The organism is Bifidobacterium pullorum subsp. saeculare (genome assembly GCF_016899725.1).
Lineage (GTDB): Bacteria > Actinomycetota > Actinomycetes > Actinomycetales > Bifidobacteriaceae > Bifidobacterium > Bifidobacterium pullorum_C.
Genome location: NZ_JACLYU010000003.1, coordinates 1 through 112,998 on the forward strand (window position 1 = coordinate 1; position 112,998 = coordinate 112,998).

At 68.2% G+C, this 112,998-nt stretch carries 104 protein-coding genes, 9 tRNA genes, 6 pseudogenes and 1 riboswitch (1 of these 120 only partly in view); of the genes and pseudogenes, 56 read left to right on the plus strand and 63 right to left on the minus strand.

Annotated elements, in window-relative coordinates:
- Positions 1-133: 133 nt before the first annotated feature.
- Positions 134-1,000, minus strand: a complete 867-nt coding sequence (locus H7U32_RS02505; RefSeq protein ID WP_204467797.1) for a tyrosine-type recombinase/integrase — start codon at positions 998-1,000, stop codon at positions 134-136.
- 96 nt (positions 1,001-1,096) lie between these two features.
- Here H7U32_RS02505 and H7U32_RS02510 point away from each other — a divergent pair, with 96 nt between their 5' ends.
- From H7U32_RS02510 to H7U32_RS02520, 3 genes are all read left to right on the plus strand, one after another.
- Complete coding sequence (locus tag H7U32_RS02510) at positions 1,097-1,411, plus strand: hypothetical protein (protein WP_204467798.1); 315 nt, start codon at positions 1,097-1,099, stop codon at positions 1,409-1,411.
- A gap of 76 nt (positions 1,412-1,487) precedes the next feature.
- A complete protein-coding gene (locus H7U32_RS02515; RefSeq protein WP_323804557.1) occupies positions 1,488-2,795 on the plus strand; it encodes a GH25 family lysozyme in 1,308 nt (435 codons plus the stop codon).
- Between the two features lie 58 nt (positions 2,796-2,853).
- On the plus strand, positions 2,854-3,090 hold the full coding sequence (locus H7U32_RS02520) for a phage holin (protein ID WP_204467802.1): 237 nt from the start codon (positions 2,854-2,856) through the stop codon (positions 3,088-3,090).
- Between the two features lie 375 nt (positions 3,091-3,465).
- Here the strand turns inward: H7U32_RS02520 and H7U32_RS02525 are convergent, their stop codons facing one another.
- Positions 3,466-3,669: a helix-turn-helix transcriptional regulator gene (locus tag H7U32_RS02525; RefSeq protein ID WP_204467803.1), complete on the minus strand. Its 204-nt coding sequence runs from the start codon at positions 3,667-3,669 to the stop codon at positions 3,466-3,468.
- A gap of 592 nt (positions 3,670-4,261) precedes the next feature.
- Here H7U32_RS02525 and H7U32_RS02530 point away from each other — a divergent pair.
- From H7U32_RS02530 to H7U32_RS02575, 10 genes are all read left to right on the plus strand, one after another.
- The gene (locus H7U32_RS02530; protein ID WP_204467812.1) at positions 4,262-5,314 is read left to right on the plus strand and encodes a transposase; all 1,053 of its coding nucleotides are present in this window, start codon (positions 4,262-4,264) and stop codon (positions 5,312-5,314) included.
- Positions 5,315-5,509: 195 nt separating this feature from the next.
- Positions 5,510-5,971: a 6,7-dimethyl-8-ribityllumazine synthase gene (ribH, locus tag H7U32_RS02535; protein WP_204467814.1), complete on the plus strand. Its 462-nt coding sequence runs from the start codon at positions 5,510-5,512 to the stop codon at positions 5,969-5,971.
- Positions 5,972-6,095: 124 nt separating this feature from the next.
- On the plus strand, positions 6,096-6,896 hold the full coding sequence (locus tag H7U32_RS02540; protein ID WP_204467815.1) for an alpha/beta fold hydrolase: 801 nt from the start codon (positions 6,096-6,098) through the stop codon (positions 6,894-6,896).
- Positions 6,897-6,912: 16 nt separating this feature from the next.
- A complete protein-coding gene (locus H7U32_RS02545; protein ID WP_204467817.1) occupies positions 6,913-7,899 on the plus strand; it encodes an AEC family transporter in 987 nt (328 codons plus the stop codon).
- A 144-nt stretch (positions 7,900-8,043) separates the two neighbouring features.
- Positions 8,044-9,117, plus strand: coding sequence for a TDT family transporter (locus H7U32_RS02550; protein WP_204467819.1), 1,074 nt, complete (start codon positions 8,044-8,046; stop codon positions 9,115-9,117).
- A gap of 36 nt (positions 9,118-9,153) precedes the next feature.
- Positions 9,154-9,987: a LysR family transcriptional regulator gene (locus H7U32_RS02555; protein WP_204467821.1), complete on the plus strand. Its 834-nt coding sequence runs from the start codon at positions 9,154-9,156 to the stop codon at positions 9,985-9,987.
- A gap of 102 nt (positions 9,988-10,089) precedes the next feature.
- On the plus strand, positions 10,090-11,163 hold the full coding sequence (locus H7U32_RS02560; RefSeq protein ID WP_204467822.1) for a YeiH family protein: 1,074 nt from the start codon (positions 10,090-10,092) through the stop codon (positions 11,161-11,163).
- Positions 11,164-11,311: 148 nt separating this feature from the next.
- Positions 11,312-11,779: a hypothetical protein gene (locus tag H7U32_RS02565; RefSeq protein ID WP_204467824.1), complete on the plus strand. Its 468-nt coding sequence runs from the start codon at positions 11,312-11,314 to the stop codon at positions 11,777-11,779.
- Between the two features lie 132 nt (positions 11,780-11,911).
- Complete coding sequence (gene yidC, locus H7U32_RS02570) at positions 11,912-12,889, plus strand: membrane protein insertase YidC (RefSeq protein WP_239457444.1); 978 nt, start codon at positions 11,912-11,914, stop codon at positions 12,887-12,889.
- 130 nt (positions 12,890-13,019) lie between these two features.
- On the plus strand, positions 13,020-13,847 hold the full coding sequence (locus tag H7U32_RS02575; RefSeq protein ID WP_204467825.1) for a histidine phosphatase family protein: 828 nt from the start codon (positions 13,020-13,022) through the stop codon (positions 13,845-13,847).
- 108 nt (positions 13,848-13,955) lie between these two features.
- On the opposite strand, the gene H7U32_RS02580 is transcribed toward H7U32_RS02575, so the two are convergent.
- From H7U32_RS02580 to H7U32_RS02590, 3 genes are all read right to left on the minus strand, one after another.
- On the minus strand, positions 13,956-15,089 hold the full coding sequence (locus H7U32_RS02580; RefSeq protein ID WP_204467827.1) for a 5-methyltetrahydropteroyltriglutamate--homocysteine S-methyltransferase: 1,134 nt from the start codon (positions 15,087-15,089) through the stop codon (positions 13,956-13,958).
- Positions 15,090-15,400: 311 nt separating this feature from the next.
- Positions 15,401-15,871, minus strand: a complete 471-nt coding sequence (locus tag H7U32_RS02585; protein WP_204467829.1) for a type II toxin-antitoxin system VapC family toxin — start codon at positions 15,869-15,871, stop codon at positions 15,401-15,403.
- Positions 15,868-16,128 (minus strand): FitA-like ribbon-helix-helix domain-containing protein, encoded by a 261-nt coding sequence (locus H7U32_RS02590; protein WP_204467830.1) that lies wholly within the window; start codon positions 16,126-16,128, stop codon positions 15,868-15,870. Before H7U32_RS02590 ends, H7U32_RS02585 begins: the two co-directional genes overlap by 4 nt.
- 181 nt (positions 16,129-16,309) lie before the next feature.
- Between H7U32_RS02590 and H7U32_RS02595 the strand changes: the two are divergent.
- Positions 16,310-17,140: pseudogene (locus H7U32_RS02595) on the plus strand (uracil-xanthine permease family protein); the annotation flags it as partial.
- A 77-nt stretch (positions 17,141-17,217) separates the two neighbouring features.
- Here the strand turns inward: H7U32_RS02595 and H7U32_RS02600 are convergent.
- The 4 genes from H7U32_RS02600 to H7U32_RS02615 form a co-directional block, all read right to left on the minus strand.
- Positions 17,218-17,742 (minus strand): NAD(P)H-dependent oxidoreductase, encoded by a 525-nt coding sequence (locus H7U32_RS02600; protein WP_204467832.1) that lies wholly within the window; start codon positions 17,740-17,742, stop codon positions 17,218-17,220.
- A 70-nt stretch (positions 17,743-17,812) separates the two neighbouring features.
- Positions 17,813-19,177 (minus strand): branched-chain amino acid transport system II carrier protein, encoded by a 1,365-nt coding sequence (gene brnQ, locus H7U32_RS02605; RefSeq protein WP_204467834.1) that lies wholly within the window; start codon positions 19,175-19,177, stop codon positions 17,813-17,815.
- Positions 19,178-19,301: 124 nt separating this feature from the next.
- Positions 19,302-20,255, minus strand: a complete 954-nt coding sequence (locus H7U32_RS02610; RefSeq protein WP_239457445.1) for a DUF3737 family protein — start codon at positions 20,253-20,255, stop codon at positions 19,302-19,304.
- Between the two features lie 174 nt (positions 20,256-20,429).
- On the minus strand, positions 20,430-20,777 hold the full coding sequence (locus tag H7U32_RS02615; RefSeq protein ID WP_204467835.1) for a GNAT family N-acetyltransferase: 348 nt from the start codon (positions 20,775-20,777) through the stop codon (positions 20,430-20,432).
- A 180-nt stretch (positions 20,778-20,957) separates the two neighbouring features.
- On the opposite strand from H7U32_RS02615, the pseudogene H7U32_RS02620 reads away from it, so the two are divergent.
- Together H7U32_RS02620 and H7U32_RS02625 are read left to right on the plus strand one after the other, a co-directional pair.
- Positions 20,958-21,742 (plus strand): annotated as a pseudogene (locus tag H7U32_RS02620) (AzlC family ABC transporter permease).
- Positions 21,743-21,778: 36 nt separating this feature from the next.
- Positions 21,779-22,087: a branched-chain amino acid transporter permease gene (locus tag H7U32_RS02625; protein ID WP_323804558.1), complete on the plus strand. Its 309-nt coding sequence runs from the start codon at positions 21,779-21,781 to the stop codon at positions 22,085-22,087.
- A gap of 15 nt (positions 22,088-22,102) precedes the next feature.
- Here the strand turns inward: H7U32_RS02625 and H7U32_RS02630 are convergent.
- The 4 genes and pseudogenes from H7U32_RS02630 to H7U32_RS02645 form a co-directional block, all read right to left on the minus strand.
- Positions 22,103-22,483, minus strand: a pseudogene (locus H7U32_RS02630) (fluoride efflux transporter FluC).
- Positions 22,480-23,001 carry a CrcB family protein gene (locus H7U32_RS02635; protein WP_239457447.1) on the minus strand — a complete coding sequence of 174 codons (522 nt, stop codon included), beginning with the start codon at positions 22,999-23,001 and terminating at the stop codon, positions 22,480-22,482. The pseudogene H7U32_RS02630 and the gene H7U32_RS02635 overlap by 4 nt, the downstream one beginning before the upstream one ends.
- Positions 23,002-23,086: 85 nt before the next feature.
- Positions 23,087-23,170: riboswitch (Fluoride riboswitch) on the minus strand.
- Between the two features lie 59 nt (positions 23,171-23,229).
- On the minus strand, positions 23,230-24,732 hold the full coding sequence (locus H7U32_RS02640) for a DHA2 family efflux MFS transporter permease subunit (RefSeq protein WP_323804559.1): 1,503 nt from the start codon (positions 24,730-24,732) through the stop codon (positions 23,230-23,232).
- Positions 24,733-24,948: 216 nt separating this feature from the next.
- Positions 24,949-26,418, minus strand: coding sequence for an aspartate ammonia-lyase (locus H7U32_RS02645; protein ID WP_204468159.1), 1,470 nt, complete (start codon positions 26,416-26,418; stop codon positions 24,949-24,951).
- Between the two features lie 377 nt (positions 26,419-26,795).
- Here H7U32_RS02645 and H7U32_RS02650 point away from each other — a divergent pair, with 377 nt between their 5' ends.
- Positions 26,796-28,118, plus strand: a complete 1,323-nt coding sequence (locus H7U32_RS02650; protein WP_204467837.1) for an OFA family MFS transporter — start codon at positions 26,796-26,798, stop codon at positions 28,116-28,118.
- On the opposite strand, the gene H7U32_RS02655 is transcribed toward H7U32_RS02650, so the two are convergent.
- Positions 28,037-28,855 carry an ABC transporter permease gene (locus tag H7U32_RS02655; RefSeq protein ID WP_204467839.1) on the minus strand — a complete coding sequence of 273 codons (819 nt, stop codon included), beginning with the start codon at positions 28,853-28,855 and terminating at the stop codon, positions 28,037-28,039. The genes H7U32_RS02650 and H7U32_RS02655 overlap by 82 nt on opposite strands.
- Positions 28,852-29,574, minus strand: coding sequence for an ABC transporter ATP-binding protein (locus H7U32_RS02660; RefSeq protein WP_204467840.1), 723 nt, complete (start codon positions 29,572-29,574; stop codon positions 28,852-28,854). Before H7U32_RS02660 ends, H7U32_RS02655 begins: the two co-directional genes overlap by 4 nt.
- A 133-nt stretch (positions 29,575-29,707) precedes the next feature.
- Between H7U32_RS02660 and H7U32_RS02665 the strand changes: the two genes are divergently transcribed.
- Both H7U32_RS02665 and H7U32_RS02670 read left to right on the plus strand, forming a co-directional pair.
- Entirely contained in the window at positions 29,708-30,736 is a 1,029-nt protein-coding gene (locus tag H7U32_RS02665; protein WP_204467842.1) for an ABC transporter ATP-binding protein, read from the plus strand.
- Positions 30,733-31,530, plus strand: coding sequence for a hypothetical protein (locus H7U32_RS02670; protein ID WP_204467844.1), 798 nt, complete (start codon positions 30,733-30,735; stop codon positions 31,528-31,530). Before H7U32_RS02665 ends, H7U32_RS02670 begins: the two co-directional genes overlap by 4 nt.
- Before the next feature lie 27 nt (positions 31,531-31,557).
- Here the strand turns inward: H7U32_RS02670 and H7U32_RS02675 are convergent, their stop codons facing one another.
- Together H7U32_RS02675 and H7U32_RS02680 are read right to left on the minus strand one after the other, a co-directional pair.
- Positions 31,558-32,358 (minus strand): methyltransferase domain-containing protein, encoded by an 801-nt coding sequence (locus tag H7U32_RS02675; protein WP_204467845.1) that lies wholly within the window; start codon positions 32,356-32,358, stop codon positions 31,558-31,560.
- Positions 32,359-32,402: 44 nt separating this feature from the next.
- Positions 32,403-32,951: a flavodoxin domain-containing protein gene (locus tag H7U32_RS02680; RefSeq protein ID WP_204467847.1), complete on the minus strand. Its 549-nt coding sequence runs from the start codon at positions 32,949-32,951 to the stop codon at positions 32,403-32,405.
- Between the two features lie 288 nt (positions 32,952-33,239).
- On the opposite strand from H7U32_RS02680, the gene H7U32_RS02685 reads away from it, so the two are divergent.
- The 4 genes from H7U32_RS02685 to H7U32_RS02700 all read left to right on the plus strand — a co-directional run bounded on the left by H7U32_RS02685 (position 33,240) and on the right by H7U32_RS02700 (position 37,557).
- A complete protein-coding gene (locus H7U32_RS02685) occupies positions 33,240-33,875 on the plus strand; it encodes a sugar O-acetyltransferase (protein WP_204467848.1) in 636 nt (211 codons plus the stop codon).
- A 131-nt stretch (positions 33,876-34,006) separates the two neighbouring features.
- Complete coding sequence (locus tag H7U32_RS02690) at positions 34,007-35,668, plus strand: DEAD/DEAH box helicase (RefSeq protein ID WP_204467850.1); 1,662 nt, start codon at positions 34,007-34,009, stop codon at positions 35,666-35,668.
- A 133-nt stretch (positions 35,669-35,801) separates the two neighbouring features.
- Positions 35,802-36,008: a hypothetical protein gene (locus H7U32_RS02695; protein WP_204467852.1), complete on the plus strand. Its 207-nt coding sequence runs from the start codon at positions 35,802-35,804 to the stop codon at positions 36,006-36,008.
- 157 nt (positions 36,009-36,165) lie between these two features.
- Positions 36,166-37,557, plus strand: a complete 1,392-nt coding sequence (locus H7U32_RS02700) for an MATE family efflux transporter (protein WP_204468161.1) — start codon at positions 36,166-36,168, stop codon at positions 37,555-37,557.
- A 161-nt stretch (positions 37,558-37,718) separates the two neighbouring features.
- Here the strand turns inward: H7U32_RS02700 and H7U32_RS02705 are convergent, their stop codons facing one another.
- Together H7U32_RS02705 and H7U32_RS02710 are read right to left on the minus strand one after the other, a co-directional pair.
- Positions 37,719-39,068, minus strand: a complete 1,350-nt coding sequence (locus tag H7U32_RS02705) for a nucleobase:cation symporter-2 family protein (RefSeq protein WP_204467853.1) — start codon at positions 39,066-39,068, stop codon at positions 37,719-37,721.
- Positions 39,069-39,151: 83 nt separating this feature from the next.
- Positions 39,152-39,733 carry a xanthine phosphoribosyltransferase gene (locus H7U32_RS02710; protein ID WP_204467855.1) on the minus strand — a complete coding sequence of 194 codons (582 nt, stop codon included), beginning with the start codon at positions 39,731-39,733 and terminating at the stop codon, positions 39,152-39,154.
- Between the two features lie 175 nt (positions 39,734-39,908).
- Between H7U32_RS02710 and H7U32_RS02715 the strand changes: the two genes are divergently transcribed.
- The 3 genes from H7U32_RS02715 to rpsD all read left to right on the plus strand — a co-directional run bounded on the left by H7U32_RS02715 (position 39,909) and on the right by rpsD (position 45,341).
- Positions 39,909-41,771 (plus strand): acyltransferase family protein, encoded by a 1,863-nt coding sequence (locus H7U32_RS02715; RefSeq protein WP_204467857.1) that lies wholly within the window; start codon positions 39,909-39,911, stop codon positions 41,769-41,771.
- Between the two features lie 48 nt (positions 41,772-41,819).
- Positions 41,820-44,453 carry an ATP-dependent helicase gene (locus H7U32_RS02720; protein ID WP_204467858.1) on the plus strand — a complete coding sequence of 878 codons (2,634 nt, stop codon included), beginning with the start codon at positions 41,820-41,822 and terminating at the stop codon, positions 44,451-44,453.
- 261 nt (positions 44,454-44,714) lie between these two features.
- Positions 44,715-45,341, plus strand: a complete 627-nt coding sequence (gene rpsD / locus H7U32_RS02725) for a 30S ribosomal protein S4 (RefSeq protein ID WP_204467860.1) — start codon at positions 44,715-44,717, stop codon at positions 45,339-45,341.
- A gap of 118 nt (positions 45,342-45,459) precedes the next feature.
- Here the strand turns inward: rpsD and H7U32_RS02730 are convergent, their stop codons facing one another.
- On the minus strand, positions 45,460-45,825 hold the full coding sequence (locus tag H7U32_RS02730) for a phage holin family protein (RefSeq protein ID WP_204467861.1): 366 nt from the start codon (positions 45,823-45,825) through the stop codon (positions 45,460-45,462).
- A gap of 76 nt (positions 45,826-45,901) precedes the next feature.
- On the opposite strand from H7U32_RS02730, the gene H7U32_RS02735 reads away from it, so the two are divergent.
- The 6 genes from H7U32_RS02735 (at position 45,902) to mltG (ending at position 51,695) form a co-directional block, all read left to right on the plus strand.
- The gene (locus H7U32_RS02735) at positions 45,902-46,576 is read left to right on the plus strand and encodes a histidine phosphatase family protein (protein WP_204467863.1); all 675 of its coding nucleotides are present in this window, start codon (positions 45,902-45,904) and stop codon (positions 46,574-46,576) included.
- Positions 46,577-46,641: 65 nt separating this feature from the next.
- Positions 46,642-47,031: a DUF948 domain-containing protein gene (locus H7U32_RS02740; RefSeq protein ID WP_204467864.1), complete on the plus strand. Its 390-nt coding sequence runs from the start codon at positions 46,642-46,644 to the stop codon at positions 47,029-47,031.
- Entirely contained in the window at positions 47,031-47,270 is a 240-nt protein-coding gene (locus tag H7U32_RS02745; protein ID WP_204467866.1) for a hypothetical protein, read from the plus strand. The genes H7U32_RS02740 and H7U32_RS02745 overlap by 1 nt, the downstream gene beginning before the upstream one ends.
- A gap of 84 nt (positions 47,271-47,354) precedes the next feature.
- Entirely contained in the window at positions 47,355-50,033 is a 2,679-nt protein-coding gene (alaS, locus tag H7U32_RS02750; RefSeq protein ID WP_204467867.1) for an alanine--tRNA ligase, read from the plus strand.
- A gap of 5 nt (positions 50,034-50,038) precedes the next feature.
- Complete coding sequence (gene ruvX, locus H7U32_RS02755; RefSeq protein WP_204467869.1) at positions 50,039-50,494, plus strand: Holliday junction resolvase RuvX; 456 nt, start codon at positions 50,039-50,041, stop codon at positions 50,492-50,494.
- 13 nt (positions 50,495-50,507) lie between these two features.
- Positions 50,508-51,695 (plus strand): endolytic transglycosylase MltG, encoded by a 1,188-nt coding sequence (gene mltG, locus H7U32_RS02760; RefSeq protein WP_204467870.1) that lies wholly within the window; start codon positions 50,508-50,510, stop codon positions 51,693-51,695.
- Positions 51,696-51,725: 30 nt separating this feature from the next.
- On the opposite strand, the gene H7U32_RS02765 is transcribed toward mltG, so the two are convergent.
- Positions 51,726-52,196: a prepilin peptidase gene (locus tag H7U32_RS02765; RefSeq protein WP_204467872.1), complete on the minus strand. Its 471-nt coding sequence runs from the start codon at positions 52,194-52,196 to the stop codon at positions 51,726-51,728.
- Positions 52,197-52,256: 60 nt separating this feature from the next.
- Between H7U32_RS02765 and aroC the strand changes: the two genes are divergently transcribed.
- The 6 genes from aroC to H7U32_RS02795 all read left to right on the plus strand — a co-directional run bounded on the left by aroC (position 52,257) and on the right by H7U32_RS02795 (position 58,605).
- Complete coding sequence (gene aroC, locus H7U32_RS02770) at positions 52,257-53,450, plus strand: chorismate synthase (RefSeq protein WP_204467873.1); 1,194 nt, start codon at positions 52,257-52,259, stop codon at positions 53,448-53,450.
- Positions 53,451-53,524: 74 nt separating this feature from the next.
- Positions 53,525-55,132: a bifunctional shikimate kinase/3-dehydroquinate synthase gene (locus H7U32_RS02775; RefSeq protein ID WP_323804561.1), complete on the plus strand. Its 1,608-nt coding sequence runs from the start codon at positions 53,525-53,527 to the stop codon at positions 55,130-55,132.
- A 32-nt stretch (positions 55,133-55,164) separates the two neighbouring features.
- A complete protein-coding gene (locus H7U32_RS02780) occupies positions 55,165-55,629 on the plus strand; it encodes a type II 3-dehydroquinate dehydratase (RefSeq protein WP_204467875.1) in 465 nt (154 codons plus the stop codon).
- Between the two features lie 128 nt (positions 55,630-55,757).
- Complete coding sequence (hisF, locus tag H7U32_RS02785; RefSeq protein WP_204467876.1) at positions 55,758-56,528, plus strand: imidazole glycerol phosphate synthase subunit HisF; 771 nt, start codon at positions 55,758-55,760, stop codon at positions 56,526-56,528.
- A 65-nt stretch (positions 56,529-56,593) separates the two neighbouring features.
- Positions 56,594-57,001, plus strand: a complete 408-nt coding sequence (gene hisI, locus H7U32_RS02790; RefSeq protein ID WP_204467878.1) for a phosphoribosyl-AMP cyclohydrolase — start codon at positions 56,594-56,596, stop codon at positions 56,999-57,001.
- 41 nt (positions 57,002-57,042) lie between these two features.
- Positions 57,043-58,605 carry a chorismate-binding protein gene (locus H7U32_RS02795; RefSeq protein WP_204467880.1) on the plus strand — a complete coding sequence of 521 codons (1,563 nt, stop codon included), beginning with the start codon at positions 57,043-57,045 and terminating at the stop codon, positions 58,603-58,605.
- On the opposite strand, the gene H7U32_RS02800 is transcribed toward H7U32_RS02795, so the two are convergent.
- From H7U32_RS02800 to H7U32_RS02810, 3 genes are read right to left on the minus strand one after another with little or no spacing between them, the layout of a single operon-like run.
- Positions 58,574-58,942, minus strand: coding sequence for a peptidase (locus H7U32_RS02800; RefSeq protein ID WP_204467882.1), 369 nt, complete (start codon positions 58,940-58,942; stop codon positions 58,574-58,576). The genes H7U32_RS02795 and H7U32_RS02800 overlap by 32 nt on opposite strands.
- Positions 58,943-58,944: 2 nt before the next feature.
- Positions 58,945-61,062, minus strand: coding sequence for a ferrous iron transport protein B (feoB, locus tag H7U32_RS02805; RefSeq protein WP_440201426.1), 2,118 nt, complete (start codon positions 61,060-61,062; stop codon positions 58,945-58,947).
- Positions 61,063-61,094: 32 nt separating this feature from the next.
- A complete protein-coding gene (locus H7U32_RS02810) occupies positions 61,095-61,358 on the minus strand; it encodes a FeoA family protein (RefSeq protein ID WP_204467884.1) in 264 nt (87 codons plus the stop codon).
- Between the two features lie 217 nt (positions 61,359-61,575).
- On the opposite strand from H7U32_RS02810, the gene H7U32_RS02815 reads away from it, so the two are divergent.
- The 13 genes from H7U32_RS02815 (at position 61,576) to H7U32_RS02875 (ending at position 71,956) form a co-directional block, all read left to right on the plus strand.
- Entirely contained in the window at positions 61,576-63,663 is a 2,088-nt protein-coding gene (locus H7U32_RS02815; protein WP_204467886.1) for a bifunctional indole-3-glycerol phosphate synthase/tryptophan synthase subunit beta, read from the plus strand.
- A 34-nt stretch (positions 63,664-63,697) separates the two neighbouring features.
- A complete protein-coding gene (trpA, locus tag H7U32_RS02820) occupies positions 63,698-64,576 on the plus strand; it encodes a tryptophan synthase subunit alpha (RefSeq protein ID WP_204467888.1) in 879 nt (292 codons plus the stop codon).
- Between the two features lie 76 nt (positions 64,577-64,652).
- A complete protein-coding gene (lgt, locus tag H7U32_RS02825; RefSeq protein ID WP_204467889.1) occupies positions 64,653-65,600 on the plus strand; it encodes a prolipoprotein diacylglyceryl transferase in 948 nt (315 codons plus the stop codon).
- A 99-nt stretch (positions 65,601-65,699) separates the two neighbouring features.
- Complete coding sequence (gene rpe / locus H7U32_RS02830; protein WP_204467891.1) at positions 65,700-66,365, plus strand: ribulose-phosphate 3-epimerase; 666 nt, start codon at positions 65,700-65,702, stop codon at positions 66,363-66,365.
- Positions 66,366-66,449: 84 nt separating this feature from the next.
- Positions 66,450-66,713 carry a phosphoribosyl-ATP diphosphatase gene (locus H7U32_RS02835; RefSeq protein WP_204467893.1) on the plus strand — a complete coding sequence of 88 codons (264 nt, stop codon included), beginning with the start codon at positions 66,450-66,452 and terminating at the stop codon, positions 66,711-66,713.
- 50 nt (positions 66,714-66,763) lie between these two features.
- Complete coding sequence (gene hisG, locus H7U32_RS02840; protein ID WP_204467895.1) at positions 66,764-67,615, plus strand: ATP phosphoribosyltransferase; 852 nt, start codon at positions 66,764-66,766, stop codon at positions 67,613-67,615.
- A 28-nt stretch (positions 67,616-67,643) separates the two neighbouring features.
- On the plus strand, positions 67,644-68,282 hold the full coding sequence (locus tag H7U32_RS02845) for a CDP-alcohol phosphatidyltransferase family protein (protein WP_204467897.1): 639 nt from the start codon (positions 67,644-67,646) through the stop codon (positions 68,280-68,282).
- Complete coding sequence (locus tag H7U32_RS02850) at positions 68,279-69,238, plus strand: DUF881 domain-containing protein (RefSeq protein WP_204467899.1); 960 nt, start codon at positions 68,279-68,281, stop codon at positions 69,236-69,238. Before H7U32_RS02845 ends, H7U32_RS02850 begins: the two co-directional genes overlap by 4 nt.
- 3 nt (positions 69,239-69,241) lie before the next feature.
- A complete protein-coding gene (locus H7U32_RS02855) occupies positions 69,242-69,574 on the plus strand; it encodes a small basic family protein (RefSeq protein ID WP_204467900.1) in 333 nt (110 codons plus the stop codon).
- Between the two features lie 3 nt (positions 69,575-69,577).
- Positions 69,578-70,408, plus strand: a complete 831-nt coding sequence (locus tag H7U32_RS02860) for a DUF881 domain-containing protein (protein WP_204467902.1) — start codon at positions 69,578-69,580, stop codon at positions 70,406-70,408.
- A 6-nt stretch (positions 70,409-70,414) separates the two neighbouring features.
- On the plus strand, positions 70,415-70,852 hold the full coding sequence (locus H7U32_RS02865) for an FHA domain-containing protein (protein WP_204467904.1): 438 nt from the start codon (positions 70,415-70,417) through the stop codon (positions 70,850-70,852).
- Between the two features lie 19 nt (positions 70,853-70,871).
- The gene (locus tag H7U32_RS02870; RefSeq protein WP_440201428.1) at positions 70,872-71,543 is read left to right on the plus strand and encodes a MerR family transcriptional regulator; all 672 of its coding nucleotides are present in this window, start codon (positions 70,872-70,874) and stop codon (positions 71,541-71,543) included.
- Between the two features lie 35 nt (positions 71,544-71,578).
- Entirely contained in the window at positions 71,579-71,956 is a 378-nt protein-coding gene (locus tag H7U32_RS02875; protein WP_204467907.1) for a hypothetical protein, read from the plus strand.
- Between the two features lie 212 nt (positions 71,957-72,168).
- Here H7U32_RS02875 and H7U32_RS11770 read toward each other — a convergent pair whose 3' ends face one another.
- The 15 genes and pseudogenes from H7U32_RS11770 to H7U32_RS02945 all read right to left on the minus strand — a co-directional run bounded on the left by H7U32_RS11770 (position 72,169) and on the right by H7U32_RS02945 (position 87,438).
- Positions 72,169-72,249, minus strand: coding sequence for a hypothetical protein (locus H7U32_RS11770; RefSeq protein WP_369122465.1), 81 nt, complete (start codon positions 72,247-72,249; stop codon positions 72,169-72,171).
- Positions 72,246-72,962: a hypothetical protein gene (locus tag H7U32_RS02885; RefSeq protein WP_204467910.1), complete on the minus strand. Its 717-nt coding sequence runs from the start codon at positions 72,960-72,962 to the stop codon at positions 72,246-72,248. The genes H7U32_RS11770 and H7U32_RS02885 overlap by 4 nt, the downstream gene beginning before the upstream one ends.
- Positions 72,963-73,103: 141 nt before the next feature.
- Positions 73,104-73,298, minus strand: a complete 195-nt coding sequence (locus H7U32_RS02890) for a hypothetical protein (protein ID WP_204467912.1) — start codon at positions 73,296-73,298, stop codon at positions 73,104-73,106.
- 120 nt (positions 73,299-73,418) lie between these two features.
- Positions 73,419-74,141, minus strand: coding sequence for an HAD hydrolase-like protein (locus H7U32_RS02895; protein WP_204467914.1), 723 nt, complete (start codon positions 74,139-74,141; stop codon positions 73,419-73,421).
- Between the two features lie 47 nt (positions 74,142-74,188).
- Entirely contained in the window at positions 74,189-74,533 is a 345-nt protein-coding gene (locus H7U32_RS02900) for an RNA polymerase-binding protein RbpA (protein ID WP_204467915.1), read from the minus strand.
- A gap of 96 nt (positions 74,534-74,629) precedes the next feature.
- The gene (locus H7U32_RS02905) at positions 74,630-77,287 is read right to left on the minus strand and encodes a DEAD/DEAH box helicase (RefSeq protein ID WP_204467917.1); all 2,658 of its coding nucleotides are present in this window, start codon (positions 77,285-77,287) and stop codon (positions 74,630-74,632) included.
- Positions 77,288-77,391: 104 nt separating this feature from the next.
- Positions 77,392-77,712, minus strand: a complete 321-nt coding sequence (locus H7U32_RS02910) for a hypothetical protein (RefSeq protein ID WP_204467918.1) — start codon at positions 77,710-77,712, stop codon at positions 77,392-77,394.
- A gap of 10 nt (positions 77,713-77,722) precedes the next feature.
- A pseudogene (locus tag H7U32_RS12560) lies at positions 77,723-78,796 on the minus strand (helix-turn-helix transcriptional regulator); the annotation flags it as partial.
- Positions 78,797-78,862: 66 nt separating this feature from the next.
- A pseudogene (locus H7U32_RS12565) lies at positions 78,863-79,624 on the minus strand (helix-turn-helix transcriptional regulator); the annotation flags it as partial.
- Between the two features lie 235 nt (positions 79,625-79,859).
- Positions 79,860-81,335: a UTP--glucose-1-phosphate uridylyltransferase gene (locus H7U32_RS02920; RefSeq protein ID WP_204467922.1), complete on the minus strand. Its 1,476-nt coding sequence runs from the start codon at positions 81,333-81,335 to the stop codon at positions 79,860-79,862.
- Between the two features lie 238 nt (positions 81,336-81,573).
- Positions 81,574-82,800: a zinc ribbon domain-containing protein gene (locus H7U32_RS02925; RefSeq protein ID WP_204467924.1), complete on the minus strand. Its 1,227-nt coding sequence runs from the start codon at positions 82,798-82,800 to the stop codon at positions 81,574-81,576.
- Between the two features lie 33 nt (positions 82,801-82,833).
- The gene (locus tag H7U32_RS02930; protein WP_204467925.1) at positions 82,834-83,679 is read right to left on the minus strand and encodes a hypothetical protein; all 846 of its coding nucleotides are present in this window, start codon (positions 83,677-83,679) and stop codon (positions 82,834-82,836) included.
- Between the two features lie 579 nt (positions 83,680-84,258).
- Positions 84,259-84,332, minus strand: a tRNA-Pro gene (locus tag H7U32_RS02935).
- Positions 84,333-84,529: 197 nt separating this feature from the next.
- A complete protein-coding gene (der, locus tag H7U32_RS02940) occupies positions 84,530-86,668 on the minus strand; it encodes a bifunctional cytidylate kinase/GTPase Der (RefSeq protein WP_204467927.1) in 2,139 nt (712 codons plus the stop codon).
- Positions 86,665-87,438, minus strand: a complete 774-nt coding sequence (locus tag H7U32_RS02945) for a pseudouridine synthase (RefSeq protein WP_204467929.1) — start codon at positions 87,436-87,438, stop codon at positions 86,665-86,667. The genes der and H7U32_RS02945 overlap by 4 nt, the downstream gene beginning before the upstream one ends.
- A 125-nt stretch (positions 87,439-87,563) precedes the next feature.
- Between H7U32_RS02945 and H7U32_RS02950 the strand changes: the two genes are divergently transcribed.
- Positions 87,564-88,580 (plus strand): aquaporin, encoded by a 1,017-nt coding sequence (locus H7U32_RS02950; protein WP_204467930.1) that lies wholly within the window; start codon positions 87,564-87,566, stop codon positions 88,578-88,580.
- Here H7U32_RS02950 and H7U32_RS02955 read toward each other — a convergent pair.
- The 20 genes and pseudogenes from H7U32_RS02955 to H7U32_RS03050 all read right to left on the minus strand — a co-directional run bounded on the left by H7U32_RS02955 (position 88,497) and on the right by H7U32_RS03050 (position 101,925).
- Positions 88,497-88,781, minus strand: coding sequence for a DUF3017 domain-containing protein (locus tag H7U32_RS02955; RefSeq protein WP_204467932.1), 285 nt, complete (start codon positions 88,779-88,781; stop codon positions 88,497-88,499). The two genes, H7U32_RS02950 and H7U32_RS02955, sit on opposite strands and share 84 nt — an antisense overlap.
- A 16-nt stretch (positions 88,782-88,797) precedes the next feature.
- Positions 88,798-90,432 (minus strand): bifunctional phosphoribosylaminoimidazolecarboxamide formyltransferase/IMP cyclohydrolase, encoded by a 1,635-nt coding sequence (gene purH, locus H7U32_RS02960; protein ID WP_204467934.1) that lies wholly within the window; start codon positions 90,430-90,432, stop codon positions 88,798-88,800.
- On the minus strand, positions 90,380-91,687 hold the full coding sequence (locus tag H7U32_RS02965) for a cell division protein PerM (protein WP_204467936.1): 1,308 nt from the start codon (positions 91,685-91,687) through the stop codon (positions 90,380-90,382). Before H7U32_RS02965 ends, purH begins: the two co-directional genes overlap by 53 nt.
- A gap of 15 nt (positions 91,688-91,702) precedes the next feature.
- Positions 91,703-92,626 carry a succinate--CoA ligase subunit alpha gene (gene sucD / locus H7U32_RS02970; protein ID WP_204467938.1) on the minus strand — a complete coding sequence of 308 codons (924 nt, stop codon included), beginning with the start codon at positions 92,624-92,626 and terminating at the stop codon, positions 91,703-91,705.
- A gap of 1 nt (position 92,627) precedes the next feature.
- Positions 92,628-93,821, minus strand: a complete 1,194-nt coding sequence (gene sucC, locus H7U32_RS02975) for an ADP-forming succinate--CoA ligase subunit beta (protein WP_204467940.1) — start codon at positions 93,819-93,821, stop codon at positions 92,628-92,630.
- Between the two features lie 136 nt (positions 93,822-93,957).
- Positions 93,958-94,539 (minus strand): adenine phosphoribosyltransferase, encoded by a 582-nt coding sequence (locus H7U32_RS02980; protein WP_204468166.1) that lies wholly within the window; start codon positions 94,537-94,539, stop codon positions 93,958-93,960.
- 14 nt (positions 94,540-94,553) lie between these two features.
- Positions 94,554-94,952: a preprotein translocase subunit YajC gene (locus tag H7U32_RS02985; protein ID WP_239457463.1), complete on the minus strand. Its 399-nt coding sequence runs from the start codon at positions 94,950-94,952 to the stop codon at positions 94,554-94,556.
- 110 nt (positions 94,953-95,062) lie between these two features.
- Positions 95,063-96,139: a Holliday junction branch migration DNA helicase RuvB gene (gene ruvB / locus H7U32_RS02990; RefSeq protein ID WP_204467944.1), complete on the minus strand. Its 1,077-nt coding sequence runs from the start codon at positions 96,137-96,139 to the stop codon at positions 95,063-95,065.
- Between the two features lie 8 nt (positions 96,140-96,147).
- Positions 96,148-96,783 carry a Holliday junction branch migration protein RuvA gene (gene ruvA / locus H7U32_RS02995; RefSeq protein WP_204467946.1) on the minus strand — a complete coding sequence of 212 codons (636 nt, stop codon included), beginning with the start codon at positions 96,781-96,783 and terminating at the stop codon, positions 96,148-96,150.
- Positions 96,784-96,881: 98 nt separating this feature from the next.
- A pseudogene (ruvC, locus tag H7U32_RS03000) lies at positions 96,882-97,460 on the minus strand (crossover junction endodeoxyribonuclease RuvC); the annotation flags it as partial.
- A 7-nt stretch (positions 97,461-97,467) separates the two neighbouring features.
- Entirely contained in the window at positions 97,468-98,223 is a 756-nt protein-coding gene (locus tag H7U32_RS03005; protein ID WP_204467950.1) for a YebC/PmpR family DNA-binding transcriptional regulator, read from the minus strand.
- Positions 98,224-98,399: 176 nt separating this feature from the next.
- Positions 98,400-100,460 (minus strand): threonine--tRNA ligase, encoded by a 2,061-nt coding sequence (thrS, locus tag H7U32_RS03010; RefSeq protein ID WP_204467952.1) that lies wholly within the window; start codon positions 100,458-100,460, stop codon positions 98,400-98,402.
- Between the two features lie 148 nt (positions 100,461-100,608).
- Positions 100,609-100,684, minus strand: a tRNA-Gly gene (locus H7U32_RS03015).
- A gap of 37 nt (positions 100,685-100,721) precedes the next feature.
- Positions 100,722-100,794: transfer RNA gene (locus tag H7U32_RS03020), tRNA-Val, on the minus strand.
- A gap of 321 nt (positions 100,795-101,115) precedes the next feature.
- A tRNA-Val gene (locus tag H7U32_RS03025) sits at positions 101,116-101,187 on the minus strand.
- 1 nt (position 101,188) lies between these two features.
- A tRNA-Gly gene (locus H7U32_RS03030) sits at positions 101,189-101,264 on the minus strand.
- Between the two features lie 36 nt (positions 101,265-101,300).
- Positions 101,301-101,373: transfer RNA gene (locus H7U32_RS03035), tRNA-Val, on the minus strand.
- A gap of 269 nt (positions 101,374-101,642) precedes the next feature.
- A tRNA-Val gene (locus H7U32_RS03040) sits at positions 101,643-101,717 on the minus strand.
- A 37-nt stretch (positions 101,718-101,754) separates the two neighbouring features.
- Positions 101,755-101,825: transfer RNA gene (locus H7U32_RS03045), tRNA-Cys, on the minus strand.
- 27 nt (positions 101,826-101,852) lie between these two features.
- Positions 101,853-101,925 (minus strand) — tRNA-Gly (locus H7U32_RS03050).
- Positions 101,926-102,107: 182 nt separating this feature from the next.
- Between H7U32_RS03050 and H7U32_RS03055 the strand changes: the two genes are divergently transcribed.
- Positions 102,108-102,932, plus strand: a complete 825-nt coding sequence (locus H7U32_RS03055; protein WP_204467954.1) for a PAC2 family protein — start codon at positions 102,108-102,110, stop codon at positions 102,930-102,932.
- A gap of 370 nt (positions 102,933-103,302) precedes the next feature.
- Here the strand turns inward: H7U32_RS03055 and H7U32_RS03060 are convergent, their stop codons facing one another.
- Positions 103,303-104,184 carry an undecaprenyl-diphosphate phosphatase gene (locus tag H7U32_RS03060; protein WP_204467955.1) on the minus strand — a complete coding sequence of 294 codons (882 nt, stop codon included), beginning with the start codon at positions 104,182-104,184 and terminating at the stop codon, positions 103,303-103,305.
- Positions 104,185-104,433: 249 nt separating this feature from the next.
- Here H7U32_RS03060 and H7U32_RS03065 point away from each other — a divergent pair, with 249 nt between their 5' ends.
- Positions 104,434-105,219 carry a fructosamine kinase family protein gene (locus H7U32_RS03065; protein ID WP_204467957.1) on the plus strand — a complete coding sequence of 262 codons (786 nt, stop codon included), beginning with the start codon at positions 104,434-104,436 and terminating at the stop codon, positions 105,217-105,219.
- Between the two features lie 46 nt (positions 105,220-105,265).
- On the opposite strand, the gene dnaJ is transcribed toward H7U32_RS03065, so the two are convergent.
- Positions 105,266-106,429 (minus strand): molecular chaperone DnaJ, encoded by a 1,164-nt coding sequence (gene dnaJ / locus H7U32_RS03070; RefSeq protein WP_204467959.1) that lies wholly within the window; start codon positions 106,427-106,429, stop codon positions 105,266-105,268.
- A gap of 64 nt (positions 106,430-106,493) precedes the next feature.
- A complete protein-coding gene (gene hrcA, locus H7U32_RS03075) occupies positions 106,494-107,645 on the minus strand; it encodes a heat-inducible transcriptional repressor HrcA (RefSeq protein ID WP_204467961.1) in 1,152 nt (383 codons plus the stop codon).
- 310 nt (positions 107,646-107,955) lie between these two features.
- Here hrcA and tkt point away from each other — a divergent pair, with 310 nt between their 5' ends.
- Both tkt and tal read left to right on the plus strand, forming a co-directional pair.
- Positions 107,956-110,064, plus strand: coding sequence for a transketolase (gene tkt, locus H7U32_RS03080; RefSeq protein ID WP_204467963.1), 2,109 nt, complete (start codon positions 107,956-107,958; stop codon positions 110,062-110,064).
- Between the two features lie 142 nt (positions 110,065-110,206).
- Positions 110,207-111,310, plus strand: coding sequence for a transaldolase (tal, locus tag H7U32_RS03085; protein ID WP_204467964.1), 1,104 nt, complete (start codon positions 110,207-110,209; stop codon positions 111,308-111,310).
- A 115-nt stretch (positions 111,311-111,425) separates the two neighbouring features.
- Here tal and H7U32_RS03090 read toward each other — a convergent pair whose 3' ends face one another.
- On the minus strand, positions 111,426-112,998 hold the 3' portion of the coding sequence (locus H7U32_RS03090; protein ID WP_239457449.1) for an aminotransferase class I/II-fold pyridoxal phosphate-dependent enzyme. It continues 38 nt past the right edge of the window; only the last 1,573 of its 1,611 coding nucleotides appear in the window; its start codon lies off the right edge, out of view — the gene reads right to left on this strand; it ends in the stop codon at positions 111,426-111,428.

Here is a 112,998-nt window from a genome sequence, read left to right on the forward strand (position 1 = left end):
CCAGTCGATGCTGACCAGGGCTAGCCATTGCCCGTCACCGTTGGGCAGCACATGCCCGCTGATGGTGAGGGTGTCCGACGCTCCCAGACTCGACGTGCGATGGAAGACAATCGACTGGGTTACGGAAAGCCGCTTATCCGATGATGAGTCGTTCGAAGCTGCGTTGGGCGTCGCGCAGCACGCTCATGTCGGGTTTGAGGTAGTAGCGTGCGGTGGTCTTGATATCGGTGTGGCGCAGTTGCCGGGCGACGACGCTGATGTCCACTCCGCTCTTGATGGCCAATGTGCCCCATGTGTGGCGCAGGCTCTTGGGCGGCACGTAGGGCAGGCGCTCGCGTTTGCACCATGCCTGATAGCGTCGGGCGACCTGCGGCGGGGTCAGACCGCCGATAATCCTTCCCGACCGTCCATGCTTGAGCTCGCCGAGACGCTTGACCGCGAAGCGAGGCAGCTGGACGTCGCTTGAGCTCAGGTCGGTTTTGGGAGGGGCTACGACCTCGTGCCCGTCGACCCACTGCAGGCCGCGTCGGATGTGGATGACGCCGCGGCGCAAATCGATGTCCGACCATTCCAATCCGCATGCCTCCTCGCGGCGCAGGCCCGCGCATACCGCGCACAGGAGCCACGCCTCCAGTTCATGACCGTAGAAGCCGCGCAGGAGGCGGCGTACCTCGCCGGCGTCCAGCACGGGCGCGTCGTACCGTGGCTGGTGGGGGAGCGTAATCTCCCGGCGCGTGGGGTCCGTGTCCAGGCAGCCCTTGCGGACGGCGAGCCGGAGGATGCCGCGCAGCACCGCCCATGCCTTACGGGCGGCGCCGGGCTTGTGGAAGTCCCATAGCCAGTCCTCGATGGCGTCCGGCGTGATGTCGCCCATGTCCGTGTCCGCCCACCTGGGGGCTATGTGGCAGTTCCACGCGCTTTCGTAGCCGACGCGCGTGCACTCGCGCAGACGCATGCAGCGGGGTCGCCAGACCTGCTCCACGAACTCGACCAGCAGCATTCTTTACCTCGATTCATTCGATAAAACCCACACTCCCGCGCGGCCCGTCCGCGCGACGCCGCGTGTGGTTTTTCGCATTGTAGGAAGGTCCCCGTTATGAACCCGATCGTCCAGTCCGTCGTCATCTGGGTAGTCACTGGCGTGCTCGGTGTGGCGGCCGGGTGGGCTGCGTCTTGGTGGCGTGGCGCCAGACGGCGCGACAGGGCGCTCGAGGCGGGGGTGCGCGAGCTGCTGCTGTGCCAGCTCGAGGTCCTGCACGCGCAGATGGTCTCCGCCGGAGGCGTCGCGTCGGAGGACCTCAAGGCGCGGGCGCAGCGCATCTACGACAGCTACCACGGCATGGACGGCAACGGGCACGGCACTCAGGTCAACGACGACATCCAGCACGCGCCCATCAGACCACGTCAATAAACAGGGCTCATCAGGTTTGGCCACGGCACTGAGCCGTGGCCTTTTCCATATCAACCCTATGGAAAGGAAGGAAAGAGTGACCATCCTCAACAAGAGCAAGCCGCGGCATGTGGCTGCTGGCAAGCCCCGCAAGCCGACCGTGCTGGCCCGCATCATCGCCATGATCGTCGCCGTGCTGCTCGGCGCCTCGCCGGCGACCGCCCTGGCCGCGATGAACGGCTACGACGTCAGCAACTGGCAGTGCGGCATTAACACGGCCGCAGTGCCGGGCGACTTCGTCGTGGTCGGCACCACGTGGGGCACCGGCGGTTTCAACAACAGCTGTCTGGTCAACGGCGTGAACACTGACGCGAACCGGCAGCTGCAGACCGCGATGAGCGCGGGCAAGCGCACCGGCGTCTACCATTACGCCATGGGCGGCAACCCCGAGGCCGAGGCCACGTTCTTCGTGGACAACGTGCGCGGCTACGTCGGCAAGAGCATCCTGGTCCTGGACTGGGAGCAGGTCGACAATCCCGCGTGGGGCGATACGAGCTGGCCGCGCCGTTGGGCCGCGAAGGTCAAGCAGCTGACCGGCGTCAATCCGATCATCTACGTGCAGGACAGCGCGTACTGGCAGGTCGCCGGCATGGAGCAGTCCCACAACACCGGCATCTGGATCGCCCAGTACGCGTCGATGGACGCGACCGGCTACCAGTCGAACCCGTGGAACAACGGGATGCGCGGCGAGGTCATGCGCCAGTACACCAGTTCGGGCGTGCTGCCCGGCTGGAGCGGCCGCCTCGACCTGGACATCTTCAACGGCACGCCGGAGCAGTGGGACAAGTACGTCAACCCTGACGGTGACGTGCAGCCGCTCCCGCAGCCCGATCCCGGCACCGGTTCGGGTGGTTCCGCGGTGACGACCGAGTTCTGCGTGACCGTGGCTTCCGGCGACACCGTCAGCGGCATCGCGCAGCGCACCGGCCGCCTTCCGTGGACCGCGTGGCGTGTGCCCAGCGGCGACGCCGGCAGGATTTACCCGGGCGACCGGATCTGCTATGGCGGGACCGGCACGGTCTCCGGCGGCCAGTCCACCGCGTCGGGCGGCGGCACGTACACCGTGAAGAGCGGCGACTGCCTGAGCATGGTGTTCGGCAGCCGCTGGCCGTCGATCGCCGCGCTCAACGGACTTGTGTCGCCGTACACGATCTACCCCGGACAGGTCCTGAAGACCGACGGCGGCGCCACCTCCGCGTCCGGCGGGTCCCGCACCTATACCGTGCGCTCGGGTGATACCTTGTCCGGCATCGCGCAGCGGCTCGGCATCAGCTGGACCCAGCTCACCGGATACCGTTCGGGCAATCCCAGCCTGATCTATCCGGGAGAGGTCCTCCACTACTAGCCCATCATGGCCCGCATCCGTCACGGGTGCGGGCCCCATATTCATAAGGAGACCAATCATGGAAGACGAAGAAGAGACCACTGGGTATCTCATCCCGGACAAGGTGTATGACGTGCTCAAATGGGTGGGTCTGATCGCGCTGCCGGCGTCGGCTGTGTGCGTGCAGACCATCGGCACCGCCGCGGGCTGGACGGGCACCGACCTGACCGTCACCATCCTGACCGCCCTGGGAACCCTCGTCGGCGCACTCATCGGCGCCAGCGCCATCAAGGCGCGACGCACGACACAGGAGTGACCTGCGTCTCGCAGTATCACAGCGCCCCGCTTCACCCGCGTACGCTGCGGGGGAGCGGGGCGCTTTTCGCGTTTCCGGGGTGCTGTATGATGATTCGCGACAACAGAATAGAGTGCCCTTAGAGTGCCCGGACGGTTCTGGTCGTCCGTGAACCGTTGGAATCATTGGGTTTTCGTTTTCATCGTGGAGTTCAAGTTCAACGTGAGCAAGTGAGCCCCGCATACCGCGAAAACGGCGCGCTCCCAGCGGTTCCCGGACGTCGGGACGCGGGGGCGCGCCGTTTTGCGCGTTCCGGGGGATTGGCGGTTCATCATTCCGCATGACCTATGGGACCGCCTGTGGACGCGCGCCCGCCGCCACATGGCCCCGCACGTCTCAGTCCTTCGCGCGGCGGGGCCTGCCGCCGCCGACACCTCTGCCGGGACGGGCGGCGTTCCATGCATCGATAGTGGCCTCGCTCCACCCTCGCGCGCGTCCCACCATGACGTCGGGTTCGGGGAGCTTGTATCCAGCGAGGGCTCCGGTGGAGATACCGAGTCTGGCTGCGAACTCGGTCAGGCTCAGGTAGCGCTCGGTCATTGTCTGTTCCTTTCTCTCGACCAAGGTGTCGATGGTTCTTGGCAGCGAGGCCGTGACTTTCGTCAGCGTAGCCGTCGTCGCTATGGGGGCTGCGAGCTAGACGATTATGTGATTCATAATTGTGGCTCTCGGCGGTTTCTTGTGCGCTGTGGGGTGTGGAGGGGGCCTGCCGGATAATCGTCTGCGACCAAGCTGGACGATGTGACCGGGAGGCCCTGTGTCCGATTCCACGATGGGTGGCGGGGGCGTGTTGCCTTCGCCACCGTTGGAGTTGCCTTCGTCGGTGCCGGGGTTCCGGCAGACGGGCGCGTGCGTGGAGACCTCGCGCACGCTCGATCCCGGGACCAGGAGGGTTCCCCGGGCGCGTTCGTTCCCGGTGTTGGAGATTCCCGGCGAGACGTTGTGTCCCGCGCCCGCTGCCTGTCCCGTGTGCGGTGGGCGGACGCGCCCGAACGGGGCGGCGTCGTGCAGGCTCGCCCATCTGCCGTTCGGGGGTTCCCGGAGCGTCGTGACGGTCTACCGTCCCAGGGCGCGTCGCACGCGTTGCGGCGCGAGCGCCCGGGCGCCCGCGCCGTTCCGTGCGCCCGGGCGCATGGCCACGCTGGCGCTCGTCCGTCTGGTCGAGGACCTGCTGGCCTACGGGCTGACGCTCACGGACGTCGCCCTGGCCACCGGATTGTGCCGCCAGGTCTTCAGGGAGATCGACCGGGAGCGGCTGGCGTGCCTGTGCACGCGGCCCGCGCCCGACGGCAGGCGGGAGCCCTCCCCGCCCGCCGCACGCTCGCGTCTGCTCGGGGCGGACGGGTCTAAGCTGCGCGACGGGCACCGGTACGCGACCGTGGTCCTCGACCTGGAGAGCGGGCACGTGCTCTGGCTGGCGCGCGGCGAACGGCGCTCGGCGCCCGAGGGGTTCTTCGACCTGGCCGGCGACGAATGGATGGGCGGGGTCGAGGCCGTGGCCTGCGACATGAACGGCGACTACGAGCGGGCCTTCCGGGAGCGTTGCCCCCACGTCGCGGTCGTGTCCGACCGCTTCCACCTGGTCGGGAACCTCGACGGGAACGTGATCGGCGAGGTACGCAAGGACCTCCAGCGCGAACTGGTGGAAGCCGGCGGCCAGGAGGGCGCCAGACGGCTCAAGCGCACGAAATACCCGCTCATGGCCTCGCGCCCCACACGCGAACAATGGGAGCGCCAGGAGACCGGACCACGCGGCCCCTCCGAGAAACAGGCCTCGCTCTTCTGCGGCGAGGTCAGACCCCGATGGCAGGCCGGCCCGGAATCCGCCGTCCGCTACCGCGGGCTCGTCGCCTCGGACGAGCTCCTGTTCGCCGCGGACCTCGTCAAGGACACCCTCTCCCTGGCCCACGAGAGCCACGACCCCCGACAGATGCGCGAACTGATCGAACACGCGGCCGGCATCTGCCATGGAACCGGCGACAGGCACTTCGCCCGGTCCGCCCGCCCGCTCGAATCCCACATGGACGGCATCTGCGCGCACGCCCTCCATCCCGTCACCAGCGGCAAGGTCGAGGGAGCCAACAACATGATCAAGACCCTCAGACGCAAACACTACGGACTACCCGACGACGAATGCCTCTTCCTCAAGATCATGGACGCCAGCAGGAAAAAACAACGATGGTAGCCCCCCTCCACACCCCTCAACGCACAAAAATCCGCCAAGAACCCAAAATCTACCAGCTTTCCGGATTCGGGCTGGAGATCTCCCAGCGCATACCGATCCAGATGCCCGCTACGCCCCATGACCTGTCCTATCTCAGGACAAAGCAGGAGCGCATGGGCCATATGTTGAATGTCAAGTAACAGGAGGAATCGCATCATGAAAACATTCGAGGGGAAGCTGACGTCCCACGATATCAAGATCGGCATCGTCGTGGCCCGGTTCAACGAATTCATCACCGCAAAGCTGCTCGGCGGCGCCATGGACGGACTGCTCCGGCACGATGTGAACGAGGACGATGTCCATGTGGCCTGGGTGCCGGGAGCCTTTGAGATTCCGCTGATCGCGTCCAAGATGGCAAAGAGCGGGAACTATGACGCGGTGATCTGCCTGGGCGCCGTGATCCGTGGCTCGACCAGCCACTACGACTATGTGTGCAACGAGGTGTCCAAGGGGATCGCCGCGACCTCCCTCGAGTCCGGCATCCCCGTCCTCTTCGGCGTCCTGACCACGGACAACATCGAGCAGGCCATCGAACGGGCGGGCACGAAGGCGGGCAACAAGGGCTATGACTGTGCCGTCGGCGCCATCGAAATGGTGAACCTGATCCGCCAGCTCTAGGCGACGGGATCGGTCCTTCGCCGTGGCCCGTCCATAGTGGGGTGGACGGGCCTCGCGGCCGGCGCCGGCGGATGTACACTGCGCAGGGCATGTCCGGCGTGCGGACGGCGGAAAGGACGGAGACATGGCTGCGGACCCGCAGGCGAATGTGGCGAGAACGGGGCAGGGGCTGCCGATCGTGGTGGCCCACGGCATGGGCGTCGACCACCGCTCCCTGATGATGCTGGACGACTGGTTCCCCGACGGCACGCAGCGCCTGTACCTCGACCTTCCGGGGCATGGCCGCACGCCGCCGCTCGCCGGCAGGGGAGGCCTGCCCGAGTACGCCGACTGGTTCGTCGACGCCATCGACGACCTCGTGGGCCCGCGCCGGCCCTTCGCGCTCGTCGGCAACTCGATGGGCGGGGCGCTGGTGCGCGAGGCGGTCGCCCGCAGGAAGCGCCGCGTGGCCGGCGTGGCGCTCATCGCGCCGGTCATCGACCCGGTCATGGCCCGCCGCCACGTCGCCGAGCATGTGGTGGACGAGCCGAACCCCGACCTCATGCACCGGCTGCCGCTCGGCCAGGTGCTCGACTTCGTGCGCATGGGCGTCAACCAGTCCTTCGACGCCTGGCGCCGCTACCAGCGCTACATCCTGCCGGGCATCCGCGCCTTCGACCGCGAGGCGTACGCCAGGCTGGAGGAGCGCTACATCCTGCCCGACGTGCCGGAACGCACCTTCGGCACCTTCGACGGGCCGACGCTGGTCGTGTGCGGCCGGTGCGACCAGATCGTCGGCTACGAGGACCAGGAGGCGGTCCTGTCCCATTACCCGAACGCCCGCTACGCGGTCATCGAGCGGGCGGGGCACAACGTGTACGTGGACCGTCCCGATCAGGTCGGCGCGCTGCTGCGCGACTGGGCGGACGAGCTGCCCCTGGGCTGAACGGAGGGACGGAACCATGCATCAGTTCTCGGTGATGACCGGCCAGCTTATCGGATTCGCGGTCATGCTGGCCGTCGGCTACCTGTGCGTGCGCCTGCGCCTGTACGGCATGAAGGCGCTCGACGGTATCTGCCAGCTCATCCTCAAGGTGGGCATCCCGCTCATGGTGTTCTCCAACGCGGTCACCGGCGCCACGCGCGCCGACCTCATGGAGTCCGGCGGCATCATCGTGATGCAGATGGTCATGTACCTGCTGCTCGTCGCCGTCACCTGGACCGTCGCCAAGGCGATGTGTCTGGGCGTGGACCGCGGCCACATGTTCCAGGCGGCGTTCATCTTCGGCAATGTCGGCTTCGTCGGCCTGCCGCTGCTCATCGCCCTGTTCCCTCAGCGCGGCGCCCTGTACTACTCGCTCATGGCCATCCTTGACCAGCTGCTCATGTGGACCTACGGTGTGTGGCTGAGCCGGCCGCGGGAGGGGCGGCCGAAGCCCGGCCCCGCCCCGCTCGCCCAACGTCTCAGAGGGACGCTGGCCACGCTGCGCGGCCTGGTGAGCCCCGGCCTCGTCTCGGTGCTGCTGTCCTTGGGCGTCATCCTCGCGGGCGTCCACGTGCCCGACGTCATCGTCGCGCCGCTGCACACCATCGGCTCGATCTCCACGCCGCTGTCGCTCATGTACATCGGCGGCCTGTTCGCCCTATGCGACTGGATGCCCACGCTGCGCCGCCCCGAGCTGTACGTCGGCATCGTCGTGAAGATGCTGGTCCTGCCGGTCGGCCTGTACGCGCTGCTGACGTTCGTGCCGCCGATGCTGGGCATGGCCCTGCTCGACCCGGACATGGTGCACGCCGTCGTCGTGGTCTGCGCGATGCCGACGATGGCCGCGCTCGTCATGTTCGCTGAACGCGAGCGCAACCAGCCAGAATACGCGGTGGGCATGGTGCTCGTGACCACCGTGGCCAGCCTGCTGACGCTCACCGGCGTCTCCTACCTCGTGTTCTGACCCGCCGTCGCGCCGCCGCGCCCCCGCCGGCCCCTTTGCCATCGGAAGGGGCGGCCGGGTCCGGGGTTGGCATCGGTGACGCCGATGGCAACCATCGGGGACACTCATTTGATGCCCCGTGCCGGGGAGGGTTCAATGGGGGCCATGAGCAATCCCAACGCACAGAACGCCGCGGCCCGCCCGCACTCCCGCCACTACCACTTCCACAAAACCGTCGCCTTCCCCCGGGCTGGTCTGACCCTCGGCATCCTCGCCCTGGGCAACCTCCTCATCTCGATGACGCCAGACGCGGCCGACTGGCCCATCCGCATTGTCTTCGGCGTCGCGGCCCTGCTGCTGTACGTCAACATCGTGCTCAAGTTCCTCGTCCAGCCCTACCAGGTGCTCACCGACGACATGCAGAACCCGGTCGTCGCCCCCGTCTCCGCCACCATCTTCATGACCGGCATGCAGTTCGCCACCTACATCGCCCCCATCGGCGGCATCTGGCACACGCTCGCCGTGCTCCTGTGGTATTTCTCCGTGAGCTTCAACCTCGCGCTCATGGTGCACATCACCAGCCACTTCGTGGTCAAGGGCTTCGAACTCAGGAACGTGTACCCGACCTGGTTCGTCGGCTACGTCGGCATCGTCGTCGCCTCCGCCACCAGCGCCCCCGTCGGCCAGCAGGACCTCGGCCGGATCATCTTCTGGCTTGGCTTCGCGCTCTACATGGCCATGCTCGTGCTCGTCACCGTGCGCATGGCGAGGATCGCCCTGCCCGAGGCCGCCAAGCCGACCTTCACCATCTACACCGCCCCGATGAGCCTGTCCATCGCCGGCTACACCACCGCCTTCGACAAGCCGAACGCCTGGTTCGTGCTCGTCATGCTCGTTGCCGCCCAGATCCTCTTCGTCATCGTGCTCACCCAGATGCCCAGGCTGCTGAGGATCAAGTTCTACCCCAGCTACGCGGCCTTCACCTTCCCCTTCGTCATCACCGCCACCGCCCTGCTCAAGGCGCTGGCCGTCTTCGAGGCCGCCGGCTGGGCCGTGCCCGCCTGGCTCCACTGGCTGCAGATCGCCGAGACCGCGGTCGCCTGCGCCATCGTGCTTTACGTCACCGTCGAATTCGTCATCCACATCGCCGACAACTGGCACAAGACCGAGCAGATGGTCGCCGAGGAGAAGGCGCGGCTCGAAGCCGAGATGGAAGGCGACGTCGCCACGGCCCGGTGAACCGCCATGTTCGCGCCGCCCTGCGATACTAGGGGCATGTTCGACCTGCTGGAGACCATGGTCGCCGTCTACGAGACCGGCCAGTTCACCATCGCGGCGGACGAGCTGAGGGTATCCCAATCCACCGTCTCGTCCCGCATCGCACAGCTCGAGCGCCTCGTCGGCGCCCCGCTGTTCGACCGCCACGCCAAAAGCGACGTGACCCCCACCGAAGCCGGCCGCGTGCTCTACGCCACCGCCACCAGCATCGGCGAACAATGGCGCGACGTCCGCGAGCGCATCGCCCGCGAACAGGCCGCCAAGGAGGAGTTCATCCTCCTGCTCTCCCACACCGCCGCCAGCGTCCTGCTGCCCCGCGCCGCCGCGACGCTCGGCGACGCCCTCGCCGGCTTCGACGTGGCCGTGCGCGCCCTCAACTCCGACGCCATCCTCGCCCACATCGGCCGCAAGGGAGCCCAGCTCGGCATCGTCGAGAAACCCATCGCCGACGACGCCGTCCAACGCGTGACCCTCTGCCACGACCGCCTGGTGCTCGCCGGAGGCGAAGGCGCCGAAGGCGACGTGCTGCTCGTGCGCGAACACGGCTCCGGCGTGCGCTACTACACCGACCTGTACCTCAAGATGTCCGGGGAAGTGCCCGAACGCACCATGGAGGTCTCCAGCAACGCCGCCATCGTCGCCTGCCTCGCCTCCGGATTCGGCCGCTCCATCGTCTCCCGCGCCGCCGTGCCCGACGGCGTGCCCTGCAAGGACCTCGGCCCCGAGTTCACCCGTCGCTTCTACGCGCTCGTGCCCCGCTCGGGCCTCAGCCGCGGGCAGCGGGCGCTCGCCGGCCAGATCGTCGCCGCGCTCGCCGACGACGCCGGCTGACGGCCGGCGCATGACCGGATTCGATGGCATCGGTTTTTCCGATGCCAGGCATCGGCGACGCCCATTTGCGCGCCCCGCGCACCCCCGTGTTGAATAGGGGGTATGAGAGAGTTTTGCAAGAAGTGGTGGGCCCGCATCGCGACCACCGATATGCTGTTCATCGCCGTGCTCACGCTGATCGCCTCGTTCATCGGCACCTATCTCAAGCAGTTCCCCGGCTTCTCGCTGCTGGGCGCGCTCATCATCGCGCTGCTCATCGGCATGGTCATCCAGTTCCCCATCCGCGGCGCCTACGTGAGGGACAACGGCAAGCGTCGCGCCGGCGTCAAGGACGCGGCCGGCCTCATCTCCAACAAGCTGCTGCGCCTGGGCATCATCCTGTTGGGCTTCAAGCTCAATCTGCAGGTCCTGTTCACCCAGGGCATCAAGTGCCTGCCCATCGCGGCCGTCATCGTCGCTCTCGTCATCGTGGTCACCTATGCCATCGCGCGTGCCCTCAAGGTGAGTCCCATGCTCGCCATCCTCACCGCCGGCGGCACCGGCATCTGCGGCGCCGCGGCCGTCATGGGTCTGTCCGGCTCCATCACCGTCTCCTCCGAGGAGGAGCAGGAGGAGAAGGACGACGACGAGGTCATGGCCGTCGCCACCGTGGCCATCATGGGCACGGTGTTCGCACTCATCGAGATTGCCCTGTTCCCGGCCCTGGGCCTCACCCCCGCGCAGCAGGGCGTGGCCGCCGGCGCCAGCCTGCACGAGATCGCCCACGCGGTCGCCGTCGGCGGTGCGTTCGGCGAGGAGGCGCTCAACATGGCTACGATCATGAAGCTCTCCCGCGTGCTCATGCTCGTGTTCGCCGCCATCATCATCGCCGTGTGGTGGGACCGCACCCATTCCACCGCCAAGGCGGAGGGCAAGCGCAAGGTCGCCTTCCCCTGGTTCATGCTCGGCTTCATCGCCGCCAGCGTGCTCGGCACCTACGTGCCGTTCCTCAACGCCATCGCTCCGCAGCTGGTGGACGTGGCGTATATCGTGCTCGGCATGGCCATGGCCGCGCTCGGCATCAACGTGAACTTCAAGGCCATCGCGCAGAAGGGCGCCAAGGCCGTGCTTGCCAGCTTCATCGCCTCGGTGCTGCTTGTCGCCGTGGCCGTGGGCGTGGCGGTGCTGTTCTTCTGATCGATCCCGGTTTCCCGGACTCTGGAGGCGGGCGGGGCGGCGTGGTGCCGCCTCGCCCGCCTCCGTTGTTATGCCGGCCGATCGGGGCCGTCACTGTCATCTGATACGGTGGGCGGCAACCTGTTGGGGGCCGCACTGGGGGAATGGCATGGCCGATGGCATCACGTTGGGGACGAAGCTGCGGTTCGCGGCGTTCGCTCTGTGCCTGATGCCGTTGGTCGCGCCGTGCGCGTGCCTGCTGATGTGGCGCCAGCGCGTGGCCGCGTCGGCCGCCACTGCGCGGACCGGCGGCCGGCTGCGCTATGCCGCGCTGTCCCCGGCGGCGGCGATGCTTTCCCTCCTGCCGATGATGCTGGCGGTGTCCGCCATGCTTCCCGCCTCCGCGGTGATGCCGGTCACTGATATGATCGGCCTGATCGGTGCCGCGGCGGTCACACTCGCCGTGGGCTGGGCCGCCGCCCTCGCCCTGGGTATGCGGCCATGCGCCGGCCCCGGCCTGTGTGCCGCGCACGCATTCCGTTTTGACAGCCATGTGGGCGCATTGACGCGCTCATGGTCCGCGCCGCAGTGGATGCCCCGCTGGGCGCGGTTCGCGCTTCCCGAAGCACAAATCTGACCGTAGTTCCTTCCGTCGTGACTCCGTGGCGTCCGCATGCGCGGATGCCGCTGCCACTCCGTTCAGATATCCCCGGGACCTTGCGGCGCGCGCATGCCGCAAGACGCTCCCGCGTTCGAGAAAGCGCCTGTTATGTCATTGATCGTCCGACTGCTCATGCCATTGGAATGGCTGATCGCCCATGTGCTCACGTCGCTGCACGCCCTGCTGGTGCGCTGCGGCATGGATGACGGCCCGGGATCCGCCTGGTGCCTGTCGCTCGTCGGCCTGGTGGTGGTGATCCGCCTGTGCCTGCTGCCACTGTTCCTCCGCCAGATGCGCGCCATGCGCCGCACCCAGGCGTTGCAGCCGGAGCTGGCGCGCATCCGCCGCCGGTATACCGGCCGGAGCGACCCGCGGTCCAGGGAGGCGATGCAGCGCGAGACGATGGCGTTGTACCAGCGGCAGGGCGTGCTTCCATTGGCCGCGTTCCTCCCGACGCTGGTCCAGGGGCCGGTGCTCTGCGCCCTGTGCGGCACGCTCCAGTCACTGCCCGGCATCGCCGCCGGCGGGGCCGATGCGCTGGGCGGCATCGACCGCGTGGCCGCCGCGGCCATCGAAGCGTCCCATTGCGGGCCGGCACGGCTGTCCGACGTGTTCCTCGCTCCAACCGGCGGCTTGGGCGCCCAGGCGATGGCGCTTGTCGCCATTGCGGCGATGTGCGCGACGATGATGGCGCAGCAATGGCTGCTGCTCCACCGCAACACACCGCGCGAGGCGATGGTGGGCCCGCAGTTCCGCATGCAACGGGTCACCGCGTTGACGATGCCGCTCATCTACATCGTGTCCGGCGTGCACCTGCCGTTCGGCGTGCTGCTGTACTGGATGACGAACAACCTGTGTAATTTCGGGCAGGCGATGGCGCAGCTGCGCCTGTTCCCCGCCCCCGGTTCCCTGGCGGGGGAACGCAAGGCGGCCCGCGACCACGCCCGCGAGAACATGCGGCGTGTGGCGGCCGGCATGCCCTCCCTGGAGGAGGAGCAGGCCGAGCGGGCCAGCTGTGCCGCACAGACCCGCAGGGCGCGGGAACGCCGGCACCGGCCGGCTTCGCGCCGGCGCACCCGACGGTGACGGGCGAGGCTGTCTGCCGGAGCCGATGCTTGACCTCGGCAGACGGTTCGACTGCGGATACAATGGAGCCGTCCGTAGCCTCCCGTGACCGGGGCTGACGGCAGTTCGACGATGTTATAAGGAGCGAGCCATGGGCATGCCGCTGGACCTGTACGTCATCCGCCACGGGGAATCCGAGGCGAACGTCATCATCAGCGCGGGGGAGCAGGGCGACACGTCCCTGTACACGCAGGACAACGTGACCGTCCCCGACCGCTCGTGGAGGCTCACGGCCACCGGACGCAAGCAGGCCGACTGCATCGGCCGCTGGCTCGTGGCCCAACAGCAGCTGTTCGACCGCTACCTGGTCTCGCCCTACGTGCGCACACGCGAGACCGCCGCCACCATGGCGCTGCCCAAGGCCAAGTGGGAGGAGACCCGCGTGCTGCGGGAACGCTCCTGGGGCGAGATCAACACCATCACCAAGGACGAGTTCAAATCCAACTATCCGCGCAACTGGATGTTCAAGGCCACCGACCCGCTGTACTGGCGGCCGCCGGCGGGCGAGTCCATCGCCGACGTGGCGGAGGACCGCGTGCACAACCTGCTCACCAGCCTCAACCGCAAGTCCGACGCCGAATCCGTGGTCATGGTCTCACACGGCGACCTCATGCTCGCCCTCATGCTCACACTCGAGGACCTTTCGGACGAGGAGTTCCTGCACCGGGCGGTCGCCCCCGAATGGCAGATCACCAACTGCACCTGCCTGCACTATTCGCGCCGTGACCCGGCCACCGGGCGCACCTCCAAGCGGCTGCGCTGGGAGCAGACCGCCCGGCCGATGCTCGACGCGGCCACCGGACGGTGGGAGGTCCGGGTGGAGCCGTGGCGCGAGTTCCAGCGTCCGCTGCTGTCCAACGGCGACCTGGTGGACGTGGTGCACGCCGTCGACCCCCACCTCGAACAGTACGCGCGCTGAGACAAGGGCGGGCACACCGTATAGGAAGACCGCCGCCGCTCCGCAGGAAGGGAGCGACGGCGGTCCGTCATCCAGGGCGGTCAGGTTCCTGCCTGAGACTCCGACTCGTCAGTCCTCGCCCCACACGTCCCTGGCGATGGAGCGGACGAGAGCGATCTTGGCCCACTGCTGGTCCTCGGTGAGCTTGTTGCCCTCCTCGGTGGAGGCGAAGCCACACTGCGTGGACAGGCACAGGCGCTCCAGCGGCACGTACCGGGCCGCCTCGGCGATGCGCGCCTTGATGCGCTCCGGGTCCTCCAGTTCCGGACGCTTGGAGGTGATCAGACCCAGCACCACCTTCTTGTCCCCGGAGACGTGGCGCAGCGGCTCGAAGTCGCCAGAGCGGTCGTCGTCGAATTCCAGGTAGTAGGCGGCGACGTTCTCGTCGGCGAACAGATACGGGGCGACCGGCGCATATCCGCCCTCGAAGGCGTAGGTGGAGTGGTAGTTGCCACGGCACACATGCGTGGTGATGACCAGGTCCTCCGGCTTGCCCTCGATGGCCATGTTGTTGAGCTCCACGCCCAGACGGCTCACCTGCTCCAGGTCCACGGCGCTCATGCCGGTCTTGGCCACGAAGTCGGTGTCGCAGTAGATGCCCCACGTGCAGTCGTCGAACTGCACGTTGCGGCAGCCGGCCGCGTACAGGTCGGCCAGCACCTGGCGGTAGGCGGCGGCGATGTCGGCCTTGAGCCGATCGTCATCCGGATACACGGCGCGCAGGGACTCTACCTGCCCCGCAGCGCGGTCCAGTGTGATCTCCGAATACAGCTGGATCGGGGCGGGGATAGTCTGGCGGGCAATGGTGTTGCCGTCCTCGAACTGCTTGACGAAGCGGAAATGCTCGACGAAGGGGTGGTGCTCGCCGCCGATGTGGCCGGTGATGACGGCGGTGTCGGCGCGGGTCTCCTCGTCATGGAACATATAGCCTTGCGCAGCGGTCCGGCGTTCCACGCCCTGCAGCCCCCACATGAAATCGAGATGCCAGTAGGAGCGGCGGAACTCGCCGTCGGTGATGACGTGCAGTCCGGCCGCCTTTTGCTTGGCCACCAGATCGGTGATGCAGCGGTCCTCGACGGCTTTGAGCGCCTCGGCGTCGATGCGGCCGGCCTCGAAGTCGGCGCGAGCGGCCTTGAGTTCGGCCGGGCGCAGGTAGCTGCCGACCACGTCGGCGCGGAACGGGGCGTTGTGCTGGTAGGGCATGGGTGGGTGTCTTCCTTTCCTTCGGATCCGCATCGTGCGGTGACGGCGACGATGACGAGGAAGCATTGTAACGTCGGCGAGACGCCCAGACTCGCGGACGTGTCATAGATATTTCCGATGACCGGTTCAATCGAGGAGCGCGAATCAATGGGGGTAATACCGGATTCGCGGGGCCAAGGCCATCGGTGTCCCCCGAAACCTTTGTGATATGCAGTCGGAATCTTGGGCCGATGACGGGGCGCGGAGACGTGATGGTCGCGTAATGTCATTGCAATGCGGCGCTGATGATGGGCGGTGCCCCAGAGGTGGCGTCACGTGGGATCAGACAGATGGCGCTCTGACGATGAGGACTCGGAATCCCAGGGGTTGATGAGTTCGATGCCGAGGCCCAGGAAGTCCTTGGTGTTGCGGGTGACGACGGCGCAATCGTTGACTGCGGCGATGGCGGCGATCTGGCAGTCCTGGACACCGACCGGCCGACCGACTCGCTCGCGCGTCACCTGCATCACGGCGCAGCGCATGGCGGCTGGTGTGTCGAATGCCAGTATGCGGGGCTTGTAGGCGATGAAGAGACGTCTGATCTGTTCCTCGAGTTTGCGCCGTCGCTGGCCGTGCTCGATGCGTCCGACGCCGTAGAGCAGTTCCATGACCGTGATCGTGCTCATGAAGGTGTCGTTCCATGGTGTGGCATCCTGCCATCGCACGACCGCGGGGTCAATATGTTCCTTCATGAGTTCCGAGAAGACGTTGGTATCCAGCAGCAACCGGCGGTGGGCGGTCATGGCAGGTCCACCTGCCTGGGGGCGTCGTTCCGCGCGGGTTGCTCCAATTCGTTGTCGCGCAGGCCTCCATCGAGTGCCGTGCGGATTCGGTCGAAGAAATCTCCGACAGTCATCTCCTCATGGGCGATGAAGGCGGCGGTGTGGCCCTCGAGGATGCTTCTGACCTCCGCTTCCATCGAACGCCCATGCGCCCTCGCCTCGTCTTTCAACCGCTCGATGATCTGGTCGTCGAGTCTGCGAATCGTCAGGGTCCCCATATTGACGCCCCTTTCTCATGCAATGTGGTCACTCCATTGTTCGCCACCATGCTAGCACTCTGACAGCGTTACTGGACTTACTGCCATGCCACGATCCCGTTGAGCATGTCATGGTGGATTCCACCGCGCCCGGGGCCGCCGGCACCCCGTGCTCCTACAATGGGGCCGAACCGACGGAGTCGTCGCTCATCGCGTGTGGAACAACTTCAAGGCCGCGCCGGACACCGCGCTTGTCACGCTGCTGGCAGTGCTGCTCATCGCCGTGCTGTTCAAGGGTCTGGTGGGCCGCCTCAACATCCTGCTCGGCGTCGTGGTCGGCTACCTCTACGCCTGCGCCCGCGGCCAGGTCGACTTCTCCGCCATCGGCAAGGCCGCCTGGGTGGGTCTGCCGCATTTCCACACGCCCCAGGTCGACTTCTCCATCCTGCCGATGTTCATCCCCGTCGTGCTCGTGCTCGTGGCCGAGAACGTGGGCCATGTCAAGTCCGTGGCGCAGATGACCGGCCGCGACTACGACGGCCAGATGGGCACCGCGCTGTTCGCCGACGGTCTGGGCACCGCCATCGCCGGCTTCGGCGGCGGCTCCGGCACCACCACCTACGGCGAGAACATCGGCGTGATGGCCGCCACGAAGGTCTACTCCACCGCCGCCTACTGGTGCGCGGCCGGCTTCGCCTTCCTGCTGAGCCTGTGCCCGAAGTTCGGCGCCATCATCAACACCATTCCCGCCGGCGTGCTCGGCGGCGTGACCACGCTGCTCTACGGCATGATCGGCATGATCGGCGTGCGCATCTGGGCGGAGAACAAGGTCAACTTCGACAAGCCGATCAACGTGATGACCGCCGCCATCGTGATGATCATCGGCATCGCCGACTTCACCTTCGCCATCCAGGGTGTTTCCTTCAACGGCATCGCCATCGGCACCATCGTCGTGCTCGTCGCCTACCACGGCCTCAAGGCCATCGGCAAGGCCACCGGCACCATCGCCAAGGACGATCCGGACGTGCTGTAGCGTCCGTCCACTCCGACCATAGACAAGGCTCCCGTCCGGAAACCATCCGGACGGGAGCCTTGTCTATGGTCGGCAGGTCAGCCGGCGATGGCCTTCACATAGGCCTTCGCCACTTCGTCAAGCCCGGCCTCGTCGATCGTGGCGCAGCCCTGCACGAGGAACGGCGGCTCATAGGTCAGGCCGATGCGCCGCGCCACCACCTCGAAGGGGCTGAGCAGCTCGTCCATTGTGCGCTTGTAGGCGCCGTCCGGCTGGAACTTCGCCGCCTCCGACCCGGTGGTGACGACCAGACGCAGCGTCTTGCCGTCGAGCGCATGACCGCCGCCGTAGCACCAGCCCGGGCGGAACACCTCGTCCTCCCACTGCTTGAGCAGCGCGGGGGAGGAGTACCAGTAGAACGGGAACTGGAGGACGATGCGGTCGGTCCGCTCGAGCGCGGCCTGCTCCGCCTTCACATCGATGCGGAAGTCGGGGTAGAGCGCGTACTCGTCGCGCACGGTCACGTCGGATGCGCCGGACGCCTTCAGCTCGGCCAGCAGACGTGCGTTCACTCGGGACGTATCTGCCAGATGCGGGTGGAACACCAGCACGGTGGTTGCCATGGTTGCACTCCTTGCCTGGGGACGGGTGATTGTGATTCCATTATCGTGGCGCCACTGGTGCGCCGTGCGCTCATTCCACGGGCTGAATGTGACGAACCGCACTGTGGATCACGCCCGCCACCACGCCGATGAGCGCCGGCACGAGCCAACCGAGCTGCTGGGCGTGCAGCGGCAGCAGATCCAACGCCTGCGCCAGCCAGGGGATGGTGACGCCGACCAGACCCGCCAGACTCACGATGCAGTCGAGCACGGAGACCACGCCAACCAACGTCACCACCCACGGGTAGACGCGCGGGAAGCGCGCGCCGAGCACACGGTGGGAGAGCGCCAGCAGCACCAGCGCCGTGGCGATCGGGTACAGCGCGGACAGCACCGGCACGGCCGCCTTGATGATCGCCGCCAGCCCCGCGTTCGAGACGACGAAGCTGAACGCCGCGAAGATGGCGCTCCACACGCGGTAAGTGACGCGATGGCCCGCGACCGTCGGGAAATGGTTGTGGAAGAACGTGCTCACCGTGGAGATGAGTCCCGTGCACACGTTGAAGCAGGCGATGACGAACACCACGCCGACAAACGCCGTGCCCACCGGGCCGAACGCCGTGGAGGTGAGGTTCGTGAGCACCGTGGCGCCGGTCTCCTTGGCAGGGTCGATCGGGACGATCGACCCCGAGACGGTGCCGACATACGACAGCGCCCCGTAGATGGCGATGAGCATGATGCCCACGCCGACGCCGGCCAGGCCGGTCTCCCGGCGGTTGGCGCCCTCGTCGGCGACGCCCATCTCGCGGATGTTCGCGGAGACGACGATGCCGAAGTACAGCGCCGCCAGCAGATCCATGGTCTGGTAGCCGTCGAGGAAGCCGCGCGCCATCTGCCCGGAGGCGTAGTCGCCCATCGGCGCGGGGAACGCGGGATACGGCGTGAACAGGCAGGCGACGAAGATCACCACGATGAAGACCAGCAGCAGCGGGCCCATGACCTTGCCCAACGCGTTCGAGAGTTTCTCCGGATGCTGCGCCACCACATAGGACAGCACGAAGAACACGAGCGAATAGGCCAGCTGGAGCGCCCAGACCGGGGCGGAGCCGGCGAAGGGAGCGACCATCATCTCGAAGGAGGTGGTCGCGGTGCGCGGAATCGCGAAGCATGGGCCGATGGTCAGGATGATCGCGATGCCCAGGATCAGCGCGAACTTCGGCGACACGCGCCGTGCCAGCTGTTCGAAGCCGCCGGCCGAGGAGACGGCGAGCACGCCCAGGATCGGCAGGCCCACCGCGGAGACGATGAACCCGACCGCGCCCGGCACCGTGGCCGACCCGGCCTGGGCGCCGAGAAACGGCGGGAAGATGAGGTTCGATGCTCCGAAGAACATCGAGAAGAACGTGATGGTGATGACGACGCGCTGCCGCGCGGACAGGTGTTGCGACTGTGCCATGGCTTGCTCTCTTCAAGGCCTTTCAAAACCGTTTCAGCCAATACAGCAAGCATTGTAGCCACGTCGCGGCGGCGCGGGCCCCGCCGGCATGGCGGGCCCGCGCCGGCCAGGACGGGTGCAACCGTCAGCGGGCCGTGAGGTCGCGTCCGTCCGGGGTGACGATCTCGGTGGCCTTCGGGTCGACGAACGCCGGGTCAAGCGTGAGCTCCTCGACGCCGTCGCACACGATGCGCCCGGAGCGCGGGTTGAAGATGCTGCGCACCGGGCCGACGAGCTCGGCGTCCACATCGGAGTATTCGAAGGCGAGCTCCGAATTGATCAGGCGGCAGTTGCGCAGCGTCAGGCCCTCCACATAGCACAGGCCCTGCAGGCTTTCGATCGTGCAGTTCTCGAAGGTCACGTTGCGCGAGTTCCACGCCACGTAGGCGCCGGAGATGTGCGAGTCGCGCACGGTGATGTTCTGCGCGTTCCAGAAGGCGTCGCGGCCCACGATGCGCGTGTTCGCCACGGTCACGTTCTTCGCCCCGTCGAAGGAGTAGCCGCCCACCAGGGTCAGTCCGTCGATCGAAAGATCCTGGGAGTTCATCGCGAAGTAGTCGCCCTTGACGGTCACGTGGTCGAGCGTCACGTCGCGGCAGTCCCACAACGTCTCCGCGCCGTTGGTGAACGCCACGTTCCTGAGCGTGACGCCGGTGCAGCGGCGCAGGTTCTTCGGCGAGTCGATGGCCGAGTCCGCGATGTCCACGTGCTTGCAGTACCACAGGCCGGCGCGCGTGGCCTCCAGCCAGGTGCAGCCGCGGGCCGTGAGATCGGTGTCGTACCACAGCGGGTACTTCCATTCGAACACGCAGTCGGTGAGCGTGACGTCGGCGGCGTGCTTGAGCGCCGATTCGCCGTCCGCGAACGTGACGCCCTCGTAGTCATGGCGCCGCACCGCGTAGCCGATGCGTTCGCCGGTCAGGTGCTTCTGGACGACGGCGGTGCGGCCGGCTCCGCCTTCGTGGGAGGCCGCAATCGCCTCCATCGTCGGTTCCGCGGTGCCAAGCCAGTCGTTCGCGGTCTGGGATGCGTCAGTCATGGGTCGCGTTCCTTTCCTTCGGCAAGAGGGAGTCGATGGCGGTGGCGGCATACGTCGCGGGCCACCGCCAGATGGTCTGGACGCCATTGTGCCACGACGCCGCCACCCATGCCTAATGTCCCTACGCCATGCGCGGACATGCCCGTCCGATATGGAGCGGAGCCTGTATGCCGCTCAGCCGCGGTTGACGATCTGCATGGCGGCGCCGTCCTCCATGAGCCGGAAGCCGTGCCGCTCGTAGAACGGCGCGTTGGCGCGCTCCTCCGGCATGACCTCCAGGAAGAAGTAGTCGCGGTACCGGTCGCGCACCAGCTCGACCAGCCGGCCGCCGTCCCAGGCGCTGAACACGGTGTCCGATCCTATGAGCGCCCTGTGCAGGCGCTGCGGGTATCCCGCCGATTCCCATCCGACGGAGCGGAACAGCCGTTCGACTTGGTCTTGGTCGAACCGTTTCTCATCCGTGTGCGCGATGGTGGATTGGGCCGGGTGGGGCGTCGCTGATGTTGTCGCTGATGCAGCCATGCCGCATGATGGTAGGCGCGTCGGCGTCGCTGCCGTCATGCCGTCCCGATGGGTGGATGCGGTCGGCCCGGCGCACCGCCGCGCCACCCCGGTCGGATGGTCGGGCCTGGCCGATGGGAAGACTCAGCGATACCAAGGCCACCTACAATCGGCCACATGAGCAATCGGACCGGACTGGTCATGTTGCGGAACCACCGCGCGGAAGGCAGGCGGCGCGGCGTCGTGCTGCCCGCCCTCAGGGCGGCGGCGCCCCGCACCCTGCCCATCGGCATCGGCTTCGTGTTCCTCGCCGCCTCCTACGGCGTGCTCATGGCCACCAAAGGGTTCAGCTTTGTGTGGCCGATGTGCATGGCGCTGTTCATCTTCACCGGATCCATGGAGTTCGTCACCGTCGACCTGCTGCTCTCGGCATTCAACCCCGTCGTCGCCTTCTCCCTGGCCATCATGGTCGGGGCGCGCCACCTCTTCTACGGCCTGGCCATGCTCGGCCGGTTCAAAGGACTGGGATGGAAGCGGCCGTTCCTCATCTTCGGCATGTGCGACGAGACCTTCGTCCTCAACGTCGCGGCCACGATTCCCGACGGCATCGACCGCGGCTGGTACTACCTGTGGACCACCTGGCTCAACCAGACGTACTGGGTGGCCGGTGCCACCCTCGGCGGGCTGATCGGCGCGCACCTGCCCTTCGATACCGATGGCCTCGGATTCGTGCTCACCGCCCTGTTCGCCGTGCTGTTCCTCGACCAGTGGCGCGGCTCGGGGCGGCCGGGACGGGCCGCTGCTCTGGTCGGTGTAGTTGTCTCCGTCGCGGCGCTGGCACTGTTCGGACCGGACCGGTCATCATCCCCGCGCTTGTCGTCATAGTCGTGTTCTTCCTGGCGACCCGTCGCTGGTTCGAGGGGAACAGTGACGGCGGCCATGAGAAGCCGGCCGGCATGGCAACGGAAGGAGATGAATCACGATGACCATGACCATCTGGCAGGGCGACCATCTGGCAGGGCGTGCTTACCATCGTGGCTGTGGTGGACGGCACCATGATCACCCGGTTCACGCCCTTCCTTCTGTTCCCCGAATCCAAGGAGCCGCCGCGCGTCATCCGCTACCTGGGCGATGTACTGCCATACGCCATCGGTGGTCTGCTTGTCGTCTACGCGCTGCGCAACACCGACCTGACCGGTCCCACGCGCGGCATTCCCGAGCTCGTCGCGCTGCTGGTCGTCGTCGTGCTCCACCTGTGGCGGCATAGCATGATCCTCTCCATTGCCGGCGGCACCATCGCCTACATGTTGCTCGTCCAGTTCGTGTTCTGAACGCGGTCAGCCGCTCTACGCCAGGGACACCAGCGCGTAGCCCGCGGCGAGCGCCGCGACCGGCACGCAGACGCAGGCGGCCAGATACCAGGCGGCGTGGGCCAGCTTCAGTCCGCGGGCCAGGGACACCGTCTCGTTGATCGCGGTGGAGAAGGTGGAGAAGCCGCCGAGCAGGCCCGTGGCCAGCAGCAGGCGTCAGTCGCCGTCCAGCGTGCCCTGGGCGTACAGCGCGGCCGTGACTCCCGCGGCCAGACCGGCGGCCGCGTTGATGAGGAAGGTGGACAGGGGGAACGTGCCCGACCAGCGGACCTTGATCAGCGCGTCGCACACGTAGCGCAGCGAGGCGCCCAGACCTCCGCAGGCGCATACGGCGAGGGCGAGCAGCGGGGCGGTCATCGTGCCGTCTCCCGCTCCTCGACGGCCAGCGCGGCCATCTCCCTTCGGCGGGACAGGACCAGTCCCAGCCGCACGCCGGCCCACGCGGCCAGGAGTCCGCCGGCGAAGGTGACCAGGCAGTAGCCGGCACCTCCCAGAAGGTCACCGGCGTGCAGCGCGTCGAACTCCTCCAGGGCGAGCGTCGACATCGTCGACAGCCCTCCGCACAGGCCCATGCCCATGCCGCGGCTGATCGGCTCCTTGCGTCGGCGGGGAATCCACGACGCCTGCGACAGGTAGGAGGTGAGCGCCGCATACGCCAGGCAGGCGGCGAGATTGGCGGCCAGCGTGCCGACGTGCACGGCGCCGGCCTGGGGGAGGGCGGACAGCAGGTATCGAAGCCCGGTGCCGACCGCGCCGCCCAGGAAGACGACCATGGCCAGCCGCAGGCTGACGGGGGAGGCGGCGCGCGGAGGACGTGCCGACGTGGTCGCGCCGACGGCACCGGAGGAGGGGGAATCGGAGGGGACTGTCATCATGTCGCTTTCCGGAGCGCGCCCGGCGCCCGGAAGGAGGGACGGCTCCGCCCGGGCATGCCTGCGGCATGCGCCCCTGATGTCGGGGTGTCGGGTAGGAACTGTCAGCGGAGTCGCGGTTTGGACCGGTCGCCATGCGCCGGCCCAGGCGGGTCCCATCGCCTGCCGTCAGCGTAGCCGAAGGCGTCCCCGTCCCGTCCCGCGGCGTCCACAGGACGGGACGGAGCACGCTCAGCGCACTTCGGTCATCTCCGGGGCGCGGCGCACCGAGAATCGGAACATCAGCGCGGCGAGTGCGATGCCGGCCACGCCCACGCCCAGCAGCACCGTCATCGACGAGGAGAAGCCGGCACGGTACGCCTCGGCCTCCGTCATGCCCCGCGCCATGTCCGCGGTGCTGAATCCGGTGATGAGCGCGCTGGCCACCGCGGTGCCCACGGCGCCGGCGAGCTGCTGCACCGTGTTCATCACCGCCGAACCGTCCGCGTTGAGCCGGGCGGGCAGCTGGTTGAGCGCATGCGTTTGGTCGGGCACGAGCACGAAGCCGCTCGCCGCCATGAACAGCGCGTAGGCCACGGCCACCGCCCACTGCACCTGGCCGCCGAGCATAAGGACCACGTCCATCACGACCACGCCGGCGAATCCGCAGAGGATGAACCGCGGCGGGAAATGCTGCCTGAGCGCCCCGCCGATCAGCGGGGCGGACACGGCGCCCACCACGGCGCCCGGCAGCAGGATCAACGCGGCCGACATGCTCGACTGGCCGAAGCCGCGCTGCAGCAGGATCGGCAGCAGGAAGTTGAGCCCCAGCACGCCGCCGGAGCTCGCCAGCAGCACGAGCATGCCCAGTGTGAAGCCCGGGTGGGAGAACGTGCGCACCTCGACCAGCGGATGCGCCATCCTCAGCTGCGTCACGGCGAACACGGCGAGCACGGCCACCGCGGCCGCCAGCAGCGTCCAGAAGCGCCAGTCGCCCTGCCAGGCGGTGACGAAGCTCACCGCCACGATGAGCCCCGCCAGGCCCAGCGCCACGAGCAGCAGCGAGGGCACCGACAGATGCGCGCGCGCCGCGTCCCTGCGGCGAATGTCCGGCACCGTCGCCACGCCGAGCGCGAAGGACAGGACCAGGAACGGCAACATCGTGTAGAAGATCCAGTGCCAGTCGAGGTATTCCATCACCACGCCGCCGAACACGGGGCCGATCGCCGGCGCCGCGCACGTGACCAGGCTCACCAGGCCGAGCATCATGCCACGCTGTTCGAACGGTGCCTTCTCCAGGATGATGTTCGTCAGCAGCGGCAGGGAGATGCCGGTGCCCAGTGCCATGACCAGACGGGCCGCCAGCAGCATCGGGAAGTTCGCCGCCAGAGCGCCGATCAGCGTACCCGCCGTGAAGATCGCCACCGCCGTGACGAACAGGCCCTTCGTCAGGAAGGTGCGCACCAGGAACGGCGACGTGGGGATCGACACGGACAGCAGCAGCAGATAGCCGGTGGTCAGCCACTGCACCACGTCCGCCGACACAGAGAACTCGCCCATCAGCGTGGAGTAGGCGATGTTGAGCGACGTCTCCGACAGGATGCCCAGGAACGTGAGGATGGACAGGGCCACCACCACGACGATGAGCTGCCCCGCCACCGGGCGCTTGCCCTGCGAAGCCGTGTCCTGTGGCATCGTGTCCTGCGAATCGTGCTCCTGCGTATGCGCCGTGCGTTCCCGTGGCGTGACCTTCACCTGGCCTCCTGTCGTGCCGCCCGGATCCGTGGCTGCGGGCGGGGGCGGGGTCGGCGGCGCCTCCCAGGGGACGCAGGATGACTGCGCCGTGCCCGTCAGAGGATACGGAGGAGCATTATCACGACGAATGTTACGCGAAACAGCATCCCCGCCGTCCGATGGTTCCGGGACGGCGGGGATGCGGGACGGGGATGGGCCGGGCGGACTTGGCGGCGGTCAGTCGGTGCCGTCCACCGGATGCTGGCGCTCCCGGCAGGTCTGGCCCAGCCTGCGCGACAGGCGCACCGGGTCGAGCAGCCGGTCCAGCTCCGCGGCCGGCAGGTCCGTGCGTTCGCCGGCGACCTCGCGCACGGTGCGGCCGGTGGCCACCGCCTCGGCGGCGATGGCGCTGGCGGCCTCGTAGCCGATCGCATCGTTGAGCGCCGCGGAGATGGCGGGGGAGCGCAGCGCATGCTCGCGCCCCGTCTCCTTGTCCACGCTGATCGCCTCGATGCAGTTGACGCGCAGCATGTCCATCGCGTTGGTCATGAGCCACATGCCCGTGAGGATCTGGTGGACGATGATCGGGTCGAAGGCGTTGAGCTGCAGCTGGCCCTCGGCGGCCGCCCAGTTGACGGTCACGTCCATGCCGAAGATCGTGAAGCAGCACTGGTCCACGCATTCGGGGATCACCGGGTTCACCTTTGCCGGCATGATGCTGGAGCCCGCCTGGCGTGCGGGAAGCCTCAGGTCGCCGAAGCCGGCGCGCGGCCCGGAGTTGAGCAGCCGCAGGTCGTCGGCCAGCTTCTTCAGATGGATGGCGAGGTTCTTCATCGTGGCGCTGGCGGCGATGTAGGCGCTCATGTCGGTCATCGCGGCCAGCGGGTCCGGCGCGATGGTGACGGGCAGTCCGGTGATCGCCTTGAGTTGGGCGGCGGCGGCCTTGCGGAAGCGCAGGTCGGCGCAGATGCCGGTGCCGATGGCCGTGGCGCCCAAGTTGAGCACGCACAGGTCGGGAATCAGCGCGTCCATCGCCGCCATGTCTATCTTGAGGAAGCTGGCGAAGGCGTGGAACTCCTGGCCGAAGGTCATCGGCACCGCGTCCTGCAGCTGCGTGCGGCCGAGCTTGATGTCGTTCTCATGCCGGTCGGCCAGGCCGTGCAGCGCCCGGCGCAGCCGGTCGGTCGACTGGCGCAACGGTTCGAGCGAGCGCACGATGGCGAGCTTGCAGGCCGCCGGATACGTGTCGTTCGTGGACTGCGAATGGTTCACCGTGTCGTTGGGGTGGATGTACGTGTAGTCGCCGCGGGCCCGGCCCGCCAGCTCCAGCGCGCGGTTGGCGATGACCTCGTTCATGTTCATGTTCGCCGAGGTGCCAGCCCCGCCCTGGAGCACGTCCACCGGGAATTGGTCGGCCAGCCCGCCGCCCTCGATGTCCCGGCACGCCCGCTCGATGAGCTCGGCCTTGTGCGCGTCGACGAGGCCGAGCTCGGCGTTCGCGGCGGCGCAGGCGCGCTTGACCGTCGCATACGAGCGGATGAGCGTGGGGTGGTCGCCGTCGGTGACCCCGGAGACGGGGAAGTTGCCGATGGCGCGCTGCGTGTGGATGCCCCAGTAGGCGTCGGCCGGCACCTCGAGGGAGCCGATGCAGTCGTGTTCGAGCCGGGTGGCCGGCGAGGACGCCGCGGCGGTGCGGGCCGTGTGCATGGTGTCGTTCATGCCTCCATCATCGCCCCTCGACGCCGGAACACGCCATGGGTCGCGGCGGCTTCGTGGCGGATCTCACATGGCCGGCCATAACCTCCCCCTATGGCCATGTGAGATGGCTCATATTCCCGGGAGTGTCATCCAACCGGCGCCGCCGGTGCGGATGGAGGCGTATGGCGGCGTCCCGCGGACCCGGGAACGCCATGCGCCGCAACGGTTCCGAGCCGGTCGTCCCATGCCGCGGCCCGCGGTGCGCGCCGGCAGTCGCTGCGGCGGCGCGGGCGGGCGCGTCCCCTGACAACGTTACGTTGTGCGTGTTCGATTCCGGCATGTCCGCCATGCCGGACGTCATCGACTGCGGGAAGGGGAACCGAAGCATGACCATCACGACGCGCATCGCCATCGCCGCACAGGCCCGCGCCACGCGCTCCGCACGGGGGAGGTGGGCGCATGCCGTGGCGCCCGCCCTGCTCATCCACGTCTCCATCGGCACCGTGTACTGCTGGAGCGTGTTCAAGCAGGACATCGCCAACGCCATGCAGGTGCCGGCCGGCACGGTGGAGTGGGCGTTCTCGCTCGCCATCTTCTTCCTGGGCATGTCCGCCGCCTGCCTGGGCCCGCTGGTGGAGCGGGACATCCGCAAATCCGCACTGATCTCCGCCATCTGCTTCGTCGTCGGCTTCGCCGGCACCGGCGCGAGCATCGCCGCCGGCTGGCTGCCGGGCGTGTTCCTGTGCTACGGGGCGGTCATGGGCGTGGGACTCGGCATCGGGTACCTGACGCCGGTGAAGAACCTCATGCTCTGGTTCGCCGACAACAAGGGCCTGGCTACCGGCATCGCCGTCGCCGGCTTCGGCCTGGCCAAGGCCATCGCTAGCCCGGTCATGCAATGGCTCATCGACACGGTGGGGCTGACCGGCATGTTCCTGACGTTGTCTGCGGTGTACGCGGTGATGATGCTGCTCGGCTTCGCGCTCATCCGCCGTCCCGACGGCTACGTGTACCATCCCGAGGCGCGGATCCGCCGCCGCACCGTGGTGACAAGGCCTCTGTTCTGGGCCATCTGGCTGGCCTTCTACCTCAATATCACCTGCGGCCTGGCGCTGATCAGCCAGGAGAAGGACATGCTGCACGACGTGCTGGCGTTGACGCCACGCTATGCGGGGCTCGACGCCATCCACCTGGCCGCCGCCACCGCCGGCGTCATTGCCACGGTGCTGGCCGCGGACGCCGTGTTCAACGCGGCCGGGCGCATCGGCTTCTCCACGCTGTCCGACCACTGCCGCCGCCGCGAGACCGCCTATGTGACGATCTTCGCCCTGTCCATCGCCGTGTGCATGGCCGTCGCCGCCACGGGCGCCATTGCCCACGGTGCGCTGTGGCTGGTGCTCGCCATGCTGTTCCTTGTCAACGCCGGCTACGGCGGCGGCTTCTCCACGCTGCCGGTGCTGCTCGAACAGCATTTCGGCATGAGCTCCGTCTCCGCCGTGCATGGCCTGGCCCTGAGCGCCTGGGCCATGGCCGGCCTGTCCGGCAACCAGCTGGCCTCCTTCGTGGTGAGCCACGCCGCCGACCCTTCGCAGCGCTATGCCGCGCTCATCCCGGTGCTGGCCGTGCTCTACGCGGTGGCCTTGGCCGCCGTCCTGGCGGTGGTGCGCGCCGGGCGCAGACGGCCCTCCGCGTCGAAGCAGGTGCGGTAGACGCACAGCATGATGAGTCCGTCCGCCAGGAGCGTGAGCGCGGCGATGGCCGCCAGGATGACGAACTGGTACTTCGCCGCGCCCAGCGGGTCGCCGCCCGCGATCACCTGGCCGGCCATCATGCCGGGGATCGTGACGATGCCCGCCGAGGCCAGCGAGGCCGTCGTCGGCGTCAATCCCAGCCGGATCGAGGAGACGACGGACGGCTTGGCCGCCTCCCATGGCGAGGCGCCGAGCGCCAGCAGCGTGCCGATCTCGTCGCGCCGCTCCTGCATCGACTCGAAGAAACGGCTCAGCCCCACGGCCAGGGCGGATACGGTGTTGCCCAGCAGCATGCCGGCCAGCGGCACCACCAGCTGCGGCGCATACCACGGGGTCGGGCGGACGATGAGCCCGGTCACCACGGTGAGCATGAGCAGCAGCGTGACCGCCAGGCTCAGCAGCACCGGTCCGGCCAGGCCGCGTGGCACGCCCTTGGCGCGGGAGAGCGTGATCTGCACGCCGGCCACGAGCATGACGGCGAGCAGCGCCACCACCAGCCACGGGTCGCCGGCGTGGATCACGAACCCCATGACCAGGCCCATCGCGCACAGCTGCAGCAGGGCGCGGCACGCCGACCACAGCAGCGACCGGCCGATGCCGAGCCGCATGAGCCCGGAGACGCCGGCCGCCAGGGCGACCATGAGCAGTGCCGCGAGCAGACCCCAGACGTCGATTGGATAAGCGTTGCCGGTCATCGTGCTTCCTCCTCGTGCTGTGGGGCGTCGATCCGGGAGATGTCGGTGAGCTGGCCTCTGTCCAGCCGGAGGATGCGCGAGGCGCGGCCGTCCGGCGCGCGGTGCCGGATGCGCACGACGGCAAGGCCGGCATCGCGGACGGTCCGGGCGAGCAGGTCGGCGACGAGTCGCGCGTTGTCGTCGTCCAGCCCCGCGTCCACCTCGTCGGCGAGCAGCACCAGTGGGCCGGACAGCAGGGCGCGCGCCAGCGACACGCGGGCCGCCTGCCCGCCGGACAGGTCGTGCGGGGCGCGCTCCAGCTCCACATCCGCGCATCCCATCGCATCCAGCATGGCGCGGACAGCCCCGTCCGACGGCGGGGCACCGGCGTCTGGAGCGTCCCGCCGCACCGCAAGCGTCCACGGCAGACGGACGGCCTGCGCGACCGTGGTACCGATCAGCGACGGCCGCTGCGGCACATACGCCACCAGCCGGCGCCACTGCTGCGGCGTGAGCGATGCGGCGTCACGGCCGTCGAGCGTCAGCGTTTCGGACGCATACGGGTTGAGCCGGGCGAACGCGGTGAGCAGACTGCTTTTGCCCGACCCGGACGGACCGGTCACATCCACGATCTCGCCGGCGTCGAGGGCGAACGACACTCCGTCGAAGACGACATGCTCCCCGCCGCCGGGCGCGGGAATCGCGCAGCGGATGTCACGGGCAGTGAACAGAGGTGTCATGCTTGACAAGGCTAGTTCCGGGAGGCCCCATAGGCTGCCCATGCGACGCCGTAGACTGGACGTCACCGGTCGTCCTGCCGCTCCCGCGATCATGCCGGGGCGGATGGGCCGGAACCGGCGGAGGAGGAAGGGTATGGCAGAGCAACCGGCGCTGTCGCTCGATGGAGCGACCAAGGACTACGGGCACGGGCGCGGCGTCTTCGACGAACAACTCGACGTGGACCAGGGCAGTGTCGTCGGCTTTCTTGGCGCGAATGGCGCCGGCAAGACCGTCACGATGCGCATGCTCATGGGATTCATTCGCCCCGATAGGGGCGCTGCATGCATCGCCGGACTCGACTGTTTCCGTGACCGTGCTGCCGTTCAGACACGCGTCGGCTACCTGCCCGGCGAAGTCTCCTGCCCCACGGATATGACCGGCATCGCCTTCCTGAACTTCATGACCGCTCTCCGAGCGGACGGAGCCCACGTCGCCCATGGACGGCGCGCCGTGGAGGCCCGGATGGGCGAACTCATCGACCGGTTCGACCTCGACCCCTCCGCACGCATCGGGCGCATGTCCAAGGGCACCAGGCAGAAGGTCGCCATCGTCGCCGCATTCATGGGATCCCCGGACGTGCTGCTGCTCGACGAACCCACCAGCGGGCTCGACCCGCTCATGCAGGAGCGCTTCGTAGAACTGGTGCGTGAGGAACGGGCCCGTGGCGCCACCGTATTCCTCTCCTCCCACATGTTCCCCGAGGTGGAACGCACCTGTGACCGCGTCGCCTTCCTCAAGGCCGGCCACATCGTCGGCGTGGAGGACATGGCCGCCGTGCGCGCCGCCCGCGCCCGCACCTTCCTCATCACGTTCGCGGATGCGGCCGAGGCCGGTCGCTACCGCGCCGCCCACCCGGAGGCGACCGTTCCTGCAGCAGAGGGAACGGGCCGGGAGATCGTCACTTCCCACGATGTCGCTGCGAATATGTCGCTGACCGTGCGCGTTTCCGGAACGGTCAGCGGTTTCGTGAAGGATCTGGCTGAATACCGCGTCGCCGACCTCGCCTCCCGGGAACAGAGTCTGGAAGACATGTTCCTTCATCTCTACGGTGACAGGGAAACGGGCGGTGGGGGAACAAACGGCATGACAGGCGCTCTGACCGGAAAGGAGGACGCGCGATGATCGCCGCACTGTACGCCAGGGGAGCGAAGACGAGCCTCATCCCCACCGTCATCATCGCCGCCGTGCTCGCCATGTACACCACGCTCATCACCGCGCTCTACGATCCGGACGCCTCCGCCGCGCTCGACGCGATGATGAAGACCATGCCCGGTCTGTTCGACGCCTTCGGCATGGGCGACGACACGACCACGCTGATGGGCTTCCTGCTCAACTACCTCTACGGGTTCCTGTATGTGCTGTTCCCGCTCGTGCTCATCCTGCTGCTCGTCCATCGGCTTGTGATCCGCCCGATCGACCGTGGCTCGATGGCCTACCTGCTCGCCTCGCCGCACCGGCGCGGCGCCGTCGTCGGCACGCTTGCGGCAGTCATGCTCACCATGCTCGCCGCGCTGATGGTGTTCCTCACCGTCCTGGAATTCGGAACGGCCGCCGTGCTGTTCCCCGACGAACAGCTGGGCATCGGGCTGCTGCGCGTCAACGCAGGACTGTCGGCCCTGTGGCTGTGCATGGCCGGACTGAGCCTGCTGTCCGCCTGCGCGTTCCGCGACGCGGCACCCGCCCTGTGGGCGGGCGGAGGGTTCGTGATCGTCGAATTCGTGGCGCAGATGGTCGCCCAGGCCGGTGACCGCTTCAAGGACATCCGCTACGCGACCTTCCTGACGCTGTTCGATCGCTACGGCCTGGCCGACGGCGACGGGACCGCCATCTGGCAGGCCGTGGCACTCGCCGTCGTCGGCGTCGCATCCCTTGCCGCCGCCATGACGGCATTCGTCCGTCGGGACCTCGAGGTGTGAGCGGCGACGGTCGCGCTCACACCTCGCTCACATGGCGGCGAGGAAGAAGAAGCGGGGCATCGGCACCAGCACCGTCCCGTTGGCATGCAGTGGATAGACCGCGCGCAGCCGGTCGACGAACGCCTGCTCGTACGCGGTTCTGAGGTCGTCGTCCGGCAGCTGCGCCAGGTAGGGGCGCATGCCGGTGCCACGGTACCACTCCACCACGCCCTCGTAGCCGTCGAGCGCATGCCAGTACGTCGTCTCCCACACCTGCGTGTGCCGGGCATGCGGCGCGACGAGGTCGTAGTAGGCGCCTACGTCGAACCGGTCGCCGCCCAGATGATGGTAGGGGCGCGCGCCGTGCTCGCCGATGTGCTCCGCGAACGGCGCCTCCACGGCCAGAGCGCGCATGATCCGATGCGCCGGCTGGTTGATTGTCTCGGTGAACTGGCAGGCGGCCACGCCTCCGGCGCGCACACGGCGCAGGAATGCGGGGATCACGGACCGATGGTCCGGCACCCACTGCAGGCAGGCGTTCGAGAACACGACGTCGAAATCGTCCGGCAGCGCATCCAGATCCGTCGCATCCGCCACCTCGAAGTCGATGTCCGGATGCTGCGCGCGCGCCGCCTCCACCATCGACTCGGAGCTGTCGATGCCCAGGACCTCGGCCTTCGGGTAGCGGTCGCGCAGCAGCTGTGTGCTGTTGCCCGGGCCGCAGCCGATGTCGAGCACGCGGCGCACCGAGCCGTCGTCGGCGGGCAGCCGGCCGACTAGGTCGCGGCTCGGCTGCGTGCGCTGGTCGGAGAACTTGAGGTATTGCGTGGCGTCCCAGGTGAAATCCATACGCGCCATGCTACCCGGCCACGTTCCACCGGCTGTGCATGCTGCTAGCGTGCCGTGGTTCCGGGGCCGGGGCCGTCGATCGCCTCGAGGATCGGGGCGAGGTACGCCCGGTCGGTCCAGTCGCGGCTGCCGTCGCCCGCCGCCATCAGGGCCTTCTCCCAGGGCTCGTAGTCGGCCGGGTCCTTCTTGGCGACGCTGTTCCTCAGTAGGGTGCATAGGGTCCTGTCCGTGAAGGTCATCGCCGTCATGTCCCAGGCGCCGCGGCAGTAATACAGGGGCACGTCGGACAGCGCCCCCGTCATGTTGCGCTCCCGGATCTGCCGGAACGCGGACTCCTCGTAGGGGGAGACCCCGCAGCAGAAGGCGATGACCTTCCTGCCGCGCAGGTCGTCGATGTGCCTGCGCAGGAAGGACAGCCCGGAGATGCCGGAGGCGTATATCGCCCCTCCGAAGACGATCACCTCATGCCGTCGGACCTCGCGGATGTTCGTCTTCCTGACATCCACGCAGGGGAAGCCCATCTCCTCGGCGAGCCAGCCGGCGTACCGACGCGTGGCACCGTATTTCGACCGATACAGGATGATTCCGTCCATGGCATATCTCCTGTGATGATGCGTGGCAGGCTTACACCATCAAACCTAGCACGCCGTCGCGCGGAGCGCCGGGTCCCAGCCATGCGGCCATGCGGCAAACCGTACTCTTGCGAGGCTCCAGAGTACGGTTTGCCGCAGAGAGACGAGGCCCGTACGGCAAACCGTACGCTTGCGCACGGTCACAGTACGGTTTGCCGTGTGTGGGGGCCCGGGGATGCCGTAGACTGCCGGGAGATGGCATGGCCGCCGCCGATGGTGGTGGTGGACGGATGACAAGGAGGTCCTGGCATGACAGTGCCGCAGCGGGTGACGGACATGATGCGCTCCGGCGACATCTACCGGTGCGACGACAGGGAGATGCTCGCCGCGCAGCGCGAGCAGATGGAACTGCTCTACGACTTCAACGCCACACGGCCCGGCGAGCAGTCCAAGAGGCTCGACCTGGCCCGGCGGCTGTTCGGCTCCTACGGCGAGGGCGCATGGCTGGAGCCTCCCGTCCATGCCAACTGGGGCTGCAACACGTATGTGGGCGACTATGTGTACGCCAACTTCAACCTGACGCTTGTCGACGACGGCAAGGTCGAGATCGGCGCCCACACGATGATCGGGCCGAACGTCACGATCGTCACCACCGGCCATCCAATCCGCCCCGACCTGCGGCGCGACCCGGTCACCCAGTATTCGCTGCCGGTGACGATCGGGGAGAACGTGTGGATCGGCGCGAACGTGACGATCCTGCCCGGCGTGACCATCGGGGACAACACGGTGGTCGGCGCCAACTCGCTGGTGTCGCATGACCTGCCGGCCGACGTCGTCGCCTATGGCACGCCATGCCGTGTGGCGCGGCCGATCGGCGAGCACGACCGCGACTACTACTGGCGTGACCGGCGCATCCGGCCGCCCTTTGATTGGCCGGCGGCATAGCGGGCCTCGCGGAGGTACCGGCCATCGTTACCGCCGGTGACGCGCGTGGCGGGGACATGCCGTTATCGGGCGGACGGGGTACAGTGGGCGGGCTCCGCGCGCCCGGCGCGGACCTGACATGAAAGGCCGACGTGCCCACCCCCACTTCCCTGGAACTTGACCACGAATCCGCCCCGACCTTCGCCGAGCTCGGCGTGCCCGGCACCATCGCCGCCGCACTCGCTGACGACGGCAAGCGGACCGCCTTCCCCATCCAGACCGACACCCTGCCCGACTCGCTCGCCGGACGCGACGTGCTCGGCCGGGGACGTACCGGCTCCGGCAAGACGCTCGCCTTCGCCATCCCCCTGGTCGCCCGGCTGGGGGAGATGGCCGACGAGGGCGTCGCACGCGGCGGGGGCCGCGCCGGCCGCCTTCCCCATCCGCAGGGGCTCGTGCTCGCCCCGACGCGCGAGCTGGCCAACCAGATCAACGACGTGCTGGCGCCCCTGGCACACGCCTACGGCATGGACACCTGCACCGTGTACGGCGGCGTCAAGCAGAACCGCCAGGTCGCCGAGCTCAACGCCGGCGCCCGCATCGTCGTCGCCTGCCCCGGGCGCCTGGAGGATCTGCTGCGCCAAGGGCTGCTCACGCTCGACGCGGTGGATGTGGTCGTGCTCGACGAGGCCGACGAGATGGCCGACATGGGCTTCCTGCCCGCTGTGGAACGCCTGCTCGAGCAAGTGCCCGACGGCGCCCAGCACATGCTGTTCTCCGCGACGCTCGACCATGGCGTCGACCAGCTCGTCGACCGTTTCCTCCACGATCCCAAGACCCACAGCGTGGACAGCGCCACCTCCCCGGTGGACGGCATGACGCACCATGTGCTCGAGATCGCCAAGGGCGACAAGCCCGAGATCGTGCGCCGCCTCGCCGCGGGCCAGGGCAGGCGCATCCTGTTCACCCGCACCAAGTACGGGGCCAAGAAGCTCGCCAAAAGCCTGACCAAGCAGGGCATCCCCGCCGCGCAGCTGCACGGCAACCTCAACCAGAACCAGCGCGACCGCAACCTCAACGCCTTCGAATCCGGCGAGGTGAACGTGCTTGTCGCCACCGACGTGGCCGCGCGCGGCATCGACGTCTCCGGCGTCGGACTCGTCGTGCAGGTGGAACCGCCCGAGGATCCCAAATCCTTCCTCCACCGTTCCGGCCGCACGGCCCGCGCCGGCCAGGCCGGCGACGTCGTCACCCTGGTGCTGCCCGAGCATCGCCGCGAGACGATGCGCATGCTCCGCCAGGCCGGCATCAAGGCCAAGCCGGTCAAAGTGCGTCCGGATTCCCCCGAGGTCGACGAGCTCGCCGGCGAGGAGGCCGAGAAGGTCGAAGGCTGGGAGCTTGCCCCGATCGAAGCCAGCCGGCCGGCGCCCGGCACAGGGCGGAACCGGAGCCGCCGGCAGCGCCAGCGCGCCGCGAAGGCGCGCCGCGAGCGCCTCGCCGACGGCGGAGCGCGCGCGGAAGGCTGGTCCAAGCCAGATGCCGAGGGCCGCGTGATCGACGACCCGGACGCCGCTCGCGGTGGCCGGCGCGTGCACCGCAAACCCATCCGCGTCACCGAGGACCTGCGCGGCGAGGACGCCAAGCGCCATGACCGCCGCGTCGCCGCCCGTCAGGACGACGGCAAGGGGAGGGGACACCGGCATGACGGCGGCCGCTCCGCAGGCCAGGCCGGCCAGCGCCACAATCGCACCGCGGCGGGGTTCAAGCGCCGGCGCAAGGGCGGCGGACGCGCGCCGTTCCGCACACCACGCTGAATGGATCACGGTCTGTTCGCTGTGGGCGAAGCGCGATGATTGCCGCGTCGCCGCCCGTGGCGGCCCGCACTATAACGGGAGGTGAAGCGCGGGCCCAGGGGAGGGCCCGCCGAACCGAGCAAAGGAGTTCGACATGACCGACACCACCGAAATCGTCAAGGAACTTGCCGCCGCAGGCACCGTACAGGAAGTCATGGCCGTGGCCGAGAAAGCCGGCCATCCGCTCGACTTCGAGCAGGCCGACCAGTTCTTCGGCCGCATCGAACAGGCCAAGTCCGACGTCGCCGAAATCGACGGCGACTCCGTGGCCAAGGTCGCCAAGGAATTCCTCGACATCTGACCGTTCCGTTGTTCCGCCCGCTCCGCCGCCCATGATCCGGCCCATGGGCGGCGGATCCGGAAGCCGTGGCGGCGGTGATAGGATGCGCACCGTGGGCCATGTGACGACTGATAGCAATGACGATGCGCACGCGAAGGCCGACGCGAAATACCGCCAGATGACGCAGGCCCCGCTCAGACCGCTGATCCTGCGTCTGGCCGTTCCCGCGATCGTCTCCAACCTCGTCACCGTCACCTACAACCTCGCCGACACGTGGTTCATCGGCCGGCTGGGTACCTCGCAGTCCGGCGCCATCGGCGTCGCCTTCTCCGTGATGACCGTGCTGCAGGCCATCGGCTTCTTCTTCGGGCAGGGTGGCGGTAACTCGCTGTCCCGTGAACTCGGCAAGCGCAACGAGGCCCGCGCCGCCAGACTGCTGGCCGTCGCTTTCTTCGGCTCCATCCTGTGCGGAGCCCTCGTGGCCGTGCTGGGTCTGGCATCGCTCACGCCCTTGGTCCATGGGCTCGGCGCCACCGACACCATCGCCCCCTACGCGGTGCGGTATCTGGCGCCGCTGCTGGCCGTGGCTCCCTGCGTCACCGGCTCGTTCACCATGAACGGACTGCTGCGCTTCCAAGGACTGTCCGCCTATTCGATGATCGGACTGGTCACCGGGGCCCTGCTCAACATCGCGCTCGCCCCGATCCTGATCTTCGGAGCCGGATTGGGCATCTTCGGCGCAGGCCTGGCCACCGCCATCTGCCAGACCATCAGCTTCGCCATCCTGGCCGTCATGTGCGTGAAGGCCGGCGTGGTGAAGCTGTCTGCGCGCCGGTGCCGGCCGGATGCGTTGCTGGTGCGCGAGATCGTCGGCGGCGGGCTGCCGTCCCTGCTGCGCAACGGCGTCGGTTCGGTGGCGGTCACCTGCGTGAACCTGGCCGCCAACCCGTTCGGCGACGCGGCCATCGCCGCCATGGCCATCGTCAACCGTATCGGGCTGACCGCCAACTCGATGATCGTCGGGTTCGGGCAGGGCTTCCAGCCGGTGTGCGGCTACAACTATGGCGCCGGACTGTTCCGCCGTGTGAAGCAGGGCTTCTGGTTCGGTGTGCGCGTGGACACGGCGATCCTGGCGTGCGCCGCAGTGGTCTTCGCCTCATGCGCGCCGCAGCTGGTCGGCCTGTTCCGCGACGACCCCTCCGTGGTCGCGATCGGCGCGACCGCGCTGCAGCTGCAGTGCTGCACGCTGTGGGTCAACGGCTTCAACATGATGGCGAATATGAGCCAGCAGACCATGGGCAAGACCCTGGCGGCCTCCGTGCTGGGCGTGTGCCGGCAGGGACTGTTCCTCGTGCCGCTGGTGTGGGCGCTGCCCGCCGTGCTGCCCGCCTTCGGCGCGCCCGCGTTGCTGGGCATTCAGATGGCGCAGCCGGTCGCCGACGTGCTGACCATCGCGGTGAGCGTGCCGATCCAGCGTCGGCTGCTGCGCACGCTGGACGACGGGGCGGCCGGACGGGCCATGGCCCCGTTCCGCCGGTCGCTGTCGTCGTTGGGCTCGCGGCGGCGGTGAGCGAACCCGGAATACGCGACGGCCGCATGCCACGGAGCGTGGCATGCGGCCGTCGCCGTCTGAAGGACGCGTCGCCGGTTCCCGCGGGTTCCGGGAGACTTCGGCGCGCTCAGGCTGTGTACTGTTCCTTCGCGGCCTTCGGCGCGCTCAGACTGTGCCTATCATTCCTTCGCGGCCTTCGGCGCGCTCAGGAAGTGCTCCTCGCCCGGCAGGATGTTCGCCAGGATCACGGCCACCACGAAGGCGACGGCGATGCAGTTCGAAGCGAAGATCTGCTGGAACAGGGCGGGGAAGTGCTGGAAGATGTCGCCCACCTGGGTGAAGCCGATGCCGATGGTCAGGCTCAGCGCGGCGATCGTGATGTTGCGCTGCGTGAAGCCCGCCTCGGCCACCATCTGGAAGCCGGCGAGGATGATGTTGCCGAACATCATGATCGTGCAGCCGCCGAGCACGGCCTGCGGCAGCGAGTTGAACACCTCGGCGATGGCCGGCACGAAGCTCGCCAGCACCAGGATCAGACCGCCGGAGAGGATGACCTTGCGGTTGACGACCTTGGTCATGCCCACCAGGCCGATGTTCTGCGCGAAGGAGGTCAGCGGCATGCAGCCGAACAGGCCGGAGACCGAGGAGATCAGGCCGTCGCCGGCGATGGCGCCGGCGGTCTCGCGCTCGGTGGGCGTGCGGCCCAGGCCGACCTTGGCCAGCGTGGCGGTGTCGCCGAGCACCTCCACGGAGGAGACGACGTACAGCAGGCCGAGGGAGATGATCGCGCCCCAGTCGAACTCGGGCTTGAAGGGCATGAACTGCGGCACGGACACGATGGCCAGGTTCTGGAAGCCGGAGAAGTCGACCATGCCCATGGCGATCGCGACCACATAGCCGACGACAAGGCCGAACAGCACGGACAGCTGCTTGGCGATGCCCTTCATGAGCAGCTGGAACGCCAGGCAGGCGACCAGGGAAATCAGGCCGAGCGTCAGGTTCTGCCAGGAGCCGAAGTCCTTGGCCCCGGAGCCGCCGCCGAAGCTTTCGGCGCCGACGGTGAGCAGCGAGAAGCCGATGGACGTGACGACCACGGCGGAGACGATCGGCGGCACGAAGCGCGTCCAGTACTTCGCGGTCAGGCCCAGCACCAGCTCGAGCAGACCTCCGACGATGACGGCGCCCACCACGGCGCCGTAGCCCTTGTCCGCGCAGATCGCGCAGGCCGCGGCCACATAGGTGAAGGAGATGCCGGTGACCATCGGCATGCGCGAGCCGATGCGCCACACGGCGTACAGCTGCAGCACGGTGCCCAGGCCGGCCACGAGCAGGCCTGCCTGGATCACGGAGGCGGACTGCTCCGGCGTCATCTTCGCAGCGGAGGCCACGATGAAGATCGGGGCGAGGTTCGCGACGAACATCGCCATCACATGTTGCAGGCCGAACGGAATGCCCTTCCAGAACGACACGGGGGCATCGAGGGAGCTCAGCGCCTCCATCGAAATGCCCTGCTTCTTCTTCTCTGCCATGGGAATGATGATTCCTCTCTATGGTTGATCGGCAATCGAAGCCCCTGCCCATCCATGGCGGAACGGGCAGGGGCGGGTATTGTTCAGTGGCGGAACTCGATCCGGCCGGTCTGCGGGTCCATCGACTCGACGATGGCCAGCGAATCGACGTCATAGCCTTCGGCGCGCAGCTCGTCGCCGCCCTTCTGGAAGCCCTTCTCCACTGCGATGCCGATGCCCTCGATCACCGCTCCGGCCGCCTCGCACAGGTCGATGAGCCCATGCAACGCCTTGCCGTTGGCCAGGAAATCGTCGATGAGCAGCACATGCTCGCCGGCGTTGAGGTACTTCTTGGAGACGATGACCGGGAACTCCCGCTGCTTGGTGAAGGAGTAGACGGTGGTCGAGTACTGGTCGCCATCGAGGTTGATCGACTGCGCCTTCTTCGCGAACACCACCGGCACGTTGCCGAAGTGGCGGGCCGCGCAACAGGCGATGCCGATGCCGGAGGCCTCGATGGTGAGGATCTTGTCGATCCGCTTGCCGGCGAAATGCTCGGCCCAGGCCTCGCCCATCGCGTCGAACAGGGCGACGTCGCACTGGTGGTTGAGGAACGCGTCGACCTTGAGCACGTCGGCGGTCTTCACGGTGCCCTCGCGCTGGATCCTATCCTCGAGTAACTGCATGGATGCCCCTTTTGGGTTGTGGTGGATCGCTGGTTCCGCACGCACATGGTGCGCGGATAGGTGGCTCAGTCTACGCCCCGAACCTGACGGCACGCCGTGCCCGGGCGGGATGCCGGGGCGGGCCGCGGCATCTATCATGGCGACCGAGGAAACCCAAGGGAGGAGGACCCCGCCCATGCGATTGCGCGCGCGGTACGCCGCGATGGACGGCATCAAGGGACTGGCGCTGCTGGCCATCGTCCTGTACCACGCCGACTCCGGCATGCTGCCGGGCGGCTTCGTCGGCGTCGAGACGCTGTTCGTCGTCTCCGGATTCCTGATGGCGCGCGGACTCATCGCCGAGTCCGACGGCACCGGCCACGTCGGCGTCAGACGCTTCTATGTGCGCCGTCTGGCGCGCCTATGGCCGGCGATGGCGTTCATGGTGCTGGCCTGCGTCTCGCTAGGCCTGCTCATCGACCGTGACACGTTGGTCGGCATCCGCGCCCAGGGGCTTTCCGCGCTCACCTTCTGCTTCAACTGGGCGCAGATCGCCAGCGGCACCAGCTACTTCGCCGCCTCCGTGCCGCAGCTGCTGCGTCCGCTGTGGTATGTGGCGGTGCTCGTCCAGTTCGCGTTGGTCCTGCCATGGCTGGTGGCGGGGCTCAGGCGGCTGCCCGACCGCCGCCTGCGGCCGGTCGCCGTGGGCGTGCTGGCCGTGCTTTCCGCCGTGCTCATGGGGATGCTGTACCAGCCAGGGCAGGACCCGACGCGGGTCTACTACGGCCTGGACACCCACGTCTTCGGCCTGCTCGCCGGGGTGACGCTGGCCTATCTGCTGGCGATGGCGCCCGACCTCGACGACTACCCGGCGTTGGGACACGTCGTGCGGGCGGCCGCGCCCTGGGCGGCCACCGTCGCGTTGGGTGCGCTGGGCGTGCTGGCTGTCACCATGCGCCAGGGTGCCTCCGCCTTCCGCGGAGGCCTCGCCTTGGCCACCATCGCCACAGTGCTGCTCATCGCCGGTTCCGTCACGCGCGGCTCATGGATGGAGGATCTGTTCCGTTGGCGTCCGCTGGCCTTGCTCGGACGGTACTCCTACGGCATCTACTTGTGGCACTGGCCGCTGCTGGTGCTTCTAGACTGCCTGTTGCCCGGGCTCAGGGGACGGTGGATATGGGTGGTCTGGCTGCTCTGCGCCGTGCTCACCGTCGCGATGACCGCCGTCTCCCATCGCTTCGTCGAGTGCCCGGCCCTGGCCGCCGCGCCGGCGTCCGCCGCCGGACGCCGGACGAGCCGCGAGGGAACGCCACGGCCGCTGGAATGGCGGGGCAAGACCGTCGTCGCCATCGTGGCCGCCGTGCTCGTCGCCGGCTTCGCCGCCGGTCTGGTCTGCCAGCCGGAGAAGACCAAGCTCCAGATCGAACTCGAACGGCAGCAGGCGATGCTCGCCGAGCAGGCGGAGAAGCACAAGAAGGCGGCCGACGCCGCGGCCAAGGCGCGGCAGGCCGAGGCCGCCGCCGAGCAGGCGCGCCAGCAGGAGGAGGGTCGCAAACAACAGGATGTGGCCGTCGATGGCACGCAGATCCACGCCTTCGGCGACTCGGTGATGCTCGGCGCCGCCAGCGCGCTCACCGCCGCGTTTCCCGGCGTAACCGTCGACGCGGCCGTCTCGCGCTTCATCCGCGACGCTCCCGGTCTGGTGACCGACGCCAGGCAGCGGGGGAACCTGGGCAAGTTCGTCGTCATCTCGATGAACACGAATTCTGTCGCCACCGAAGCCCAGTTCCAAGCCATCGCCGACGCCGCCGGCGAAGGGCATGTGCTCGTCATCGTCACCGCACATGGCGACCGCAGCTGGATCCCCGTCGCCAACCAGGCCGCCCGCGCCTGGGTCGCCGCCCACCCGGGCATGGCCACGCTGGCCGACTGGGACCAGGCCATCGCCGCGCATCCCGAATGGCTCAACACCGACGGCATCCATCCCACGCAGCCCGGCTGCGACCTGTACGCGACGACGGTGCGCGATGCGATCGAGGCATGGGCCCGGTCCCATTGACCCCGCGATGTGGTAGACAGATACACGCGCACACCAGGGGAGGACCATATGCAGCAGGATTCCGACGTCATCGCCCGCTCCGCCGAGGAGCTCGTGGGCGACCTCAACCCCCAGCAGTCCGAGGCCGTGCAGTACCGCGGTCCGGCCCTGCTCATCGGCGCCGGCGCCGGCAGCGGCAAGACGAGGGTGCTCACGCGGCGCATCGCCTGGATTCTCTCCCAGTTCCGCGCCTGGCCGAGCCAGATCCTCGCCATCACGTTCACCAACAAGGCCGCCGCCGAGATGCGCGAGCGCCTGGAGGGGCTCATCGGCCCGGTCGCCCAACGCATGTGGGTCTCCACGTTCCATTCCGCCTGCGTGCGCATCCTGCGCCGCGACGGCGGCGCCATCGGACTCACCTCCGGCTTCTCCATCTACGACTCGGCCGATGCCGAGCGCTTGGTCAAGCTCATCGAAACCGACCTCAACATCGACGTCAAGCGCTTCACGCCGCGCTCGGTGCTCGGCCGCATCTCCGAGCACAAGAACCAGCTCGTCTCCTGGCGTACGCTGCTCGCCCAGCAGGCGCCCGACTACCGGCCCGGGCAGCGCGGCTACCGCGTCTCGAACCTCGGCAACGTGGACGCCGTCACCGCTGTTGTCTACGCCGAGTACCAGCACCGCCTGGCCCTGGCGAACGCCGTCGACTTCGACGACCTCATCACGCGCACCGTCGAATTGCTGCGGGACCACCCCGAGGTCGCCGAGTACTACCGGCGCAAGTTCCGCTACATCCTCGTGGACGAGTACCAGGACACGAACCACGCCCAGTACGTGCTCGTGCGCGAACTCGCCGGCGTCGACCAGCAGGGCCGTCCGGACTCCATGGCTGCCCGGACGCAGCCCGCCTGGATCACGGTCGTCGGTGACTCCGACCAGTCCATCTACGCGTTCCGCGGCGCCGACATCCGCAACATCCAGGACTTCGAGCAGGACTTCCCCGACGCCCGCACCATCATGCTCGAGCAGAACTACCGCTCCACGCAGACCATCCTCGACGCGGCCAACGCCGTCATCAAGAACAACGAGGGCCGCAAGCCCAAGCGCCTGTGGACCGCGATGGGCAAGGGCGAACCGATCGTCGGCTACGCGGCCGACAACGCCCAGCAGGAGGCCGGCTGGATCGCCAACGAGATCGCCCGGCTGCGTGCCGACGAAGGTATCCGCTACGCGGACATGGCCGTCATGTACCGGGCCAACGCGCAGTCCCGCTCCCTGGAAGAGGGACTCATCAACGCTGGCATCCCCTACCAGCTCGTCGGCGGCACCAAGTTCTACGAGCGTCGCGAGATCAAGGACGCGATGGCCTATCTGCAGGCCATCGTCAACCCGGCTGACGACGTGAACATGCGCCGCATCCTCAACGTGCCCAAGCGCGGCCTCGGCGCCCGGGCCGAGACGCTGGTCGCCGGATGGGCGGACGCGAACAGCGCCAGCTTCTACGCGGGCATCGAGCATATGGACCAGATCGAGGCGATGCCCACCCGCACCCGCAACCAGCTCGCCGCGTTCCGCGAGCTCATCGACAAACTGCGCGCCTTCGCCGCCGAACACGACGCCAAGCCCAGCGAGGTGGTGGCCGAGGTGCTCGACGAATCGGGTCTGTTGGAGGAGCTCCGGCGTTCCGAGGACCCCCAGGACGCCTCCCGCGTGGAGAACCTCTCCCAGCTGCAGTCCGTGGCGGCCGAATACGAGCAGAAGACCCCCGACGCCACGCTGGGCGGCTTCCTGGAGACCACCGCGCTCGTGGCCGACTCCGACCAGCTGCCTGGTGCGGACGAGGACTCCGGCAAGGTCACGCTCATGACCCTGCACACCGCCAAGGGCCTGGAATACCCGGTCGTGTTCCTCACCGGCATGGAGCAGGGCACGTTCCCGCACTCCCGTTCGCTGGAGGACGCCAGCGAACTGCAGGAGGAGCGGCGCCTCGCCTACGTGGGCATCACCCGCGCCAAGCGCCGCCTGTACGTCACACGCGCCGCCGTGCGGTCGCAGTGGGGCCAGAGCGCCGAGATGATGCCCAGTCAGTTCCTCGACGAGATCCCCGCCGACCTCATCGAATGGCGGCGCAAGGAGACCTCGAACGAACGGATGCGCGGCGGCTGGGGTACCTCCTCGGACGCCTTCGACGACGAGTTCGGCGGCTGGGACGACGACTTCTCCTCCGGTTCCGCGTTCGGCGGCTCCTACGGGTCCCCCTACGGTGGCTCCTCGTATGGCGGGTCCACTTACGGCGGTTCCTCGTATGGCGGCTCCTCCTACGGGGGCGGGCGGCGCGGCGGAACGTCCCGCGGCTCATCCTCGTACGGCGGCTCCTCCTATGGCTCGCGTTCCTCGTCCGGCCGGCGCCACGGCTCCGGATCTGCGTACGGCTCCGGGACGTCCTATGGAACGCGCGGCGGCAAGGTGACGACGCGCCGCACCACGCCGCGCGCCTCGGGCGCGTCCGGCGCCATGGCACGCGACAACGGGCTGACGGTCGCGGACTTCGCGGTCGGTGACAAGGTGACGCACGACAAGTTCGGCCTGGGCACCGTCGTGGACCTGGAGGACAAAGGCGCCAAGTCCGTCATCACCGTCGACTTCGGCACCGGCGGCACCAAGCGCCTCATGCTCAAGGTGGCTCCGATCGAGAAGCTGTGAGCCGGCGGGCCGGACGTCCCGGCGCACCGGGCGCGTCCGGGGGAGGCGGTAGGGTATGTTCTTCGGTGCGTGCCATCCGGCATGCATCGTCTGGAGCCTTAGCCCGTCAACGGGTCGGCGGCCATGGTCCTGCGGGACCCAGCCGTTTGTGAGTCATCACAGCGAAGCGTTGGAGAGGCCCGGCTCAGCGCCCCCGGTGTGGCGACACGCCGCCGGCGTTCCGTTCAGACAACGACAGAAAACAACCAAAGGAACACATCAATGACCAACGTTCAGCGTGCTCGCCGCCAGGTGCGCCTTTCCCGCGCCCTCGGCATCGCCCTGACCCCCAAGGCCCAGCGCATCTTCGAGAAGCGCCCGTACGCTCCCGGCGAGCACGGCCATGACCGCCGCCGCACCGAGTCCGATTACGCGGTGCGTCTGCGCGAGAAGCAGCGTCTGCGCGCCCAGTACGGCATCTCCGAGAAGCAGCTGCGCGCCGCCTACGAGAAGGCCACCCGCGTGCCGGGCCAGACCGGCAACGCCATGATGACCGACCTCGAGTCCCGCCTCGACAACCTGGTGCTGCGCGCCGGCTTCGCCCGCACCACCGCCCAGGCCCGCCAGTTCGTCGTGCACCGCCATATCCTCGTCGACGGCAACATCGTCGATCGTCCGTCCTACCGCGTCAAGCCGGGCCAGACCATCCAGGTCAAGGCCAAGAGCCAGACCATGGAGCCCTTCCAGGCCGCGGCCGAGGGCGTGCACCGCGACGTGCTGCCGGCCGTCCCGGGCTATCTGGACGTCAACCTGCCGTCCCTGAAGGCCACCCTGGTGCGCAAGCCGGAGCCGGAGAACATCCCGGTCCAGGTCAACATCCAGTACGTGGTCGAGTTCTACGCCCGCTGATCCGGGCCCGCCTCCTCCCCGACGGAGGAGTCACACCATCCAAGGACATACAGCAAGACCCCGCGAGGCGCGAGCCCCGCGGGGTCTTCGCTATCCGGCCCACGGCGGGGCCGGGCGCTCAGTCGCCCAGGATGCCGCCGACAATGCCGGAGACGATGGACATGACCAGCGAGCCGAGCACGGCCCACAGGAAGCCGTCGATGGCGACGCCTACGCCGAACAGACTCACCGCCAGCCAGCTCGCCAGCTCCATGAACAGCCAGTTGATCACCAGATACAGCAGGCCGAAGCTCAGGATCGTGAACGGCAGCGCCAGCAGCTGGACCACCGGTTTGACGGAGGCGTTGATCAACGCCAGGAACAGGGAGAACGCCGCCACGCCCAGAATCGCGGGGTCGCCCACCGCATGGAATCCGGGCAGCAACGCCACGACCACGCCGGCCGCGATCGTCAGCACCAGCCAACGCACCAGAAAACTACTCATGGCTCCATCGTAACGGCGGGGGAGCGGAGCGCGCGCCATCCGCGGGAATGATTCCGGCGGCACGTAGAATGGCCGCATGATCCTCCATCTGCATCTGGTCCGCCACGGGCAGACCTTCTTCAACCGCTACAACCGACTCCAGGGATGGTCGAACTCGCCGCTGACGGACGCCGGACTCGCCGACGCCGCCAAGGCCGGCGCCAAGCTCGCCGGCATCGACTTCGCCGCCGCCTACTGCTCGGACACGACGCGCGCCCAGATGACCGCCGAACGCATCCTGGACATCAACGAGGCCGCCGGCCATGCCCGTCCCCGGCTCGTCGCGGACATGCACTTCCGCGAGCAGTGCTACGGCTACTGGGAAGGCCTCGACATGTCCATGGCCTGGTTCGCGGCGGGCGCGCCCCACGGCTGCAGGACCTACAACGAGATTGTCGCCAAGGCGGGGCTGGCCGCCACGCGCGACTGGCTCAAGGACGCCGATCCCTTCCACGACGCCGAATCCGACGCCGAATACTGGCAGCGCGTCGAGGGCGCGTTCGCGATCATCGCGGCCAACCCCGGCCTGCACGACGGCGACGACGTCCTCCAGATCAGCCATGGCAACACACTGCTGTCCCTGGCCCACCGCTTCGGCGGCCCGGAGCTGGACTTGGGCGAGCGACCGGCCAACGGCTCGGTCACCGTCCTCGACTTCGACACCGCCAAACCCTTCGACCAAGCCCTGTCCATCGTCTCCTACAACCGCTGACCGTCCACGAAAATAGCCCGCGGGTGTTACTGTGGTGCGGGTAACTGTGTGACTAGGGAGGCATTATGGATGTTGGCCAGATCGCAGGCCTCATCGCGGCGATCGCCTTCGCCGTGCTCGCCGGGTTCCTGATCTACCCGCTGATCAGGCTCGGCAAGCTGTTCGACCAGATCGCCGACACGGTCCGTGAATCGGGCGAGCACGCGATCCCCGCCCTCGACGAGGGCGTGACCACCGTGCGTCAGGTCAACAAGTCGCTGGAGGACCTCAACAAAATCTCCGAGGCGGCCTCGACTACCGCCACGAACGTGGGCGCCCTGACCGATCTGTACGGCTCGTTCCTCGGCAAGCCCGTCATCAAGATCGCCTCCGCCGTCTACGCGGCCAAGTCCACCGCCCTCTCCTTCCTCAACCGGAAGGGCGCGGGCGCCGGCACCGAGCCCAAGGAGTCCTGATGCTCAAGCGACTGTTCTGGGTCGGCGTGGGCGTCGCCCTCGGCGTGCTCGCCGTCACCAAGGCCCAGGCCTACGTCAAGGCCAACACCCCGGACAAGGCCCGCCAGTTCCTCCTCGGCCCCGACCAGGACCATGTGGCCGTCCGCACGCTCTCCGGCCTTATCGCCGAGTTCAACGAGACCCGCCGCGCCCGCGAGGACGAGCTCAACCGCCGCTACGCCAACCGCGCCGCCCGCTGAGACGACTTCTTCCTGCAATCCAGGCGCCGCCATGCGCGGCGCCGCCCAAACGAACACCCATCCGACCAAGGAGCCAACCACCCCATGCGCACTTCTGAAATCGCGAAGCGCTACCTTGACTATTTCGCCAGGCACGACCACCTCATCGTGCCGTCGGCGTCGCTGATCTCGCCGAACCCGACCACGCTGTTCACCATCGCCGGCATGGTGCCGTTCATCCCCTACCTCATGGGCGAGCAGACCGCGCCGCACCCGCGCATGGCCTCCAACCAGAAGTGCGTGCGCACCCTCGACATCGACGAGGTGGGCAAGACCACCCGCCACGGCACCTTCTTCCAGATGCTCGGCAACTTCTCCTTCGGCGACTACTTCAAGGAGGAGGCCATCCACTACGCCTGGGAGCTGCTCACCACGCCCCAGGACCAGGGCGGCTACGGCTTCGACCCCGAGGACCTGTGGATGACCACCTTCACCGACGACGAGGAGGCCCGCGCCCTGTGGCGCAACGAGGGCGTCGACCCCGAGCACATCCAGATCATGGGCATGGAGGACAACTTCTGGACCACCGGCGGCCCCGGCCCCGGCGGCCCCTGCTCCGAGATCTACGTCGACCGCGGCCCCGCCTTCGGCAAGGAGGGCGGCCCCATCGCCGACGAGAACCGCTACATCGAGATCTGGGACCTCGTGTTCGAGAACTACGAGGTGGACAACGTCAAGTCGAAGACCGACCTGCACATCGTCGGCGAGCTCGAGCACAAGAACATCGACACCGGCGCCGGCCTGGAGCGCCTCGCCTACCTCATGCAGGGGAAGAACAACATCTACGAGACCGACGAGGTGTTCCCGGTCATCGAGGCCGCCCAGCGCCTCTCCGGCCGCACCTACGGCGAGGACGCGGCGATGGACGTCAAGTTCCGCGTCGTGGCCGACCATGTGCGCTCGGCCCTGATGATCATGTCCGACGGCGTGCGCCCCTCCAACAACGGCCGCGGCTATGTGCTGCGCCGCCTGCTGCGCCGCACCGTGCAGGCCATGCGCGTGCTCGGCGTGCAGGACGCCGTGCTGCCCACCCTGTTCCCGGTGTCCAAGGCCGCGATGGAGGCCAGCTACCCCGAGCTCAACGACACCTTCCACGAGGTGTCCGAATCCGCCTACGGCGAGGAGGACGCGTTCCGCCGCACGCTCGAGAACGGCACCACGATCCTCGACGTGGCCGTCGAGAAGGCCAAGAAGGACGGCTCCGAGCTCGTCTCCGGTGCCGACGCCTTCACGCTGCACGACACCTACGGCTTCCCGATCGAGCTGACGCTCGAGATGGCCGCCGACCAGGGCGTCAAGGTGGACGAGGCCAAGTTCCGCGAGCTCATGGCCGAGCAGAAGTCCCGCGCCCGTGCCGACGCGCTCAAGAAGCGTCACAACGTGGACCTGTCCGTCTACGACGACTTCAAGAAGACGCTCGCCAAGCCGATCGACTTCCTCGGCTACACCGACATGTCCGCCCGCGCGCGGGTCATCGGCATCATGCAGGAGGGCAAGGGCTCCGTGCCCGCCGTCACCGGCCCGGCCACCATCGAGGTCATCCTCGACCGCACCCCGTTCTACGCGGAGGCCGGCGGCCAGCTGGCCGACCAGGGCGAGATCCTGTCCGACGACGGCGCGGTGCTCGAGGTCGACGACGTGCAGAAGCCAATCAAGGACCTCATTGTCCACCAGTGCCGTCTGACCGAGGGCACGCTGGTTGTGGGCGCGGAGGTCTCCGCGAACATCGACCTGGCCCGCCGCGGCGCGATCGCCCGCTCGCACACCGCCACGCATATGGTGCACAAGGCGCTGCGCGAGGAGCTCGGCCCGCAGGCCACGCAGCGCGGCTCCGAGGACGCCCCGAACCGCCTGCGCTTCGACTTCCAGTGGTCCAAGGCCCCGACCAAGGGCGTGATGAGCGCCGTCGAGGCCCGCGTCAACGACAAGCTGCGTGACAATCTGGCCGTCACCACCCAGGAGATGAAGTTCGACGACGCGATCGCGTTGGGCGCCATGCATCTGTTCGGCGAGAAGTACGGCGACATCGTGCGCGTCGTGTCCATCGGCGAGGACGGCTGGAGCCGCGAGCTGTGCGGCGGCACGCATGTCGACCATGTCGGCAAGATCGGCGCCGTGAGCATCATGTCCGAGGCCTCCATCGGCTCCGGCGTGCGCCGCGTGGACGCCGTCGTGGGCCAGGGTGCCTATGAGTACCACGCCCGCGAGCACGCCCTCGTCTCCCAGTTGTCGGACAAGCTCAACGCCCGTCCGGACGAGCTGGCCGAGCGCGTCAACACGTTGCTGGCCAAGCTCAAGGAGTCCGACCGCCGCTTGGCCGCCATGTACGAGGGCCAGCTGGCCGCCGCCGTGCCCGAGCTCGTCAAGGCCGCCGAGACCAGCGGCAAGCCGGTCAGGATCGCCGTGAAGAACGTGGGCCCCTTCGGCTCCTTCGACGCGCTACGCAAAACCGTGCTCGACATCCGTTCCCGCCTCGGCGAGCAGGCGCCGGTGGTCGTGGCCCTCGCCGGCGTGAACGCCGAGGACAAGCCGATGGTCGCCGTCGCGACGAACGAGGCCGCCCGCAAGGCCGGCATCAAGGCCGGCGACCTGGTGCGCGGCGCCTCCAAGATCCTCGGCGGCGGTGGCGGCGGCAAGCCGGACTTCGCCCAGGGCGGCGGCGCCGACGCGTCGAGGATCGACGACGCGCTGGCCGCGCTCGAGGCCGAGGCGCTCAAGGCCTGAGCCGCATGACCTGGCTCGGAGTGGACCTCGGTGACGCCCGGGTCGGACTTGCATTGTCCGACCCGGAGCTCACCTTCGCACACCCCATCGGCAACATCCCGGCGTACGGTGATTCCTTCCGCGCGCTGGACGACGTGATCGGCGTCATCGAAGACGAGGCCGTCGACCACGTCGTCGTCGGCCTGCCGCTGCTGATGAGCGGGGAGGAAGGCAAAAGCGCGCGCAAGGCGCGGCGTTGGGCCGCGAACCTCGCCAAACGCATCGACGCCATGATCGGGGCGGGGGAGACCCCCCTGACGCAGGCGCCATCGGTACAATTGGTCGATGAACGGCTGACGACGGTCAGCGCACACCGCCAGCTCAGGCAGGCGATTGGCGCGGAACGAGGCCACAGGCCCGCCGTGGACCAGCAATCCGCGGTGGTGATTCTGCAGTCCGCGTTGGACTCCAGGGAGCAGTGACAGGGAGCATCACGTGGCAGAAAGCATCAACGATTTCTTCGAAGAGCATGCGCAGGAGGTCACCGGAACCGGCGAGGCGCCCACGCCGGCGCCGCCGGTGCCTCCGAAATCCCGCAGGGAAATGCGCTCGCGCCGCAAGCGGCGTCATCGCCAGCACACGCTCGCGATTGTCATCGCCGTCGTGCTGGTCGTGGCGGTGATCGTCGGCGCCTTCCTCGGCTATCGCAAGGTCGTGAGCCTGCGCGAGGCCAACGAGCGCGCGCAGCAGGCCAGCCAGATCCAGGACTACAAGCCCGGCACCGAGGGCGACCCCGTCTCCTTCACCGTCCGCCAGGGCGAGGATGTCGTCAGCATCGCCAAGGGCCTTGCCGCGGCCGGCATCGTCAAATCCGAAGCCGCGTTCATCTCCGTGGCCTCCGGCCCGAGCACGGTGCTCTACCCCGGCACCTTCGAGCTGTTCATGCATATGGACGCCGCCTCCGTGCTCGCCATCCTCTCCGACCAGTCCAAGGCCACCGGCTTCCTCGATGTCAAGGCCGGCGAACGCGTCTCGGCCGTCATCGCCAACGCGGCCGAGCTCTCCGGCATCGATCTGGCCGCGTTCCAGGCCATCGTCGATGGCGGAGGCCAGGGGATTCTGCCCGCGGAGGCCGGCGGCAAGTTCGAGGGATGGCTCGAGCCGGGGCAGTACGACGCCAAGTCCGCGAAGAACGCCTCCGCGCTGCTCAAGGAGATGGTCGACCGTCGCATCGCCAAGCTCGACCAACTCGGCGTGCCCGGCGGCGACCAGCGCGAACGGATCCTCAACATGGCCTCCATTGCCGAGGCCGAGGTGAACCAGCCCGACGACTACGGCAAGGTCGTGCGTGTGATCCTCAACCGGCTCGACAAGGGCATGACCCTCGGCATGGACTCCACCGTCGCCTATGGCAACGACGTGGCGCCGAGCAAGCTGACGGACCAGATGCTCTCCGACGCGTCCAACCCGTACAACACACGCCAGCGCAAGGGCCTGCCGCCCACGCCGATCTCCAACCCCGGCGACAACGCGATCAAAGCCGCGCTGGACCCGCCCGAGGGCGACTGGCTGTACTTCGTGACCACGGACCTGTCCACGGGAGAGACCGAGTTCACCGACAACGACGCCGACTTCGAGAAACTCGTGCAGAAGTACAAGACGCAGAACGAGAACGCGAACTGACCGACGGGCCCGCTCCGCCATGCCGCCGTCTCACAGCAGCGGGGCGAGCGCGAGGGCCGCCGCGGCCGCCGCCACGATGACCGGCGCGAACGGGGCCTTGCCGGCATACGGCGTGCGCCGCTGGGGGTCGAAGCGCAGCCATAGCGTGACGAACGCCAGACCTACCAGACCCATGAGCAGCCACCACAGCACCACGGCCATGAGCCCGCCCGTGCCGACAGCCAGGCCCAGCATCAGTGTGGCCGTCACATCCCCGAGCCCCAGAGCCCCGGGCTTGGCCAAGGCCAGCGCCAGCTGCACCAGCGCGCACAACGCCGCGAACAACAGCGCCTGCAGCACCACGAAGAAGTCGTTCGCCACGGCGCCCCACACCAGGTTCGCCGCCAGCTGCGCCACGCAGCCGACGGCGACCACCACGCGCGGCACCCGGCGGCGGCGCACGTCCGAGACGGCGACCGCCAGCCCACATAGCAGACCCGGCAAACAGAGCAAGTACGGCATACCGGTAAGATTAGCCACCAGTCGACCGCTTGAGAAACCGAAGAAGGAGCGATAGGGCATATGTTGCGTTGGCAGACCGCCGGGGAATCCCACGGCGAGGCGTTGGTGGCGATGATCGAGGGCCTGCCCGCGGGCGTGAAGGTGACGACCGGCGACATCGCCGGCGCGCTGGCCCGCCGTCGCCTCGGCTACGGCCGCGGCGCCCGCATGAAGTTCGAGCAGGACCGGGTCCGGCTGCTCGGCGGCGTGCGCCATGGCGCCACGCTCGGCTCGCCCGTCGCGATCGAGATCGCCAACACCGAATGGCCCAAGTGGACCGAGGTCATGAGCGCCGATCCGCTGGACCACGAGCTGCCGCGCGAAGGCCGCAACGCGCCGTTGACGCGCCCGCGCCCCGGCCACGCTGACCTGACGGGCATGCGCAAGTACGGATTCGACGACGCCCGCCCCGTTCTGGAACGCTCCAGCGCCCGCGAGACCGCCAGCCGCGTCGCCCTGGGCGAGGTGGCCGCCCGGTTCCTGGAACAGGCCTGCGGCATCCGCACCATCAGCCATGTCGTGTCCATCGGCGGCGCCGGCGTCGAGGACGCCGACCAGGCCGCCCTGCCCACGCCTGACGACCGCGAGGCCCTGGACGCCTCCCCGGTGCGCACGCTCGACAAGGCCGCCGAGGCGCGCATGGTCGCCCGCATCGACGAGATCAAGGCCACGGCCGACACCGTCGGCGGTGTCGTCGAGGTGATCGCCTACGGCGTGCCCGCCGGCATCGGCACCTATGTGGAGGCCGACCGCCGCCTCGACGCGGCGCTGGCCGGCGCCCTCATGGGCATCCAGGCCATCAAGGGCGTGGAGATCGGCGACGGCTTCCTGGAGGCCGAACGTCCCGGCTCCGCCGCGCATGACGAGATGGTGCCCGGCCCCGACGGGCGCATCAGCCGGCTCACCAACCGCGCCGGCGGCATCGAGGGCGGCATGTCCGACGGCCAGCCGATCCGCGTGCGTGCCGCGATGAAGCCGATCCCCTCCATCCCCAGGGCCCTGCGGACCGTGGACACCGCCACCGGCGAGGCCGCGCAGGCCATCAACCAGCGCTCCGACACCACCGCCGTGCCCGCCGCCGCCGTGGTGGCCGAGGCGATGGCGCGCCTGGTGCTCGCCCGGTACGTGCTCGAGAAGTTCGGCGGCGACTCGGTGGCCGAGACGCGCCGCAACATGGAGACCTACCTCGCCTCGTGGCCGGAGCACATGCGGTGAGCGGGGGCAGGAGACGCCCGTCCCGCCAGTCTCGCAGGCGCCGGGCCGGGGCGGCCCGTCCCGCGCGGCCGGCCGTGGTGTTCATCGGCATGATGGGCGCCGGCAAAACGCGCGTGGGCAAGGAGGTGGCCAAGCTCCTCGGCCTGCCGTTCCGTGACGCGGACGTGGCCATCGAACACGAGGTCGGCATGACGATCCCCGCTTACTTCCAGCGGCATGGCGAGCCCGCGTTCCGCGAGGTGGAGGCCGATGTCATCGCCCGCACGCTCGTCTCCTTCGACGGCGTCTTCTCGCTCGGCGGCGGCGCCCCGATGACCCCCTCCACCCAGGCGGAGCTGGCCCGGTACGCCGAGGCCGGCGGCAAGGTCGTCTACCTCATGGCCGACCCGGCCGAGGCGATGGAACGCGCCGCGCGCGGCGGCGGCCGTCCGATGCTCGACGGCGACGCGAACGCGCGCTGGAAGAAGCTGTACCGCGAACGCGACCCCGTGTTCCGCGACGTCGCGAACGTGAGGGTGCGCACGAAGGGACTGACGCCGTTGGGCGCCGCAAGGAAGGTGATCGACATGATCGAGGAACGCAGCATCCATGTGACCGGCGCGGCCATCGAACCCTACGACGTGGTCGTGGGCGAGGGCTCGCTCAACCATCTGGCCGACGTGCTGGGGGAGGGGCCGGCCAAGGTGGCGCTCATCCACACCCAGCCCGTGCAGCGGCACGCCGACCGGGCGCGCACGCTGCTGCGCAAGGCCGGCTACGACGTGCGCGAGCTGACCATCCCGGACGCCGAGGCCGGCAAAACCGTCGCCGTGGCCGACAGCCTGTGGCAGCGCCTGGGCGAGGAGGGCTTCACCCGGTCCGACGCGATCGTGGGTCTGGGCGGCGGAGCCGCCACCGACGTGGCCGGCTTCATCGCCGCCACCTGGATGCGCGGCGTGCGCTACGTCAACTGCCCCACCTCCCTGCTGGCGATGGTCGACGCCTCCACCGGCGGCAAGACCGGCGTCAACATGCCCCAGGGCAAGAACCTCGTCGGCGCCTTCCACACGCCCGCCGGCGTGCTCGCCGACCTGACCTGCCTGAGCTCCCTGCCGCGCGACATCTTCGTCGAAGGACTCGGCGAGGTCGCCAAGTCGGGCTTCATCATGGACACCGCGATCCTGGGCATCCTCGCCGACCATGCGGCCGAACTGCGCGGCTTCGACGGTGCCACGTTCCTCGGCTCCGGACTCGAGGACGTCGTGGCCGAGCTCATCGAACGCACCGTGCGCGTCAAGGCCCACCATGTCTCCGCCGACCTGACGGAGAAGGGACTGCGGGAATTCCTCAACTACGGGCACACCCTCGGCCATGCCATCGAACAGATCGAGCATTTCAGCTGGCGGCACGGCAACGCCGTCGCCGTCGGCATGGTGTACGCGGCCGAACTCGCCCACCTGCTGGGCTACATCGACCAGGACCTGGTGGACCGGCACCGCGAGCTGCTCGCCTCGCTCGGCCTGCCCACCGCATGGCGCGGCGACTTCGACGCCGTGCTCGCGCTCATGCACCGCGACAAGAAGGCCCGCGGCAACACGCTGCGCTTCGTCGTGCTCGACCGCCCCGGCCATGCCATCCACCTCGACGACCCGCCGGCCGACGCGGTGCGCGAGGCCTTCGAGCGCATCCAGCCCACGGACTGAACCCCCAAGCATCGATGGAAAGGAAACCAGCCATGACCACCGTCCTCGTCGTCAACGGTCCGAACCTCGGGCGCCTCGGCGTGCGCCAGCCCGACGTCTACGGCAGGCAGGACCTCGGCACGCTGCGCGAACTGTGCCACCAATGGGGCGCCGAGCTGGGCCTCGAGACCGTCGTGCGCCAAAGCGACGACGAGGCCGAGATGATCCATTGGATGCACGAGGCCGCCGACAACGGCACGCCCGTGGTGATGAACCCCGCCGCCTTCACCCACTACTCCTACGCCCTGGCGGACGCCGCGCACATGGTGCGCGACGCCGGCCTGCCGCTGATGGAGGTGCATATCTCCAACCCCGCCGCCCGCGACGAGTTCCGCAAACGCTCGGTCATCTCCCCGGTCGCCACCGGCACCATCACCGGCATGGGCCTGTTCGGCTACCGCCTGGCCCTCGAAGCCGTGGCCCATCTGGTCGGCGGGACGGGGGACGCCGCCGCCTGACCGCGGCCCCCGTGCGGGCGGCGGTGCGTTCCCGTATGTGGACATGCGACGCCTAACGGCCGTCCGCTGCCGCTACGCTAAGGCGGCGAAGACAACCCAGGAACTTTCTGCAATCCAAGGAGGTCGGCATGACGCTGGCGGTGAGGGTCATCCCCTGCCTGGACGTGGACGCCGGACGCGTGGTCAAGGGCGTGCACTTCGAGAACCTCAGGGATGCCGGCGACCCGGTGGAGCTGGCCGCCGAATACTGCCGGCAGGGCGCCGACGAACTCACCTTCCTCGACGTGACCGCCTCCAGCTCGCACCGCAACACGATGATCGACGTCGTCAGCCGCACCGCCGAACAGGTCTTCATCCCGCTGACCGTCGGCGGCGGCGTGCGCACCCCCGAGGACGTGGACTCGCTGCTGCGCTGTGGCGCGGACAAGGTGGGCGTCAACACCGCCGCGATCAACGACCCCACGCTCATCAGCCGTGTGGCCGACCGCTTCGGCAACCAGGTGCTCGTGCTGTCCGTGGACGCGCGGCGCGAACGCGGCGAACAGCACACCGCCTCCGGCTTCGAGGTCACCACGATGGGCGGGCGCACCTCCACCGGCATCGACGCCATCTGGTGGGTCAAACGAGCCGAGGAGCTAGGCGCGGGCGAGATCCTGCTCAACTCGATGGACGCCGACGGCACGCAGCAGGGCTTCGACCTGGAGATGATCCGCGCGGTGCGCCGCGAGGTGAGCATCCCGATCATCGCCTCCGGCGGCGCCGGCAAGGCCAGCGACTTCCCGCCTGCCATCGCGGCCGGCGCGGACGCCGTGCTCGCCGCCTCCGTGTTCCACTACGGCAAGCTCACGATCCGCCAGGTCAAGGACGAGCTGCGCCGCGCCGGCCACACCGTGCGCTGAGCCGTCCGGCGCCCGCGCTCCTGTACGTTTCCCCTCCAAACCATCCATTCCATACGAGGCATACGATGACCGACATCACCGATTCCGACGGCGCCCCGGCGCTGGACGCCCGCATCGCCGCCCGGCTCAAGCGCGACGACAAAGGCCTGGTGGCCGCCGTCGTCCAGCAGTGGGACACCCGCGAGGTGCTCATGGTCGGCTATATGGACGACGAGGCGCTGCGCCGCACGCTGACCACCGGACGCGTCACGTTCTGGTCGCGGTCCCGCCAGGAGTACTGGCGCAAGGGCGACACCTCCGGCCATGCGCAGTACGTCAAGGCCGTCTCGCTCGACTGCGACGGCGACGCGCTGCTCGTCGAGGTCGACCAGGTGGGCGCCGCCTGCCACACCGGCAAGCGCTCCTGCTTCGAGGAGGGCGGGCCGCTGCCCGCCGTCGTCGGCCACCGGCCCGGCGAATCACACACCGCGTGAAGGCATCCACAGCCAAGCATCGAACGAAGGGGGAGCGCGCCATGGCAACGTCGTGCAGCGTCGAACATCTTCAATGGGGCCAGACCTGGCCGGACCGGGAGGAGTTCCACCGGCTCGCCGACGAAGGGTACCGCGTCGTGCCCATCGTGCGCCGCCTCCTGGCGGACAGTCTCACCCCGGTGGGCTTCTACGAACGCCTGGCCGGCGGACGCTCCGGCACGTTCATCCTCGAATCGGCCGAATACGGCGGCACCTGGAGCCGCTACAGCTTCATCGGCGTCCACTCGATGGCCCAGCTCACCGCCGACGCCCATGGTCAGGCCGTGTGGCGCGGCGCCGTGCCCGCGGGCGTGCCCACCGAAGGCGACGTGGTGGACGTCGCCCACGCCACGCTCAAGGCGCTCAAGGCGCCGCATGTCGAGGGGCTGCCCAACCTCACCTCCGGCCTTGTCGGCTCCGTCGGCTGGGATGCGATCCGCCATTGGGAGCCGACGCTGCGCGCCGAGGCGCCCGACGAGACCGGTCAGCCCGAGATGGCGTTGGCCCTCGCCACTGACATCGTCGTCGTCGACCACGTCTCCGGCTCGCTATGGCTCATCGCTAACGCCGTGAACGTGGACGACCGGCCCACCCGCGCCGACGACGCCTATGACGCGGCCGTCGCCCGCATGGAACGGATGCAGCGCGCCGCCGCCGCGCCCGTGGCCGGCGAGGCGCGCGTCTCCGTGCTCGACGCGGCCGCACCGCAGCCCGAGCTGCGCTTCCGCACGCCCAAGGCCGACTTCGAACGCGCCGTCGAGGCCACGAAGCGGCATATCGTGGACGGCGACGTGTTCCAGACCGTCATCTCCCAGCGCCTCGACCTCGACTCGCCCGCCGACCCCTTCGACGTGTACCGCGTGTTGCGCACCCTCAACCCCAGCCCGTACATGTACTTCATGGCGCTCACCGACGCGCAGGGCCGCGACTTCGCGATCATCGGCTCCAGCCCCGAGACGCTCATCAAGGTGGACGACGGGCACGCCATGAGCTTCCCAATCGCCGGCTCCCGCCCGCGCGGCGCCACCCCCGAGGAGGACGAGCGCCTCGCCGCGGAGCTGCTCGCCGACCCAAAGGAACGCAGCGAGCACATCATGCTCGTCGACCTGGCCCGCAACGACCTGTCGCGCGTGTGCAAGCCCGAGACCGTCGACGTGGTGCGCCTCATGGACATCAAACGCTTCAGCCACATCATGCACATCTGCTCCACCGTCACCGGCGAGGTGGCGGACGGCGTGAGCGCCTTCGACGTGTTCACCGCCGCCTTCCCGGCCGGCACCCTCTCCGGCGCCCCCAAGCCGCGCGCCGTGGAGATCATCGACGAGCTGGAGCCCGCCGACCGCGGCATCTACGGCGGCACCGTCGGCTACTTCGACTTCTCCGGCAACCTCGACATGGCCATTGCGATCCGCACCGCGTTCCTGCGCGGCCACGAGGCGAGCGTGCAGGCCGGCGCCGGCATCGTGCTCGACTCCGTGCCCGCCAACGAATGGCAGGAGACCCGCAACAAGGCCGAGGCGAGCGTCGAGGCCATCAGGATCGCCGCCCAGCTGCGCGACGCCTGACGGCGCGCAACACGTCCGCCAGACGCGCGCGCAGCGAACGGGGAGCCCGCGACTCCCGGGGAAACAACGGGCATCCGGCGCAGACCAGCGACTCCGGGTCGGGCGCGCACACCGACTCGCCGCAGGAGAACCGCGGCGTGAGCTCGATGAGCCGCACGCGGCCGTCGGCCACGGCCTGGCCGACGGCCATCCGGACGAATTCGCGGGGCAAGCCTCGCCTGCGGGCGATGCCGTCCACCGTCAGCCCCCGGGCGAGGTCGTCCGCAACCAACGCGACGATGCCCTGATCGTCGTTCTGCCGCGGCGCCGTGCGACGGAACCCCGTGTCCCCAGCCATCGTCACCACACCAATCGCAGCAGCTGGAAGGCGACGACCGCGAGCACGTAGGCCACGACCAGACTCAGCCCCACCGACTGCGCCGCCACCTTCGCGCCGTACTGGCGTTTGAGCTCGGCCACGGTCGCCAGGCACGGCGTGTAGGCGAGCACGAAGAGGAGGAACGCCACCGCGGCGGCCGAGCCGTGGCCGTGCGAGGACTGTTCGAAGGTGGCGCGCACCTTCGAACCGAGCGTACCCTCGCCCTGCTCCTGCTCGGAGGCGTCGTCCGACCCCGCCACGTTGTAGGACTGCGACATCGAGCTGACCACGACCTCCTTGGCCACGAAGCCGGTGATAAGCGCGGCGGAGGCGTGCCAGTCGCCGAATCCGGCGGGGGCGAAGACCGGCGCGACCGCCTCGGCGACGACGCCGTAGGCGGATTCGCGCACATCCCGCACCTGACCGAAGCCGCCGGCGTCGGCAGTGGCGGGGATGCCCTGGAGCACCCACAGGGCCACCACCATGGTCACGATGATCGCCGAGGCGCCGCGCACGAAGCCCCACAGGCGGGCGAGCACGGAACGTACGAGCATGACGAGGCGCGGCACCTGGTACGGCGGCAGGCTCAGGGCCAGCGGCTCGGGCTCCAGACCACGGAACTTGGTGCGCCGCAGCAGCATGCCGACGCCGAGGATGACGAGCACGCTCATCACGTACATGAGGAAGATGGCCACGGCCGCATGGTCGCGGAAGAACGCGTACGCGAGCACCAGGTAGACCGATAGCCGCGCCGAGCAGGAGGCGAACGGGATGAGCATGCCCGTGAGCACCCGCTGGCGCGAATCGGGCAGCGTGCGCGTGGAGGCGAGGGCCGGCAGGTTGCAGCCGAAGCCGACGACGATCGGCAGGAAGGCGCGGCCGTCGAGACCGATGGCGCGCATCGCGCGGTCCATCACGAAGGCGGCCCGGGCCAGGTAGCCGGAGTCTTCGAGCAACGACAGGCAGACGAACATGCAGCCCATCGGCGGAATGAAGGTGAGCACGGTGATCACGCCGTCGAGCACGCCGTCGACCAGCAGCGAATAAAGCCAGCCGTCGGCCGCATGCGGCCCCGCCAGGCCGAACACCCAGTCGATGCCCGCGGTGGCCCAGGCGCGCACCTCCACGTCGAACCAGTCCTGCATCGGCCCGGCGAGCGTGGTGGTCGCCCAGAACACGGCGTACATGACGGCGAGGAACATGACGATGCCGAGCGCCGGGTTCAGCAGCACGCGGTCGATGCGGTCGGACAGCGTGACGCGGTCGCGCGCATGCGTCTCCAAACCCTTGAGGATCCTGGCTGCCCAGTCGAAGCGGGCGTCGGCGCGGCCCTCCACCCAGGAGCGAACGTCCACGGTGCCGCCGTCCAACGGACGCAGACCGCGGGGGATGGGTGTGCCGCCGAAGCCGCCGGCGATGGCCTCGTCGAGCCGGTCGAGGCCCTCGCCGGTGCGGCCGTCCACCTGGACGACCGGCATGCCGTCGAGCAGCCGGCTCAGCTGCGCCGGATTGACCGGGCATCCCTGCTTCCTGGCGAGGTCGTTCATGGTCAGGGCCACCACGGTGGGCGAGCCGAGTTCGACGACCATGGCGAGGAAGTACAGCGAGCGGGCGATGTTCGTCGCGTCGAGCACGGCGACGATGAGGTCGGGCCGGGGCGCGCCGCCGGTGCCCATGGCCGCGTCGGCCGCGACTTTCTCGTCGGGGGAGAGCGGCAGCAGCGAGTAAGTGCCGGGCGTGTCGACCAGATCCCAGTCCTGGACGCCCTCCGGTGTCTCGTAGCGGTGCCGGCCGGCCTCGAGGAGCACGGTGGTGCCGGGCGCGTTCATCACGCGTGCCTTGGCGCCGAGGATGGCGTTGAACATCGACGATTTGCCGACATTCGGGTTGCCGACGAAGACGACACGCCTCGCAACGCCGTCGGCCGCCGGAGGCGCGGCCTCGGACATGCCGGCTCGGTGGACGGCGTCCGCACGGGTGACGGTCATCGCGTCCTCGTCGCCCTTCTCGAAGCGGACGGTCATATCGCCGTGGCGGCCGACCAGGGCGGCGAACCCACGCCGGTGGCCGTGGGCCCCGGCCCCATTCCTCGTATCCATGCTCGTTCCTTTCGAAAGTCCCTGCCCCGCCATCAGGCGTCGGATCCGGCTCCGCCGGCGGGACGCACCCGGATGGCGCGCGCGGTGCCGCCGTCGAGGGCGATGCGTTCGGAGCCGCGGGCGACGACGCGCCCGCCGAAATTGCCGCGCTGGACGACGCGCAGCACCGTGCCGACGCGCAGTCCCAGCTCCAGCAGACGGAAGCGGTGCCGCTCGTCCAGGTCGATGCCGGTGACGACGAGGTCCGCGCGCAGCGGACAGTCGCGCAGCGTGGTGGGTTCGGATGTCTTGGCCATGCTTTCTGTCTAGCAGCGGGGCCGGGAAAGCACAAGGCTTGATTTTCGCGCGCATCGGTGGTAATGGCGTCCGGCGCGACCCCGGGAGGATTCCACGGATCGGACACGGCCCGCCGCCCGCCACGGCGCCACATCGTAAGATGGCGAGGCCCGGCGGGATGGTCCCATGCCTATCGTGGCGCGTGGAAACCCAATGACGAAACCCAGGGAGAATGCCATGTCCGTGTTGGATGAGCTGGTGTCGGGAGCCGTCGAGGACGCCAAGACGCGCGAGGCGCGCGTCAGCCTCGACCAGGTCAGGGAGCAGGCGGCCCAGGCCCCGGCCCCGATCGACGCCATCCGATGGCTCCGCCGCGCGGACGCGGTTCCCGTCATCGCCGAGATCAAACGCGCCAGCCCCTCCAAGGGCCATCTGGCCGACATCCCCGACCCGGCCGCTCTGGCGCGCGACTACGAGTCCGGCGGGGCCAGCGCCATCTCCTGCCTGACCGAAGGCCGCCGTTTCCTCGGCTCGCTCGACGACTTCGACCGTGTGCGCGCCGCGGTCCACATCCCGCTGCTGCGCAAGGATTTCATCGCCACCGACTACCAGGTGTGGGAGTCGCGTGCCCACGGCGCCGACATGGTGCTGCTCATCGTGGCAGCGCTCGACGACGACCGTCTCGGCCATCTCATCGACCTGACCCACGAGCTGGGCATGGTCGCGCTCGTCGAGACGCACACCCGCGAGGAGATCGCCCGCGCCCGCCGCGCCGGCGCGAAGGTCATCGGCATCAACGCGCGCAACCTCAAGGACCTGTCCGTCGACGTGGACAAGTATCGCGAGCTCGCCGGCGACCTGCCGGACGATGTGATCCGCGTGGCCGAGTCCGGCGTGTTCGGCGCCGTCGAGGTGGAGGATTACGCCCGGGCCGGCGCCGACGCCGTGCTGGTGGGCGAGGGCGTGGCCACCGCCGACGACCACACGCTGGCTGTGCGCCGCCTCGTCGCCGCCGGCGAACGCGTCAAGGCCTCCGAGACCACGCCGCTGTCCCGGCACGAGGGCCCGTATTTCGGCCGTTTCGGTGGCCGGTATGTGCCCGAAGCGCTGATCACCGCGCTCGACGAGCTCGAGCGTGTGTACGAGGAAGCCAAGGCTGACCCCGCGTTCCACCAGGAGCTCATGACCTTGCAGCAGCGGTACGTCGGCCGTCCGAGCCCGCTGACGGAAGCGCCGCGCTTCGCCGCCCGCATCGGCGAGAAGGTCGGCATCACGCCCCGCGTGTTCCTCAAGCGCGAGGACCTCAACCACACCGGCGCGCACAAGATCAACAACGCGCTCGGCCAGGCGCTGCTGGTCAAGCGCATGGGCAAGACGCGCGTCATCGCCGAGACCGGCGCCGGCCAGCACGGCGTGGCCACGGCCACCGTGTGCGCGATGCTCGGCCTCAAGTGCCGTATCTACATGGGTCAGATCGACGCCCGCCGCCAGGCTCTCAACGTGGCGCGCATGCGCATGCTCGGCGCCGAGGTCGTGGAGGTCACGCTCGGCGACCGCATCCTCAAGGACGCGATCAACGAGGCATTGCGCGACTGGGTCACCAACGTCAAGGACACGCACTACTTGCTGGGCACCGTGGCCGGCCCGCATCCCTTCCCCTCGATGGTGCGCGACTTCCAGAAGATCATCGGCGAGGAGGCCGCCGAGCAGCTCAGGGACTGGTATGGCATCGACCATCCGGACGCAGTGTGCGCGTGCGTGGGCGGCGGCTCCAACGCCATCGGCGTGATGAACGCCTTCCTCGACGACCCGCGCGTGCGCCTCTACGGCTACGAGGCGGGTGGCAAGGGACCCGCCAGCGGACGCCATGCCGTGCGCTTCGCCCCCGGCACCGGCCAGCTCGGCATGTTCCAGGGCGCGAAGAGCTATGTGCTGGAGAACAGCGAGGGCCAGACCCTGGACACCTACTCCATCTCCGCCGGCCTCGACTACGCCTCCGTGGGCCCCGAGCATGCCTGGCTCAAGGAGATCGGCCGCGTCACCTACGACTGGGCCACCGACGAGGAGGCGATGGACGCCTTCCGCGACCTGTCCCAGACCGAGGGCATCATCCCCGCCATCGAAAGCTCTCACGCCCTCGCCGGCGCCTACAAGGCCGCCGCCGACCTCAAGGAGCGCGGTTATGAGCATCCGGTGATGATCGTCAACGTCTCCGGACGAGGCGACAAGGACATGGCCACCGCCGGCAAGTGGTTCGGCTATCTGACCGACGAGCAGGCCGCCGCGCTCGACGTCACCGGCGCGCATGGCAGCCAGGTCGCGTGAACGGCATGGGCACAACGGACGAGAGGACAAGACGATGAACACCAACGAACACACCGAGACCCCGGTCCAACCGCTGGGATTCAACCACCGCGACAGCCCCTGCGAGACGATGTTCCGCAGACTGGACGCCGAGGGCCGTCCCGCCTTCATCGGCTACCTGCCGTACGGCTTCCCCGACCCCGACGCCTCGCTGGACGCATTGCACACGATGGTCGGCCATGGGGTGGACGCCGTGGAGATCGGCCTGCCGTACTCCGACCCGGTGATGGACGGTCCTGTCATCCAGGCCGCCAGCCAGATCGCCTTGGGCGCCGGCGAACGCATCGCCGGCGTGTTCCGGGCCGTCGAGGCCGTGGCCGAGGCGGGCGGCGTCCCGCTGGTGATGAGCTACTGGAACCTCGTGTTCCATTACGGCGTGGAGCGCTTCGCCCGCGACTTCGCCAACGCCGGCGGTGCCGGCCTGATCACCCCCGACCTCATCCCCGACGAAGCCGGCGAATGGATCGAGGCCTCCGACCGCCACGGCCTTGACCGCGTCTTCCTCGTCTCCCCGGACTCCGCCGACGACCGCCTGGCCACCGTGGCGCGCGACTCCCGCGGCTTCGTGTACGCCGCCGCGCGCATGGGCGTGACCGGCGAGCGGAGCACGCTGTCGGCTTCCCCGGAGCAGCTCGTCGCCCGCACCCGCCAAGCGGGCGCGCGGCGCGTCTGCGTCGGCATCGGCGTCTCCACGGCCGAACAGGCCGCGAAGGTCGGCGCCTACGCGGACGGCGTCATCGTCGGCTCCGCCCTCGTGCACACGCTGCTCGCCGACGACGGCCGGTCCCCGCGCGATACCGCCGAAGGACTGCGCCTGCTCGCCGCCAAATCCGACGAGCTGGCCGCCGGCGTGCGCGCCGCCCGGAGCCGCTGACCCCAGCCACGAAACCATTCCTCGCCGGCCGCGCCCTGCCGATCGAACGGGCAGGGCGCGGCTAGGATGGACGACCATGAACCTTGCCTATTATATTCCGTCGCCGACGTTCTCGAAGTTCCAAATCGGCCCGGTGACCATCCACATGTATGCGATCTGCATCCTCGCCGGCATCTGCCTGGCCGTGTGGATTCTCACCACCCGTTGGAAGCGCATGGGCGGCACCTTCGATCAGGTGTTCGACACGACGCTGGTCACGGTGCCCTGCGCGCTGGTTGGCGCGCGGCTCTACCACTGCATCACCACGCCCTCGCAGTATTTCCCGCCCACCGGCGATCCGGTCAACATCCTCAAGGTGTGGGAGGGCGGCATGGCCATCTTCGGCGGCGTGGGCGTGGGCGCGCTGGCCGCGTTCCTGTGGTGCCGGCACCGCCGCTATCCGTACGCGCTGCTCGCCGACTGCCTCGCGCCGGGCCTGATGGTCGCGCAGGCCGTGGGGCGTCTGGGCAACTGGTTCAACCAGGAGCTCTACGGCAAGCCCACCACCCTGCCCTGGGGCCTCAAGCTCAACGACGCGGACGCCATCGGCAAAACCGAGATCTGCTACGACGGCGCCGCCTGCCCGGACCCTGCCACCACGCTGTTCCATCCCACGTTCCTCTACGAGGCGCTGTGGAACCTCGCCGGCGCAGCCGCGATCGTGTGGATCGGCCACCGCCTGGCCGCCCGGCTCAAGGCCGGCCAGCAGTTCGCGATGTACCTCATGTGGTACGGCCTGGGCCGCACCTGGGTGGAGAACCTGCGTATCAACTACTCCACCGAGATCCTCGGCGTGCGCACCAACGTGTGGACCGCTGTCATCGTGTTCGCGCTCGGAGCCGTCCTCTTCGTCACGCTCCACCGCGTGGGACAGGACACCGGCGAACTCGCCAAGCGTCTCGTCGCGGTGAGTGCCGACGAGCAGGAGCGCCTGCGCCAGGAGGAGGAGCGGGCCGCGGAACGCAAGGCCGCCAAGGCCAAGTAGACTCAAGTAGACTGGGACGTCGGAAGGCGCGGGAACGCTCTGTCCCACGCCGTGGACCGACACCACAAGCACAAGCCCGACCCCAAAGGAGGACCAACCATGGGCATCGCCATCGCACCGAGCATCCTGTCCGCTGACTTCTGCAATCTGGAGCGCGACCTCAAGGCCATCGCCAACGCCGACCTCGTGCACGTCGACGTGATGGACCATCATTTCGTACCGAACCTGACGCTCGGCGAGCCGATCGTCAAGCGCATCTGCGAGGTCACCGACCTGCCCGTCGACGTGCATCTCATGATCGAGGATCCGGACCGCTGGGCCCCCGAGTATGCGCGTCTGGGCGCCGCGTCCGTCAGCTTCCACATGGGCGCCACCCATGCGCCGGTGCGCCTGGCCCGCCAGCTGCGCGAGATGGGGTGCAAGGCCTGCTTCGCGGTGCGCCCGGCCGAGCCGGTCGAGCCGATCTTCGACATCCTCGACGAGTTCGACATGATCCTCGTCATGACCGTCGAGCCCGGCTTCGGCGGCCAGAAGTTCCTCGGCAACCAGATGGCCAAGGTCCGCCGTCTGCGTGACGAGATCACGCGCCGCGGCCTGGACACCCGCATCCAGGTGGACGGCGGCGTCAGCCCCTCCACCGCGCACATCGTCGCCGAGGCCGGAGCGGACGTCCTGGTCGCCGGCTCCGCCGTGTACGGCGCCGAGAACCCGGCCGAGGCCATCGACGCCATCCGCGAGAAGGCCGCGGCGGCCTTCCGCGCCTGATTCCTGCGGGGCGGCGCCATGCCGCCCCGCCCCACCATCCCGTCCGCCCACCCATACACCACGGCCACGAAGGAGGCCCCTTCCATGAAGACATTCGAATCGCTGTTCTCAGAGCTCAGCGAGAAGGCCAAGACCCGCCCCGAAGGGTCGCTCACCGTCGAGGAACTCGACAAGGGCACCCATTTCATCGGCAAGAAGATCGTCGAGGAGGCCTCCGAGACCTGGATCGCCGCCGAGTATGAGGGCGCCGACCGCACCGCCGAGGAAATGAGCCAGCTGCTCTACCACGTCCAGGTCATGATGATCAAGCACGGGCTCACGCTCGAGGACGTCTACAAGCACCTGTGACCGACCGCCGCGGACAGGACGCGGCACCACTGACCCCAGGAGGCCAAACAATGCTCAGAATCGCCGTGCCCAACAAGGGCATGCTCTCCGAACCGGCGTGGACCATGCTGTCCGAGGCGGGCTACCGGCTGCGTTCGAACCCGCGCCAGCTCGTCGTCGAGGACCCGGACAACGAGGTGGAGCTTTTCTACCTGCGTCCGCTCGACATCGCGGTCTACGTGGGCCGCGGCACCATCGACGTCGGCATCACCGGCCACGACCTGCTGCTCAACTCCGGCACCGAGGCCGTGCGTCATATGGACCTGGGCTTCGGCGCGTCCACGTTCCGCTTCGCCGCCCCCAACGACTCGCCGATCCACGAGCTCAAGGACATCGAAGGCAAACGCGTGGCCACGTCCTTCGACAAGCTCGTGCAGGACTATCTGGCGGAGCACGGCGTCCACGCCGAGACCATCCACCTGGACGGCGCCGTCGAATCCTCCGTGCAGCTCGGCGTCGCCGACCTCATCGCCGATGTCGTCTCCACCGGCACCACCCTGCGCAACGCGGGCCTGAGGGTGTTCGGCGAGCCGATCATGAGCTCCCAGGCCATCCTCATCCGTTCGCCGCGGCTCAGCGAGGACGACGAGCGGCTGACCATCCTCTCGCGCCGCCTGACCGGCGTGCTCACCGCCCAGCGCTACGTGCTCATGGACTACGACATCCCCGTCGAGAAGGTGTCCGCCGCCGTGGCGGTGACCCCCGGCTTCGAAAGCCCCACCATCTCCCCGTTGCACGACAAGCAGTGGGCCGCCGTGCGCGTCATGGTGCCCAAGGCGAAGGTCAACCACCTCATGGACCGCCTCTACGACGTCGGGGCGCGCGGCATCATCGTCACCGCCATCCAGGCCTCCCGCATGTGAGGGGCCCCCACGAGTACCATCGAGGACAATGAGCGTACATACCGAGACCACCATCCATGGGGACAGCAGCTACAGCCCCGAGGCCAGGGACATCTATCTGACCCTGCCCAACCTCATCAGCCTGCTGCGCATCGTCTCCATTCCGTTCATCGCCTGGCTGATGGGCCGGCACGACATGATCCCGGCGCTCATCGTCCTCGCCATCTCCTCCGCCTCCGATGGCCTCGACGGCATCATCGCGCGCAAACTCAACCAGGTGAGCAAGATCGGCCAGATCCTCGACCCGATCGCCGACCGCCTGCTCATCATCTGCTCTGTGGTCGCCCTGGGTGTGGCGGGCATCATCCCCTGGTGGATGATCATCGTCATCGGCCTGCGCGACCTGCTCATGACCATCCAGGTCCTGTGGATCGCACAGTACGGATACGGGCCGCTGCCCGTGCACTTCGTGGGCAAGGCCGGCACCGCGCTGCTCATGATGACCATCGTGGCGCTGACCATCGCCGACCTAGGCACGGGCCAGTTCTTCCAGCTGCTGCGCATGGCCGCCCTCGCCGCGGGCATCTGGGGCGTGTGCCTGTATTGGCTCGCCGGCTACATCTACTTCAGGCAGGGCATCCTGGTCATCCGCCGGGAGTTCCGCCGCCCCGGACAGGCGCGCGCATGAGCGCCGAGGGGCCGATGCCGGCCAGTTACCCCGCCGGTCCGGAGTCGCCCCGCCGCCGCAGGGCCGCGTTCTCCCGCGGGTTCGCCGGCCTCGACTCGCAGCATGCCGCCCCGCCCACACTGTCGATGGGGGAGGAACCTCGGCGCCGGCGCGTGCGTCAGGACGATTCGCTGCGGCTCATCGAGGACCTCACCAACCGTCCGGTCGACCCGATGTTCTCCGACTCGCGCCTGACCCGGGGCAAGCGAAGCGCCGTCGAAGTGTGGGGCACACGCGTCGCCGTCTTCCTCGTATGCATCGCCGTCGGCGTGGCCGGCAGCGTCATCGTCCGCCAGCTGCACACCGACCCGCGCCGTCCCGTGCGAGCCTCCCTCGCCGCCCAGCTCGACGAAGCCTCCGCCGAGGTCGCCTCGCTCAACCGCGAGGTGGACGCCCTGCAATCCGAGATCACCCGGCACACCAACGACGCCGCTCCCGGCGATGCCTCCCACACGCTCGCCCAGGACAACGCCGCCATCGGCCTGACCCGGGTGCACGGGGAAGGAATCGTCGTCACCATCGCCAACCCGCTGTCCGTGTCCGACGCCTCGGCGAAGGGAACCAGCGCCGACCAGCTGCGCGTCGTCACCGACACCGATCTGCAGCAGATCGTCTCCGTGCTATGGGAGGCAGGGGCGGAGGCCATCGCCGTCAACGGGCACCGGCTCGGCGCCCAGACCGCCATCCGCGAGGCCGGAGGCCTCATCCTCGTCGGCCTGGACTCCGTGGAAAGCCCGTACCGCATCGAGGCGATCGGAGAACGCGGCGCGCTGGCCCACACCCTCGGCAAAAGCACCCAGCCGCAGCTGTACCAGGTCTTCGGCGATGCCGGCATCAGCATGCAGGTTCACAAGTCGGGGGACATTACACTGGAGACAGCCATCAGCGGCGAACTCCAATACGCGAAGGAGAAGTGAGCGATGCCCGCAGTGCTCGGACTCATCATCGGTGTGGTCATCGGCGTGTTCGTCAAGCCGGACATTCCGATCCAGGTCCAGCCCTACCTGCCGATCATGGTGGTAGCCGCGCTCGACGCGCTCCTGGGCGCGGCGCGCGCCTACTTCGAGCGCAGCTTCTCCGACCGCGTCTTCATCATCTCGTTCTTCGCGAACGTCGTCACCGCCACGCTGCTCGTGTTCCTCGGCAACCAACTCGGCGTCGGCTCCCAGCTGCAGACCGCCGTCATCGTCGTGCTCGGCATCCGCATCTTCTCGAACGTGTCCGCCATCCGCCGATTCATCTTCCGGGGCTGAGCGATGGCAGGCAAGGAACGCCACGAGAAGGCGGCGACACGGCTGAGGCACCAGCGGGCCACCGACCGGCGCAACGACGGCACCGAGACCGGATCCTTCCCGGTCGTGCGACGCAAGGCCACGCGCGGCAGGCCGGATCTCAACAGAGCCAGCACCAAAGCACGGCTGGGCACCTCGGTGCTCATCGTGCTGCTGTGCGCAATGCTCGGCTTCGGCTACATGACCCAGGTCAACAACACCACCTCCACCTACGAGACGCTTTCGGAAGACGAGCTCGTCAGCCTCATCAACCGCACCAGCCAGCAGGCGCGGCAGCTGGAGCAGCGCAAGAACGAGCTGACCGCCCAGCTCGACTCGCTCAAGTCGCAGGCCGACAAGAAAGCCGAGGCCGAGCGCATCGCCAAGCAGAACGAGCAGACCAGCGGCATCCTTTCCGGCCGTCTGCCCGCGCAAGGCCAGGGCATCATCGTGCGCATCAGCCAGGGCTCCAAGCAGGACGTGGACGCCGCCACGCTGTTCACGCTGATCGAGGAACTGCGCAACGCCGGCGCCGAAGTCATCGAGCTCAACGACGTGCGGGTCGTCACCTCCACCTACATCGGCCAGCGTGACGACCACTTGGTGTGTGATGGCCAGCCCCTGGACCCACCCTACGTGGTCCGGGCCATCGGCGATCCCTCAGCCTTGCAGAACGCCGTCGACATCGCCGGGGGAGTGGGGTCCAGGCTCAAGGTCATGTTCGGTTCGCGCGTCACCGTCACCACCTCCGACGAGGTGATCATCGACTCCGTGCGTGCCACTGACAGCCAGCGCTATGCGAAGCCACTACAATGAGAAGTTATGACTGATCCGATTCCGAGCGCGGGCGAGACGACTGTCATCGGCATGCCCGCCATCACGATACCCATCACCTCGACCGGCGACCGGCCGCTCACCCAGGAGGACCTGGACACCATCGCCAAGCTGTCGGAGGGAACGGCGCTGCTCATCTCCACCAGGGGCGCTCTATCGGGCTCCCGGTATCTGCTCGACGAGGACGAGGTGACCGTCGGCCGTGACCCGAAGGCCGACATCCTCCTCGACGACGCCACCGTCTCCCGTTCGCATGCGGTGTTCCGGCGCACGGGGGATACGTTCGCCGTCATCGACGCGGGCAGCCTCAACGGCACCTATGTCAACCGCCAGCGCGTCGACCAAGCGACGCTGCACAACGGCGACGAGATCATGATTGGCAAGTTCCGCCTCGTGTTCTTCACAAGGTCCGCCATCGTCAAGTGAGATTGCCGTGGACACCGCGTTGCGACCAGGGGAGGAGTCCGTGTGGGACGACGATCCCGCGGACTGCGGCGCCGTGCAGGGCGAGCTGTTCGCCGAGGCGGGGGAGGAGCCCGCTACGCGCGGATACCGGGGGACCGTCGCCTCGAAGGTAGCGGGAATCACCTACCGTCAGCTCGATTATTGGGCACGCAAGCGCATCGTGGAGCCCTCCATCACACCGTCGCATGGGTCCGGCTCGCGCCGGCTGTACTCGTTCAAGGATGTGGTGATTCTCGCGGTGTCCAAACGGCTGCTCGACGCCGGTGTGAACCTGCAGAACGTGACCGCCGCCATCGGCTTCCTCGGACAGCGCACCACCAGCCAATTGGAGTATGTGACGATCGTGTGCGATGGCCAGCATGTGCACGAATGCACGTCCAGCGACCAGCTCATGGCGCTGCTGCAAAGCGGCAGAGCCGTGTTCGCTGTGTCCGTGGGAACGCTGTGGCGGCAGATCCGCGACGCGCTGGAGCATGAGGACCATGTCGACCTCGACGCCGCGGGTGTGACGGCTGCCGCCGGCAGGCCGATCGACGACATCACCGCCGCGCGCATGAGGAAGCGCCTCGAAGCGCAGCGCAAGGCGCGCCAAGCCTGCCGTGAGCAGACTGCGGATACCGCTGACGGCGCCACAGCCCAGCGCGTGGCATAACGCGTCTCGAATCGATCACTCGAAAGGAAAACCGTATGGACGTCGTATTGCCGGTGGTGCTGTGGTGCTCGGGACTGGTTGTGGCGCTGACGGTGATGGCCATCGCCGTGGCCAGCAGCGATCTGACGGCCAAGGACCGCCATCATCCGTCCGTCAAACCGGTGCCGTGGGCGGTGGCCTATGCGCATCTGGCGTCGTTGCTCCTGTTCGGAGCCGGCTACATGGTGCTCATCCTCGGGATCGATGGTTACCACGGCGCGTGGAAGGCGTTCTACGAGGCGGCGCTGTGGCCGTCCATCGTGGCCACCTTCGTGCTGGTGCTGGCGCAGGTGGCGTTGCTGTACCTGCAGTCACGGCGCGCGATGCTCTCGCAAATGGACGAGATCCTCAAAGCCGCGGGCTCCCGTAGATGATGTAAATGATGACGGAGGCCGATGACAGAGACCGGGGTCGCGGCGCCATTGCCGATGCGGGGGACGGTGTTCGGTGAACTTAACGCCACTAATCTGACATAACGTACATTATCGGCATAAGATATCAGTGCCTCACGAAATACATGGACGGGACCGAGAAACACTCTTCCCGGTCCCGTCCCGTATCTATCTCAAACCAATATCTGGGGCATTCAGTCGGTCTGCTGACGACGGCGGATTACCCAGCAAGCTCCACTGGCCATGGCGAGCGTAATCACAGTCGCGACGATCACAGTCGTGTCCGCGCCGGTCCGTGCCAATCCTGTCTCGACATCATCGGCGTTCCGGGTGCGGGAGTCCGCCAGCGTGCCGGACAGGTTCGTCGCGTCGCCGGTCTTGTCGGCGGTCTTCTTCGCCTTCTCCGCCTCCTTAAGCTTCCGATCGGCTTCCTGCTTCGCCTTCGCCGCCTGGTCGGCGCGGCCCTTCGCCTCCTTCTCCGGATGATCTTCGAGTCGGCGTCGGCCTGGGCTTGTTCGACGGCCGCATCAGCCTCCTGGGCGGCCTCATGGGCGGCCTGGATTTTGGCAGGGTCGTTCGCGTCGCCGGCGAGCCGCTGCGCCTCCTCCAGCTTCTCCTTGGCGGTCTGCGCCGCATCGGCCGCGTCTTGCGCCTGCGTCTGCGCATCCTGGTTGATTCTGTCGGCATGTTCCATGTTGACCTGCGCCTGCGCCTGGTTGGCGCCAAGCTGTCCGTGGCTGATCTGGTCGTTCTGCTCCTGCAACTCGTCCTTGGCCTGCTGAGCGGCATCCTTGTCCTGCTGAGCCTGGTCCCTGTCCTGCCGCGCCTGGTCGACCTGCTGCTGGGCCTGCGACTGCTCCGTCTTGGCGGCGTCGAGATTCTGAGCGGCCGCGTCCACGTTGGCCTGGGCCATGGCGGGCATGGCCGCGCCCATGAGGGTTGCCGTGGCGGCGAGCGTGCCTATGGTGATTTTCGTCGGCTTGTTCATCGGTTTCTCTAGCCTTCCCTGAATCTGACACTGGGAATGGCACCCCCGGAGGAGTGCGCCACATGCTCCGCTGCATGTGCCCTTGTCCCCTACCTTATCCATGCAATCCAAAGCAAGGTCCCCGTGGGTTAATTTGATTCGTCAGCGGGGCAAAGTCAGAAAACTGGCTGCCAGCAGCCCGAACACCACAATCAGCAGCACGTCGCACGCCAGCAGAACACACCACACGATGCGGGCGCGCCCTCGCTCGGTACGCGCCATATGAATCAACGGCCAGAGGAATATCAGCGTGCACGCGAGGATGGCGGGGCTGGTGATCCAAGCCAGGAACAGCAAGTCACTCAGTCCTAGGGTTTCGGGGGCATGGCTCACCTGTTTGGGTGGTGCAGCCTCCGTCCATATTCATATGGCGCCCCCTCCGCGCATAAGGCCAGATGGGTCAGGGAACCGGAGCCGTCAGTGTGCGAAATACTCGTCCACGGCGTCGGCCAGATCGCACACCGCCGGGATGATGCGGTACGCGCCGTGCGCCTTGAGCTCGCCGGGTTCGGCATAGCCCCAGCCGCAGCCCAGGCAGTCCAAACCGCAGGCCAAAGCGCCGTCGGCATCGGTCCAGCGGTCGCCGACCATGAGCGCCCGGTCGCCGGCCGCGGCGTCGAAGCCGATGTGCTCGAAGCAGTACCGGATGACCTGGTCCTTGTCGAGGCGCGAGTTGTCCTGGCTGGCGCCGTACACGCCGTCGACCAGCGGCGTCACGCCGAAGCGTTCGCAGATCGGCACGGCCTGATACTCGGGCTTGCAGGTGGCCACATACAGCGCGTAGCCTTCGGCGCGCAGGCGGCGCACCTGCTCGGGGATGCCGTCGAAGAGCGTGTTGACGAACCGCCCGGGAACCTTCTGCCCGGGGTTGTTCGGATCGTCGAAGATGTTCTCCTGCGCGTAGAAACGCCGGTAGGTGTCCACGGCCTCGTTTTCGCGGTCCTTGGGCATATGGTTGCGGCGGAAGGATTCGATGATGGCGGGGCCGATGAACCGATGCAGCTCGGCGTCATCGGGGACGGCCATGCCCAGCGCCTGATAGGTCTTGGTGACGGAGGCGATGATGCCGGGCGCGGAATCGGTGAGCGTGCCGTCGAGGTCGAGCAGGACGACGTTGCGCGGATGCGTGGGCGCGGTCATGGCTGAAGTGCTCCTTGTCGTTGCGGTCGTTGCGTCGGTGGCCGGAATCACTCGTAGTCCGGGACCCAGCCCTCGCGGTGCATCTTGAGGCGCTTCTCGAGCAGCTCCTCGAGCTCGGGGATGCTGCGGCGCTCCAGCAGCATGTCCCAATGGGTGCGGGTGGGCTTGGTGATCTCGTTGGCCTGGGCGTCGTCGCCCTCGCGGTGCGCGGTGGCGCCGCAGCGGCATTCCCAGGTGTCCGGGATCTCCGCGCCCTCGGCGAACGGCAGGATGGTGCGGTGCCCCTTGGGGCACACGTAGGCGGTTTCCTCACGGGCCGCGAAGTCCACGTTCGCGTCCGATTCCAGCGACTTCGCGCCGATGCTCATGCCCCTGAGGCTGCGTTCTGCCATGGTTATGCGCTCCTTATGCTTGTTGTGCTTCGTCCACGGTATCCAACCGCGCGGACGTGCCGGATATTCCCGCTGTGCTCCTGCCAGGCCTACGGCTCAGTCGACGCCGGAGTAGGACACCACTCCCCTGTTGACCAAGTCTGCGGCCTCGCGCGCACGGTCGGCCAGGTCACCGCGATCCTCGCCCAGGTACGGGCCGGCGACGGCGACCTGCTGGAGCACGTCCGCCAGCCGCTTGGCGTTGCGCACGAAGTCGCCGCCGGTGAGCTCGGTGCCTTTGAGCACGGCGGCCAGGCTTTCGCCGTCGGCCCAGTCGTAGATCACGTCGACGATGCCGAAGTCGAGCCGGGGCAGCTCGTCGAGGCCCTCGTCCTCGCACAGCGCGTCCACCTGCGCGTGGACGGCCTTGAGCTCGCCGGCCGCCGCGGCGATGGGGCCGCGGGAGCCGCCCGGATAGCGGCGGGGTTCTCCCCCGCCGCCACGCCGTGCCTCGTACACGAGCGCGGAGGCGACGGCCGCCAGCCCCGCGGGCGGCAACAGGTCGAAGACACCGGAGACGATGGCCTGGGCGAGCACCAGATCCTGTTCGCTGTACAGGCGGCGCAGCAGCTGGCCGCGTTCGGTGAGCGTCACATCCGGCTCGCCGGCGTCACCGGCCGCGCCGCGGGAACCGTCGAGGTGACCGCCGCGGGTGACGCCGGGCACGCCGTCGAGGTAGCCGAGCTCGCCGAGCACCGTGCAGATGCGGTCGAACTGGCGGGCGACGGATCCGGTACGCGAATCGTAGCGGTGCTCCACCCGCGTCAGCTCGCGCATCTCGCGCATCCAACGGTGGCCCCATTTGAGGTGGCGTTGGATGTCCGGGCAGTCGCGGCACGGATGCTCGCGGTCGGCCTCGCGCAGGCGGGCGATCTTGCGGTCCAGCGCGCGGAAGGCCTCGGACCGGGCCTTGTCGGAGCGGAACACGGTGTGCTTGAGCCGGTTGCGCTCCCCCTTCTCCGCCTCCGCGAGCTCCATGCGGATCTCCATGAGGCCGCGGAAGTCGCCGTGCTCGCAGTGGAAGTTGCGCTCGTATCCGGCGATGGCTTCCTTGAGCGAGTCCATCTGCGCCTCCAGCTGCCAGGCGGAGGCGTTGGCCTCCCACTGGGCGAAGGAATGGTCGAGCGTGGTGCGCGAGGTGGCCATGTCGCTGGAATCGAGCAGGTTGACGGCCATGTTGAACGTGGGCCTGAAGCTGGAATGCAGCGGGTACACGCGTTTGGACGAGAGCGCGGCGGCCGTGGCGGGCACGAACCCGCGGTGGTCCACCACCACTGCATGGCCGATGGTATCGATGCCGCGGCGGCCGGCGCGGCCGGTGAGCTGGGTGAACTCGCCCGGTGTGAGCGCCACATGGCCCGTGCCGTCGAATTTCTCGAGCTTCTCGACGACCACGCACCGGGCGGGCATGTTGATGCCCAGGGCCAGCGTCTCGGTGGCGAACACCACCTTGACCAGGCCCTCCTCGAACAGGCGTTCGACGATCTGCCGGAACAGGGCGACCATGCCGGCGTGATGCGCGGCGAAGCCTTCCTCCAGGGCGAAGCGGAAGCGTTGGAAGCCCAGGGCCTTGAGGTCCTCGGCGCTCATCTGCCCCTCGACCATCTCGTCGACGATGCGGCGGATGCGCGTCACCTCCGCGTCGCTGGTGAGCTCCAGCCCCGCGTCGAGGCACTGGTCGACGGCCTGGTCGCAGCCGTTGCGCGAGAAGATGAAGTAGATGCCGGGCAGCATGCCCAGGTAGTCGAGCTCGTCAACGACGGCCCACCGGCGCGGCAGGTGGCGCATCGGCTTGCGGTCGCGCCCGCCGCGGGAGGCTGGCTCGGGCCGTCCTCCCCTGCCGCGGCGACCCGAGCGCCGCTCGGGACGTTCCCCGGCGCGGCGGGCGGCCTGCCGGTCGAGCTGGTCAAGCCGGTTGACGAGCCCTGCGTTGAGCTGGAGCGTCTGATGGCCCTCGCCGTCGCGCCGGTACAGGTCAAGGAGCTCGGGCTCGGTGTGGTCGTCGGCCTGGACGAGCACATGCTGTTCCAGCGGCACCGGACGGTGTTCGGAGACGACAAGCCGGGTCTCGCCACGCACGGAGGCGATCCAGGCGGAGAAATCCTCGACGTTGGAGACCGTGGCGGACAGCGCCACGATCTTGACGCGCCTGGGCAGGTGGATGATGACCTCCTCCCAGACGGGGCCGCGGAATCGGTCGGCCAAATAGTGGACCTCGTCGAGGATGACGTAGCGCAGCGCGTCCAGCGTGGTGGAGTGCTCGTAGAGCATGTTGCGCAGCACCTCGGTGGTCATCACGACGATGTCCGCCTCGGAGTTGATCGAGGTGTCGCCGGTGAGCAGTCCCACGCGGTCGGCGCCGTAGGCCTCGACCAGGTCGTGGTACTTCTGGTTGCTCAGCGCTTTGATCGGCGTGGTGTAAAAGGCCTTGACGTTGCGCTGCTGGGCCAGATAGACCGCGAAGTCCGCGACGACGGTTTTGCCGGCGCCGGTGGGCGCGGCGACGAGCACGTTGCTGCCGGCCTCCAGCGCGTCGTTCGCCTCGGTCTGGAAATCGTCGAGGTCGAAGGGCAGGCTTTCGGCGAACCGGGCCGCCAGGGAGCGGTCGTGGACCTGCCGCTGGCGGAAGGCGGCGTAGCGGTCGGCCGCCGTCTGCGGCCGGTCCTGCGCCGCGTCGGTGCTGTCGGTGTGCTTCCTGCGATGGTGTCGTGCCATGGTGCGTCCGTAACGAGGTGTGGGAATTAACGGGATGTAGGAATTAACAGGATATGGGAATGGATGGATGGTCGGTCCGAGCGCGGGGGGCGCGGCCGTATGCGTCAGTCGTTGTTGAAGCGGCGCCAGCGAGCCCACCGCTCGGCGTGGCGCTCCCGCTTGGCGGCCTTGCGCGCGAGGACGGCGGCGTGGGCGTCGGCGTAGCGGTCGGTCGCGTCCGTGAGCGGCCGGGTGAAGAACGGCGCCTCGTCGGCGGCGCCGTCGGGCGAAGGCTGGCTGAGCTTGGCGACGCGCTCGCCCAGACAGCCGCCCACGTCGGACAGGGACTTGACACCGCGGAAGGCATGCAGCGCGGCGTAGGCGAGCCCGGCCACGAGCATGGCGAGCATGAACAGGGCGAGGACCAGCCAGACCCACCAAGGCATCGCGACCTCCTTACTTGCCTTCGCCGACGGACAGCTCGCGCTCGGCGCGGGCGACGATCATCGTGCGCAGCGTCTCCGGCGCCACGGCGGTGATGTGCCGGGCGTGGGCGATGCAGAAGGCCACGAACCAGGAGTCGGAGGAGACGGTGAGGCGGACCTTGTCGCCGTCGCCGAACGGCTCGACGGTGGCGTCGGGCAGGTTCTTGACGAACCGGAGGTCGTGGGAGTCGGTGATGAAGCAGGTGGCGGTGCCGTGGTCGAAGCTCCACGTGCGCAGCTCACCCACCGTCATCTCGGGGATGTCCAACGGTTTGACGGGCTGCACGGGCTCGGCTTTCTCGATGCGCGCCAGGCGTAGCACTTGCCACATGCGCGAGCGGCCGTTGGCGCGGGTACCGGTGGCGGCCTTGTCCACCAGATTGGCCTTGTCCTCGGGGGCGGCGTCGGCGACCAGCGTGTACATGGCCGCGTAGTATTCGCCCTCATCCACGTAGATGCGCACCGGGGCGACGAGCTTGCGGCGGAACGCGCCGGTGGAATCGGTGTAGGTCATGTCGAGCAGCTCGTGGCGGTCGATCGCACGCTTGACCACGCCGAAGCTGCGCGGCTCGAGCTCGTAGCCCGTCAGGCTTACCCACGGCGTCTGGCCGGGGCGCACATGCTGGTGGAGGCGGTGGTAGAGCGCCTCGGCCTGCTTGCGCTGGGCGGCGGGCAGCAGCGGCGAATGGGCCAGGTAGCTCACCGAGGCGGTGAGCATGCTCAGGTATTGCGGGGAGATGCCGGCGAGACGTTCCAATCCCAGCGAGTTCGTGGCGGAGACGATGCCCTCGGCGTCGAGCAGGGACCAGTCTATGTCGAAGAACTGGCTGCCGGCCATCTCGCCGTCGTCGGAGACGGTGGTCAGGGTGTTGATGTCCTTGTGGATCGTGGCGATGTGCTTGCGCCGCTCGTCCTCGGTCCTAGGCTCGCCGATGAAGCGGTCGGCCAGCTCCTCCATCGAGTATTCCTCGCCCATATGAGCGGAGAGGAACAGCATGAGCCGCAGGCGGCGGTCCACTTCGCTGCCGGTCTGGAAGGAGGAGGATTTCTTCGCCTTCTTCGCCTCAGAGGAGGCATCCTCTCCCCCGGCGGCGCCATCCGTGCCGGAGGGGGCGGTCTCGACAGGTTCGGCCGTCTCGGCGGGACGGAAGGCCTTGGCGGCGTTGAGACGACGGTTGAAGGCGTCGACCGCCTCCTGGGGGCTGACGATCATCGATCCCGGATGTTCGAGCACGAACATCGCCAGGTCGTCGGAATCGGTGTAGGCGACGTTGATGTGGTCGCCGTCGACATCCACGGTCGCGGCGAAACGGCGGGAGTCGATCTCCTTGACCAGTTCGTCCGGGATGGCCTGGGTGCCCAGGCCCGGAGCGATGGAGTCGAGGCCCAGGCCCGGCGCGGGCGTCTGCGGCACGCGCGGAGCGGTGCGTGAGATATGCGAGGCCTGCTCCTCCTGGCGCTCGTTCTCCTGGGAGATCGACATCGAGCGGGCCAGATAGTTGGCGGCGGCGAGCACCGGCATGTCCTCCGGCTCGAACACCATGCGGATGCGCGGCTCGTCGCCCAGCTGCAGACGGTAGGAGGCGAAGTCCTGCCCCTCAGACTTCGAGGAATACTCGGGCTGGCGCGATTCGATGGCGATGCCCATCGCGGCGAGCTTGGCGCGGTCACGTTGGAACTGCTTGGCGAACGCGGCCTTGGCGGCCTGGTCGGCGAGCTCGCCATAGGAGTCGGCGTAGGCCTTGACGCGCTGGGCGATCTGGCGTGAGGTCAGCCATTGGGGGAAGGCGGATGAGAGCACTGCGAGCACATCGAGCTCATGCTTGCCCCATTTGTCGGAAAACCGCCGCCGTCCGGTGCTGCCCTCTGCCATTAGTCCTCACGTATCGGTAGGTTTATGTTAAGCGTGCGGGCGATGAGCGCCCGTCTCTGCCTTCCTATATTAGCGGCTTTTGCGTCCGCTCCATGCGTTTTGCGTAAAAAAGGGCCTCGAATTGTCCAGCGGGCCTGCCTCGGCGTACTCCGGATCGCGTCGGATTCCTTGCGAAACGCCAAGTGGGGCGGCCCTTCGCGGGCCGCCCCACCAATGCCATGCCCGCCTGCGGGGCTCACACCCAGTCGTCGGGCTCCACGCCCTGCGGGCCCACGTATTCGCCGTTCGGCACATAACTTGGCTCGCCCTGGTCCTCGAGCACGGCGTCCGCGAACATGACCACATGCTGGCCGAAGGTCCAGTCGCCGTGGATGGTCACCGAGTTCGCCGCGGCCAGCGACGGCACCGAGTACGGGAAACGCTCGTTGAAGTCGTTGATGTTCTTGTAGTAGCGCGGGTCGAGGTCCACGTTCGGGAAGATGTAGTTGCCATCCTCCATCTCGTAGGAATCGGTCAGGTGGAAGCGGTCGGAACGCATGATGAACAGGTCGTTCGTCGTCTTGACCGGCAGGAAGCGCATGCGGTCCACCTGCACGCAGATCGCACCGTCGAACAGGCTCACGGCGGCGCCCATCGCGGTCTCCAGCTGCACCACCTTGGTGGTGCTCGGGTCGGTGGGGTCGACGGTCTTCATGTTGCGGATGACCGGCAGCGGCAGCACGCCGTCATGCTTCTCGAGCAGCTCCTTGAGCGCGTCGACGCGCACCCAGATGGAGTTCGTGTTGAAGTACGGATGCTTGGCGATGTCCTGCGCGGCGTCCTTATCGTCCGGATGGACCTGCGTCATCTCGCGCAGCATGAGCCGGCCGGTGGCCTTGTCGCGCACGATGTGGCCGCCCTTGCGGTCGGCGTAGGTGCGGGTGGCCACCTCCACCATGATGGGGGCGCCGGTGTTCTCGAAGTGCTGCGCCAGGGTGCGCGAGGGACGCGCGCCCAGGTTGTCCGAGTTGGAGATGAACAGGTATTCGAAGCCCTGTTCCTGGAGCTTGTCAAGCAGTCCGGACTCCCAGATGGTGGAGAACAGGTCGCCGTGCCCCGGCGGGCACCACTCCAGCTCCGGGTTGGCCGGGAAGCTCACCGGCTCGCCGGTGGCGGCGTCGAGCTTGGGCTCCTGGTGCTGGATGATCTCCATCGGGATGTCCTCCTGATGGAAGCGGCGGTTGCGGCGCAGCACGCGCATCGTGTCCTCGGAGGTGCGGAAGGAGTTCATCAACGTCAGCGGCAGCCGCACGCCCAGACGCGTGCGCGCGGTGAGCACCTGGCCGATGATGATGTCGATGAAGCGCATCTGCTTGGCCTTGTGCCGGCGCACCGGCAGCAGCGACTTCGCGCAGTCCAGGCCCATCGACGTGCCCAGGCCGCCGTTGAGCTTCAGGAACGCGGTCTTGGCGAAGGCGCCCACGGCCTTGTCATGGTCGATGGTCTGGTACACGTCGTGGAAGCTCGGCACATCGGTCAGCGGCTCCACATCCGCCTCGCGGATCCACTCCGAGGCGCTGTCCCCGCGCCACACGTCGTACAGGCGGCGGAACTGCCCGATGGCGGTCTCGCTCATGCCTGCCGCGCGCATCTTGGAGGCCGACGCCTCGAACGGATCGGCGTGGGCCTCCTCCCGTGCTGCGGTGGCATCGCCCGCATGCTGTTCGCTCATTACAACGTCTCCTTCTCGTCGAATCACATGATCCGCGACGCGCGCGGCAACCCTATCAGTCTAATACCGCGCCGCAGCCGCATGCTGGCCATGATGCTGCCGAAAGATGGAAATACGGTGAATTCCACATGACGCGCCGGTTGCCGCACACACGGTCCCGCCGCTGGGACGTGCGCGGCTCCATGTCGAACAGTTGCGAACGTCCATGCCAGCCGTTCGGTCATTGCGTGCCTGCCCGTCAGCTGGCGGTGCTGTTGCCGGGACGGAAGGAGTCCTCGGTCTGTTCGGTCAACGGTCCGCCTACGGAATCGGTCAGGTCCGCCGGCCACTGCAGATGCAGCGTGGCGATGGTGCCGGCATTCACGAATTTCTTGATGTAAATGCCCTTGCCGTTCTCGTAGTAGGACACCACCGCGAAATTCTCGCCATGCGTCTGGTAGGTGATGTCGCTATGGCCCGCTGCCATGGCGCTTTGCAGACTTTCCGGGGTCGCGCCGGAGGTGTTGTTCTCGCCGGAGACCGAGACGGTGATTCTTCCGCTGGTATCGGTGAACGACCGGCTGGCGCCGTCATCGGATTCCTTGCCCCACTTATAGCTGTCCGGAATCGCCACGCTATATCCGAACCGCGCATTGCGATAAGTGCGTAGACCGTCCACGCTTGGTGGCAGAGCTTGGTCATGCGCGGACTCCAACTTGCCTCTGGCATCGGCCGAGTCATCCGCATCCAGGGACTCGGCAGCGTGCTGCTCGGCGGCCACGGTCTTCTCGACGGACCGAGCGGTCTTGCTCAGCGTGGTCTTGGCCGTTCGAGCGGACTCCGCGCGCTTCGTGGCTTGGTCCGCCGCACGGAAGGTCTGCCAGATGAAAAGGACATTCGGACGGTCCGGAGACGTGAGGATGGCACGGGCTTCGTTGAGCTCGGTGCCAAGCCGGACCAGAGACTGGTCATCCGCGGACAGAATCCGCTCGGCCTCTTCGCGCGTGGACTGCGCCTGGCTCACGACTCGTTCCAAGGCAGCGATCTCGGCCTCGGCTTGGTCGGACGCGACGCTGTACCGATGGGCGCCGATCGCCGCGCCCACGGCATAGGCGCAGACTGCCACAGCGATCATTGCCGCGGCAACGATCGCCGCCACCATGCCGCGGCTTCGCCCTTTGGTCTGCGCCGTTGCCGCCTGGGGACTCTGCGCCTGCCAGTGAGGTTCGGCTGCCGGCGCCGCCACGGGAATTGACGGCGGCGTGACGGTCTCCTCCTGCCATGCCATGGCCGGCGTCGCAGCCGCGACTGTGGCCGGAGCTGTGACGGCCGGTTGCGTTTCGTCCGGGAGCAAGCGCTGGCCGCAGACCGCGCAGAACCTCCCCTCATCCTGCTGCGGCGCACCACAGTTAGGGCAGAACCGGATCGCCGGCCCCTCGGCTTTGCCTCCGCCCGGCATGGGCATCCCCTGATTCTGCGTCTCCATATTCCCGTCCTCCCTCTCGGCAATGCTTACGCATCAGTGTATCCTCGCCGGCTCTCGCCGATGATGACGGCGAAGCCGGATGCCGGCGGAAACGAGGTAGGCGACCACCGACACCACCGCGGCCGGAAGCAGCAGCATGGCGAACGCATCCCACTGCGGGTCGTGACCGTGCAACAGTTGCAGAATCACCGTCGTCTCCGTCACCAGCACCGCATCGCCGGCGATGCATGCAACCGGAATCCAATGTCCCGGCCCGTCCGTCGACCCGGCGACGGCGTTGACGATAAGCATCGCCACCGGCAGCAGCACCGTATGGGACAGCACGGTGGCGAAGCCCACATAGTCGACGCAATGGATGTAGGTCTCCAGCGCGAACAGGATGATGCATGCGATCCAGCATCCGGTCAGCGCGGGGCGGGCGGCCATCCAACGGGCCGGCCTGGCCAACGGCGTACGCAGCAGACGCCGGTATGTCGTGGCCGCCACCCTGCGGATCAGCAGCCTGCCGGCGAGGTAAGGCAGGAAGGCAGCAGCCGTGTACAGCGCCACGGTGAGCACAATCCGAAGGAATACGGTAGGCGCTTCCGCCGGCATCGCGTTGGGCGCTGCCAAGGCAAGGACCAGGAACATCGCCACGAGGGCAGTCGTGCCGGCAAGCGGAAAAGCGAGGCTGCCGGCCGCAGTCAATCCGACCAGCAGGGACGTCACCGCCAGCCCGATGGGCCACCAGAGCAGCGTCAGTCCGTCCCAGACCTGCTGCGAGGAGATACCGGCGACGCTCAGCGATGCGATGCCCAACGCCATCAGCGCATAGGCGGCGAACGATACCGCGCCGATGGTATGCGTGCGGTTCCATGTCAACCAGTCGCGGGTGGCCATGCCGGCTCCTTCCCTCGGCCCGTCGCGTCGTTGCGATGGATTCTCAATGATAACGGGGAATCTGTTCTCGCTTTGGAGCAACGCCTCAACTCCCCCACCGGATGACTCGCGTCTGATATCAGCTTCGCTTTCTCACCCAACCATGGCGATGTCGCCATTCCCAGGCGCAGGAATGGACAACAGGAAGGGGATTTACATCCGACATAACAGCCATGATTACAATGGGAGGCTTTTCGACACGCCTCGAATCCAGGGCGTGTCGAACCCAATCGTGACTGAGTCGTGACTGAATCGTGACTGGACGCCGTGTCGCGCCCCTCGAAAACAGATATGAAAAGAGCCCTAATCCCTTGCGGGAGTAGGGATCCGTGGTCGGGCCGGCGGGATTTGAGCCCGCGACCTGCGAATCCACAGTCAAAGACGTCGCCAAACTGCGCTCGGTTCAGAAATGCAAGAGATTCATGACCGTTTGTCCGGCTAATGGGGGCAGAGTGGAAAAACATCGTGACTAATCGTGACTGGAATCAAAAACCCCGGAATTCCACCGACCTCAAATCGTTGGAATTCCGGGGTTTCCGGTCGGGCCGGCGGGATTTGAACCCGCGACCCCTTGACCCCCAGTCAAGTGCGCTACCAAACTGCGCTACGGCCCGAACATTGCGTTTTGCAACAGTTGAATAACTTAGCATGGCATTCGCGAAAACGCCATTTCATCCCCTCCCCCGCGTGTTGCGGCGTGATTCCGCCGAATACGCGAGGGGCTCGACGGCCATGCCGGCCACCGAGCCCCTCTTCCGTCACGCCTGGAACCGCGCGCATGGCGTTCCCGGGCACAGTACGCGCAAACGCGCTACTTGCGCTTCTTCTTCTCGCGGATGTTCACCGAGATCTGGATCGGCGTACCCTCGAAGCCGAACTCCTCGCGCAGCGACCGCTCGAGGTAGCGGCGGTAGCCGTGCTCGAGGAACCCGGTGGCGAAGATCACGAAGCGCGGCGGGCGCGTGGAGGCCTGCGTGGCGAACAGGATGCGCGGCTGCTTGCCTCCCCGCAGCGGGTGCGGGTGCGCGGCCTGGATCTGCCCCAGGAAGGCGTTGAGACGGCCCGTGGGGATGCGCTTGTCCCAGTTCTCTAGGGCGGTGCGCATGGCGGAGGGCAGGCGGTTGGTGTGCCAGCCGGTCTTGGCGGACAGGTTCACGCGCTGCGCCCAGGTCACGCGGTCGAACTCGGTCTTCCACAGGCGTTCCAGCCGCTGCTTGTCGAACTCGTCCATCGCGTCCCACTTGTTGAACACGAGCACGATGGCACGGCCTGCGTCCACGGCAGCGCTCATGACCTTGAGGTCCTGGTCGCTCACGGGCTCGGAGGCGTCGAAGAGCACCAGCGCCAGCTCGGCGCGTTCGATGGCGGCCTGCGTGCGCAGCGACGAGTAGTATTCGGCGCCCTTGAGCTTATGCTGGCGGCGCTTGATGCCGGCCGTGTCGATGAACAGCCAATCCTCGCCGTCGACGCGGATGATCTCGTCCACCGGATCGCGCGTGGTGCCGGCGATGTCGGAGACCACGGTGCGCTCCTCGTGCGCCAGCTGGTTGAGCAGGGAGGACTTGCCCACGTTCGGCCGGCCGACCAGCGCCACGCGGCGCAGACCGGTGGGCGTGAGGTAGCCGGAGGTCTTCTCCGCCTGGCGCAGGCTGCCGATGGCCGCGTCGAGCAGGTCGCCTACGCCACGGCCATGCATCGCGGAAATCGCATACGGCTCGCCCAGACCGAGCTTCCAGAACTCGGCGGCCAGGTACTCGTCGGCCTGCGAGTCCACCTTGTTCACCGCGAGGGTGACCGGCTTGCCGGCGCGACGCAGCATCCTCACGATGCGCTCGTCGGAGTCCGTCAGCCCCACCTGCCCGTCGACGACGAGCACCACCGCGTCAGCCAGGTTCACCGCGACCTCGGCCTGCGAGGCGATGGCGGAGTCGATGCCCTCGACGTCCACCTCCCAGCCGCCGGTGTCGACGAGCTTGAAGTCGGTGCCCGCCCATTCCGCGTCGTAGCTGACGCGGTCGCGGGTGACGCCGGGGGTGTCCTCGACGACGGCGACGCGCTTGCCGAGGATGCGGTTGACCAGCGAGGACTTGCCCACGTTCGGCCGGCCGACGATGGCGAGCACGCCCACGGGACGGCGGCCATCGCCCTGCTCGGCGGAGCCCTGCCCGCGGCCGGCGATGAGGTCCTCGTCGCCCTCGTCGAGCTCGTAGCCCTCCAGGTTGGCAGCGTAGCGCTCGTACTCCTGTTCCTCGATGGCGGCATCGACGAGCCCGATGAGCGTGTCGAGCGTCTGCTCGAAGTCCATGTCGGAATTGTCCATGGTGACGACGCCGTCGGCGGCCTCGGTGAAGTTCGTGACCTTGGAGTCGGCCTTGTCGCGCGCGGCCACATCATCCTTGCCGACGACGCCCGGCGCCTTGGCGGACTGCGCGCCGCGGCGGGCTTGGCGCACCTCCTCGCGGGCGGTGAGCAGCACGCGCACCTCGGCGTCCGGAGCGACCACGGTGGTGATGTCACGGCCCTCGGCCACCACGCCCAGGCCGCAGGAGAAGGACTCCTCGGAGGCTTCGCGGGCGATGTAGGCGCGCTGGGCGGCGATGAGCACGTGGCGCACCGGGATGATGTTCGAGACCTTGGAGACATGCGAGGAGACCTCGGCGGAACGGATGGACTCGGAGATGTCCTCGCCGTCGCAGGTGACGCGCGGATCGTCGGGGTCCACGCCGATGTCGAAGTGCCCGTCGGTGAAGAAGGCGCCCACGGCATCGAGCACGGCGTCCTCGTCCACCTGCTCGGCGTCGAGGTCGATGCCCTGCCTGAGGCACCACCAGGCGCAGGCGCGGTACATCGCGCCGGTGTCGAGGTAGGCGAAGCCGTAGTACTTGGCCAGCGCCTTGGACGTGGAGGACTTGCCGACCCCGGCCGGCCCGTCGATGGCGACGCGGATCACAGACCCACCTCCTTGGACAGGGAGCGCACCTCGGCCTGGCTCAGCACACGGTAGGAGCCGGACTTGAGCTCGCCGAGCTTGATCGGGCCGATCTGGGTGCGCACCAGGCGCTTGACCGGGAAACCGATGGAGCCGAAGATGCGGCGCACGATGCGGTTCTTGCCGGAGTGGAGCACCACCTTGACGATCGTGGCGTCGCGGCTCTGGTCGAGGATCGAGCACTGGTCGAGCTTGATCCAGCCGTCGTCCAGCTGCACGCCGGTCTTGACCAGGCGGCGGCAGACAGTGCCGGAGAGGCGCCCCTGCACGGTGGCGACGTAGGTCTTGGCGACCTCGTACTTGGGGTGCATGACGTGCTGCGAAAGCTCGCCGTCGTTCGTCATGAGGATGAGGCCCTCGGAATCGTAGTCGAGGCGCCCCATGTGGAAGATGCGGTCGTACTTGTCGCCCACGATGTCCGCCAGCGTGTAGCGGCCCTTCGGGTCGTCCATCGCGGAGAGCACCTTGCGCGGCTTGTTGAGCGCGAGGGTGACGTGGTTCGGGTTGAGGCGGACGCGCGATCCGTCGACGCGGATCTGCTGGCGCTTCGGATCGACGCGGGTGCCGAGCTCGGTGACGAGCTCCCCGTCGACCTCGACGCGTCCTTCGGTGATCATCTCCTCGCACTTGCGGCGCGAGCCGAAACCCGCCTGGGCGAGGATCTTCTGCAGGCGAATGCCCTCTTCGTTCTCGTCGTGCGCCTTGGCGGCGCGGGAATATGCGTGTGGCATCGTTCTCCCAACGTGGCCGGATATTTTCAACCTAGCCATGATACCGTAAACCCCGCCGCTGGTACACTTGGCGGCGTCCGACGGGCCCGGACGGGCCCCAAGGCAAGCAAACAGTAAGGATTGATATGACCGCCGTTGAATCCACGCCGTCGTCCCAGGCCTTCGAGCCCACCGCGGACGCCGCCCCCGTCACTTCCCCCGCCGTCACCCCCGCGCCGGCCACTGCCTCCGGCGTCAAGCTGCCGGTGCGCGTCGCCGCCGAGTTGGTCGGCAGCTTCCTCGTGTGCTTCGCCGTGTACGCCATCGGCACGTACGGCACCGTCATCCAAGGTGTGAACCTGGCGTTCGTCGCGCTGGGCACCGGCCTGGCCTACGCGGCCGCCGCGCTGATGCTCGGCAAGGTCTCCGGCGGCCAGGTCAACCCGGCCGTCACCGTCGCCGAAATGCTGCTGGGCCGCACCAAGGTGCTCGACGGCATCCTGTGCATCGTCGCCCAGGTCGTCGGCGCGCTGGGCGCCGCCGCGCTCATCGTGTGGATGCTGCCGTCCTCCGAGCAGGTCCCGGCCTCCCAGTGGCTCACCCCGGCCGTCAACGGCTACGGCAAGGGCTCCGTCTCCTACTCGGTCATCAGCGCGGCCGGCCTGGACTTCGGCATCGCGATGGCCATCATCGTCGAGGTCGTCGCCGGCATCGTCGTCATCGGCGCGGCCGTCGCCACCGAGGGCACGGCCCGCGTGGCCGCCACCGGCGTCGCCTATGGCGTGGCCGCGGCCATCGCGTTCCCGGTCACCGGCGCCGCCCTCAACCCGGCGCGCGCCACCGGCATCGCCGTGTTCGCGCAGGGCAAGGAGCTGGCCCAGGCGCCGCTGCAGCAGCTGTGGGTGTTCTGGCTGGCCCCGGTGCTCGCCGCCGCGCTGGTCGCGCTGGCGGTCATCGTCGCGCAGATGGTCGACGAGCCGACCCCCGCGAAGGCCGTCACGGATGCCGTGGCGGACCAGGACGGCGCCGAGGGCGAGCCCGAGGCGACGGACGGCGAAGTCGCGGAGCCGGCCGACGCCTCAGTGCAGGAGACTGCCGCCGAAGTACGTGAGGAGCAGTCCGACGCCCAGACAGATGCCGATCACGGCGTCGAACGCCACTGACCTGACCTTCCACGGGCTGCGGTCGCGCAGTATCAGGCGCAGCAGCCCGGTGAGGATGGCCGCCACGGCGATGAGCACCGTGGCGGCCATCGTGTATCCGAGGAAGGCGAGCAGGCCCGCCACGGCGACGACGCCGGCCACGCACCATTCGAACCACGGCCTGCCCTCGTGGGCTTCGGACACATAGGGATGGTTCTTCACTGGCGCGTCCCGCCCGTCAGTGGCAAAAGTGGCGGGTGCCGGTCAGGTACATCGTCACGCCGGCCTTCTTGGCGGCCTCGATGACCTCCTCGTCGCGGATGGAGCCGCCGGGCTGGACGATGGCCTTCACGCCGGCGTCCATCAGCGTCTCGGCGCCGTCCGCGAACGGGAAGAACGCGTCGGAGGCGGCCACGGCGCCCTTGGCGCGCTCGGCGCCGTCCGCCAGCGTGTTGGCGCGCTCGACGGCCAGATGGCAGGAGTCGACGCGATTGACCTGGCCCATGCCGATGCCGACGGTGGCCTGGTCGTGCGCCAGCAGGATGGCGTTGGACTTCACGCAGCGCACCGCGCGCCACGCGAACTCGAGGTCCTTGAGCGTGGCGGCGTCGGCGGGCTCGCCGGAGACGAGCTTCCAGGCGTCCGGGCTGTCGCCTGGAGCGTCGATGACGTCCATGTCCTGCACGAGCAGGCCGCCGTCGATCTGCTTGAACTGGATGCGGCGCTTGACCGGGTCGGCCACCTTGAGGATGCGCAGGTTCTTCTTCTTGGTCTTGAGCAGTTCCAGTGCCTCCGGCTCGTAGGCGGGGGCGACGATGACCTCGGTGAAGATCGGGCGCACGGATTCGGCCATCTCCAGCGTGACGGTGGAGTTGCAGGCGATGACGCCGCCGTAGGCGCTCACCGGGTCGCAGGCGTGGGCCTTCTTGTGGGCCTCGGCGGCGGTGGCGCCGATGGCCAGGCCGCACGGGTTGTTGTGCTTGACGACGGCGACGGCGATGGCCGGGGCGAAGTCCCACACGGCGCGCCAGGCGGCGTCGGCATCCACGTAGTTGTTGTAGCTCATCGGCTTGCCGCCGAGCTGCTCGGCGTGCGCGAAGCCGGTCTGGTCGAGCGGATCGAGGTAGAGGGCGGCTTGCTGGTGGCTGTTCTCGCCGTAGCGCAGCGTGTGCGCGCGGTCCCAGGTGCGGGTGAACGTGGCCGGGAACTTGCGCTCGTCGACCGGCTCGCCGGTCTCCTGGGCGTCGCCGGACGCCTCGACGGAGGCGGGCTTGGGCCAGTGACGGGCGGTCCACTCGTTGATCGTGGCGTCGTAGGCGGCGGTGTGCGCGAAGGCCTTGGCGGCGAGCCAGCGGCGCTCCTCGAGGGAGAAGCCGGTGCCGTCGGCGACGCGGGCGGCGACGAGCGCGTAGTCGGCCGGGTCGGTGACGATGGCGACGGTGGCGTGGTTCTTGGCCGCGCCGCGCACCATCGAGGGGCCGCCGATGTCGATCTTCTCGATGACGTCCGCCTCGCTGGCGCCGGAGCGCACCGTGTCGGCGAAGGGGTACAGGTTGACGACGACGAGGTCGAAGGGCTTGATGCCGAAGCCCTCGAGCTGCTTGGCATGCTCGGGGTTGGTCATGTCGGCCAGGATGCCGGCGTGGATGTAGGGGTGCAGGGTCTTGACGCGGCCGTCGAGGCACTCGGGGAAGCCGGTGACGTCGGACACCTCGGTGACCTTGACGCCGAGCTCGGCGAGCCGCTTCGCGGTGGAGCCGGTGGAGACGACCTCGGTGCCGGCCTTGACGAAGGCGTCCGCAAGGACCTCGATGCCTTCCTTATGGAAGACGGATACCAGAGCCCGCTTGATCGGACGGTTCGTGCTTGTCATCGGTTTCCTCCTTGTGGTGGGATTGCAACAACCAGTGTAAGCCCCAGGCGGCGGCCACGGCCACGGCGCCGGCCAGCCAGGCGCAGGTCAGTCCGATGGCGGCGGTGCGTCCCACGGACTGGGTGGCGCGCATGACGACGACGCCGACATGCGCGAGATGCCCGGTGCCCAATCCCCCGTTGGACAGGGCGAAGATGGCGGACATGCCGACGGCCACCACGGCGGCGGCCAGGCAGAACGCGCCGGCTGGGTACGCCATCGCGAGCACGGCGCGGCGGCCTTCGTCCCGGTCCGCTTTCCGCGGCGGCCGCAGGCGGAAGCCCTTCGGCAGGACGAGGACGAGCAGGCCGATGACGGCGGCCGTCACCGGCACGACGAGCTGGATGGCGATGCGCGCCCAGTCGGCCTCGACGGGGGCGGGCAGCAACGCGAACGCGGGCAGGGCGGGCAGGCCGTCGCCCTGCCCGCTCCACAGGGTGAACGTGGCGAGGTCGCCGATCGAGAAGCCGGCGCCAGCGCACCAGGAGACCGCCCAGATGGCCACGTTGGGCAGCCAGAACAGGGTGATCAGGCTCATGAGCAGGCGCGAGCCGGTCTCCATGCCCTCGCTGTCGAACATCAGGGTCATGTCCTCGTGGCCGAGCACGATCCAGACGACGGCGGCCACCAGTCCCATCGCCAGCACCGTGGCGATCACGAGGCCTCCGGTGGCCAGTCCCAGCCCGATGGCCCGGCGCACCGGAGGCGAGACGTGGTCGCGCAGCCAGTCGACGGCCATGCGCGTGGCAGAGGAGCCGGGAAGGCCTCCCGCAGCATAGCCGAGCGCGAACACCAGCGCGCTCCTCGCGCCGATGACGGTGTTCTGGTCGAGGACCGCCAGCGTGGTGGCGTCGGCAAACGCGAGGTTCGCCGCCACCCAGACGATGATGCCGACGAGGAATCCGGGAAGGCTGGCGCCGAAGCGGCGCGTGACCTGGGCGATGAGCCCGACGAGCAGTCCGGTCAGGAGCAGCGGCATCAGGGTGAGCGTCACGGCGCCGAGCTTGAATCCGGTGCCCTGGGTGAGCAGGACCGCCGCCTCGGTCAGCGGCATCGTCAGGTCGGTGAGGGCGCCGCCGCCCTCCTCCATGGAGATGACGAGGAGGGTCAGGGCGATCAGGCAGCCGATGGGCACGGCGAACACGGCCATCGCGACGATGGCCGTGCCCATACCCCTGAGGCAGTCGAGGATGCGGCGCTTCATGCGTGTGGGCATGGCTCCGTGCGGCGCTCAGCCTTCGAGGCCGGCCAGCGTCTCGCGCATGAACGCCGCCGTCTGGCCGGGGGTGCGGCCGACGCGGATGCCGACCTTCTCCAGCGCTTCCTTTTTGTCCTGCGCGGTGCCCTTGCCTCCGGAGACGATGGCGCCGGCATGGCCCATCTGCTTGCCTTCGGGGGCGGTGAAGCCGGCGATGTAGGCGACGACGGGCTTGGTCATGTGCTCGGCGGCCCAGGCCGCGGCGTCCTGCTCGGCGGAGCCGCCGATCTCGCCGATCATCACGACGGCCTTGGTGGTCTCGTCGGCTTCGAAGGCCTGGAGGGCCTCCACCAGCGTGGTGCCGACGATCGGGTCGCCGCCGGCGCCGAGGCAGGCGGTGAAGCCGATGTCGCTCAGCTCGCCCATGAGCTGGTAGGTGAGCGTGCCGGACTTGGAGACCAGGCCGAGCGGGCCGCGGCCGACGATGCCGTCGGGGATGATGCCCAGGTTGCAGCCCTTGGCCTCCGGCGTAGAGGGCAGGGTGAGCAGGCCGGGGCAGTTGGGTCCGATGATGCGCGCGCCCCGGCGCTGGGCGAGCTCCACGAAGTAGGCGGAGTCGGCGACCGGGATGCCTTCGGTGATGACGACGATCAGCGTGATGCCGGCTTCGATGGCCTCGACGACCGCGTCCTTCGCGAAGCGCGGCGGCACAAAGACGACGGACGCGACGGCGCCGGTGACGGCCTTCGCCTCGGCGCAGTCGGCGAACACGTGGATGGTCGCGTCCTCGCCGTCACGGGCGGCGGGGAAGGTGACGTCGAGCCCGGCCTTGCGGGCGTTGACGCCGCCGACGATGTTGGTACCGGCCTTGAGCATGCGGGCGGTGTGCGTCATGCCCTGATGGCCGGTCATGCCCTGGACGATGACGGGCGCCCCGTCCTCGATGAACAACGTCATGTCAGCGATCCTCCTTCGCCTCGGCGGCCAGCCTGGCCGATTCCTGCGCGGCCTGTTCCATCGTGTCGGCCACATGCACGTTCGGGTTGTGCGAGGCGGCGAGGATCGCCAGGCCCTCGGCCGCGGCGTTGCCGTCGAAGCGGACGACGATGGGCTTGGCGCCGGCGATCTGGTCGAGCGCCTCCAGGATGCCCTTGGCCACCTGCTCGCAGGAGGTGATGCCGCCGTACACGTTGATGAACACGCTTCGGACCTGCGGGTCGCTCATCACGATCTCGAGGCTGGCGGCCATGACCTCGGCCGAGGCGCCGCCGCCGATGTCGAGGAAGTTGGCCGGCTTGACGCCGGTGCCCTGCTCCTCGCCGGCGCCGGACACGGCGTCGAGGGAGCTCATGACCAGACCGGCGCCGTTGCCGATCACGCCGACCTCGCCGTGCAGATGCACGTAGTGCAGGCCGTGCTCCTTGGCGCGCAGCTCGAACGGGTCGCCGGAGCGGGCGTCGGCGAAGCGCTTCCAGCCGTCGTGGCGGAAGGCAGCGTTGTCGTCGAGGGAGATCTTCGCGTCAAGCGCGCACAACGTCTTCGAGGCCTCGTCGTCCGGGTCGCCAATCTTGGCCAGCGGGTTGATCTCGACGAGCGTGGCGTCGTTCTCCTTGAAGCAGCGCCACATCCTGAGCAGGATCTGCGCGGCCTGCTCCACGTCGGCGTGGTAGAAGCCGATCTCACGGGCCATCGCGCGCGCCGCCTCGATGTCGAAGTCACCCAACGCCTCGATGTGCAGGCGCTTGACGGCCTCGGGATGTTCCTTGGCGATCGCCTCGACCTCGGTGCCGCCGTTGGCGGTGGCGAGCACGTCGAAGTCACGCGAGGCGCGGTCCACGGAGATCGACACATAGTATTCGTGGAGCACGTTCTTGGCCTCGGCCACGAGCACGCCGGACACCTTGTGCCCGTGGATGGTCATCGGCAGGATCTCCTCGGCCTTGAGCACGGCGTCGTCGCGGTCCTTGGCGAGCTTGACGCCGCCGGCCTGGCCACGGTGGCCGATCTTGACCTGCGCCTTGATGACGCAGGGGTAGCCGATCCTGTCGGCCGCCTCGGCGACCTCGTGGGAGTTCTGCGCGTAGATGCCCTCCGGGGTGGGGATGCCCTGCTCGGCGAGCAGCTCGCGCGCCTGGTATTCGTACAGATCCATGGAATGTTCTCCTTGTGCCGATCTGTGTGCGTGGGTGAAAAGCGGTTGGATTGTGGGAAACTTTGCCACCGATAGCGTAACGCCGGACGAGGGTGGTCGTCCGGCGTCGTCTCGAATGACAGCCAGTGGCCGTCGCTCAGGCGGGCATCGTCACCAACGTGGCGACGGGGGCCCCGCCGAGTTTCGCGGCGCCGTCGAGGCCGTCGAGGCCCATGACGAACTCGAAGCCCGCGACGGTGCCGCCCGCGCGGCGCACCAGGTCGGCGGCCGCCTTGGAGGAGCCACCGGTGGCGATGAGGTCGTCGACGACAAGCACGCGGTCGCCGGGCTTGACGGCGCCGACCTCGATCTCGATGCGCTCGGTGCCGTATTCGAGCTGGTAGTCCTCGCCGATGGTGGCGGTGGGCAGCTTGCCAGCCTTGCGCACGGCGACGAAGCCCTTGCCCAGGCGCGCCGCGAGGGCAGGGCCGAAGAGGAAGCCTCGCGCCTCGAGGGCGGCGACGGTGTCGAAGTCGGCGGCGTCGACCGGCAGCGCGGCGACAAGCGCGTCCATGAGGATCCTCAGCCCCTTCGGATCAGCGAACACCGGGATGAAGTCGCGGAAGAGGATGCCCTCCTTCGGAAAGCCCGGGATGGTGCCGATGAGGGAGACCAGATACTCGGCATCGGCGGCGCCGACCTTGGCCAGGTCCTTGATGACGATGTCGGTGGAGGCCATGGCTGTCACGTCGCTCACTTGGCGGCCTGGGCGGTCTCGCCCTCGGCGGCCTCGGCACCGGCGGACTGGCCGGCCTCGGCGGATTCGATGGCGTCGATCGGCTTCTGGGCCTCGTCGCCGGCCTCGGTGGGCTGCTGCTCGGGCAGCGGGTTGCCGTTCTCGTCCACCTCGTCATCGGAGATGAAGGCCGGGCGGATGTATTCCTTGGAGATGGCGTTGAAGCTGAAGCGCAGCTGGGAGCCCTCGGAGTCGATGACGATCTCCTCGTACTGGGTGTCCACGGACACGACCTTGCCGATCACGCCGCCGATGGTGATGACCTCGGTGCCGGGCTGCAGGTTGGCACGGAAGTCCTGACGGGCCTGCTGCTGCTGCTTGGCCTTCTTCGACTGCCACCACATCATGCCGCCCATGACGACGACGATCACGACGAGAAAGATGATATCCAAGGGAACTCCTTATGACGGCGTTACGGTTGCCTGCGGCGGCGCGGATGCAGGGCATGCCGCCGCCCCTGAGCAGTCTAGAAGAGCTTGCCGACAGTGCCCTGGTCCCCGTCGGCCCGCTCCCGCGGCTCCAGCCCCAGGTGCTCCCAGGCCTTGCGCGTGGCCACGCGGCCCTTCGGCGTGCGCACGAGGAACCCCTCGCGCACGAGGTACGGCTCGCACACGGTCTCCACGGTCTCGGACTCCTCCCCCACCATCGCGGCGAGGTTGTTGAGGCCAACCGGTCCGCCGTCGAAGCTGCGCACGATGGCGTCGAGCACGGCGATGTCGAGGCGGTCCAGCCCCTCGGTGTCGATCTGGTAGAGGGCGAGGGCCTCGCGCACGTCGGCGGGGCCCACGGAGGCGAGGTCGTGGACGACGGCCCAGTCGCGCACGCGGCGCAGCAGGCGGTTGGCGATGCGCGGCGTGCCACGGGAGCGCACCGCGAGCTCATGGGCGGAGCCGTCGTCAAGGGGCAGGCCGAGCACCGAGGCGGAGCGGGTGACGAGCTTCTCCAGCTCCTCGTGAGGGTAGAAGTCCAGATGGGCGGTGAAGCCGAAGCGGGCGCGCAACGGCGAGGGCAGCATGCCCTCGCGCGTGGTGGCGCCGATCACGGTGAAGCGCGGCAGCGTCAGCGGAATGGAGGAGGCGCCCGGTCCCTTGCCCACCATCACATCGACGCGGAAATCCTCCATCGCGATGTACAGCAACTCCTCGGCGGCGCGCGGCAGGCGGTGGATCTCGTCGATGAACAGCACCTCCCCCGCGTCCAGGGAGCTCAGGATGGAGGCGAGGTCACCGGCGTGCTGGATGGCCGGGCCGGAGGTGACGCGGATGGGCACGCCGAGCTCGTTGGCCACGATCATCGCCAGCGTGGTCTTGCCCAGGCCGGGAGGGCCGGCGAGCAGGATGTGGTCGGGCGGCACCTCGCGTTTGCGGGCGGCGTCGAGGAATAGCTGGAGCTGGGCCTTGAGGCGGGGCTGGCCGATGAAGCCGTCGAGCACATGGGGGCGCAGCTCCTCGTCGCTGACAGGTTCGCCGGCGATGGGCTGGGCGGAGACCATGCGCAACGATTCCTCGTCGGCATGCTTATTCGTCTGGGTCGGGTCGGTCATCGGTCATCTCACCTTCCGCGGTCGAGGGAGGTCAGGGCGAGCTTGAGCACGCGGGGCACGTCCTCGGCGGCCAGCGGCGTAAGCACGTGGTTCGCCTCGATGGCCTGGCGCACGGCGTGCTCGGCGTCCTGCTGGCGCCAGCCCAGGGACATGAGGCCCTCCACCACCTGGATGGCGCCGGTGTCCTCCGGCGGGCGCGCCTCGGCGGCCATGGCGCCGGGGGCGGCGGCCTCATCCAGCGCGTCGAGGTCGATGGAGCCCTTGAGTTCGAGGATGATCTTCTGTGCGCCCTTGCGGCCCAGGCCCGGAGCCTTGGCGAGGGCGGCGGCGTCGTTGTCGGCCACGGCCTTGGCGAGGGCCGTGGGCTGGAGCGTGGAGAGCAGCGAGAGCGCGACCTTCGGGCCGATGCCCGAGACCTTCTGCAGCTGCAGGAACATGCGCTTGGCGGCGGGTTCTAGGAAGCCGTACAGCGTGATCGCGTCCTGGGAGACGGCCAGCGAGGTGTGCACGGTCGTCTCCTGGCCGGCGTGCAGGCGGGTCAGGTCGCTGGCCGGCATGCGCACCTCGTAGCCGACCGGTCCGGCGAGGATGAGCGCGGCCGCCGTGTCCACGGCCTCGACCGTGCCTTTGATCATTCCTATCATCGCGACTCACTTTCGAACGCTTGTTCGAACCAGTGTAGCTGAGGGACGGGCGGCAGCGGCGCCCACGGGGTGTCGGGCGCCGCTGCCGCCCGGGCGCACATGCCCCGGTCCGTGCCGCGGCGGCGGGATGCCTTCTGCGCCGCCACTGCCCATTGGCGCTGAGCAGCGGTCAGATGCTGCTCGCGTTCGCCGCCCTGCAGGGCGCCGGCGGGGCGCAGCGCATGGCAGATGGCCAGTGCCAGCGCGTCGGCGGCGTCGGCGGGCTTGGGCATCATGTTGAGCCCCAGCACGCGGGCGACCATGCGTTCGACCTGCACCTTCTGGGCCTGGCCGTTGCCGGTGATCGCCAGCTTCGCCTCGGTGGGCGTGTGCAGCGCGACGGGGATGCCGCGCTGGGCGGCGGCGAGCATCGCCATGCCGGCGGCCTGCGCGGTGCCGAGCACGGTGTTGCGGTTCGCCTGGGCGAACACGCGTTCGATGGACACCGCGTCCGGCAGGAAGCGGTCCATCTTCCCGGCGAGCCCGTCGTAGATGGCCTTGAGCCGCAGGTCCTGGCTCATGTCCGGCGAGGATCGCACCACGTCCACGTGGATAAACGAAAGCCGGCGGTGTGCGCCGGCTTCGATCACGCCGACCCCGCAGCGGGTGAGCCCGGGGTCGACGCCGAGGATGATCACCTTGGTGTCACTCCTCGTCCAGCTGTTCCATGACCTCGTCGGAGGCGGTCCAGTTGGCGTAGATGTTCTGCACGTCGTCGAGGTCGTCGAGGGCGTCGATGAGCTTGTTCACCTTGCGGGCGTCCTCGAGCGAGAGATCGATCTCGTTCTTCGGGGCCATGACCAGGTCGGCGGACTCGTACTCGAAGCCGGCGTCGACCAGGGCCTGGCGCACGGCATGCACGTCGGACGGAGCGGTGACGACGACGTACATCTCGCCCTCGTCGCGCACATCCTCGGCGCCGGCCTCGGCGGCCTTCTCGAAGAGGTCGTCGAAGTCCACGCCCTCGGCCTTGATGGCGATCTCGCCCTTGCGCTCGAAGTTGAAGGACACGGAGCCGGTGGTGGCCAGGCTGCCGCCGTTCTTGCCCAGGGTGGAACGCACCTCGGCGGCCGCGCGGTTGCGGTTGTCGGTCAGACACTCGATGATCAGGCCCACGCCGGCCGGCGCGTAGCCCTCGTACACGATGTCCTCGTAGGACTTGCCGCCGGCTTCCTCGCCGGAGCCGCGCTTGACGGCGCGCTTGATGTTGTCGGCGGGCATGGAGGCCTTCTTGGCCTTGTAGATCGCATCGAACAGCGACGGGTTGCCGTCGGGGTCGCCGCCGCCCATGCGGGCCGCGATCTCGATGTTCTTGATGAGCTTGGCGAACAGCTTGCCGCGCTTGGCGTCGATGGCGGCCTTCTTATGCTTCGTGGTGGCCCACTTGGAATGTCCCGACATGTTGTCTCCATTCAGGATTGACGATTAAGGCAAACAGAGTTGAGTTTATGCCGATTCTGAGACATTGCGCCTCTTCACGGCCACAAGGGGGCCGCGCCGTGGGATGGCGCGGCCCCTGGTCGCAGTCCGCCCGGCCCTAGCCCGGGCCGGGCGGACTGCGGGGCGCCGGACTGGCGTCACTCGGCGTCGGCCGGGGCGTCGCCGGCGATGCCGATGGCGGCCTTGAAGTCGTCCGCGGAGTTCACCTGCACGCGCTTGGCGATGACGTCCAGGATCCAGGCCTTGGCGTCGGCCACGGGCACGCCGTTGAGCTGGCTGCCGTCGCGGAAGCGGAAGCTCACCGCGTTCTTCTCCACGTCCTCGCCGCCGACGATGATCGTGAACGGCACCTTGGACTTGGAGGCGTTGCGGATCTTCTTGCCGAAGCGGTCGTCGGACCAGTCGATCTCGCAGCGCACCAGGTTTTCCTCGAGTCCCTCGACGAAGGACTTGAGGTGCGGGCCGAACTCGTCGGCCACCGGGATGCCGGTGACCTGCACGGGGGCGAGCCACGCCGGGAATGCGCCGGCGTAATGCTCGAGCAGCACCGCGAAGAAGCGCTCGATGGAGCCGAACAGCGCGCGGTGGATCATCACGGGGCGCTGGTGGGTGCCGTCCTTCGCGATGTACTCGAGGCCGAAGCGCTCGGGCAGGTTGAAGTCGAGCTGGATCGTGGAGATCTGCCAGGTGCGGCCGATGGCGTCGCGGGCCTGCACGGAGATCTTCGGACCGTAGAAGGCGGCGCCGCCCGGATCGTCCACGAGCTCGAGGCCGGAGTCCTTGGCCACCTCGGCCAGCGTGGTGGTCGCCTCCTCCCAGATCTCGTCGGAGCCGACGTACTTGTCCGGGTCCTTGGTGGACAGCTCCAGGTAGAAGTCAGTCAGGCCGAAGTCCTTGAGCAGGCCCAGCACGAAGGTGAGCAGGCGGGCCAGCTCGTCCTTCATCTGCTCGCGCGTGCAGTAGATGTGGGAGTCGTCCTGGGTCAGGCCGCGCACGCGCGTCAGGCCGTGGACCTCGCCGCTCTTCTCGTAGCGGTACACGGTGCCGAACTCGAACAGGCGCAGCGGCAGCTCGCGGTAGGAGCGCTGGCGGGACTTGAAGATGAGGTTGTGCATCGGGCAGTTCATCGGCTTGAGGTAGTAGTCGAAGCCCTGCTTGACGATGTTGCCCTCGGCGTCGCGCTCCTCGTCCAGGCGCATGGGCGGGTACATGGAGTCCTTGTACCAGTGCAGGTGGCCGGAGGTCTCGTACAGGCCGCCCTTGGTGATGTGCGGGGTCTGCACGAAGCTGTAGTGGTGCTTGCGGTGCATCTCGCGCGAATAGTCCATCATCGCGTTGATGACGGCCGCGCCCTTGGGGTGGAACACCGCCAGGCCCGGGCCGATCTCATCCGGGAAGCTGAAGAGGTCCATCTCGGCGCCCAGCTTGCGGTGGTCGCGCTTGGCGGCCTCCTCGAGGCGGGTCTGGTAGGCCTTGAGCTCGTCCTTGGAGAAGAAGGCGACGCCGTAGATGCGCTGGAGCATCGGGTTCTTCTCGGATCCGCGCCAGTAGGCGGCGGCGGAGCGCTCGATCTTGAAGGCCTTGATGTACCGGGTGTTCGGCAGGTGCGGGCCGCGGCACAGGTCCTTCCACACCACGTTGCCGTCGCGGTCGACGTTGTCGTAGAAGGAGAGCTCCTTCTCGTCGATCTCGGTGGCGGCCTCGGGGTCGAGGTGCGCCTCCTTGTCTCGGATGAGCTCCTGCTTGTACGGCTGGTCGGCCTCCTCCGCGAGGGCCTCCTCCTCGGTGACCACGCGGCGGCGGAAGGACTGGGAGGACTTGATGATGCGCTGCATGCGCTTCTCGATCTCCTTGAGGTCCTCCGGGGTGAAGGGGCGCTCCACATCGAAGTCGTAGTAGAAGCCGTCCTTGATGACGGGGCCGACGCCGAGCTTGGCCTCGGGGAAGATCTCCTGCACGGCCTGAGCCAGCACATGGGTGGCCGAGTGGCGCATGATGTTCACGCCGTCCTCGGAGTCGAGGGCCACGGGCTCGACCGCATCGCCGTCGCTCAGCGGGGTGTACAGGTCGCGCAGTTCGCCGTTGAGGCGCACGGCGATGATGTTCTTGTCGTCCTGGAACAGCTCGGTGCCGGTGGTGGTTGCTTCCACCTCCTTCGCTTCGCCGTTGACTGTGATGGAGATGGAGCTTTGCGCCATGATGTGGTGTCCTTTGCTATCTGGACCCGCGTTACCAATGTGCAGGTCGGGACTGGTTGAACGGGCCCAAGGATAGGCCCGCGCGGGGACAAGGGCGGATCCGCCCTCGGCAACGGAAAAACCCGCCGTTTCCGGCGGGTTTCTGCTCTGGAGCGGACAACGGGACTCGAACCCGCGGTCTCAACCTTGGCAAGGTTGCGCTTTACCAACTAAGCTATGTCCGCATATGTGTCGTGAACCACGGGGAGCACATGGCTCCTGTGGGCGATGTAGGAATCGAACCTACGACCCCTTCGGTGTGAACGAAGTGCGCTAGCCGCTGCGCCAATCGCCCGTGAATTGCTTGATTCACGACTCTGTTCTGTTATCGCCGCCTGCCGTTCCGCGGTGCGGTGCGCCAGGCAACGAGTAGGCATATTACACACATGTCATTTGCCTGCGCAAGTCGGCATGGCCTGCATCCGGCGCAATCCGCGCCATCACGCCGTTTTCACGGCGTGTCGGCCACGGCTCCGCATGCGCGCGGGGCGCGGCTGGGTGCCCCTGGCCGCGCAGGTCCCGCCACCGCGGGGCTTCCGCGCTCTTCTCCCCCGTCCGGGCGGCAACACACGGCGAGGCCCCCGGTTCCGCATGGGAACCGGGGGCCTCGTAAGGGTGGGCGATACAAGATTCGAACTTGTGACCCCTTCCGTGTCAGGGAAGTGCGCTACCTCTGCGCCAACCGCCCGTGGAGCGGACAACGGGACTCGAACCCGCGGTCTCAACCTTGGCAAGGTTGCGCTTTACCAACTAAGCTATGTCCGCAATCGATCCGTGGACCGCGGAGCCTTATGGCTCCGGTGGGCGATGTAGGAATCGAACCTACGACCCCTTCGGTGTGAACGAAGTGCGCTAGCCGCTGCGCCAATCGCCCGTTCTGGGTGCGTTCCACGGAATCTCTGTTCAGTTATCGCCCCGCGAGGGACCTGAGGAATATTACCGAGTGCCGGTGGATTTGTGAAATCACGGCGCGTCGCGTTGTGCGGCAAGCCCTCGCGGGCATGCCGACGCCCCTGGCGTCCTTGGCCGCAAGAGGTCCGCCGCCGGCGTCGTCCGGGGCCCAGCGGGAGGCCCGGCAGGAACGTCGGCCGCGTGGCATACAACAAAGCCCCTGGCTCCTCAGGGGAACCAGGGGCTTAACAATGGTGGGCGATACAAGATTCGAACTTGTGACCCCTTCCGTGTCAGGGAAGTGCGCTACCTCTGCGCCAACCGCCCGGGTCGTATGGCCCGCGGATCGCTCCGCAGGTCCGAGAGGTGGGTACGAGAGTCGAACTCGTCTATACGGCTTTGCAGGCCGCTGCCTAACCGCTTGGCTAACCCACCGTAGGTCGTGCGACTCGTCGGACCTAGAGCGGACAACGGGACTCGAACCCGCGGTCTCAACCTTGGCAAGGTTGCGCTTTACCAACTAAGCTATGTCCGCAGTGGCTTTCCAGCAGAGGTGTCCGCCGGAGCACGAGTGATTACTATACTCATCTCGCTGAGCTCCGCAACCCTCGGCGTGTCGCTCTCTCTGATGGCCTACGGCAGCCCCCGTCTGCGCCCCCTCTTGCCGAGGGCGAAGCAGGGCTCCCGCCCCTTGGCGCACCGGTTACGATGGGAGGCATGAGGAGCGAGGACGGCAACAGGAACCAGACCGTGCTGGTCGCGGCCTTCGATGGCTGGAACGACGCCTGCCAGGCGGCGACGAACGCGGTGCGCCACTTGGTGGACCGCTATGAGTCGCGCGTCATCGGGCATATCAGCTGCGACGGCTACTACGACTACCAGGTGGCCCGCCCGATGGTATGCCATGTGGAGGGGCACCGGCGCATCGTGTGGCCGGAGACCACGTTCTATGAAATCGACCTGGGGAGCGGCAACCGGCTCTACGCGCAGATCGCGCCCGAGCCGAACTACCGCTGGGCCGCATACTGCCGCCAGTCGCTGCGCATCGCCGAGGATTGCGACGTGGACCGCGTGGTGACGCTGGGCTCCATGTTCTCCGACTGCACGCACACGCGTCCGCTGCCGTTGTCCGTCTCCGCCGACGACTGCGACTGTGGCGACGGCGGCCATTACAACGGTCCGGTGGGCATCCCCACCGTGCTCAACGAGGCCGCGCGCGAACAAGGCTTCGAAACCACGTCGATGTGGGTGTCCGTGCCGCAATACCTCGGCTCGGACGAATGCGCGCAGGGCACGTTGGAACTGGTGGATATGCTCGGCCGCCTGGTGGGCGTGGAGCTCGACCGCGGCGACCTGCCGCGCAAGGCCGCGCAATGGGCCGCGCAGGGCGCGATGCTGGTGCGCTGCAACGACGACTTGGCGGACTATGTGCACCGCTTGGAGCACGATTACGATCTGCACGCGGCCAGCGCCGCCCCCGTGGATTCCCCGGCCGGCGAGCAGCTGGTGCGCGAGGCTGAGGACTTCCTCCGAGGCCTGTGACCCTTGCCGGGCCGGCTAGGCCAAGATAGAGCCCCCGCCATAGCGCCTTCTGTTCAATGCCGTGGCACCGCGAAGCCATCCCGAGACTCGGGCACGCCGGCGTCCATGGCTTTGCGCAGCAGCGGCTCCCGGCGCTGCGCCTCCACATCCTTGTGCGTTTTCATACCTTGACGGTACCCGCAGACCGCCGCCTAGGGGAAGCCTGCCGGATCATTGTGGATAACTCCTCTGCTCCGGGCGTGTCGCGACGCATCCCGTCCAGCCGATGGACAGCCCCGCCCGAATAGACGAACCCGCCCGGCGGATGCCTGCGCATCCACCGGGCGGGTCATGCCGATGCCGTCTGCCCGCGCCCTTAGGCGCCGCTCCCCTAGGCGACGGAGGGATCGATGGCCGGCACCACGCCGGTCAGCAGCAGCACCGCCACGATGACGGCCAGCGCGATGCGGTAGATCGCGAAGGACTTGTAGGAGAACGTGCTCACGAACTTGAGGAAGCCGATGATCACGATGTAGCCGACGACGAAGCTCACGATGGCCGCGGCGATGGTCGGCCCCCAGCCGGGGAACATGCCCGCGTCGCCGGCGGCCACGTCCTTGATCGCGGAGACGGTCTCCAAGATGCCGGCGCCGAACACGGCGGGGATGGCCATGAGGAAGCTGACGCGCACGGCGGCCTCACGGGTGTAGCCCATCGCACGGCCAAAGGTGATGGTGCCGCCGGAGCGGGAGACGCCGGGGATGAGGGCGAGCATCTGGCCGACGCCGAAGAGCAGCGCGTCACGCATGGTCATGTCCTCCATGCGCTTGATCTGCTTGCTCTTGGCGTCGAACACCCACAGCAGCACGCCGAACACGGCGAGCACAGTGACCGTGATCCACAGGTTGCGCAGCGTGGTCTCGATCATGTCCTTGAACAGCAGGCCGGCCACGAGGATCGGCAGCGTGCCGACGATGATGAACCATCCCATCTGCGTGTCGCGGTTATGCGCGCCCATGCGGCTCTTCCAGTCCTTGCCCTCCTTGCCGAAGAGCGAGCCGAACCAGGCCGAGAGGATGCGGATGATGTCATGGCGGAAGTAGAGGATGACCGCCAGCTCGGTGCCGATCTGGATGATGGCGGTGAACGCCGCGCCCGGGTCCTGGCCGAGCATGAGGTCGCCGATGATGCGGATATGCGCGCTCGACGAAACGGGAAGATATTCGGTGAGGGCCTGCACAAGGCCCAGGATGATCGCCTGGAAAAAGTCCATGCCTGAATCACTCCATGTCGATTGGGTGGTCCCCTCAAAGAGGAGGGTTCCATATGCAGCAAACGCCACACAGCCTACCACCGCGAGGTACGCGCCAGGTGTCGTGCAGGCTTTCCCCGGCCATATCCCGGGCCCGCCGGGCAGACCCGGGCGTGCGAGGCGACCTCCTATAATCGGGCGAGGAACCGCCGCGGCTCCGCCATGCCGGGGCTTCGGCGGCGCGAGAACGAACGAAAAGGGAGGCTCCCCATGTCCACGTACCGCAAGTCACGCGCCTTCAGCCCGGCAGGGTTCTTCGAATGCGAGGGGAAGGGCCTGCAGTGGCTCGCCGCCGCGCCGGGAGGCCCGCGCGTCGTGGAGGTGTACGGCTGGGGGAAGGACCATCTGGACATCGAGCGGATCTCCCCCGCGCGCCCGGACGCCGACGCTGCCCGCCGGTTCGGCGCGGCGCTGGCCCGCATGCATGACGCCGGAGCCAGCTTCTTCGGCTCCGCCCCCGAGGGTTACGAGGGAACCTGCTACTTCGGCCCGCTGCAGGACCCGGTGCCGATGGACACCGGCGAGTGGACGGATGTGGCCACCTACTGGGCGGACGGCCGTCTGCGTCCGATGGTGGAGATGGGCGTCAGGCGCGGCGAGCTTGACCGGCGCGACGTGGAGCTCACAGAGCGCGTCATCGAGGCGCTGCCGGACCTGCTGGGCCGCGCCGCCGACGACAAGCCGGCGCGCGTGCACGGCGACCTGTGGAGCGGCAACGTGATGTGGGCCGACGACCGCGGCGGCACCGAGGCGGTGCTCATCGACCCCGCCGCGCATGGCGGCCACCGCGAGGAGGATCTCGCGATGCTGCACCTGTTCGGCATGAGCTATCTGACCGAGATCGAGGAAGGCTACCAGTCGGTCCATCCGCTCAAGGCCGGCTGGCAGGAGCGCCGCACGCTGTGGCAGCTGTACCCGATCGCCGGGCACTGCGTGTTCTTCGGCGGCGGCTATGTGAGCGAATACGAGTCGATGTGCCGTTCGCTGCTCGGCTGAGACGGGCGGGACGGCGCGCCGCCGGGCGACGCCGTCCCGCGGCCCTTTAGCTCAGGGCGTCCTTGAGCTTGGAGAAGAAGCCCTTGCGGGCGCCGGCGCGCGAGGCGGCGGGCTTGGTGGCCTGGGAGCTGTGCCGGGCGTCCGCGTCATGGCTGGCGGCGAAGCGTTCGATGAGGCCGCGTTCCTCGTCGCTGAGCTTGGTCGGGATCTCCACGAGGATATGGGCGATGAGGTCGCCGCGCTCGCCCTGCTGGCGCAGGCGGCCGACGCCGAGCCCCTCCAGCGTGACGGTCTCCTCGGGCTGGCAGCCGGCGGGCACGCTCACGGAGCGCTTGCCGTCGAAGGTCTCGATGTCGAGGTCATGGCCGAGCACGGCCCAGCTCATCGGCACACGGACCCAGCAGTGCAGGTCGTCGCCGTCGCGGGCGAACTCCCGGTCGGGCCGGACGTGCACGTCCACATACAGGTCGCCGGCGGCCCCGCCGCCTTCGCCGACCTCGCCCTGGCCGGCCAGGCGCAAGCGGGTGTCATCCTTGATGCCGGCGGGCACGTTCACGCCGACGGTGCGCGTGACGCGCACGCGGCCGTGGCCCATGCATCCCGGGCAAGGCTTCTCGATGATGGTGCCGTGGCCCTCGCAGCGCTCGCAGGGGGCGGTGGTCATCATCTGGCCGAGCATCGTGCGCACAACCTTCTGCATGTAGCCCTGGCCGTGGCAGTCGGGGCAGGTGACGGGCTGGCTGCCGGACTGGGCGCCGCTGCCCTGGCAGTCGGGGCACAGGCCGAAGGTGCTGACCTTGATCTGCGTGGTGCCGCCGAACACGACGGTCCGCAGGTCCACGGTGGCGCTGGCGAGCGAGTCGCGGCCGGGCTGGGTGCGCGGCACGGGGCCGCGGCCGGAGCCACCGGAGAATGCGCCGCCGGTGAACATGTCGAAGATGTCGCCCATGCCGCCGAAACCGCCGCCCGGGAATCCGGAGAAGCCGGCGCCGCCGTTCGGATCGTTGGGGTCGACGCCGGAGTCGTACATGCGTTTCTTGTCGGGGTCGGAGAGCACCTCGTAGGCGGTATTGACCTCCTTGAACTTGTCCTCGAACTCGGGGCCGGCGATGTCGGGATGGTACTTGCGGCTCATCCTGCGATAGGCCTTCTTGATCTCCTCCGCGCTGGCCGAGCGCTCGACGCCCAGCACCTCGTAGTAGTCTGCCACGGTTCCTTGTTCCTTGTGTTTGCTTAGGTTCCTTGGATGGGTTGTATTGTGCCACAGGGCGGCGTCAGGCCGCGCCTTCCCGTCCGTCCGCGCCGGGCGACAGGAGGGCGGTCAGATAGCGGGCGACGGCGCGCACCGCGGCCATCGTCGCCGCGTAGTCCATGTGGGTCGGTCCGATGGATCCGACGAATGCGACGGGCGCGGAGCCGTCCCCGGGCGTGGATGTGCCCGAGCCGTCCTTCTCCGTCCCGCCGGATGCCTCGGCGCCGTCCTGCGGGTGGGCAGCCCCATCCGCGGGGGCGGAGGTGCGTCCGTATCCGGAGGTGACGACGGCCGCGTTGAGCAGGCCGGGGGTGTGCGTCTCCGAGCCGATGGCGACGCCGACGCCGCCGGGGCCGGGGGCCTCCTCGCTCAGCGCGCTCATGAGCTTCATCAGCACGACCTGCTCCTCCAACGCGTCGAACAGGGGCGCCAGGTCCGCCAGACCGCCTTGGTGGGCGAGGCTGGAGGCTCCGGACATGTACAGTTCGCCGGCGCGTTCGGAGTCGGCCATCGATTCCATCGCGGCGGCCAGGGACTGCGCCAGGCCGGCCATGGCCTGGAAGCGGGGGGCGACGGCCAGCGCGCGCACGCGCGCGGCGCAGCGAGGCAGCGTCTGGCCGGCGCATTCGTCGTTGGCGGCGGCCACGAAGGATTGCAGGGCGTCGTCGCCGGGCATGGCCGGCACGGCGAGCGTGTGCTGGGCGACGCGGCCGGTGTCCGTGATGACGACGGCGAGCAGCATGCCCGCTGCCACGGGCACGAGTTCGACACGGCGCAACGTGGAGCGTGCCAGCGAGGGGGCGGCGACCACGGCGACCTGGCCGGTGATCTGGGCGAGCAGGCGGGCGGCGCGTTGCAACGTGTCCGCCAGGCTCACCGAGCCGGACAGGAAGCTGGCGATGCCGCGGCGTTGCGCGGCGGAGAGCATGGCGACCGTCGAGAGGCGGTCGACGAAGTACCGGTAGCCCTTCTCGGTGGGCACACGGCCAGCGGAGGTGTGCGGCTGGGTGAGGTAGCCCTCCTCCTCCAAGGCGGCCATGTCGTTGCGCACGGTGGCGGAGCTGACCCCCAGGTCGTGCTGCTTGGTCAGCGCCCCGGAGCCGACGGGCTCCTGCGAACGGATATAGTCCTCGACGACGGCACGCAGCACAAGCATGCGGCGTGAGTTGGCCATCGCGTGCCTCCTTCGGGATAGGTCCGCCCCCGGCGCGGCCTGCGTCGGGGGCAATGGTCTCACCCCCTAGTTTTAGCACTCCGCGCAGCCGAGTGCTAACCGTTCGGCCGCGAGGGGAATACCCCGCCCCACCCCGCCGCGATGCACACGAATATGTGAGCGCTAACAGCACACAATCGCACAAAACACGCTCAAATCGCAACGCATCGTCGGCTGAAACGGGTAGCATGGAAGCGCAATGTGAGGGCGGCGCCCGCCACGGCGCAGGCCGGCAGCGGACCGCCCGAATTATTGGAAGGAAAACACACCTATGACCGAGTTCAAGGAAACCGAGCTGGACAAGCGCGCCATCACCATGGCCAAGGTCCTGTCGGCGGATGCGGTCGAGAAGGCGGGCAGCGGCCACCCCGGCTCCCCCATCTCGCTGGCTCCGATCGCCTACACCCTCTACCAGCACTTCATCAAGCATGACCCGGCCGACCCGAACTGGGAAGGCCGCGACCGCTTCATCCTTTCCGGCGGCCACGCCTCCCTCACGCAGTACGTCCAGCTCTACCTGTCCGGCTACGGCCTGACCCTGGACGACCTCAAGCACTTCCGCGGCGGCGCGGACACCCGCACCCCGGGCCACCCCGAGTACGGCCTGACCCCGGGCATCGAGATGACCACCGGCCCGCTGGGCCAGGGCGTCGCCTCCGCCATCGGCTTCGCGTACGGCCAGCGCTTCCAGCGCGGCCTGCTCGACCCGCAGGCCCCGGAGGGCGAGTCCCCGTTCGACCACAAGGTGTGGGTCATCTGCGGCGAAGGCGACATCGAGGAGGGCATCTCCGGCGAGGCCGCCTCCCTGGCCGCCAACCAGCAGCTGGGCAACGTCACCGTGATCTTCGACGCGAACCGCATCCAGATCGAGGGCGACACCAACCTGGTGCTGGCCGAGGACGTGCTCAAGCGTTACCAGGCCTACGGCTGGTACACCGACGAGTTCAGCTTCATCCAGCCCGACGGCTCCTACAAGGAGGACGTCGAGGGCCTGGCCGAGGTCATCGCCAAGGCCGAGAAGGAGGCTCCGAACCAGCCGAAGCTCATCAAGGTCCACACCCTCATCGCGTGGCCGACCCCGGGCAAGACCAACGACCCGTCCTCCCACGGCTCCAAGCTAGGCGCCGAGGCCGTCGCCGGCCTCAAGGAGGCGCTGGGCTACGATCCGGCCGAGTCCTTCCACGTCGACGAGGAGGCCCTGGCCCACGCCCGCAAGGTCGCCGAGCGCGGCCTGGCCGCCCACGCCGAGTGGGACAAGAAGTATGACGAGTGGCGCAAGGCCAACCCGGACAAGGCCGCCCTGTACGACCGCATCAAGGCCGGCGAGCTGCCCGAGGGCTTTGACGAGGCCATCGACGAGGCCGAGAAGGGCTTCGAGGTCGGTTCCAAGGTCGCCACCCGCGGCGCCTCCGGCACCGTGCTCAACGCCATGGCCGCCGTCATGCCCGAGCTGTGGGGCGGCTCCGCCGACCTCGGCGGCTCCAACAAGACCGACCTCAAGGGCGCCGCCACCTTCGCCCCGGCCGAGTGCGCCACCAAGCAGTGGCCGGTGTGCGACAAGTACGGCCGTCAGCTGCACTTCGGCGTGCGCGAGTTCTCCATGGGCGCCATCACCAACGGCATCCTGCTGGGCTCCCACACCCGTCCGTTCGGCGGCACCTTCTTCATGTTCTCCGACTACGAGCGCCCGGCCGTGCGCCTGGCCGCCCTCATGGAGATCCCGAACCTGTACATCTGGTCCCACGACTCCGTGGCCGTGGGCGAGGATGGTCCGACCCACCAGCCGATCGAGCACCTGGCCGCCTTCCGTGCCATGCCGCAGCTCGAGGTCGTGCGCCCGGCCGACGCCATCGAGACCGCCGAGGCCTACCGCGCTTTCTTCGAGAAGAAGAATACGCTGCCGGCCGCGATGATCCTGACCCGTCAGGGCGTCCCGGTGCTCGCCGAGACCGCTGAGAAGGCCAAGGACGGCGTGAAGAAGGGCGCCTACGTGCTCGTCGATACCGAGGGCACCCCGGACGTCATCCTCATGGCCACCGGCTCCGAGGTCCAGTGGGCCGTCGAAGCGGCCAAGACCCTGGCCGGCGAGGGCGTCAAGGCCCGCGTCGTGTCCATGCCGTCCATGGAGTGGTTCGAGGAGCAGGACGCCGAGTACAAGGAGGCCGTGCTGCCGGCCGCCGTCAAGGCCCGCGTGTCCGTCGAGGCCGGCGTGGCGATGCCGTGGTACAAGTACCTCGGCTCCTACGGCAAGCCCGTCTCCATCGAGCAGTTCGGCCTGCAGGGCGACGGCGCCCAGAACATGATCGATCTGGGCATCACCGCCGAGCATGTGGTCGAGGCCGCCAAGGCGTCCCTCGCCGAGGTCGAGGCCGCCAAGTGACGCTCTGATGAGCCCTGGCAGGGGAAGGCGCCGGGAAGAAGGCTCCCTCCCCTGCCCCGGCGTCCGGCCGGCATGTCCCTGGAGGGCGCGGGCCGAACGCCACCCATAGATGTTCCATCACGGAATAAAAGGAGAAACACATATGACCGAAGCAACCCAGCGCACGTCCGATTCCGGCGTCTCGATCTGGCTGGACGACCTGTCCCGCACCCGCATCGAGTCCGGCTCCCTGCAGGAGCTCATCGCCAACAAGAACGTCGTCGGCGTGACCACCAACCCGTCCATCTTCCAGAAGGCCCTGAGCCAGGTCGGCCCGTACGACGCGCAGCTCAAGGAGCTGGGCAAGGTGGACGTCGAGACCGCCATCCGCGAGCTCACCACCACCGACGTGCGCAACGCCACCGACATCTTCCGCGAGATCGCCGAGAAGACCGACTTCGTCGACGGCCGCGTGTCCATCGAGGTCGACCCGCGTCTCGCCCATGAGACCGAGGCCACCGAGAAGCAGGCCGTGGAGCTGTGGGAGAAGGTCAACCGCCCGAACGCGATGATCAAGATCCCGGCGACCCTCGAGGGCCTGCCGGCCATCACCGCCACTCTGGCCAAGGGCATCTCCGTGAACGTCACCCTGATCTTCTCGCTCGAGCGCTACGAGCAGGTCATCGACGCCTTCATCGAGGGCATCAAGCAGGCCGACGCCAACGGCCATGACCTCAAGCACATCGGCTCCGTCGCTTCCTTCTTCGTCTCCCGCGTGGACACCGCGGTGGACAAGCTGCTCGAGGCCAACGGCTCCGACGAGGCCAAGGCCCTCGAGGGCAAGGCCGCCGTGGCCAACGCCCGTCTGGCCTACGAGCTGTTCGAGAAGAAGTTCGCCGAGTCCGCAGGCTGGGCCGCGCTCGAGGCCAAGGGCGCCAAGAAGCAGCGTCCGCTGTGGGCTTCCACCGGCACCAAGAACGCGGCCTACTCCGACTGCAAGTACGTCGACGAGCTGGTCGCCCCGAACGTGGTGAACACCATGCCGGAGAAGACCCTGAACGCCCTGGCCGACCACGGCAACGGCGCCCCGAGCATCGAGGGCACCTACGCCGAGGCCCACGCCGTGATGGACAAGCTCGCCGAGCTGGGCATCAACATCAAGGACGTCACCGACAAGCTGGAGGCCGACGGCGTCGCCGCCTTCATCAAGTCCTGGGACTCTGTGATCGCCGACGTGCAGTCCGGCATCGACCGCGTCAACGGCTGAGCCTGACTGCCTTCAGGCGGACGTCGGGCCGTAGGTCCGGCAGATAGGAAATCAGGAAGCCCCCGGAACCATGTGGTTCCGGGGGCTTCCTTACGTATCGCGCGCCAAAGGGCGGTCAGTCGGCCTGCCAGTAGGAGGAGAAGAAGTCGCCGATCTCGCCGATCGTCTCGCGCAGCATGCCCATGCGCGGCAGGTACACCACGCGGAAATGGTCGGGCTTGTGCCAGTTGAACGCGCCGCCGTGGCTGATGAGGATGTGCTTCTCATGGAGCAGGTCGAGCGCGAACTGCTCATCGGAGTGGATATTGAACCGCTTCACGTCGATCTTCGGGAAGATATAGAACGCGGCCTTCGGCTTGACGGCGGTGATGCCGGGGATGTCGTTGAGCATCTCGTACACCAGGTCGCGCTGCTCGCGCACGCGCCCGCCGGGCACGATGTAGTCGTTGACGGACTGGTGGCCACCGAGCGCGGTCTGCACGATGGACTGCGCCGGCACATTGGAGCACATGCGCATGTTGGCCAGCATGTTCAGCCCCTCGATGTAGTCCCGGGCAAGGCGCTTGTTGCCGGACAGCACCATCCAGCCCACGCGCCAGCCGGCGATCATATGTGATTTGGACAGGCCGGAGAACGTGACGCAGAACAGGTCGGGGGCCATCGAGGCGATCGAGGTGTGCGTCAGGCCGTCCATCACCAGGCGGTCGTAGATTTCGTCGGAGAAGACGATGAGCTGGTGCTCGCGGGCGATGTCCACGATCTGCTGCAGCACCTCGACCGGGTACAGGGCGCCGGTGGGGTTGTTCGGGTTGATGATGACGATGGCCTTGGTGCGGTCGGTGATCTTCGCCTTGATGTCGGCGATGTCCGGGTACCATTCGGCCTGCTCGTCGCACACGTAGTGCACGGCCGTGCCGCCGGCCAGGTTCACGCAGGCGGTCCACAGCGGGTAGTCGGGGCTGGGGACGAGCACTTCGTCGCCGTCGTCGAGCAGCGCGGACATGCACAGGTTGATGAGCTCGCTGACGCCGTTGCCGGTGTAGATGTCGTTCATCGTCACATTCGGCAGCCCCTTGAGCTGCGCGTACTGCATGATGGCCTTGCGCGCCGAGAACAGGCCCTTGGACGGCGAGTATCCCTCGGTCTCCGTCAGCTGGCGGGACATGTCGTACACCACCTCGTCCGGCGTGCGGAAGCCGAAGGGCGCCGGATTGCCGATGTTGAGCTTGAGGATATGCGTGCCGGCGGCCTCCATGCGCGCCGCCTCGTCGGCGACGGGGCCGCGCACGTCGTAGAGCACGTTGTCGAGCTTGTGGGATTTGCCGAAGGTGCGCACCCGGCGGAAGGGCTCCTCCCCCGTGCCGCTCGTATGTGCCGCCGCGGCGTTCGGTTCAATGTGTGGTTCAATGCACGGTTCAACACGAGGTTCAACGTTCGGTTCAATGTGCGGTTCAGCGCTGCCGTTGGGCGAGGCCGGAGCCGTGGTGTCGAAGGGCGCGGGCACCGGGTCGTCGCCTCTGAGCCATTCGCGGTCCACCTTGAGCTGGGAGGCCAGGAAGTCGAGGACCTCCTCGCGGGGCATCGTCTTGCCGGCCACATACTGACTGATATGGCTTTTGCCCATCTTCACGCCCGCACTCTCGGCCGCGTGCACGAGGTCGATCTGTTTCAAGCCGCGGTCGATCATT

Coding starts and splice junctions, on each gene's coding strand:
- H7U32_RS02505 (WP_204467797.1), bottom strand. CDS start 1,000: ATGCTGCTGGTCGAGTTCGTGGAGCAGGTCTGGCGACCCCGCTGCATG.
- H7U32_RS02510 (WP_204467798.1), top strand. CDS start 1,097: ATGAACCCGATCGTCCAGTCCGTCGTCATCTGGGTAGTCACTGGCGTG.
- H7U32_RS02520 (WP_204467802.1), top strand. CDS start 2,854: ATGGAAGACGAAGAAGAGACCACTGGGTATCTCATCCCGGACAAGGTG.
- H7U32_RS02525 (WP_204467803.1), bottom strand. CDS start 3,669: ATGACCGAGCGCTACCTGAGCCTGACCGAGTTCGCAGCCAGACTCGGT.
- H7U32_RS02530 (WP_204467812.1), top strand. CDS start 4,262: ATGGCCACGCTGGCGCTCGTCCGTCTGGTCGAGGACCTGCTGGCCTAC.
- ribH (WP_204467814.1), top strand. CDS start 5,510: ATGAAAACATTCGAGGGGAAGCTGACGTCCCACGATATCAAGATCGGC.
- H7U32_RS02540 (WP_204467815.1), top strand. CDS start 6,096: ATGGCTGCGGACCCGCAGGCGAATGTGGCGAGAACGGGGCAGGGGCTG.
- H7U32_RS02545 (WP_204467817.1), top strand. CDS start 6,913: ATGCATCAGTTCTCGGTGATGACCGGCCAGCTTATCGGATTCGCGGTC.
- H7U32_RS02550 (WP_204467819.1), top strand. CDS start 8,044: ATGAGCAATCCCAACGCACAGAACGCCGCGGCCCGCCCGCACTCCCGC.
- H7U32_RS02555 (WP_204467821.1), top strand. CDS start 9,154: ATGTTCGACCTGCTGGAGACCATGGTCGCCGTCTACGAGACCGGCCAG.
- H7U32_RS02560 (WP_204467822.1), top strand. CDS start 10,090: ATGAGAGAGTTTTGCAAGAAGTGGTGGGCCCGCATCGCGACCACCGAT.
- H7U32_RS02565 (WP_204467824.1), top strand. CDS start 11,312: ATGGCCGATGGCATCACGTTGGGGACGAAGCTGCGGTTCGCGGCGTTC.
- yidC (WP_239457444.1), top strand. CDS start 11,912: ATGTCATTGATCGTCCGACTGCTCATGCCATTGGAATGGCTGATCGCC.
- H7U32_RS02575 (WP_204467825.1), top strand. CDS start 13,020: ATGGGCATGCCGCTGGACCTGTACGTCATCCGCCACGGGGAATCCGAG.
- H7U32_RS02580 (WP_204467827.1), bottom strand. CDS start 15,089: ATGCCCTACCAGCACAACGCCCCGTTCCGCGCCGACGTGGTCGGCAGC.
- H7U32_RS02585 (WP_204467829.1), bottom strand. CDS start 15,871: ATGACCGCCCACCGCCGGTTGCTGCTGGATACCAACGTCTTCTCGGAA.
- H7U32_RS02590 (WP_204467830.1), bottom strand. CDS start 16,128: ATGGGGACCCTGACGATTCGCAGACTCGACGACCAGATCATCGAGCGG.
- H7U32_RS02600 (WP_204467832.1), bottom strand. CDS start 17,742: ATGGCAACCACCGTGCTGGTGTTCCACCCGCATCTGGCAGATACGTCC.
- brnQ (WP_204467834.1), bottom strand. CDS start 19,177: ATGGCACAGTCGCAACACCTGTCCGCGCGGCAGCGCGTCGTCATCACC.
- H7U32_RS02610 (WP_239457445.1), bottom strand. CDS start 20,255: ATGACTGACGCATCCCAGACCGCGAACGACTGGCTTGGCACCGCGGAA.
- H7U32_RS02615 (WP_204467835.1), bottom strand. CDS start 20,777: ATGGCTGCATCAGCGACAACATCAGCGACGCCCCACCCGGCCCAATCC.
- H7U32_RS02635 (WP_239457447.1), bottom strand. CDS start 23,001: ATGATGACAGTCCCCTCCGATTCCCCCTCCTCCGGTGCCGTCGGCGCG.
- H7U32_RS02645 (WP_204468159.1), bottom strand. CDS start 26,418: ATGCACACGGCCCGCACCGCCGCGGCGTCCTCGCCGGCCACCCGGCTC.
- H7U32_RS02650 (WP_204467837.1), top strand. CDS start 26,796: ATGACCATCACGACGCGCATCGCCATCGCCGCACAGGCCCGCGCCACG.
- H7U32_RS02655 (WP_204467839.1), bottom strand. CDS start 28,855: ATGACCGGCAACGCTTATCCAATCGACGTCTGGGGTCTGCTCGCGGCA.
- H7U32_RS02660 (WP_204467840.1), bottom strand. CDS start 29,574: ATGACACCTCTGTTCACTGCCCGTGACATCCGCTGCGCGATTCCCGCG.
- H7U32_RS02665 (WP_204467842.1), top strand. CDS start 29,708: ATGGCAGAGCAACCGGCGCTGTCGCTCGATGGAGCGACCAAGGACTAC.
- H7U32_RS02670 (WP_204467844.1), top strand. CDS start 30,733: ATGATCGCCGCACTGTACGCCAGGGGAGCGAAGACGAGCCTCATCCCC.
- H7U32_RS02675 (WP_204467845.1), bottom strand. CDS start 32,358: ATGGATTTCACCTGGGACGCCACGCAATACCTCAAGTTCTCCGACCAG.
- H7U32_RS02680 (WP_204467847.1), bottom strand. CDS start 32,951: ATGGACGGAATCATCCTGTATCGGTCGAAATACGGTGCCACGCGTCGG.
- H7U32_RS02685 (WP_204467848.1), top strand. CDS start 33,240: ATGACAGTGCCGCAGCGGGTGACGGACATGATGCGCTCCGGCGACATC.
- H7U32_RS02695 (WP_204467852.1), top strand. CDS start 35,802: ATGACCGACACCACCGAAATCGTCAAGGAACTTGCCGCCGCAGGCACC.
- H7U32_RS02700 (WP_204468161.1), top strand. CDS start 36,166: ATGACGCAGGCCCCGCTCAGACCGCTGATCCTGCGTCTGGCCGTTCCC.
- H7U32_RS02705 (WP_204467853.1), bottom strand. CDS start 39,068: ATGGCAGAGAAGAAGAAGCAGGGCATTTCGATGGAGGCGCTGAGCTCC.
- H7U32_RS02710 (WP_204467855.1), bottom strand. CDS start 39,733: ATGCAGTTACTCGAGGATAGGATCCAGCGCGAGGGCACCGTGAAGACC.
- H7U32_RS02715 (WP_204467857.1), top strand. CDS start 39,909: ATGCGATTGCGCGCGCGGTACGCCGCGATGGACGGCATCAAGGGACTG.
- H7U32_RS02720 (WP_204467858.1), top strand. CDS start 41,820: ATGCAGCAGGATTCCGACGTCATCGCCCGCTCCGCCGAGGAGCTCGTG.
- rpsD (WP_204467860.1), top strand. CDS start 44,715: ATGACCAACGTTCAGCGTGCTCGCCGCCAGGTGCGCCTTTCCCGCGCC.
- H7U32_RS02730 (WP_204467861.1), bottom strand. CDS start 45,825: ATGAGTAGTTTTCTGGTGCGTTGGCTGGTGCTGACGATCGCGGCCGGC.
- H7U32_RS02735 (WP_204467863.1), top strand. CDS start 45,902: ATGATCCTCCATCTGCATCTGGTCCGCCACGGGCAGACCTTCTTCAAC.
- H7U32_RS02740 (WP_204467864.1), top strand. CDS start 46,642: ATGGATGTTGGCCAGATCGCAGGCCTCATCGCGGCGATCGCCTTCGCC.
- H7U32_RS02745 (WP_204467866.1), top strand. CDS start 47,031: ATGCTCAAGCGACTGTTCTGGGTCGGCGTGGGCGTCGCCCTCGGCGTG.
- alaS (WP_204467867.1), top strand. CDS start 47,355: ATGCGCACTTCTGAAATCGCGAAGCGCTACCTTGACTATTTCGCCAGG.
- ruvX (WP_204467869.1), top strand. CDS start 50,039: ATGACCTGGCTCGGAGTGGACCTCGGTGACGCCCGGGTCGGACTTGCA.
- H7U32_RS02765 (WP_204467872.1), bottom strand. CDS start 52,196: ATGCCGTACTTGCTCTGTTTGCCGGGTCTGCTATGTGGGCTGGCGGTC.
- aroC (WP_204467873.1), top strand. CDS start 52,257: ATGTTGCGTTGGCAGACCGCCGGGGAATCCCACGGCGAGGCGTTGGTG.
- H7U32_RS02780 (WP_204467875.1), top strand. CDS start 55,165: ATGACCACCGTCCTCGTCGTCAACGGTCCGAACCTCGGGCGCCTCGGC.
- hisF (WP_204467876.1), top strand. CDS start 55,758: ATGACGCTGGCGGTGAGGGTCATCCCCTGCCTGGACGTGGACGCCGGA.
- hisI (WP_204467878.1), top strand. CDS start 56,594: ATGACCGACATCACCGATTCCGACGGCGCCCCGGCGCTGGACGCCCGC.
- H7U32_RS02795 (WP_204467880.1), top strand. CDS start 57,043: ATGGCAACGTCGTGCAGCGTCGAACATCTTCAATGGGGCCAGACCTGG.
- H7U32_RS02800 (WP_204467882.1), bottom strand. CDS start 58,942: ATGGCTGGGGACACGGGGTTCCGTCGCACGGCGCCGCGGCAGAACGAC.
- feoB (WP_440201426.1), bottom strand. CDS start 61,062: ATGGATACGAGGAATGGGGCCGGGGCCCACGGCCACCGGCGTGGGTTC.
- H7U32_RS02810 (WP_204467884.1), bottom strand. CDS start 61,358: ATGGCCAAGACATCCGAACCCACCACGCTGCGCGACTGTCCGCTGCGC.
- H7U32_RS02815 (WP_204467886.1), top strand. CDS start 61,576: ATGTCCGTGTTGGATGAGCTGGTGTCGGGAGCCGTCGAGGACGCCAAG.
- trpA (WP_204467888.1), top strand. CDS start 63,698: ATGAACACCAACGAACACACCGAGACCCCGGTCCAACCGCTGGGATTC.
- lgt (WP_204467889.1), top strand. CDS start 64,653: ATGAACCTTGCCTATTATATTCCGTCGCCGACGTTCTCGAAGTTCCAA.
- rpe (WP_204467891.1), top strand. CDS start 65,700: ATGGGCATCGCCATCGCACCGAGCATCCTGTCCGCTGACTTCTGCAAT.
- H7U32_RS02835 (WP_204467893.1), top strand. CDS start 66,450: ATGAAGACATTCGAATCGCTGTTCTCAGAGCTCAGCGAGAAGGCCAAG.
- hisG (WP_204467895.1), top strand. CDS start 66,764: ATGCTCAGAATCGCCGTGCCCAACAAGGGCATGCTCTCCGAACCGGCG.
- H7U32_RS02845 (WP_204467897.1), top strand. CDS start 67,644: ATGAGCGTACATACCGAGACCACCATCCATGGGGACAGCAGCTACAGC.
- H7U32_RS02850 (WP_204467899.1), top strand. CDS start 68,279: ATGAGCGCCGAGGGGCCGATGCCGGCCAGTTACCCCGCCGGTCCGGAG.
- H7U32_RS02855 (WP_204467900.1), top strand. CDS start 69,242: ATGCCCGCAGTGCTCGGACTCATCATCGGTGTGGTCATCGGCGTGTTC.
- H7U32_RS02860 (WP_204467902.1), top strand. CDS start 69,578: ATGGCAGGCAAGGAACGCCACGAGAAGGCGGCGACACGGCTGAGGCAC.
- H7U32_RS02865 (WP_204467904.1), top strand. CDS start 70,415: ATGACTGATCCGATTCCGAGCGCGGGCGAGACGACTGTCATCGGCATG.
- H7U32_RS02875 (WP_204467907.1), top strand. CDS start 71,579: ATGGACGTCGTATTGCCGGTGGTGCTGTGGTGCTCGGGACTGGTTGTG.
- H7U32_RS02885 (WP_204467910.1), bottom strand. CDS start 72,962: ATGAACAAGCCGACGAAAATCACCATAGGCACGCTCGCCGCCACGGCA.
- H7U32_RS02895 (WP_204467914.1), bottom strand. CDS start 74,141: ATGACCGCGCCCACGCATCCGCGCAACGTCGTCCTGCTCGACCTCGAC.
- H7U32_RS02900 (WP_204467915.1), bottom strand. CDS start 74,533: ATGGCAGAACGCAGCCTCAGGGGCATGAGCATCGGCGCGAAGTCGCTG.
- H7U32_RS02905 (WP_204467917.1), bottom strand. CDS start 77,287: ATGGCACGACACCATCGCAGGAAGCACACCGACAGCACCGACGCGGCG.
- H7U32_RS02910 (WP_204467918.1), bottom strand. CDS start 77,712: ATGCCTTGGTGGGTCTGGCTGGTCCTCGCCCTGTTCATGCTCGCCATG.
- H7U32_RS02920 (WP_204467922.1), bottom strand. CDS start 81,335: ATGAGCGAACAGCATGCGGGCGATGCCACCGCAGCACGGGAGGAGGCC.
- H7U32_RS02925 (WP_204467924.1), bottom strand. CDS start 82,800: ATGGAGACGCAGAATCAGGGGATGCCCATGCCGGGCGGAGGCAAAGCC.
- H7U32_RS02930 (WP_204467925.1), bottom strand. CDS start 83,679: ATGGCCACCCGCGACTGGTTGACATGGAACCGCACGCATACCATCGGC.
- H7U32_RS02945 (WP_204467929.1), bottom strand. CDS start 87,438: ATGCCACACGCATATTCCCGCGCCGCCAAGGCGCACGACGAGAACGAA.
- H7U32_RS02950 (WP_204467930.1), top strand. CDS start 87,564: ATGACCGCCGTTGAATCCACGCCGTCGTCCCAGGCCTTCGAGCCCACC.
- purH (WP_204467934.1), bottom strand. CDS start 90,432: ATGACAAGCACGAACCGTCCGATCAAGCGGGCTCTGGTATCCGTCTTC.
- H7U32_RS02965 (WP_204467936.1), bottom strand. CDS start 91,687: ATGCCCACACGCATGAAGCGCCGCATCCTCGACTGCCTCAGGGGTATG.
- sucD (WP_204467938.1), bottom strand. CDS start 92,626: ATGACGTTGTTCATCGAGGACGGGGCGCCCGTCATCGTCCAGGGCATG.
- sucC (WP_204467940.1), bottom strand. CDS start 93,821: ATGGATCTGTACGAATACCAGGCGCGCGAGCTGCTCGCCGAGCAGGGC.
- H7U32_RS02980 (WP_204468166.1), bottom strand. CDS start 94,539: ATGGCCTCCACCGACATCGTCATCAAGGACCTGGCCAAGGTCGGCGCC.
- H7U32_RS02985 (WP_239457463.1), bottom strand. CDS start 94,952: ATGGGCGGCATGATGTGGTGGCAGTCGAAGAAGGCCAAGCAGCAGCAG.
- ruvB (WP_204467944.1), bottom strand. CDS start 96,139: ATGACCGACCCGACCCAGACGAATAAGCATGCCGACGAGGAATCGTTG.
- ruvA (WP_204467946.1), bottom strand. CDS start 96,783: ATGATAGGAATGATCAAAGGCACGGTCGAGGCCGTGGACACGGCGGCC.
- H7U32_RS03005 (WP_204467950.1), bottom strand. CDS start 98,223: ATGTCGGGACATTCCAAGTGGGCCACCACGAAGCATAAGAAGGCCGCC.
- thrS (WP_204467952.1), bottom strand. CDS start 100,460: ATGGCGCAAAGCTCCATCTCCATCACAGTCAACGGCGAAGCGAAGGAG.
- H7U32_RS03055 (WP_204467954.1), top strand. CDS start 102,108: ATGAGGAGCGAGGACGGCAACAGGAACCAGACCGTGCTGGTCGCGGCC.
- H7U32_RS03060 (WP_204467955.1), bottom strand. CDS start 104,184: ATGGACTTTTTCCAGGCGATCATCCTGGGCCTTGTGCAGGCCCTCACC.
- H7U32_RS03065 (WP_204467957.1), top strand. CDS start 104,434: ATGTCCACGTACCGCAAGTCACGCGCCTTCAGCCCGGCAGGGTTCTTC.
- hrcA (WP_204467961.1), bottom strand. CDS start 107,645: ATGGCCAACTCACGCCGCATGCTTGTGCTGCGTGCCGTCGTCGAGGAC.
- tkt (WP_204467963.1), top strand. CDS start 107,956: ATGACCGAGTTCAAGGAAACCGAGCTGGACAAGCGCGCCATCACCATG.
- tal (WP_204467964.1), top strand. CDS start 110,207: ATGACCGAAGCAACCCAGCGCACGTCCGATTCCGGCGTCTCGATCTGG.